General features: G+C 63.8%; 99 protein-coding genes and 4 pseudogenes (1 of these 103 running past the window's edge). 56 read left to right on the top strand and 47 right to left on the bottom strand.

Annotation, left to right across the window (positions count from 1 at the left end; all coding sequences use genetic code 11):
• Positions 1–219 precede the first annotated feature (219 nt).
• The 5 genes and pseudogenes from IVB27_RS02730 to IVB27_RS02750 all read right to left on the bottom strand — a co-directional run.
• A pseudogene (locus IVB27_RS02730) lies at positions 220–576 on the bottom strand (type II toxin-antitoxin system HipA family toxin); the annotation flags it as partial.
• Positions 577–693: 117 nt separating this feature from the next.
• A complete protein-coding gene (locus IVB27_RS02735; protein WP_247441186.1) occupies positions 694–975 on the bottom strand; it encodes an HGGxSTG domain-containing protein in 282 nt (93 codons plus the stop codon).
• Positions 972–1610: a hypothetical protein gene (locus IVB27_RS02740; protein ID WP_247441187.1), complete on the bottom strand. Its 639-nt coding sequence runs from the start codon at positions 1608–1610 to the stop codon at positions 972–974. Before IVB27_RS02740 ends, IVB27_RS02735 begins: the two co-directional genes overlap by 4 nt.
• A 479-nt stretch (positions 1611–2089) precedes the next feature.
• The gene (locus IVB27_RS02745) at positions 2090–2551 is read right to left on the bottom strand and encodes an NUDIX hydrolase (RefSeq protein ID WP_247441189.1); all 462 of its coding nucleotides are present in this window, start codon (positions 2549–2551) and stop codon (positions 2090–2092) included.
• A gap of 63 nt (positions 2552–2614) precedes the next feature.
• A complete protein-coding gene (locus IVB27_RS02750; protein ID WP_247441191.1) occupies positions 2615–3571 on the bottom strand; it encodes a lytic transglycosylase domain-containing protein in 957 nt (318 codons plus the stop codon).
• Between the two features lie 189 nt (positions 3572–3760).
• On the opposite strand from IVB27_RS02750, the gene IVB27_RS02755 reads away from it, so the two are divergent.
• Entirely contained in the window at positions 3761–4795 is a 1035-nt protein-coding gene (locus IVB27_RS02755; protein WP_247441192.1) for a L,D-transpeptidase family protein, read from the top strand.
• Between the two features lie 179 nt (positions 4796–4974).
• On the opposite strand, the gene IVB27_RS02760 is transcribed toward IVB27_RS02755, so the two are convergent.
• Positions 4975–5832 (bottom strand): VOC family protein, encoded by an 858-nt coding sequence (locus tag IVB27_RS02760; RefSeq protein WP_247348195.1) that lies wholly within the window; start codon positions 5830–5832, stop codon positions 4975–4977.
• 147 nt (positions 5833–5979) lie between these two features.
• On the bottom strand, positions 5980–7170 hold the full coding sequence (locus IVB27_RS02765; protein ID WP_247441195.1) for a urate hydroxylase PuuD: 1191 nt from the start codon (positions 7168–7170) through the stop codon (positions 5980–5982).
• 235 nt (positions 7171–7405) lie between these two features.
• Here IVB27_RS02765 and IVB27_RS02770 point away from each other — a divergent pair, with 235 nt between their 5' ends.
• On the top strand, positions 7406–8746 hold the full coding sequence (locus tag IVB27_RS02770) for a PQQ-dependent sugar dehydrogenase (protein WP_247441196.1): 1341 nt from the start codon (positions 7406–7408) through the stop codon (positions 8744–8746).
• A gap of 52 nt (positions 8747–8798) precedes the next feature.
• Here the strand turns inward: IVB27_RS02770 and IVB27_RS02775 are convergent, their stop codons facing one another.
• The 3 genes from IVB27_RS02775 to IVB27_RS02785 are packed head-to-tail and all read right to left on the bottom strand — an operon-like array spanning position 8799 to position 10982.
• Positions 8799–9599, bottom strand: coding sequence for an SDR family NAD(P)-dependent oxidoreductase (locus IVB27_RS02775; RefSeq protein WP_247441198.1), 801 nt, complete (start codon positions 9597–9599; stop codon positions 8799–8801).
• 1 nt (position 9600) lies between these two features.
• Positions 9601–10155 carry a carboxymuconolactone decarboxylase family protein gene (locus tag IVB27_RS02780; protein WP_247441200.1) on the bottom strand — a complete coding sequence of 185 codons (555 nt, stop codon included), beginning with the start codon at positions 10153–10155 and terminating at the stop codon, positions 9601–9603.
• Between the two features lie 14 nt (positions 10156–10169).
• Positions 10170–10982 (bottom strand): SDR family NAD(P)-dependent oxidoreductase, encoded by an 813-nt coding sequence (locus tag IVB27_RS02785; protein ID WP_247441202.1) that lies wholly within the window; start codon positions 10980–10982, stop codon positions 10170–10172.
• A 234-nt stretch (positions 10983–11216) separates the two neighbouring features.
• On the opposite strand from IVB27_RS02785, the gene IVB27_RS02790 reads away from it, so the two are divergent.
• Genes IVB27_RS02790 through cyoD form a run of 4 tightly spaced genes read left to right on the top strand, consistent with a single transcriptional unit; the run spans position 11217 to position 15067 of the window.
• Positions 11217–12050 (top strand): cytochrome ubiquinol oxidase subunit II family protein, encoded by an 834-nt coding sequence (locus IVB27_RS02790; RefSeq protein WP_247441204.1) that lies wholly within the window; start codon positions 11217–11219, stop codon positions 12048–12050.
• Positions 12040–14040: a cytochrome o ubiquinol oxidase subunit I gene (gene cyoB / locus IVB27_RS02795; protein WP_247441205.1), complete on the top strand. Its 2001-nt coding sequence runs from the start codon at positions 12040–12042 to the stop codon at positions 14038–14040. Before IVB27_RS02790 ends, cyoB begins: the two co-directional genes overlap by 11 nt.
• The gene (locus tag IVB27_RS02800; protein ID WP_247348212.1) at positions 14040–14681 is read left to right on the top strand and encodes a cytochrome (ubi)quinol oxidase subunit III; all 642 of its coding nucleotides are present in this window, start codon (positions 14040–14042) and stop codon (positions 14679–14681) included. The genes cyoB and IVB27_RS02800 overlap by 1 nt, the downstream gene beginning before the upstream one ends.
• On the top strand, positions 14678–15067 hold the full coding sequence (gene cyoD, locus IVB27_RS02805) for a cytochrome o ubiquinol oxidase subunit IV (protein ID WP_247348214.1): 390 nt from the start codon (positions 14678–14680) through the stop codon (positions 15065–15067). The genes IVB27_RS02800 and cyoD overlap by 4 nt, the downstream gene beginning before the upstream one ends.
• A 219-nt stretch (positions 15068–15286) precedes the next feature.
• Here cyoD and IVB27_RS02810 read toward each other — a convergent pair whose 3' ends face one another.
• Entirely contained in the window at positions 15287–16075 is a 789-nt protein-coding gene (locus IVB27_RS02810) for a thermonuclease family protein (protein ID WP_247441207.1), read from the bottom strand.
• A 198-nt stretch (positions 16076–16273) separates the two neighbouring features.
• On the opposite strand from IVB27_RS02810, the gene IVB27_RS02815 reads away from it, so the two are divergent.
• Genes IVB27_RS02815 through IVB27_RS02825 form a run of 3 tightly spaced genes read left to right on the top strand, consistent with a single transcriptional unit; the run spans position 16274 to position 19408 of the window.
• A complete protein-coding gene (locus IVB27_RS02815; RefSeq protein WP_247441209.1) occupies positions 16274–17872 on the top strand; it encodes a GMC family oxidoreductase in 1599 nt (532 codons plus the stop codon).
• 7 nt (positions 17873–17879) lie between these two features.
• The gene (locus IVB27_RS02820; protein ID WP_247441212.1) at positions 17880–18329 is read left to right on the top strand and encodes a gluconate 2-dehydrogenase subunit 3 family protein; all 450 of its coding nucleotides are present in this window, start codon (positions 17880–17882) and stop codon (positions 18327–18329) included.
• 59 nt (positions 18330–18388) lie between these two features.
• Complete coding sequence (locus tag IVB27_RS02825; RefSeq protein ID WP_247441213.1) at positions 18389–19408, top strand: S1C family serine protease; 1020 nt, start codon at positions 18389–18391, stop codon at positions 19406–19408.
• Between the two features lie 470 nt (positions 19409–19878).
• Here the strand turns inward: IVB27_RS02825 and IVB27_RS02830 are convergent, their stop codons facing one another.
• Positions 19879–23355, bottom strand: a complete 3477-nt coding sequence (locus IVB27_RS02830) for an indolepyruvate ferredoxin oxidoreductase family protein (RefSeq protein ID WP_247441215.1) — start codon at positions 23353–23355, stop codon at positions 19879–19881.
• Positions 23356–23519: 164 nt separating this feature from the next.
• Here IVB27_RS02830 and IVB27_RS02835 point away from each other — a divergent pair.
• From IVB27_RS02835 to IVB27_RS02845, 3 genes and pseudogenes are all read left to right on the top strand, one after another.
• A pseudogene (locus IVB27_RS02835) lies at positions 23520–23969 on the top strand (hypothetical protein); the annotation flags it as partial.
• A gap of 204 nt (positions 23970–24173) precedes the next feature.
• Positions 24174–24893, top strand: a complete 720-nt coding sequence (locus IVB27_RS02840) for a cysteine hydrolase family protein (RefSeq protein WP_247441217.1) — start codon at positions 24174–24176, stop codon at positions 24891–24893.
• Positions 24854–25288, top strand: a pseudogene (locus IVB27_RS02845) (regulator); the annotation flags it as partial. The gene IVB27_RS02840 and the pseudogene IVB27_RS02845, both read left to right, overlap by 40 nt.
• A gap of 1 nt (position 25289) precedes the next feature.
• Here IVB27_RS02845 and IVB27_RS02850 read toward each other — a convergent pair.
• The 10 genes from IVB27_RS02850 to IVB27_RS02895 all read right to left on the bottom strand — a co-directional run bounded on the left by IVB27_RS02850 (position 25290) and on the right by IVB27_RS02895 (position 34433).
• The gene (locus tag IVB27_RS02850) at positions 25290–26114 is read right to left on the bottom strand and encodes a carbohydrate ABC transporter permease (protein ID WP_247441219.1); all 825 of its coding nucleotides are present in this window, start codon (positions 26112–26114) and stop codon (positions 25290–25292) included.
• Positions 26111–27049 carry a carbohydrate ABC transporter permease gene (locus IVB27_RS02855; RefSeq protein ID WP_247348229.1) on the bottom strand — a complete coding sequence of 313 codons (939 nt, stop codon included), beginning with the start codon at positions 27047–27049 and terminating at the stop codon, positions 26111–26113. Before IVB27_RS02855 ends, IVB27_RS02850 begins: the two co-directional genes overlap by 4 nt.
• Positions 27046–28368 (bottom strand): ABC transporter substrate-binding protein, encoded by a 1323-nt coding sequence (locus IVB27_RS02860; RefSeq protein ID WP_247348232.1) that lies wholly within the window; start codon positions 28366–28368, stop codon positions 27046–27048. The genes IVB27_RS02855 and IVB27_RS02860 overlap by 4 nt, the downstream gene beginning before the upstream one ends.
• 78 nt (positions 28369–28446) lie before the next feature.
• Positions 28447–29229, bottom strand: a complete 783-nt coding sequence (gene soxA, locus IVB27_RS02865; protein WP_247441220.1) for a sulfur oxidation c-type cytochrome SoxA — start codon at positions 29227–29229, stop codon at positions 28447–28449.
• Positions 29226–29543 (bottom strand): thiosulfate oxidation carrier complex protein SoxZ, encoded by a 318-nt coding sequence (soxZ, locus tag IVB27_RS02870; RefSeq protein ID WP_247441222.1) that lies wholly within the window; start codon positions 29541–29543, stop codon positions 29226–29228. Before soxZ ends, soxA begins: the two co-directional genes overlap by 4 nt.
• The gene (locus IVB27_RS02875; RefSeq protein WP_247441223.1) at positions 29543–30010 is read right to left on the bottom strand and encodes a SoxY-related AACIE arm protein; all 468 of its coding nucleotides are present in this window, start codon (positions 30008–30010) and stop codon (positions 29543–29545) included. Before IVB27_RS02875 ends, soxZ begins: the two co-directional genes overlap by 1 nt.
• A 4-nt stretch (positions 30011–30014) precedes the next feature.
• Positions 30015–30467 carry a sulfur oxidation c-type cytochrome SoxX gene (gene soxX / locus IVB27_RS02880; RefSeq protein WP_247441225.1) on the bottom strand — a complete coding sequence of 151 codons (453 nt, stop codon included), beginning with the start codon at positions 30465–30467 and terminating at the stop codon, positions 30015–30017.
• On the bottom strand, positions 30460–31731 hold the full coding sequence (locus tag IVB27_RS02885; RefSeq protein ID WP_247441252.1) for an NAD(P)/FAD-dependent oxidoreductase: 1272 nt from the start codon (positions 31729–31731) through the stop codon (positions 30460–30462). Before IVB27_RS02885 ends, soxX begins: the two co-directional genes overlap by 8 nt.
• Positions 31732–31785: 54 nt before the next feature.
• A complete protein-coding gene (locus IVB27_RS02890; protein ID WP_247441254.1) occupies positions 31786–33972 on the bottom strand; it encodes a xanthine dehydrogenase family protein molybdopterin-binding subunit in 2187 nt (728 codons plus the stop codon).
• A gap of 11 nt (positions 33973–33983) precedes the next feature.
• Positions 33984–34433, bottom strand: coding sequence for a (2Fe-2S)-binding protein (locus IVB27_RS02895; RefSeq protein WP_247441256.1), 450 nt, complete (start codon positions 34431–34433; stop codon positions 33984–33986).
• A 285-nt stretch (positions 34434–34718) separates the two neighbouring features.
• Between IVB27_RS02895 and IVB27_RS02900 the strand changes: the two genes are divergently transcribed.
• Positions 34719–36338 carry a B12-binding domain-containing radical SAM protein gene (locus tag IVB27_RS02900; protein ID WP_247441258.1) on the top strand — a complete coding sequence of 540 codons (1620 nt, stop codon included), beginning with the start codon at positions 34719–34721 and terminating at the stop codon, positions 36336–36338.
• Positions 36339–36342: 4 nt separating this feature from the next.
• Here the strand turns inward: IVB27_RS02900 and IVB27_RS02905 are convergent, their stop codons facing one another.
• Positions 36343–37731, bottom strand: coding sequence for an MFS transporter (locus tag IVB27_RS02905; protein ID WP_247441260.1), 1389 nt, complete (start codon positions 37729–37731; stop codon positions 36343–36345).
• A 163-nt stretch (positions 37732–37894) separates the two neighbouring features.
• On the opposite strand from IVB27_RS02905, the gene IVB27_RS02910 reads away from it, so the two are divergent.
• Positions 37895–38956 (top strand): isocitrate/isopropylmalate dehydrogenase family protein, encoded by a 1062-nt coding sequence (locus IVB27_RS02910; RefSeq protein ID WP_247441261.1) that lies wholly within the window; start codon positions 37895–37897, stop codon positions 38954–38956.
• Between the two features lie 361 nt (positions 38957–39317).
• On the opposite strand, the gene IVB27_RS02915 is transcribed toward IVB27_RS02910, so the two are convergent.
• Complete coding sequence (locus tag IVB27_RS02915; RefSeq protein WP_247441262.1) at positions 39318–40061, bottom strand: SDR family NAD(P)-dependent oxidoreductase; 744 nt, start codon at positions 40059–40061, stop codon at positions 39318–39320.
• A 157-nt stretch (positions 40062–40218) separates the two neighbouring features.
• Here IVB27_RS02915 and IVB27_RS02920 point away from each other — a divergent pair, with 157 nt between their 5' ends.
• The 5 genes and pseudogenes from IVB27_RS02920 (at position 40219) to IVB27_RS02940 (ending at position 46395) form a co-directional block, all read left to right on the top strand.
• Positions 40219–40989, top strand: a complete 771-nt coding sequence (locus tag IVB27_RS02920) for a methyltransferase domain-containing protein (protein ID WP_247348256.1) — start codon at positions 40219–40221, stop codon at positions 40987–40989.
• 210 nt (positions 40990–41199) lie between these two features.
• Complete coding sequence (locus IVB27_RS02925) at positions 41200–42213, top strand: DctP family TRAP transporter solute-binding subunit (RefSeq protein WP_247441263.1); 1014 nt, start codon at positions 41200–41202, stop codon at positions 42211–42213.
• Positions 42214–42560: 347 nt separating this feature from the next.
• A pseudogene (locus IVB27_RS43180) lies at positions 42561–42794 on the top strand (TRAP transporter small permease); the annotation flags it as partial.
• Positions 42795–43097: 303 nt separating this feature from the next.
• Positions 43098–44339 (top strand): TRAP transporter large permease, encoded by a 1242-nt coding sequence (locus IVB27_RS43185; RefSeq protein ID WP_456664519.1) that lies wholly within the window; start codon positions 43098–43100, stop codon positions 44337–44339.
• Between the two features lie 124 nt (positions 44340–44463).
• Positions 44464–46395, top strand: a complete 1932-nt coding sequence (locus IVB27_RS02940; RefSeq protein WP_247441265.1) for an alkyl/aryl-sulfatase — start codon at positions 44464–44466, stop codon at positions 46393–46395.
• A 76-nt stretch (positions 46396–46471) separates the two neighbouring features.
• Here the strand turns inward: IVB27_RS02940 and IVB27_RS02945 are convergent, their stop codons facing one another.
• On the bottom strand, positions 46472–47542 hold the full coding sequence (locus IVB27_RS02945; protein WP_247348261.1) for a glycosyltransferase family 4 protein: 1071 nt from the start codon (positions 47540–47542) through the stop codon (positions 46472–46474).
• Positions 47543–47817: 275 nt separating this feature from the next.
• Between IVB27_RS02945 and IVB27_RS02950 the strand changes: the two genes are divergently transcribed.
• The 5 genes from IVB27_RS02950 to IVB27_RS02970 all read left to right on the top strand — a co-directional run bounded on the left by IVB27_RS02950 (position 47818) and on the right by IVB27_RS02970 (position 54780).
• The gene (locus IVB27_RS02950) at positions 47818–49581 is read left to right on the top strand and encodes an ABC transporter ATP-binding protein (RefSeq protein ID WP_247348263.1); all 1764 of its coding nucleotides are present in this window, start codon (positions 47818–47820) and stop codon (positions 49579–49581) included.
• Positions 49582–49637: 56 nt separating this feature from the next.
• On the top strand, positions 49638–51842 hold the full coding sequence (locus IVB27_RS02955; protein WP_247441268.1) for an amylo-alpha-1,6-glucosidase: 2205 nt from the start codon (positions 49638–49640) through the stop codon (positions 51840–51842).
• Positions 51843–51863: 21 nt separating this feature from the next.
• Positions 51864–52385 (top strand): PRC-barrel domain-containing protein, encoded by a 522-nt coding sequence (locus IVB27_RS02960; RefSeq protein WP_247441271.1) that lies wholly within the window; start codon positions 51864–51866, stop codon positions 52383–52385.
• Positions 52386–52408: 23 nt separating this feature from the next.
• Complete coding sequence (locus IVB27_RS02965; RefSeq protein WP_247441273.1) at positions 52409–53722, top strand: MFS transporter; 1314 nt, start codon at positions 52409–52411, stop codon at positions 53720–53722.
• A gap of 113 nt (positions 53723–53835) precedes the next feature.
• Positions 53836–54780, top strand: coding sequence for an oxygenase MpaB family protein (locus IVB27_RS02970; RefSeq protein ID WP_247441275.1), 945 nt, complete (start codon positions 53836–53838; stop codon positions 54778–54780).
• Positions 54781–54913: 133 nt separating this feature from the next.
• Here the strand turns inward: IVB27_RS02970 and glgA are convergent, their stop codons facing one another.
• Positions 54914–56329 (bottom strand): glycogen synthase GlgA, encoded by a 1416-nt coding sequence (gene glgA, locus IVB27_RS02975; protein ID WP_256468284.1) that lies wholly within the window; start codon positions 56327–56329, stop codon positions 54914–54916.
• A gap of 192 nt (positions 56330–56521) precedes the next feature.
• On the opposite strand from glgA, the gene IVB27_RS02980 reads away from it, so the two are divergent.
• The 3 genes from IVB27_RS02980 to IVB27_RS02990 all read left to right on the top strand — a co-directional run bounded on the left by IVB27_RS02980 (position 56522) and on the right by IVB27_RS02990 (position 60185).
• Positions 56522–57718 (top strand): CaiB/BaiF CoA transferase family protein, encoded by a 1197-nt coding sequence (locus IVB27_RS02980; RefSeq protein WP_247441279.1) that lies wholly within the window; start codon positions 56522–56524, stop codon positions 57716–57718.
• Between the two features lie 184 nt (positions 57719–57902).
• Positions 57903–58970 carry an alcohol dehydrogenase gene (locus tag IVB27_RS02985; RefSeq protein WP_247441280.1) on the top strand — a complete coding sequence of 356 codons (1068 nt, stop codon included), beginning with the start codon at positions 57903–57905 and terminating at the stop codon, positions 58968–58970.
• Between the two features lie 135 nt (positions 58971–59105).
• On the top strand, positions 59106–60185 hold the full coding sequence (locus IVB27_RS02990) for an isocitrate/isopropylmalate dehydrogenase family protein (RefSeq protein WP_247441281.1): 1080 nt from the start codon (positions 59106–59108) through the stop codon (positions 60183–60185).
• Between the two features lie 25 nt (positions 60186–60210).
• On the opposite strand, the gene IVB27_RS02995 is transcribed toward IVB27_RS02990, so the two are convergent.
• Positions 60211–60528 carry an antibiotic biosynthesis monooxygenase family protein gene (locus IVB27_RS02995; protein WP_247441283.1) on the bottom strand — a complete coding sequence of 106 codons (318 nt, stop codon included), beginning with the start codon at positions 60526–60528 and terminating at the stop codon, positions 60211–60213.
• Between the two features lie 57 nt (positions 60529–60585).
• Entirely contained in the window at positions 60586–60918 is a 333-nt protein-coding gene (locus IVB27_RS03000) for a DUF1330 domain-containing protein (RefSeq protein ID WP_249811110.1), read from the bottom strand.
• Positions 60919–61000: 82 nt separating this feature from the next.
• On the opposite strand from IVB27_RS03000, the gene IVB27_RS03005 reads away from it, so the two are divergent.
• Complete coding sequence (locus tag IVB27_RS03005; protein ID WP_247441285.1) at positions 61001–61900, top strand: LysR family transcriptional regulator; 900 nt, start codon at positions 61001–61003, stop codon at positions 61898–61900.
• A 4-nt stretch (positions 61901–61904) separates the two neighbouring features.
• Here the strand turns inward: IVB27_RS03005 and IVB27_RS03010 are convergent, their stop codons facing one another.
• Complete coding sequence (locus tag IVB27_RS03010) at positions 61905–62726, bottom strand: enoyl-CoA hydratase (RefSeq protein WP_247441287.1); 822 nt, start codon at positions 62724–62726, stop codon at positions 61905–61907.
• Positions 62727–62843: 117 nt separating this feature from the next.
• Here IVB27_RS03010 and IVB27_RS03015 point away from each other — a divergent pair, with 117 nt between their 5' ends.
• Entirely contained in the window at positions 62844–63128 is a 285-nt protein-coding gene (locus tag IVB27_RS03015; protein WP_247441288.1) for a hypothetical protein, read from the top strand.
• A gap of 295 nt (positions 63129–63423) precedes the next feature.
• On the opposite strand, the gene IVB27_RS03020 is transcribed toward IVB27_RS03015, so the two are convergent.
• Together IVB27_RS03020 and IVB27_RS03025 are read right to left on the bottom strand one after the other, a co-directional pair.
• Positions 63424–63795, bottom strand: a complete 372-nt coding sequence (locus IVB27_RS03020) for a helix-turn-helix domain-containing protein (RefSeq protein ID WP_247317264.1) — start codon at positions 63793–63795, stop codon at positions 63424–63426.
• A gap of 29 nt (positions 63796–63824) precedes the next feature.
• Entirely contained in the window at positions 63825–64871 is a 1047-nt protein-coding gene (locus IVB27_RS03025) for a LysR family transcriptional regulator (RefSeq protein WP_247342640.1), read from the bottom strand.
• 493 nt (positions 64872–65364) lie between these two features.
• Here IVB27_RS03025 and IVB27_RS03030 point away from each other — a divergent pair, with 493 nt between their 5' ends.
• Positions 65365–65631, top strand: a complete 267-nt coding sequence (locus tag IVB27_RS03030) for a hypothetical protein (RefSeq protein WP_247342642.1) — start codon at positions 65365–65367, stop codon at positions 65629–65631.
• Positions 65632–65837: 206 nt separating this feature from the next.
• Positions 65838–66569, top strand: a complete 732-nt coding sequence (locus IVB27_RS03035; protein WP_247342645.1) for a cytochrome c biogenesis CcdA family protein — start codon at positions 65838–65840, stop codon at positions 66567–66569.
• A gap of 283 nt (positions 66570–66852) precedes the next feature.
• Here the strand turns inward: IVB27_RS03035 and IVB27_RS03040 are convergent, their stop codons facing one another.
• The 5 genes from IVB27_RS03040 to IVB27_RS03060 form a co-directional block, all read right to left on the bottom strand.
• Positions 66853–68565 carry a peptidoglycan-binding domain-containing protein gene (locus tag IVB27_RS03040; protein WP_247441289.1) on the bottom strand — a complete coding sequence of 571 codons (1713 nt, stop codon included), beginning with the start codon at positions 68563–68565 and terminating at the stop codon, positions 66853–66855.
• Positions 68566–68735: 170 nt separating this feature from the next.
• Entirely contained in the window at positions 68736–69146 is a 411-nt protein-coding gene (locus tag IVB27_RS03045) for a hypothetical protein (RefSeq protein WP_247342650.1), read from the bottom strand.
• A 365-nt stretch (positions 69147–69511) separates the two neighbouring features.
• Positions 69512–70645 carry a mandelate racemase/muconate lactonizing enzyme family protein gene (locus IVB27_RS03050; protein WP_247441291.1) on the bottom strand — a complete coding sequence of 378 codons (1134 nt, stop codon included), beginning with the start codon at positions 70643–70645 and terminating at the stop codon, positions 69512–69514.
• Between the two features lie 16 nt (positions 70646–70661).
• Positions 70662–72119 carry a sensor histidine kinase gene (locus IVB27_RS03055; protein WP_247441504.1) on the bottom strand — a complete coding sequence of 486 codons (1458 nt, stop codon included), beginning with the start codon at positions 72117–72119 and terminating at the stop codon, positions 70662–70664.
• Between the two features lie 267 nt (positions 72120–72386).
• Positions 72387–72728: a DUF1236 domain-containing protein gene (locus tag IVB27_RS03060; protein WP_247441293.1), complete on the bottom strand. Its 342-nt coding sequence runs from the start codon at positions 72726–72728 to the stop codon at positions 72387–72389.
• Between the two features lie 140 nt (positions 72729–72868).
• On the opposite strand from IVB27_RS03060, the gene IVB27_RS03065 reads away from it, so the two are divergent.
• The 4 genes from IVB27_RS03065 (at position 72869) to IVB27_RS03080 (ending at position 76400) form a co-directional block, all read left to right on the top strand.
• Positions 72869–73102 (top strand): hypothetical protein, encoded by a 234-nt coding sequence (locus IVB27_RS03065; protein WP_247441295.1) that lies wholly within the window; start codon positions 72869–72871, stop codon positions 73100–73102.
• 384 nt (positions 73103–73486) lie between these two features.
• Positions 73487–74485, top strand: a complete 999-nt coding sequence (locus tag IVB27_RS03070; RefSeq protein ID WP_247441297.1) for a TRAP transporter substrate-binding protein — start codon at positions 73487–73489, stop codon at positions 74483–74485.
• A gap of 83 nt (positions 74486–74568) precedes the next feature.
• Positions 74569–75084: a TRAP transporter small permease gene (locus IVB27_RS03075; RefSeq protein ID WP_247441299.1), complete on the top strand. Its 516-nt coding sequence runs from the start codon at positions 74569–74571 to the stop codon at positions 75082–75084.
• The gene (locus IVB27_RS03080) at positions 75081–76400 is read left to right on the top strand and encodes a TRAP transporter large permease (protein WP_247441301.1); all 1320 of its coding nucleotides are present in this window, start codon (positions 75081–75083) and stop codon (positions 76398–76400) included. Before IVB27_RS03075 ends, IVB27_RS03080 begins: the two co-directional genes overlap by 4 nt.
• Positions 76401–76422: 22 nt before the next feature.
• Here IVB27_RS03080 and IVB27_RS03085 read toward each other — a convergent pair whose 3' ends face one another.
• Positions 76423–77697, bottom strand: a complete 1275-nt coding sequence (locus tag IVB27_RS03085) for a serine hydrolase domain-containing protein (protein WP_247441303.1) — start codon at positions 77695–77697, stop codon at positions 76423–76425.
• A gap of 173 nt (positions 77698–77870) precedes the next feature.
• Between IVB27_RS03085 and IVB27_RS03090 the strand changes: the two genes are divergently transcribed.
• Complete coding sequence (locus IVB27_RS03090) at positions 77871–78788, top strand: intradiol ring-cleavage dioxygenase (protein ID WP_247441305.1); 918 nt, start codon at positions 77871–77873, stop codon at positions 78786–78788.
• Between the two features lie 33 nt (positions 78789–78821).
• Here the strand turns inward: IVB27_RS03090 and IVB27_RS03095 are convergent, their stop codons facing one another.
• Positions 78822–79715, bottom strand: coding sequence for a LysR family transcriptional regulator (locus tag IVB27_RS03095; protein WP_247441307.1), 894 nt, complete (start codon positions 79713–79715; stop codon positions 78822–78824).
• Positions 79716–79816: 101 nt separating this feature from the next.
• Here IVB27_RS03095 and IVB27_RS03100 point away from each other — a divergent pair, with 101 nt between their 5' ends.
• Positions 79817–80686: an SDR family oxidoreductase gene (locus IVB27_RS03100; RefSeq protein WP_247342680.1), complete on the top strand. Its 870-nt coding sequence runs from the start codon at positions 79817–79819 to the stop codon at positions 80684–80686.
• A gap of 48 nt (positions 80687–80734) precedes the next feature.
• On the opposite strand, the gene IVB27_RS03105 is transcribed toward IVB27_RS03100, so the two are convergent.
• Positions 80735–82471: a bifunctional protein-serine/threonine kinase/phosphatase gene (locus IVB27_RS03105; protein WP_247342682.1), complete on the bottom strand. Its 1737-nt coding sequence runs from the start codon at positions 82469–82471 to the stop codon at positions 80735–80737.
• 60 nt (positions 82472–82531) lie between these two features.
• Positions 82532–83371, bottom strand: coding sequence for a formate/nitrite transporter family protein (locus IVB27_RS03110; RefSeq protein WP_247441308.1), 840 nt, complete (start codon positions 83369–83371; stop codon positions 82532–82534).
• Between the two features lie 672 nt (positions 83372–84043).
• Between IVB27_RS03110 and IVB27_RS03115 the strand changes: the two genes are divergently transcribed.
• From IVB27_RS03115 to IVB27_RS03165, 11 genes are all read left to right on the top strand, one after another.
• Positions 84044–85363, top strand: a complete 1320-nt coding sequence (locus IVB27_RS03115) for a CmpA/NrtA family ABC transporter substrate-binding protein (RefSeq protein ID WP_247441310.1) — start codon at positions 84044–84046, stop codon at positions 85361–85363.
• 71 nt (positions 85364–85434) lie between these two features.
• Positions 85435–86331 carry a nitrate ABC transporter permease gene (gene ntrB, locus IVB27_RS03120; RefSeq protein ID WP_247441312.1) on the top strand — a complete coding sequence of 299 codons (897 nt, stop codon included), beginning with the start codon at positions 85435–85437 and terminating at the stop codon, positions 86329–86331.
• 12 nt (positions 86332–86343) lie between these two features.
• Positions 86344–87138, top strand: a complete 795-nt coding sequence (locus IVB27_RS03125) for an ABC transporter ATP-binding protein (RefSeq protein ID WP_247441314.1) — start codon at positions 86344–86346, stop codon at positions 87136–87138.
• 338 nt (positions 87139–87476) lie between these two features.
• Positions 87477–88856: an MFS transporter gene (locus IVB27_RS03130; RefSeq protein WP_247441316.1), complete on the top strand. Its 1380-nt coding sequence runs from the start codon at positions 87477–87479 to the stop codon at positions 88854–88856.
• Between the two features lie 119 nt (positions 88857–88975).
• Positions 88976–89404: a globin family protein gene (locus IVB27_RS03135; protein WP_247441320.1), complete on the top strand. Its 429-nt coding sequence runs from the start codon at positions 88976–88978 to the stop codon at positions 89402–89404.
• 10 nt (positions 89405–89414) lie between these two features.
• Positions 89415–90632, top strand: a complete 1218-nt coding sequence (locus IVB27_RS03140) for an NAD(P)/FAD-dependent oxidoreductase (RefSeq protein ID WP_247441322.1) — start codon at positions 89415–89417, stop codon at positions 90630–90632.
• A gap of 1 nt (position 90633) precedes the next feature.
• The gene (locus tag IVB27_RS03145) at positions 90634–93339 is read left to right on the top strand and encodes a nitrate reductase (RefSeq protein ID WP_247441324.1); all 2706 of its coding nucleotides are present in this window, start codon (positions 90634–90636) and stop codon (positions 93337–93339) included.
• 270 nt (positions 93340–93609) lie between these two features.
• Positions 93610–94512 (top strand): SMP-30/gluconolactonase/LRE family protein, encoded by a 903-nt coding sequence (locus IVB27_RS03150; RefSeq protein WP_247441506.1) that lies wholly within the window; start codon positions 93610–93612, stop codon positions 94510–94512.
• A 45-nt stretch (positions 94513–94557) separates the two neighbouring features.
• A complete protein-coding gene (locus tag IVB27_RS03155; RefSeq protein WP_247441326.1) occupies positions 94558–95397 on the top strand; it encodes an aldo/keto reductase in 840 nt (279 codons plus the stop codon).
• Between the two features lie 186 nt (positions 95398–95583).
• Complete coding sequence (locus tag IVB27_RS03160; protein ID WP_247441508.1) at positions 95584–96525, top strand: DMT family transporter; 942 nt, start codon at positions 95584–95586, stop codon at positions 96523–96525.
• A gap of 59 nt (positions 96526–96584) precedes the next feature.
• Positions 96585–97664: a zinc-binding dehydrogenase gene (locus IVB27_RS03165; protein WP_247441328.1), complete on the top strand. Its 1080-nt coding sequence runs from the start codon at positions 96585–96587 to the stop codon at positions 97662–97664.
• A 4-nt stretch (positions 97665–97668) separates the two neighbouring features.
• Here IVB27_RS03165 and IVB27_RS03170 read toward each other — a convergent pair whose 3' ends face one another.
• The gene (locus IVB27_RS03170; RefSeq protein ID WP_247441329.1) at positions 97669–98130 is read right to left on the bottom strand and encodes an Lrp/AsnC family transcriptional regulator; all 462 of its coding nucleotides are present in this window, start codon (positions 98128–98130) and stop codon (positions 97669–97671) included.
• A 135-nt stretch (positions 98131–98265) separates the two neighbouring features.
• Here IVB27_RS03170 and IVB27_RS03175 point away from each other — a divergent pair, with 135 nt between their 5' ends.
• Positions 98266–100629 (top strand): thiamine pyrophosphate-binding protein, encoded by a 2364-nt coding sequence (locus IVB27_RS03175; protein ID WP_247441331.1) that lies wholly within the window; start codon positions 98266–98268, stop codon positions 100627–100629.
• A gap of 308 nt (positions 100630–100937) precedes the next feature.
• The gene (locus IVB27_RS03180) at positions 100938–102368 is read left to right on the top strand and encodes an aldehyde dehydrogenase family protein (RefSeq protein WP_247441332.1); all 1431 of its coding nucleotides are present in this window, start codon (positions 100938–100940) and stop codon (positions 102366–102368) included.
• A gap of 174 nt (positions 102369–102542) precedes the next feature.
• Here the strand turns inward: IVB27_RS03180 and IVB27_RS03185 are convergent, their stop codons facing one another.
• Positions 102543–103523 carry an SMP-30/gluconolactonase/LRE family protein gene (locus IVB27_RS03185; protein WP_247342726.1) on the bottom strand — a complete coding sequence of 327 codons (981 nt, stop codon included), beginning with the start codon at positions 103521–103523 and terminating at the stop codon, positions 102543–102545.
• A 90-nt stretch (positions 103524–103613) separates the two neighbouring features.
• Between IVB27_RS03185 and IVB27_RS03190 the strand changes: the two genes are divergently transcribed.
• A complete protein-coding gene (locus tag IVB27_RS03190) occupies positions 103614–104438 on the top strand; it encodes an NAD-dependent epimerase/dehydratase family protein (RefSeq protein WP_247342729.1) in 825 nt (274 codons plus the stop codon).
• Positions 104439–104479: 41 nt separating this feature from the next.
• On the opposite strand, the gene IVB27_RS03195 is transcribed toward IVB27_RS03190, so the two are convergent.
• Together IVB27_RS03195 and IVB27_RS03200 are read right to left on the bottom strand one after the other, a co-directional pair.
• The gene (locus IVB27_RS03195; protein ID WP_247441335.1) at positions 104480–105751 is read right to left on the bottom strand and encodes an MFS transporter; all 1272 of its coding nucleotides are present in this window, start codon (positions 105749–105751) and stop codon (positions 104480–104482) included.
• A gap of 204 nt (positions 105752–105955) precedes the next feature.
• Entirely contained in the window at positions 105956–106636 is a 681-nt protein-coding gene (locus IVB27_RS03200) for a GntR family transcriptional regulator (protein WP_247441336.1), read from the bottom strand.
• A 173-nt stretch (positions 106637–106809) separates the two neighbouring features.
• On the opposite strand from IVB27_RS03200, the gene IVB27_RS03205 reads away from it, so the two are divergent.
• The 4 genes from IVB27_RS03205 (at position 106810) to IVB27_RS03220 (ending at position 111704) form a co-directional block, all read left to right on the top strand.
• A complete protein-coding gene (locus IVB27_RS03205; RefSeq protein ID WP_524536458.1) occupies positions 106810–108534 on the top strand; it encodes a dihydroxy-acid dehydratase in 1725 nt (574 codons plus the stop codon).
• A 72-nt stretch (positions 108535–108606) separates the two neighbouring features.
• Positions 108607–109602: a TRAP transporter substrate-binding protein gene (locus tag IVB27_RS03210; protein WP_247441341.1), complete on the top strand. Its 996-nt coding sequence runs from the start codon at positions 108607–108609 to the stop codon at positions 109600–109602.
• Positions 109603–109791: 189 nt separating this feature from the next.
• On the top strand, positions 109792–110367 hold the full coding sequence (locus IVB27_RS03215) for a TRAP transporter small permease (RefSeq protein ID WP_247441342.1): 576 nt from the start codon (positions 109792–109794) through the stop codon (positions 110365–110367).
• Complete coding sequence (locus IVB27_RS03220; protein ID WP_247441343.1) at positions 110364–111704, top strand: TRAP transporter large permease; 1341 nt, start codon at positions 110364–110366, stop codon at positions 111702–111704. Before IVB27_RS03215 ends, IVB27_RS03220 begins: the two co-directional genes overlap by 4 nt.
• 17 nt (positions 111705–111721) lie before the next feature.
• Here IVB27_RS03220 and IVB27_RS03225 read toward each other — a convergent pair whose 3' ends face one another.
• The gene (locus IVB27_RS03225; protein ID WP_247441345.1) at positions 111722–112516 is read right to left on the bottom strand and encodes an enoyl-CoA hydratase/isomerase family protein; all 795 of its coding nucleotides are present in this window, start codon (positions 112514–112516) and stop codon (positions 111722–111724) included.
• A gap of 241 nt (positions 112517–112757) precedes the next feature.
• Here IVB27_RS03225 and IVB27_RS03230 point away from each other — a divergent pair, with 241 nt between their 5' ends.
• Positions 112758–113978 carry an NAD(P)/FAD-dependent oxidoreductase gene (locus IVB27_RS03230; RefSeq protein ID WP_247441346.1) on the top strand — a complete coding sequence of 407 codons (1221 nt, stop codon included), beginning with the start codon at positions 112758–112760 and terminating at the stop codon, positions 113976–113978.
• On the opposite strand, the gene rbsK is transcribed toward IVB27_RS03230, so the two are convergent.
• Together rbsK and IVB27_RS03240 are read right to left on the bottom strand one after the other, a co-directional pair.
• The gene (gene rbsK / locus IVB27_RS03235; protein ID WP_247441349.1) at positions 113979–114896 is read right to left on the bottom strand and encodes a ribokinase; all 918 of its coding nucleotides are present in this window, start codon (positions 114894–114896) and stop codon (positions 113979–113981) included.
• 17 nt (positions 114897–114913) lie between these two features.
• On the bottom strand, positions 114914–115343 hold the final stretch of the coding sequence (locus IVB27_RS03240) for a sugar kinase (protein ID WP_247342754.1). It continues 464 nt past the right edge of the window; the window shows 430 of its 894 coding nt (coding positions 465–894); the start codon falls outside the window, past its right edge — the gene reads right to left on this strand; its stop codon occupies positions 114914–114916.

The following is a 115343-nucleotide window of genomic DNA, read 5'->3' on the forward strand; positions in this document are numbered from 1 at the left end:
TTCGAAACCGCCTTCGCGCAAAACAAGGCACGATAACGCATCATGGCAACCGCGCTGTCACCGCAATTACCGTGTCTCATTCCAGGGGTGCAGTCCAGCGTTGGACGGTCGATTTCGTGCCGCGGTCACCGCAATTCGTGCGCCGGCCAAGGACGTGCTGCGATACGCTTAGTGAGGCCAGTGGCAGGGAGTCACAACGGCGGCGACGCCTGCCGGCCTTCATTCAAGGAGTTCAACCAGCGCCTCCGGAGCATCGGCGAACGCGAACGGGTTGAGGAATTGCCGCCGCCACAGGAAATTGCGGTCGACTTCCGAGAGCGCTGCCGTGTCGCATATTTCTTTCCAGAACCTCTTGATCGCCTTGATCTGTCCCGCGATGAGCTTGGTCGCCTCATCGAGTCCGAGAAGGAAGAGCGGTGCGGCCTGAAGGCACACGGTGATCTGGCTCGTGCGTCGCTCGCCGGTGATGAACATCGCCTGGCTGGCCTCTCCGCCGGTCCTGACCTGCGGGCAGATGTCGTAAGCGGGCGTCAGCGAGAGTTCTTTTCCATTCCAGAACGCCGCGTGGTTCCGGGCGTGATCGTCCGTGCTGTCTTCGCGTCAACGCAATGATCCATAAATGGATCATTTGGGCCTATATGGTCCATTAATGGACCATGGATGCCCGAGTTTTGGCCTCAGCCGGCTGATCCCTCAGTCAGGCACTGACTTCATCTCGACCAGCAGCTTCTCTGTCTCGCCCAGCAACGCCCGAATCGCCCGTCGTTCCGCAATCCCATCCTGCGTGAATGCGCCGTGCGTCCGCGCGTTCTGATTTCCCCTCGGCGCGCCTGACCTCCGTGCGCCGCCGTGCATGCGGCAGCGGGCCTTGCCTTGCACTGCCGGTGCGCGGCAGGTGGTGCCGCTGCGCGTCTCGGCGCCACAGCGCGGGCTCGTCGTCATCGCGCTCGTGTTGCGGATGTGATTGCAGCTCATGCGCTGGCGCATTGTCCGGATTCGGCCTCGCGCGGCGGGACCGGTCCTGCATCTGTCGCAGCGCCCGGCTCCGCGACGATCATGCTCGCGTGTTGGGTAACGTTGCCCACGATCGCTCTGCCGCCGTCCTGCACCGACAAATTCCGGACCGTGATCGCGCGCTCGCCGTTGTTGCGGTGGCGGCTGAGTGCCTCGATCTGGCTTGCGAAGGTGCGGGTCAGCCGGGTCAATGCGCGTGTGATGCTTTCCTGCTGCTGGACGTCGCCGCTGCAGGCGAGGCGGCAGGCTGAGCGCATCGCCGCCGTGTGAACGGACACCATCTGCACTGCGAGCATGGCTTCGATCGAATCCTTCGGTGCGATGCTCTTCACCATCGAGATCATGAAGGCGAGATTGGCTTCATCGGGCTCTCGTCCGATCGCGCTGGCCTTCACCAATTGCCTCAGCAGACCATGTAGCGCGTCGCGGTCGGCGGCGCCGAGCGCCTCGGCGAGCAGGCGTTCGCCGGCTTGCGGGTCGGTATGGTGGATCACAATCCGCCGCTTGTAGAGTTTGATCCGCGGGTTGGCGGCAAGGCCGCTGAGATCGTTTGCCGCAACCGGCAGCGTGCTGTGGCGTTTCGCAGATGTCGTCATGTGCTGTGTCCTTTGCCGGCGCGGGCTCATGGCGCGCGAAATCAATCGCTCGCTTGCTGCGCGCCTGGGCGATTTTGGAGATGTTGATGAAGGGCTTACGCGCAATCGCCGCTAGGCCCCCCGTGGTCGGGCGGTGTGACGCTGGCGATTGTTGCGATGATGCCATCATGCCGGTGTTTTGCCCGACGAGTCAAACGGCTTTGCCTGCTGCGCAATCCCTGTCAGTGCAAGTTCTTGTCCGTGCAAGTCCTTGTTCTGACAAGGACCGGCTACTGTGCATGGGGTTGTTTTCGCGGTTTTTGTTTCGATGCTGCCCTGACGTGCCGCCGCGCCGGCGCCAACGGCATGATCGCCTGCCGTTGGTGAAGGCCGGCAGGCTGCGCGCGCTCGCGGTGTCATCAGCCGAGCGGCTGCCATCGCTGCCTGACGTGCTGACCGTCGGGTGCGCAGTTTGCGCGAAATGCCGGAGTGGCCGATCCCTATCCGATGCCGGCCATCTGAGCTAACCGCTCGAGCAGCGGCCGCTGTCCCGCGTTGATCTTCTTGTGCGCTGCTTCGAGCGTGAACCATTCGGCACGGTCGACCTCGGGGAAGGTCTGTCGTTTGCCGCTACGTGGCGGCCATTCCATCTCGAAGATGTTGCTGCGAATGCTGCGCACGTCGATGTCGAATTCGGCAGCGAACGCGGTGACGACCTTGCCGCCGCGCTGCTTGACCTGCCCAAGCGAGATCAGCGGCATGGACAATGCGAAGCCGAGCTCTTCGGTAAACTCCCGCCGCGCTGCAGCTTCCGGATCTTCCCTGTCCGTATGCTCACCCTTCGGGATTGACCATGCACCGATGTCCTTGTTGCGCCAGAACGGCCCTCCGGGATGAACAAGGAGAACCTCGACTTCCCGCCGCTTTCGATATGCGAGGATCCCGGCACTGGTCGACGGCATGGCTGATTCCCTGCAGGCGAACCAACGGAAGCCGCTCCATCGAGCGGCTTGCGGATTTGTGCATCAGCCGGCAGATCGTTCGCGGGCGGCGAGACGGATGGCTCGGGTTTTCGCGCTCTTTCCGGCCGCGCGCGCTTCAATCATGCTGCGCCTCTTGAGGTGAGTCGAGGCGTTCTTCCGGAGCAGGGTTGCGATCCGCTTGCGTGCACGGCTGGTATTCAACCGGGCGGCCAGTTCCTCGGCCTTGCGAATGATAGTGGCGGCCGAGGGCGTCAGGTTGACCGGAACCCAGGCGACGTCTTTCGTCTTGGACAGGCTGCCGATGCCCTCGCAGGGGGCTTCTCGTGGCAGGTCGATCCGGATCGCAAGGGCCTCCGTGCGTTCGGTCCAGTCCTCGGCCTTGGTGCCCGTGATGATGCGGACATAGTCTCGCGTCTCGCGCGGCAGCTCGCTCTCCTTGGCGAGCCATTTCTGGATCCGGCCGGGACCCGCGTTGTAGGCGGCCGCGGCCAGGCCGAGATTGCCGAAATCGTCGCGCAGCTTGCGCAGGAATTTTGCGGATGCCGGCAGCGCCTTCATCGGATCGAAGGGATCATCTAACCCGACCTCCGCCGCTGTTTCCGGCATGAATTGAGCGACGCCCTGTGCGCCGGCCTGGCTGACCTCGTTGGACCTGAAGCGGCTCTCCTGCCAGATCAGGCGGGCGAAGAATGGCACCGGAATGCCGCTGGCCTCGGCTGCTCCACGAAGCGCGTGGCAGAATCGTTCCGTCCGCGAAACCGGCGCCTGCGTGACAGGCTCGTTCGCAAGCGGCTCGGGTGTCTCCTCATGGGCCGCACGTGCATTGGCGAACTCGAGGGCCTGCACGCTTGCGAGGAACAGTTCAACCACCGGAACAAGTGACGAGGCTTGCGTGTTTTCAAGAACAGCGCGTTCGAAAGCTGATGTCTGGCGGGACGCCGGATCGAGGTCGCACATCAGAATCATAAACGCGGCGCAGGCCGCGACGACAAATCGCATTGCGTGGACAACCTCGAGCTGTGGGTGAACGGCCGGCGGCGCGCCGACGATAAGGAGTTCTTAGACGATAAGGAGTTCTTAACCGTGTGATTGCGGCAAAGCTGCGGTCTCGTCGGTTCCGCCGGTGCTACTACGGTGTTCCCGCCGGGAAACTCTCCGCCGTTTTGCGGACATATTGGGACGGGCGACATGATGCGGTGGATTATTGGCGCGGCGATTTCGCTGTCGGTGATCTGTCCGGCGCTTGCAGGGCATCTCGATGCAGCGGCGGTGAACGATGCTGCGCGTCCTGCGAAACAGCCGGCTACCGACAAGATCAACGCGTCCGTTGTGAAGCTTCAAATCTTGCTGGACCGTGCGCAGTTCTCGCCCGGCGAAATCGACGGCAAGTTCGGCGAGAACGCCCAGAAGGCGTTGAAGGCATTTTCCGAGCAGAGCGGTATCGCATCCGACAAGACGATCGCGCCGGAGCTTTGGGACAGGCTGAGCGCGGCGAGCGAAGGTCCGATGATTGTCGACTACAAGATCACCGACGCCGATGTGAAGGGGCCGTTCCTGAAAGAGCTGCCAGGCAAGCTCGAGGACATGAAGGCGCTGAAGGCGCTGAGCTACACCAGCCCGCTCGAGGGGCTCGCCGAAAAATTCCACATGAGCGGCGACCTGCTTCGGACGCTCAATTCCGGCAAGTCGTTCGACAAGGCCGGCGAGACGATCACTGTCGCAAATGTCCCTGCACGAAGAGAGCTGCCACCCGTTGCGCGGATCGAGATCGACAAGAGCAACAGCACGCTAAGGGCGTTCGACGGGGCCGGCCGCCTGCTCGCATTCTATCCCGCGACAATCGGCAGTCCGGACCGTCCGACGCCGCAGGGTACGCTCAAGGTCACCAGCACCGACGAGAAGCCGACCTATCACTACAATCCTGACTACAAGTTCAGCAGCGTCAAATCGAAACAGCCGTTCGATGTCCAACCGGGCCCGAACAATCCGGTGGGGGCATATTGGATCGGCTTGTCGGCGCAGGGTTACGGCATCCACGGCACAGCGGAGCCCGACAAGGTCAGCAAGTCGGCGTCGCACGGCTGCGTCAGGCTGACCAATTGGGACGTGCGCGCGCTCGGTGACCACGTCAAGCGTGGCACACCGGTGGTCTTCCTGGATGCGCCGACGGAGTCGGCGTCCAAGCAGCGGGGGAAGTCCGGCGGCAGGCGCGCCTCGAACTGATCCTTGAAACTAGTTCTTGGGAAAGTCCTGACGCAGCGCGATCTCGGCGGCATCGCCGGGCGACAGCGCCGTCGGGTCGAACGCTCTTTGCGGTCTCGTCATGATGTCGTAGAGCGAGATGCCCCTTGATGGGCTTGCCCATGAGCTCGCGAACGCAGTCGGCGAGCGTGCCGTTCAAATCAGCCGGCAACGAAGGCGAGCAGGGTGCCGTTGGCCTTGGCCGGCGGTACGCAGATCGCAGGTCCGCTGCGCACAGCTGCCGAACCGAGCGCCTTCTCGGTGGCCGCGAGATCGCCGCTCACAAGCACCAGGGCCGCGCCGCCGCGTCCGGAAAGTCCCGCGAGCGGCACACCGGGATAGCGCTTGCCGAGCTGGTCCAGCGTCAGATAGACGAAATCGGCACGGTCGCCGCCGGATGGCACGGTCACTGCGCCGTCGTCCCCGGTCTTCGGCGCGCGGTCGATCAGCCGCCCCAAATGCGCGGCTTCCTTCGCGGGCTCGGGCGTCGCGATCAGCGTCTGCTTGATCCGCTTCGCCGCATTGGCGTGCTTCATCAATTCGGGAATCCACACCGTGTCCCGGGTCTTGTGCTGGCAAGCGAAGATACGCACGCCGCCGGGCGCCTCCGCGGTCGGCCACATGAAGGTGCGGAATTTCGCCGCCGAGACCGTGCCATCAGGCAGCGTCACGGGCCGTTCGAAATCGGTCGGGCCGATCGGCTCCAGGCCGCGTGCGCGGATCTCCTCCGCGCCGGCGGCGGAATCGACCGCGGTGAAGGCGATGCGCTCGATGCCCTCACCCCGCTTGTCGAGGAAGGCGCGCGCGGGCGCGTTGTGCTCGGTCGCGGCGAGCACGCCGAGCAGCTCCATATAGTCCGGGTCGAACATGATGGTGTAATTGCCGGTTCCCATATGCGCGCTGTGGGTGCCGCGCGGCGAGAGGGTGAAGCCGAGCTGCTTGTAATTCTCGGCGGCCTTGTCGAGGTCCTGAACCATGACCACGGCGTGGTCGATACCGATGACGTTCTTGAGGGCCACTGTTCTTTCCCCGAATGCAAACTGACTTCAGGCCGCGGCGGCGGCCACTGGTGCCTGTCTACGCCGGATAGGCGGTCAAGTCATTTTCAAATCGGCGGCAAAGGCGGAATTTCATTCCGCGAAATGCTCTCTCGACGCGCGATGGCGTCAGCGAGCCTGCTCGATATAGGCGGCGAGGATGGCGCGCTCCTCGCTGGTCATTTCGGTGATGTTACCCGGCGGCATCGCATTGGACCAGGCCGCGACGCGGCCGATCAGGCGGATGTTGCGATGGATATGTTCGGGCGCATCGAGCAATATGCCTTTCGGCGCGGTCACGATGCCGTCCCAGACAGGCTCGGTTGCGTGGCACATGCTGCAGCGGGACATCACGATCTCCTCGACATTGGCGAGGATCGGTTGCACCGGCAGCGCGCTTGTCCTGGCCTCGCGCGGCCCGGCCGCGGAGAGGAAGAGGATCGCGATCACGCCGACCGCTGCGACGCCCCAGACCCACCATGGCGATTTGCGTCCGGCATGACCCTCGTTGAAGAAGTGGCGGATCACCGCGCCGAGCGCCAGGATGATCGCGACGATGATCCAGTTGAAGCGCGTGGCGTAGAGCAGGGGATAGTGGTTGCTGATCATCAGCACGACGACAGGCAGCGTCAGATAATTGTTGTGGACCGAGCGCTCCTTGCTGGTCTTGCCCAGCTTTGGATCGGGTGCTTGTCCCGCGATCAGGCTGGCGACGATCTTCTTCTGGTTCGGGATGATCAGCGCGAAGACGTTGGCGACCATGATGGTGCCGATGATCGCGCCGATCTGGTTGAAGGCGCCGCGGCCGCTCAGCACGTGGGTGAAGGCATAGGTCAACGCGACCAGGAACAGATAGCCGCCGATGGCGAACGGGAGCTCGCGCTGCGCAAGCCCGGTGCGGCAGGCGGCTTCATACAGCAGCCATGCCAGCGCGAGGCTGCAAAAGCTGAACAGCCCGGCCTGGAATGGCGTGAGGTCGAGGATCGACTTGTCGACCAGGAACAGATCGGCTTCGAGATAATACACCACCACCATCAGCGCGAAGCCGGACAGCCAGGTGGTGTAGGCCTCCCATTTGAACCAGGTCAGCTCGCCTGGCATCCGGGCGGGTGCAACCAGATATTTCATGATCCGGTAGAAGCCGCCGCCATGGACCTGCCAGGCCTCGCCCTGCACACCGTCCGGCAGATCGCTGTTGGGCTTGAGGCTGAGGTCGAGGGCGATGAAATAGAAGGAACTGCCGATCCACGCGATCGCCGCGACCACGTGCAGCCCGCGGAGCAGCAGGCTCGCCCATTCCGATATGATGGATCCCCACATGATCACCCCAACAGATACGACACCAATGCCGCAGCTTTGATGACCGCAACCGGCGGCCCCGCCCATACAATGTGTCGCACCGTTCGGCGGCATTTTCCAGTACGATGGGTTGCGGCTGATGCACATCGTGCGGGCATGAGTTGACGTGGAATTCGGCAGGCGTTTGACCTGTCGCAGAACGTTTGCGGGTCGATCGGCGTTGACGCCCCACACGTGAAGGCCGGGAGGAAACGACGTGAAGAACAGGATTTCGTTGGTGGCGGTATCCGCGGGGTGGCTGGTCGCGATCGCGACCTCCGCACAGGCCGAGGCGGTGCTGCAGGGCAGGGACGCCTACGGCGATTGGCAGGCCGACAAGCCCGGCACGGTCAGGTTGATCCGGCCGCAGGACCTTGCAAAGCCCCGGGCCACGCCGTCGGTTGCGAGCTTCTCGCGCGTGGTGCCCCGGCCGCCGGAGGCTGCGCTTCAGGTGCCGGCCGGATTCAAGGTCGAGCTGTTCGCCGGGGGCCTGCGCGCCCCGCGCATCATCAGGGTTGCGCCGAACGGCGACGTCTTCGTCGCGGAGACGCGCGCCGGCAACATCCGCGTGTTGCGCGCCGGTGAGGGCGGCAAGGTCGCGACCAACGAGGTGTTCGCGAGCGGACTGCGGCAGCCGTTCGGCATCGCCTTTTTCCCGGGCGGCGACAATCCGCAATGGGTCTATGTCGCCAACACTGACAGCGTCGTTCGCATTCCCTATCAAGCCGGTGACCTCAAGGCGCGCGGCAAGGCGGAGACGATCGTGGCGAGCCTGCCGCATGACGGCGGCCATTCCACCCGCGACATCGTCTTCACGCCTGACAACAAGCGCATGCTGGTCTCGGTCGGCTCTCTCAGCAACGTCGCCGAAGGCATGGGTACGCCGCCGCGCGGATTGGAAGCGTGGTCGAAAACGCAGCCGCTCGGCGCCGCGTGGGCGAGCGAGACCGACCGCGCCACCGTGCTCGCCTTCAATCCCGATGGTAAGGAGCGGAAGATCTACGCCACCGGCATCCGCAACTGCGTCGGCCTGGCGGTCCAGCCGCAGACCGGGCTGCCCTGGTGCTCGACCAACGAGCGCGACGGGCTCGGCGACGACCTCGTTCCTGACTACGTCACCAGCGTGAAGGAAGGCGCCTTCTATGGCTGGCCGTGGTTCTATGTCGGCGGCAATGGAGACCCACGCCACGCCGGCGCGCGGCCGGACCTCAAGGACAAGGTTACCCTGCCTGATGTGCTGGTGCAGCCGCACTCGGCGTCGCTCGGCATGACCTTCTATCAGGGCACGCAGTTTCCATCCGAGTACCAAGGCGATGCCTTCGCCGCCGAGCACGGCTCCTGGAACCGGTCGAAGCGCACCGGCTACAAGGTGATCCGCATCCGGATGAAGGACGGCAAGCCGACGGGCGAGTACGAGGATTTCGTCACGGGGTTCGTGGTGAATGACACCGACGTGTGGGGGCGGCCCGTCGGTGTCGCCGTGGCGAAGGATGGATCGCTGCTGGTGTCGGAGGACGGCAATGGCACGATCTGGCGGGTGACAAGCACGCCGCGATGAAGGTGTACCCTCCCCCACAAGGGAAGAAGGGACAGCAGCGTGCTTGGGATGTCTACCCCCTGCGCACACTCGCGCCGCCATCCACCGGCAGCGTCACGCCCGTAATGAAGTTCGCCTCGTCTGATGCCAAGAACAGCGCGGCATTGGCGACGTCCCATCCCGTGCCCATCTTCCGGCGGAGCGGCACCTTGCTGTCGCGCTCGGCTTCGACTTCGGCGCGGGTCTTGTGCCATTCGCGGGCGCGGGTGTCGACGGCCATCGGCGTGTTCATCAGGCCGGGCAGGATGACGTTGGCGCGGATGCCGTATTCGGCGTTCTGGTAGGCGAGCTGTTCGGTGAAGGCGATCATTGCCGACTTCGTCGCCTTGTAGGCGACGTACGGATAGGTCGTGATCGCCGCCATCGAGGAGATGTTGATGATCACGCCGCTGTTCTGCGCGCGCATGATCGGGATGACTTCCTTCGCTGCCAGAATGCAGCTCTTCAGATTGATGGCGACAACGCGGTCGAATGCCTCCTCGGTGATTTGCAGCAACTCGGCATCGCCGCCGGACAGGCTGACACCGACATTGTTGTGCAGCACGTCGATGCGGCCCCAGCGCGAATGCGCGTCCGCGACCATCGCCTTGATGTCGGCGGATTTCGTCACGTCAGCCTTGAAGGCTGCAGCGATGCCTTGCTTCGCGGCGATCATGGCGGCGGTTTCCTGCGCCGATTCCAGATGATGATCGACGCAAAGCACTTTCGCACCCTCACGTGCGAAGATGAGCGCGGTGGCGCGGCCGTTGCCCATTCCCTCGCCGGGGCTTTGCCCCGCCCCGACCACGATCGCAATCTTGTCCTTCAAGCGCATGTCAGTTCACTCCGGGAATCGGGTACTGCTGGAGTACCTCTTTGTAATAAGGCTCGTTGTCGATCTTCATGGTGGCGAGCACGCGCACGACGCCGCAATAGAAAGCGATGGTCAGCACGAGGTCGACCATGTGTTCGTCCGAGAGATGCTGCTTGATCTCGGCAAAGGTCGCATCCGACATCGCGAGCTCGCGTACCATCTCGCGGGCGCCCTTCAGGATCGCCTTGGCGAGCGGCTCGAGCTTCGAGGGCTTTCCGTTGGTCTCGGCCATCAGGCCGGTGATGTCCTCGTCGGTGACGCCGAATTCCTTACCGATCTTCACGTGATGGGTGAATTCGTATTCCGACTTCTCCATCCAGCCGACCTGGAGGATCGCAAGCTCCCGCAGGCGCGGGTCGAGCTTGCTCTTGAAGCGGATGTAGCCGCCGATGCCGTTGAAGGCGCGCGCCATCTCCGGCGAGCTGACCAACAGCTTGTGCAGATTGGTGTTGCGCTTGAGCATGTCGCGATATTCAGGCGCGACCTGGTCAGCTTCGAGATAGGGCAGGCGGGCCATCCCTGGTGTTCCTTTCAGTGCTCTTGTGATTCACGTTCGGGGGCTTGGAGCGTCACGCCGCCGTCGACCACCAGCACCTGGCCGGTGATGTAGCGCGCGAAATTGCTGAGCAGGAACTTGACGGCATGGCCGACGTCCCAGCCGGTGCCTTCGGTCTTCAGCAGTGAGGCCATGGCGCGCTGCGCGCGCGCCTGCTCGCTCATGCCGCGGGCATAGACCATCGGCGTGTACATCGGTCCCGGGCAAATGCAGTTGACGCGGATGTTGTCGCGGCCGTGATCGACCGCCATCGCGCGGGTCAGCCCGATGATCGCGGCCTTTGATGTCGTGTAGGTCGTGAGCCCGCGCGGCCGCAGCGCCGAGATCGAGGAGATGTTGACGATCGCGCCGCCTTTGGCGGTCTTGATCATGGCGGGGATCGCATGCTTCGAGAGCAGGAACATGCTCTCGACATTGACCTGCATGATGCGGCGATATTGCTCGGGCGTCTCGTCGACCACGCTGCCCCGGCTGCCGATGCCGACATTGTTGTCGAGAAAATCGAGCCGGCCCCAGCGATCGAGCGCCGCTTCGACCAGTGCCTTGCAATCGCCCTCGCTGGTGACATCGCCGCCATGGGCTGCGGCAGTGCCGCCCTCGGCTGAGATCATCTCCACGGTGCGCTCGGCGAGCTTGAGGTTGCGGTCCGCCACCAGCACCTTGGCGCCCGCGCGTGCCAGCAGGATTGCGGCAGCACGGCCATTGCCGATACCGTCGCCCGCAGCGCCGCCTCCGCTGACCATCGCTACCTTGCCGCCGAAACCGGCATCGTCCTCGGGGCCCCGCATGTCGTTCTTCCCAATTATTTTCGTGCAGATTAGCAATCGTCCCCGCCGGAGAGAAGGGCGCTCCTCCTGCATTCATGTCATTGACATCGCATGGAATTGCATGTCGCGGCCGGCGCATTGCGCAGGGCTGGTCCTTGCGGCTGAGGAACCGTTTTCCCCCGACTGCGTTTGCTGCCGGAGCCTTTCCCGCGCTAGGCTCTGTCCCGGGGCTTCCCAACCGCCAGTGGCTTGCCGATGAATCTGCTCGATCCACAAGGGCCTGTGGCTGCGGCCAACAGCACGATCCTGGTCGATTCCGTCTTCATCATGCTCGCGATCGTGGTGCCGACCATCATCGCGATCCTCGGCTTTGCGTTCTGGTTTCGCGCCTCCAATCCGAGGGCGCACTTTCAGCCGGACTTCGTCTATTCCGGGCGCGTCGAGATGGTGGTGTGGGCGATCCCCGCGCTCACCGTGATCCTGCTCGGCGGCGTCGCCTGGATCGGCTCGCACCAGCTCGATCCCGCAGCACCCGTGCCCGGCACCGGCAGCCCGGTCCGCATTCAGGCCGTCTCGCTCGACTGGAAATGGCTATTCATTTATCCCGACCAGCGCATCGCCACCGTCAACACGCTGACGGTGCCGGCCGGCGCCGAGCTGAACTTTCAGCTGACGTCGTCGAGCGTGATGAACACGTTCTTCATCCCGCAACTCGGCAGCATGATCTACACCATGAACGGCATGGTGACGAAGCTGAACCTGCGCGCCGACAGCGAAGGCAAGCTGCAGGGCCTGTCGGCGCATTTCTCCGGCGACGGTTTTCCGGACATGATGTTCGACGTCAACGTGATCTCGCCGCTCGCCTTTCCGGACTGGGTGGCGGCGACGGCGAAGAGCGATGCCGTGCTCAACGAAGAGAGTTACAAGAAGCTGATGCAGCAGGGCATCGAAAAGGGCAGGCCGACCTACCGGCTCGACGATCCCAGGCTGTTCGACCTGATCGCGAGCCAGCACATTCCGCCAGGACCGGGGCCAGAGCTGATCTCCGATGCCGGCCGTCCGCACAGTGGAGGCCATGATGCTCGGTAAGCTCGACTGGTCGGCGATCCCGTTCGACCAACCCATTCCGCTGATTGCGGGCGCAGTCGTGCTGTTCGGGATTCTCGCGGTGCTGATCTGGGTCGTGGTGAAGGGGCATCTGCCATATCTCTGGCACGAGTGGATCACCAGCGTCGATCACAAGCGCATCGGCGTCATGTACATCCTGCTGGCCTCGGTGATGCTGCTGCGTGGCGGCAGCGACGCCATCATGATGCGGATCCAGCAGGCGGTCGCCTATCAGTCGCAGGGTTATCTGCCGCCGGAGCATTACAACCAGATATTCTCCGCGCACGGCACCATCATGATCTTCTTCGTGGCGATGCCGTTCGTGATCGGGCTGATGAACCTGATCGTGCCGCTGCAGCTTGGCGTGCGCGACGTCGCTTTCCCGACGCTCAATTCGGTCGGCTTCTGGCTGACCGCGACCGGTGCGCTGCTGGTCAATCTCTCGCTCGTGATCGGCGAATTCGCCCGCACCGGCTGGCTCGCGTTTCCGCCGCTGTCGGAATTGTCCTACTCGCCCGGCGTCGGCGTCGATTACTACGCCTGGTCGCTGCAGATCTCCGGCGTCGGTACGCTGGTGGCGGGCATCAACCTCGTCACGACGGTGCTGAAGCTGCGCACCAAGGGCATGAACTATCTGCGCATGCCGATGTTCTGCTGGACCACGCTGGCCTCGAATCTCCTCATCGTCGCGGCCTTCCCGATCCTCACCGCGACGCTGGCGATGCTGCTGCTCGACCGCTATCTCGGCTTCCACTTCTTCACCAACGAAGCCGGCGGCAACGTCATGATGTTCATGAACCTGATCTGGGCCTGGGGTCATCCGGAGGTCTACATCCTGGTGCTCCCGGCGTTCGGCATCTTCTCCGAGGTGGTCTCGACTTTTTCGGGCAAAGCGCTGTTCGGCTATCGCTCGATGGTGCTGGCGACCATGGCGATCTGCGTCATCTCCTTCATGGTCTGGCTGCATCACTTTTTCACGATGGGCGCCGGCCCCGACGTCAACGCCATCTTCGGCATCGCCAGCATGATCATCGCGATACCGACCGGGGTGAAGATCTACAATTGGCTGTTCACGATGTATGGCGGCCGCATCCGCTTCGAGACGCCAATGCTGTGGTCGATAGGCTTCATGGTCACCTTCATCATCGGCGGACTGACCGGCGTGCTGGTCGCGGTGCCGCCGGCCGATTTCATGCTGCACAACAGCATGTTCCTGGTTGCGCACTTCCACAACGTCATCATCGGCGGCGTGCTGTTCGGTGCCTTCGCCGGCTTCGAATACTGGTTTCCAAAGGCGTTCGGCTTCCGCCTTGACGACCGCTGGGGCAAGCTGGCGTTCTGGTTCACGTTCCTCGGCTTCTACGTCACCTTCGTGCCGCTCTATGTCGCCGGCATGCTCGGCATGACGCGGCGGATGCAGCACTATGATGTCGCGGCATGGCGGCCGTGGATGTTCGTGGCGGCCGCGGGCATGGCCGTGCTGACGATCGGGGTGATCTGCCAGATCGTGCAGATCGTGGTCAGCATCCGCAACCGCGATGCCTTGCGCGATCGCACCGGCGATCCCTGGGACGGCCGCTCGCTGGAATGGGCGACCTCGTCGCCGCCACCGGTTTTCAACTTCGCTTTCAATCCCGATGTGCGCGGCGAGGATGCCTACTGGGACATTAAGAGCCGCGCCCAGCAGCAATCGCTCGAGCATGAAGTGCCCGAGTATCATGACATCGAGATGCCCCGGAATTCCCCGACCGGCTTCGTCTGCGCGTTCTTTGCCACCATCATGGGCTTTGCACTGATCTGGCACATCTGGTGGATGGTGATTTTGGGCGGCATCGGGGCGTTCGCGACCTTCGTCGTGTTCGCCTGGCGCGACCATGACGAATACGTCATTCCGGCCGACGAAGTCGCCGCGATAGACCGCGTCAATCTCGAGGAGCGGCGCAGCCTTGTCAGCATGGCGGGGACAGTCTGATGTCAATGACCGCGACGGCCGGCCGTGCGCACGCCGATCCCCATCACATCGGGCTCGTCATCGAGCATCCCGGGCCGGCGCCGAAGCGCATCGTGACCGCCTATGGCTTCTGGGTCTTCCTGCTCTCCGACATCGTGATGTTCTCCTGCTTCTTTGCGGCCTATGCGGTGCTGGTCGGCCAGACCGCCGGCGGCCCGAAAGGTTCGGAGATATTCGACCAGCGGAATGTGGCGATCGAGACTGTCTGCCTGCTGCTGTCGAGTTTTACGTGCGGCATGGCCAGTATCGCGGCCGATGTGCGCAACCGGTTCTGGTTCTACCTCGGCATGGCCGTGACTTGCGGGCTCGGAGTGGTGTTCCTCGCCATTGAGTTCCGCGAATTCGCCGATCTCGTCTCCCGCGGTTATGGGCCGTCGCGAAGCGCCTTCCTCACAGCGTTCTTCTCGTTGGTGGGATGCCACGGTCTGCACGTCTCGGCCGGCGTACTGTGGCTGCTGACCATGATGGCCCAGGTCTTCGCCAAGGGCTTTCGCGCAGACGTCCTGCGCCGGATGATGTGCTTTGCGCTGTTCTGGCATGCGCTCGACATCGTCTGGGTCGGGGTGTTCTCCGTGGTCTACTTGCTTGGGAGTGGCGTATGAGCGATCAGGCGCATGTGCGGACCGAACGCGACCTCGCGCCGGGCGAGGAAGAGCAACACAGTGTCGGCGCACGCATCCTTGGTTACGTGGTCGGCCTTGTGCTTGCGCTGCTGCTGACGGCGACGTCGTTCTTCATCGCCGGCACCGATCTGGTCTGGCAGCCTTCCATTCCCGTTGCGCTGATCGTGCTGGCGATCGCGCAGATGGGCGTGCACCTCGTGTTCTTCCTGCACATCACCACTGGCCCCGACAACACCAACAACGTACTGGCGCTGGCCTTCGGATTGCTGGTGGTCTTCCTGGTGGTCGGTGGCACCGTCTGGATCATGGCGCATCTGAATGCGAACATGCCGCCGATGGATCAGATCATGCCGATGCGCCGTTAGCGCATTGTGCAAAAAAGAAGAGCCGCTTGTTGTGACAAGCGGCCCAAGTCTAGGGAGGAAACGCCCGAGCAAAGCAATCGGGCCGGAACCGGATTGCCGCCAAGGAAACGCTCGCGCAAAGCGCTTGCGTAAACATTTAAATGCAGCAACTCCCGATAGAGTTCAATTCCGGATGAATACTGTCTCCGGCTACCGCTCACGGCTGCGTGACCGGCTTCCTCATTTCGGCCGGCGGCAATTATAGGCCTTGCGGAAGCCCGCGGCCTGGGCGTCGTCTTCCGAGCAGAACCAGCGATCCGGCTTGGTGGTCGCGGGGTAACTCGGGCAACCCCGTAGATGGTAGATGCCGATATTGCCGGTGACGCGCGCGCGCACGGCGAGCTTGCCTTTGATGCTACAGCTCGGCGGCATGTTCAGATCCTCGGGAAACAACGCCGTGCGAATCTCCTTGTCGCGGTCGGCGCGGCAGGCGGCACCCAGGAGCGCGCCGTCCTTCTTGCCGGCGCGGAATTCTTGCGGTGCAACAAAGCAGCCCTTCCAGATGCCGGCCGAGGCCGATTTGGCGTCGGCTGCGGCCGACTTGACGTTCGTCTTGATCGGCTCGCGCGCGATGGCATAGCCGAGCTTGACCAACTGCTCGTTCAAGCTGGTCTTGTCGCCCTCGGCCGTGCAGATCGCGCGGTGCCGCTTGCCAAAGCTCTTTTCGGGGCCGACGTCGTCGCAACGCACGGATCGCTTGCCAATCAGCTTGGCCAGCTGGTCGCGGGCCTCGATGCCGCAGGTCCAGGGATCGGCGTGATCGTCGATGCAGACCTGATCCAGCTCGGGCGCGTCGACGCCGTCGAGGCGGTAGGTGACGTTGCCGAGCTGGATGGCGTTGCCGTCGCGGACCGTCGCGGCGGCGGTCAGTGCAGAGGCGGGGCCGGAGGTGCCCAGAAATCCGGACAAAGCGAGAAAGAAAACCAGCGCGAAAGCGCGAGCGGCGGAAAATGAATTCTCGAAGGACATACGGTCTCGCTATCGATTGGTCTTTCGCCTTGTTCCTAGCATCCGGATGTGGCGATACCAATGGTCTGCGCCCTGCGAAGTGCGACATTCCGGCCCCGCGGCTTTACTCAGCCGTAGCTCTGATCCTATCGTTGCCCGGCCTCGCGGACCGCGGAGGCCGAATCGCCCGTGAAGCGGCGAGGGAGGGAAAAGGTTGCGATGAAAGACCCCGTGGACGTCCTGATCATCGGTGCCGGCGCTTCAGGCGCGGCGGTGGCGTGGTCGCTGGCCGAGACCAAAATGCACATTCTCTGCCTGGAGCAGGGTGGCTGGATGAACCCGGCGGAATATCCCAGTACGGGCCGGGACTGGGAGGCCAAGTTCTACGGCGAGTGGTCGTCGAGCCCCAACATCCGCGGCCGGCCCGAGGACTATCCGATCAACGACGACAATTCGCCGATCAAGGTCGTCAATTACAATGCGGTCGGCGGTTCGACGGTGATGTACACCGCGCATTGGCCGCGGCTGCATCCCTCCGATTTCAAGGTCAAGACGCTCGACGGCGTCGCCGACGACTGGCCGATCGACTACGACGCGCTGACCCCGTTCTTCGAAGAGAATGACCGGATGATGGGGACGTCAGGCCTGTCGGGCGATCCGCTCTCGCCGCTGACGCATCCGCCGATGCCGCAACAGCCGCTCGGCTTGTCCGGCGCGATCATCGGCAAGGCCATGAACGAGCGCGGCTGGCACTGGTGGCCGTCGGACACGACGGTTGCGACCATGGATTATGAGGGCCGCGCGCGCTGCATCAATCTCGGCCATTGCACGCCGGCCTGCGCGCAAGGCGCAAAATCCTCGACCGACATCACCTATTGGCCGCACGCGGTCCGCGCCGGTGTCGAGCTGCGCACCCATTGCCGGGTGCGCGAGATCACCACCGACGAGAACGGCATGGCCACGGGCGTGGTCTACTACGACAAGGATGGCGTCGAGCAGTTCCAGCCGGCGCATGTCGTCATCATCGCCTGTAACGGCGTCGGCACGCCGCGGCTGCTGCTGAACTCGGCATCGAACCGCTTTCCGAACGGGCTTGCCAATTCGTCCGGCTTGGTCGGCAAGAACCTGATGTTCCATCCCTATGCGCAGATCTACGGCTACGTGAAGGAGCCGACCGATAGCAACCGCGCGCCGCCGACCTGCCTGTGGAGCAAGGAGTGGTATGACACGGACCTCTCGCGCGGGTTCGTACGCGGCTACGGCGTCCAGTTCGTGCGCGGCGCGGGGCCGGTGTTCGAGGCTGTCGTCAGCGAGCAGAAGGGCATTCTGCCGTGGGGCGCCGATCATCACCGCATCTTCCGCAAGCTCAACGGCCACCGCCTCGGATTTTCCGCGATTTGCGAGGACCTGCCGGAGGAGCATAACCAGGTCACGCTCGATCCGGTCTTGAAGGACAGCCACGGCATTCCCGCGCCGAAGATCGACTACACGATCAGCGAGAACAGCCGGAAGATGATGGAGCATGCGCTGGCGCGCGGCCGGGAGATTCTCGAAACGGCGGGGGCGAGCGACATCTGCGTCAACTCGCCGATCCCGTGGGGCGGCTGGCACCTGCTGGGCACGGCACGCATGGGCACCGACCCCGAACGCTCCGTCGTCAACGAATGGGGCCGCTCGCACGACGTGAAGAACCTCTTCATCGTCGATGGCAGCGTCTTCGTCACCTCGGGCGGCGTCAACCCGACTTCGACCATCCAGGCCATCGCGCTGTACGTCGCCGACCAGATGAAGCAGCGTCTCGCCAATTTGTTCGACTGAGGCCATCATGTCCGCAGACAACCAACTGACACGCGCCCAGCGCGACGACCTCCGCACCGTCGCTGCGATGATCGTTCCCGCGAGCGACGAATACAAGGTGCCCGGCGCCGACGACCCTGCGATCCAGGCCGACATGCTGGCGACGCTGGGGCGTGACGCCAAATTGGTGACGGCGGCGCTCGACCATCTGGCGCGGCTCGCGGGCCAACCGTTCGCCGAGCTCGATGCTGCCAGGCGCGATGCGGTGGCGCAGGAGTTTCGCAGTTCCGGCGGTGCGGCTGCAGTGACGCTCGTCCGCGTGGTGCTGCAATGCTACTACCGCGACGATCGCGTGCTGCGCTCGCTCGGGCTGGAGCTGCGCGCGCCGTTCCCCAAGGGCTACGTGCTCCCGGATGGCGACTGGTCCCTGCTCGACCCGGTCAAGGCAAGGGCGGGCGCGCTGCGGCGGGAGCCCTAAGCGCCACTTGCGCTGGAGGGAACAGGCCACCATCTGTGTGACCCTCAAGGACTCTTGCCATGTTGGATTTTACCTCAGACATCGTCGATGACGGATCGTCATCGCGAGCGACAGCGGCTGTCCCGGACAATGACCGGGCCCTGCTGGACGCCTATTCCAATGCCGTGATCGACGTGACCGACCGCGTCGGCCCTGCGGTGGTGCGCGTCGAGACCGGGCCAAAAGTGCCGAACGGCCGCGAGCGCGGCGGGCTCGGCTCCGGTATCGTGATCTCGCCGGACGGGCTGGTGCTCACCAATAGCCATGTGGTCGGCTCGTCGAAGGAGATCCGGCTGCGGGACGTCGAGGGTAATGTCGGCGAGGCCCGCGTGCTCGGTGTCGATCCCGATACCGACCTCGCGCTGCTGCGCGCCAACGGCGTGCGTGACTTGCCCTATGCCGCGCTCGGCAACTCCCAGAACCTGAAGCGCGGCCAGCTCGTGATCGCGATCGGCAATCCGCTCGGATTCGAGTCGACCGTCACCGCCGGCGTGGTCTCCGCGCTGGGGCGCTCGATCCGCTCGGTCAGCGGCCGCACCATCGAGGACGTGATCCAGACCGATGCCGCGCTCAATCCCGGCAATTCCGGCGGGCCGCTGGTGTCGTCGAATGCCGAGGTGATCGGCATCAACACCGCCATCATAAATGGCGCGCAAGGCATCTGCTTCGCGGTCGCCAGCAACACCGCGCAATTCGTGCTGTCGGAGATCATCCGCCACGGCTATGTCCGCCGCGCCTATATCGGCGTCGCCGGGCAGACCGCGCCGATCCCGCGGCGGCACGCGGTGCTGGCCGGCGTCGAGAACAAGATGGGCGCGTTGCTGGCGCAGATCGAGCCGGACGGGCCGGCGGCGAAGGCGGGCCTGTTGTCCGGCGATGTCGTGATCAGCCTCGACGGCGTCGGGATCAATGGCGTCGACGACCTGATCCGCGTGCTCGACCGCGACCGGATCGGCCGGCGGCTGGCCATGGACGTGCTGCGGCTCGGCCGGCTGCGGGCGATCGACATCGACCCGGTCGAGCGCAAGCCGGCCCGCTAGCGTGCGGTCTTTCAGGAGGTTGTCCATCTGGCCTGAACCGAGGAAGCTGAGGTTGCGAAGCTTCAGTGTTCCAAGGAGAGACCAGATGAACGTCCACAAGAATGCGCCTTTGACGCCCAAAGGTCGAGAGGCGACGGTCCGAAGCGTGGTCGAGGGCGGGCTGACCCAAGCCGCCGCGGCCGCGACCCCGAGTTCGGCCGCGGCAGCACCAACTACCAGCGGCATCTTGGGGACGCTGCTCGCAAGCCCAACTCCTGCGTCGCGCCGATCCTTCGTGGTCCCTTTGCGCCGCGAAGGCATCTGCCTGATCGCGTCCGCTATCTCCGTCATTGCGAGCCCGCGGGTCCGCGCGAAGCGCGGCCCGATGACGGGCTCCGCGAAGCAATCCAGACTGTCTCCGGGGAAAGACTCTGGATTGCTTCGTCGCAAGGGCTCCTCGCAATGACCAGGAGAGAGTTCGGGCCTAACCGCTACTCCGCAGCCACCGCAAAGCGGCTGTTCTCCAGCTCCGCTTCCAGCCGCGCCTTCTCGGCCGCGGCAAGCTTGATGTTGGCCTCCTTGACGTGGCCGAAGCCGCGGATCGTCTCCGGCAGTCGCGCAAGCTTTGCCAGCAGCGGGATCTGCTCCGCCTTCAGCCCGGCGATCCGCTGATCGATCATGCCGAGATAATCCGCGACCAGCTTCCGCTCGGTCCGGCGCTCCTCGGTGCGGCCGAACGGATCGAACGCGCCGCCGCGCAGGAATTTCAGCTTGGCCAGAACGCGGAAGGCGTGGATCATCCAGCCGCCGAATTCCTTCTTCTGGAGATGTCCGGTGGTCTTGTCGCGCTGTGCGAAGATCGGCGGGGCCAGATAGAACTTCAGCTTGAAGTCGCCGTCGAATTTCTCCGAGACCTTCTTGGAGAAGCTGCCGTCGGTATAGAGGCGTGCGACCTCGTACTCGTCCTTGTAGGACATGAGCTTGAATAGATTCTTGGCGACAGCCTCGGTCAGCTCCACGGACGCGGGCGAGGCAGCTGCTTCCGCCTTGCGCACCTTGGCGACGGCCGCGAGGTAGCGGTCGGCGTAGGCCTTGTCCTGGTAGCCACTCAGAAACTCCGCGCGGGTCGCGATGATGTCGTCGAGCGACTTCGCCGGCGCGGACGCCCGGCTCCTGAACTGGAGCACGCTGCGCACCCGCGACATGTCGTGGGCGGCGAGGCGTCCCCAGGTGAAGGCAAGCTTGTTCATCTCGATGGCGGCGCCGTTGATCTCGATGGCGCGGAGCAGCGCTTCCAGCGACAGCGGGATGGCGCCCTTCTGGAAGGCGAAGCCGAGCATGAAGGGATTTGTCGCAATCGAATCGCCCATCAGCGCCGAGGCAATGCCGGTGGCATCGATGATGTCGAGGTTCTTGTCGCCGACGGCGTCGCGCAGCACGGTCTGCATCGTGCCCATCTCGAAATCGAGATCGGGGTTTTGCACGAAGCTCGCGGTGGGCTGCAGGTCGGCGTTGACATAGGCCTTGGTCACGCCGCGCTCGGCACGGCTGAGCGCGGAGGGACCGGCCGAGACGATCATGTCGCAGCCGAGGATGACGTCCGCGCCGCCCGTGGTGATCCGGACCGCGGAGATGTCTTCCGGCTTCGCGGCGATGCGTACATGGCTCATCACCGCGCCGTTCTTCTGCGACAGGCCGGTGAAATCCAGCGCCGAGCAGCCGCGGCCGTCGACATGGGCGGCCATGCCGAGCAGCGCGCCGATGGTGATGACGCCGGTGCCGCCGATGCCGGTGACGAGGATGTTGTAGGGCGCCTCCAGCTCGCGGGCAGGCGGCAACGGAAGGTCGGCGAACAACTGGCCGGAGTCGACTGCCGAGGTCTTCACGCGCTTCAGGCTGCCGCCATGCACGGTAACAAAACTCGGGCAAAAACCTTCGACGCAGGAAAAGTCCTTGTTGCAGTTCGACTGATCGATCTGGCGCTTGCGGCCGAATTCGGTCTCGAGCGGCTGCACCGAGACGCAGTTGGAAGCCTGCGAGCAGTCGCCACAGCCTTCGCAGACCAGCTCGTTGATGAAGGCGCGCTTGGCGGGATCGGGATAGAGTCCACGCTTGCGGCGGCGGCGCTTTTCCGCCGCGCAGGTCTGGTCATAGATGATGACCGTGAGGCCCTTGATGTCGCGCAGCTCGCGCTGAACGGCATCGAGCTCGCGGCGGTGATGAATGGTCGCGCCCTGCGGGAAGTAGCTGCCTTCAGGGTATTTGGTGGGATCGTCCGAGACGATCGCGAGCCGCTTGACGCCTTCGGCCCAGACCTGGTGCGCGATCTGCGCGACGTTGAAGCCGCCCTCGGCCGGCTGGCCGCCGGTCATCGCGACGGCGTCATTGTAGAGGATCTTGTAGGTGATGCTGATGCCAGCGGCCGATGCCGCGCGAAGGGCGAGAAGCCCGGAATGGGTATAGGTGCCGTCGCCGAGGTTCTGGAAGATGTGCTGCTCGGTGGTGAAGGGCGCTTGTCCAATCCAGTTCACGCCTTCGGCGCCCATGTGCGAGATCAGATCGGTGCGGCGCGTCGGCATGCTCAGAGCCATGCCGTGACAGCCGATGCCGGCCATGGCGCGGCTTCCTTCGGGCACGCGCGTCGAGGTGTTGTGCGGGCAGCCCGAGCAGAAGAACGGCGTGCGCGCGAGCTTGATCTGCGTGCTGGTGGTGACGGGGTTGTCGAAGGCCTCGAGCCGCGCGAGCCGCTGCTCCAGCACCGGGCTGTGATGTCCGAGCTTGCGCAACCGCGCCACCAGCGCGGCCGCGACCATCGTCGGCGTCAGTTCGCCCTCGCTCGGCAGTAGCGGTGCGCCCCGCTCGTCGCGCTTGCCCGTGACGGTCGGGCGCCGGGACGCATCGATATTGTAGAGGATGCGCATCAGCTGGTCTTCGATGAAGCCGCGTTTCTCCTCGATCACCAGGACGTCTTGAAGCCCTTCGGCAAAACGCTTGGCGCCGCTTTCCTCCAGCGGCCAGGTCATCGCGACCTTGTAGATGCGCAGGCCGAGGTCCTGCGCGTCCTTGTCGGTAATGCCCAAATCGGCGAGGGCCTGCCGCAGATCGAGATAGGCCTTGCCGGTCGCGACGATGCCGAGACGTGCTGGCTTGGAGTCGAGCACGATGCGGTCGAGCTGGTTGGCGCGGGCGAAAGCCTGCACCGCCGCCATCTTGGGGCCGAACAGGCGCCTCTCCGCGTCCAGCGGCGGATCGGGCCAGCGGATGTTGAGGCCGCCGGGCGGCATCTCGAAATCGTCGGGGAGCTTGATCTGGATGCGTTCGGGATCGCTATAGATCGAGGCCGAGCTCTCCACGGTCTCGCTGATCGCCTTGAAGCCGACCCAGCAGCCGGAGAAGCGCGACAGCGCAAAACCATAGAGGCCGAGATCGAGATAATCCTGCAGCGTCGCCGGATTGATCACGGGGATCAGCGCCGCCGCGAACACCTGCTCGCTCTGATGTGCCAGCGTCGAGGACTGGCAGCCATGGTCGTCGCCGGCAAGCGCAAGCACGCCGCCATTGAGCGAGGTGCCGGCCGCATTGGCGTGCTTGAGCGCATCGACCGAGCGGTCGACGCCGGGGCCCTTGCCGTACCAGATGCCGAACACGCCATCGACCTTGGCGCCGGGAAACAGGCCGACCTGCTGGCTGCCCCAGACGGCGGTCGCCGCGAGGTCCTCGTTGAGGCCGGGGACGAAGGCGATGTCGTGCTGCTGGAGGTGCGACTTGGCACGCCACAGCGCGTGGTCGTACATGCCGAGCGGGGAACCGCGATAGCCCGAGATGAAGCCGCCGGTGTTGAGGCCCTGGAGCCGGTCGCGTTCGCGCTGCAACATGGGCAACCGGACCAGCGCCTGCGTGCCGGACAGGAATATCCGCTTCGATTCGAGCCGGTATTTGTCGTCCAGCTCGACCTGCATCAGCGTCATTTCAGAAGTCCTTGTCTCTCGTTCGACTTTATTCGACTTGGGGTTTGCGCTGCGGGAGGGATTACGGCTGCGCGACGCGAATTGTGACAGTCAAAGGCATAGGCCAGCGAAGTCAATATCGCTGGCCGCATCCGTGGCGCTCCTGCTAGTCATGGCTTCCAGTGGAGAACACCATGGGCGACCTCTATCCGTTCTCGCTGCAGCAAAAGATCGCCGTCATCACCGAGAACTCGCCGTATTACTCAGGTGCCGACAATGCTTCTTCGAATCCTTGGGGCATGGCGATCATCCCGATGGAGATGGTGAGCGTGCTGTTCCAGTACCGCTCGAAGAACGATCCGTTGCCGGCGAAGGGACCAGCCGTCGGCCTGTTCGCCGATCAGGAGATCAGGCTGGTGAAGGGCCCGCTCTTCGTCGAGGAGTACGAAGTCGAGCGCGAGGTGGTCGCGCTCTCCGGCAGCCGCCGCACCGAGAGTGCGTGGGTCAAGACGCGCGTGTTCGACAAGACGAATTCGGCGGTCGCGACCATGCTGCTGAACATGGCGACGCTGAAGGATTCCTACGCGCCGTATGAGGAAGAATATCGGCGGCGGTACGGAGAGACTGCCCGCTGAAAACGAGCTTCGTTGTCGCTCATCCTCTAGGCAAATGCCCGTCGCAAAGCCGTCGCACAGCGAATAAGCAGCCGCGAGCACTCTCGATAACGCGCTGATAGCGCAACGAATTTGCGCGCTTCGTCTTCCCGATCGTCATTGTACACAATGGCACGGCGCTTGCAGAACTCCTGGCACACAGAGTTCTCGCGAGGGGCGGGCGTCATGTTGAACTCAAGCAAGCCGACACTGGGCGTCATCAGCGCCGAACCCGGGCCGATCGAGCTCGACTGGTCGGCTACCGCGCTCGTGATCATCGACATGCAGCGCGATTTCATGGAGCCCGGCGGCTTCGGCGAGACGCTCGGCAACGACGTCAGCCAGCTCGCGCGCGCGGTGAAGCCGATCGGTGCGGTGCTGAAGGCCGCGCGCGACACCGGCATGCTGGTGATCCACACGCGCGAAGGCCATCTGCCCGATCTCTCCGACGCGCCACCGGCGAAACTCGAGCGCGGCGCGCCATCCTTGCGCATCGGTGACCCCGGCCCGATGGGCCGCATTCTCATTCGCGGTGAGGCCGGCCACGACATCATCCCGGAGCTCTATCCGCTCGACAGCGAGATCGTGATCGACAAGCCCGGCAAGGGCGCATTCTACGCCACCGAGCTCACCGACGTGCTGGAGAAATACGGCATCGAAAATCTGCTGGTGTGCGGCGTCACCACCGAAGTGTGCGTCAACACCACCGTGCGCGAGGCCAATGACCGCGGCTATCGCTGCGTCGTCATCTCGGACGGCTGCGCATCCTACTTCCCCGAGTTTCATGAGATGGGCCTCAAGATGATCAAGGCCCAGGGCGGCATTTTCGGCTGGGTCGCGAACTCAGCCGCGGTACTGGAGGCGATGCCAAGCTCCAGATCGACACCATGCTGGGCTCGACCATGAATGCGGCTGCGATCGTCGGCGGAATGGCCGCCGACAAGGCCGACGCGGTCAAGGCTGCCGCGATCGCAGCACTTCCGCAGCAGGGCGTATTCTATCACGGGTTGGACGTGATGGGTGGCGGCTCCATTCTCGGCGGCCTGATCCTGGGGGCGATCGGCGTCTTCATCATCGAGCGCGATTTCGAGAAGGCCTCGGCCTTCGCCCTGGTTGGTGCGGTCCTGACCTACTTCGGCTTCATGCACGGCGAGGCCGTGGGCATCGGCGGTGGGTTCGGCGTCACGCCGTCCGTCGCTTTCGCCTACGCCGTGATGGCAGCCGGGCTGTACGCTCTCAGCCGGCGCAGCAGCGAGAACTACATGCCGCATGCGGAGATGACGGCCGCGCCTGCGGAGTAAGCTATCCGCCCTTGACGGCGCCCGCCGTGAGCCCGGCAACGATCTGTCGTTGGGCGAACACCGTCAGCAGCAGCACCGGGAACGTCACGATCAGCGCCGCGGCCGCGAGCGGCCCCCAGCTAAGCTGGTCGAACGAGATCATGTTGTAGACGGCAACCGGCAGGGTGCGTGTCTCGCGTCCCGCCAGCACGATGCCGAACACAAAATTGTTCCAGGAGAAGATCACGGCCAGGATGAAGGCGACGGCGATGCCGGGCTTGGCGATCGGCAGCGCGACATGGCGGAAGACCTGCCAGCGTGTGGCGCCGTCGATGAGGGCGGCTTCTTCCAGCTCCATCGGCGTCGTCTCGAAATAGCCGATCATGATCCAGATCACGATCGGCACCGTGACCACGAGGTGGATGATGATCTGCGGCACCAGCGTGCCGAGCAGTCCCAGCCACTGGAACATGAGAAACAGCGGGATCAAATAGGACAGGCCGGGCGTGATCCGGGCGATCAGGATCACGATCGCGGATTTGTGCGCGGCCATGCGTGCGATGCCGTAACCGGCGGGGACACCGACGATCAGCGCGAGCAACGTCGCGCCGCCTGTCACGATCAGGCTGTTGATGAAATAGGTCAGGAAGCGGTTCGAGGCGAGCACGTCCGCGTAGTTCTTCCAGGCGATATGCTCGGGGAAGAACACCGGCGGGTAGGCGGCGTTGTCGATCTCGAATTTGAGCGACAGCGACAGCATCCAGAGAAAGAACAGGATTGCCGGCGATACGATGACGAACACCGAAAGCCACAGGCCGATTTTGCCGATGATCTGACGGGGTGTCATGCGTCGCTCGAGATTTCTGTCCACAGCATGCGCTGTCGGGCATAGAGCATCACGGCCGCAAGCGCGACGATCAGCAGGAAGAACACCACCGCGATCGCCGAGCCGTAGCCGAGGTCGTAATAGGAGAAGGCGACGCTGTAGAGATAGATGTTGATGGTCTCCGACGCCGATCCCGGTCCGCCCTGCGTGATTGCGAAGATGATGTCGAAACTTTTCACGGCGTCGATCATGCGGATCATGCCGGCGATGAACAGGAACGGCATGATCAGCGGCAGGGTGATGAAGCGGAAGACCTGCCAGATATTGGCGCCGTCGATCTGTGCACTTTCATAAGGCTCGGTCGGGATCGCGGCGAGGCCGCCGAGCACGATCAGCATGACCAGCGGCGTCCATTGCCAGGTCTCGACCAGGACCAGCGAAGGAATGACGGTCGCGGGATGGAACACCCAGAGCTGCGCAGGGATCCCGACCAGTGACAGCAAATAGTTCAGCACGCCGAGCTGCGGGTGGAACATCATGGTCCAGACCAGCGCGATCGCCACCGGCGTCGCCATCATCGGCATGATGAAGACGCCGCGCAGGAAGCCGCGGCCGGGGAATTTCTGGTGAAACACCACGGCCGCAAACGTGCCGAGCACGAGCGGCAGCAGCACGGACAGTGCGGTGTAGAACAGCGTATGCCCGATGGCCTCGATGAAGCGGGGATCGCTCGTCAGCCGCAGATAATTGGAGAATCCAGCGAAGGTGGTCGCCGAGCCGACCTTCCACTCGTTCAGGCTCATCCAGATCGTGAAGACCCACGGGAAGATGATGATCGCGAGCACGACGACCAGCGCCGGCACCACGAACGGCCAGTAGGACGGCGGCCGCAACTCTTTCTCCGGCGCGGCATCAGACTTTGCCGCGCCCGGAGTCGATTGTGTCAACGCACTCACGTCTTCTCGCTACGCTCCAGGATCGGCCGGTACTGATCGTTGGCCTTCTTCAGCTCGGCGGCAGGATCGGCGCCGGACAGGGTCGCGGTGACCGCGGCGCCGACGATGTCGCGGAATTCGGCGACCGGGATCACGACGGGCAGGCCCAGCTTGCTGATCTTGCCGGAATCGATCACCGATTGCAGCCACTCCTTGGTCTTCACGCCCTTCTGGACCTCGGGATCGCCGAGGATCGAGTTGCGGAACGGCACGCCGCCACCGGCCTGCAGCAGCCGCGCGCCCTGGGTCTTCGAGACCACCCATTGGCAGAGCAGATAGGCGGCTTCCTTGTTCTTGCTCGCCGCGGCAATGCCGATGCCGTCGCCATAGGTCGAGGAATATTGTCCCTTGGGGCCGGCGGGTACGACGGTGTAGCCGACCTTGCCGACAACGCGCGAAGCGGCCGGATCTTCCAGCGGCGGCGCCCAGCCGACGCCGTCGATCCACATCGCGGACCGGCCTTGCGTGAAGGAGGCCATCGACTCCATCCAGTTGAAGCCGGCGACGCCTGGAGGCGCCGATTTCGTCAGGAGTGTCTGATACAGCTTGGTCGCGGCAATCGCTTCCGGACCGTCGGTCAGGATGTTGCCCTTGGCGTCGAGGAATTCCCCGCCATAATCGAGGAAGAAGTTGCTCCACATCGCCATATTGGCGTTGCGCAAGCCGCGCCCGACAAAACCGTAGATGCCTTCCTTGGCATCGGTGAGCTTCTCGGCGGCCGCGGCCATCTCGTCGAGGGTCTTGGGCACGGCGACGCCCTTCTTCTCGAACAGCTCCTTGTTGTAGTAGAGGATGAAATAATCGACCGACCACGGCAGCGACAGCATCTGGCCCTTGTCGTTCTTGGCGTATTGCAGGCCCGCGGCCGAGAAATCGCTCTCCACGAGATCAGGGGCGGTCAGCGTCGGGTCCTTCATGAAGGGCGTCATGTCGGCGAGCCAGCCGCCCCTCTCGAACTGCCGCTTCTGCACGTGATAGCTGAGATGGACGACGTCGAAGCTCGGCCGTCCCGAGGTCAGCTCGATCACCACCTTCTGGCGCTGCTGCTGCTCGGGAATCTGCTCGGATTCGACCTGAATGCCGGTGAGCTCGGTGAACTCCTTGACGTATTTTTGCAGATTGTCGCCGCGGGGCCCCTTGGCGAGGATCACCTCAAGCTTGGTCCCGGCGTATTTCTTCCAGTTCACCTCGGCGCGCGCCGGCAATCCCGTCAGGCTGAGCGCGCCAGCGGCGGCAGTGCCCGTTAAAAGCGTACGACGCGAGATTTTGTGGTTGACCACTTTAGGTCCCTCCCTGTGACTCAATTTGGGCGGATACTAGCGGCCGTTCTGCGTCTGCCTAGTCCTAATCTGCGGAATTCAGGGCCGCACGGCCGGCGTTTCCACACTCAGGCCGCGCGCCCGTGACATCAGATAGAGTTCGAGCGCAACGAGCTCGGGCGAACCGTAATCATAGGCCTGGGCGCGAACGCCGGTCATGCAGCTGCGCAGCCGCCGCCCCAGCGAGCCCAGCGTCTGCCATTCCAGGCGATAAAGCGGATAGCCGGTCGGCTGTCCTTGCGTGATCGGCGCGCCGGCAAGACGCTTGTTGTAGTTGTCGTCGTGGCAATTGGTGCAGGCAAGGTTGAGCTGGCCCTCACGCTGCATGAAAAGGTCGCGGCCCTGTTCGACAAACGGCTTCAGCTGCGGATCGTCGCCAGCCGTGATCGCCGCGCCGCGCGATTGGTGCGCGACGAAGGCGGACAGGGCCAGCAGGTCGCGGCTCTCGTACGGCAGCGGCGTTGCCTGCTGATGATTGCTGCGGCAAAGATTGATGCGCTGGTCGAGCGTGACGGGGCGCGTCAGCGCCTTGTCGAAGGCCGGATAGCGCGCCGCGACGCCCTTCATGCTGCTGCGCGCATCGCCGTGGCAATCCGCACAGGCTTTGTCGGCGCTGCCGGTCTTCTTCGTCCACAACGCCTCACCGTCGAGCACGAACAGCATGCCGGGATTTGACGTGTCGTCATCCTGCATCGCACGTGTGTCAGGCCCCATGAACGAATAGCCGGAGCGGCGCGCGTCCGGCGGAATCTCGCCGGCGAGCAGGGCAGGGGTGGTGGCGAGGAGCGCCGCCGCCGTCGCTATCGCGCACCAAAAATTCATTCGACGGTGATCGACGCCGATGCGCTCGACGAATAGCCGTTGTCGCCGGTCCACTCGAACTCGAACTTGCCGCTCTCCTTCGCGACCGTGAAGAACGACAGATAAGGGTTGGCCGCGATCGCCGGAAACAGGTCAGCACGAAAAATCTCGGCGCCGTTGTAGCGGCACGTAAAACTCGTGATGATGTCGCGCGGCACCGGCGCGCCGTCCGCGGTGTGCCGGAAGCCGGTTTCCATGATGTGCGAGGTCAAAGTGCGGATCTCGACGACATCGCCGCGCCGGGCTTTTGCCGGAACGTTGATCAGCGCGGCCATCAGTTCATCTCCTCGGTGCAGGCGGCCAGCGTCACGACGATTTCGGTCGTGACCTGCCAGAACGAGTCGTCGGAAAGACGCGCGATCGCCACCACCTTCTGGGTGTCGGCGAGCCGGATCCGCGTCGAGATTTGGGCGCGGCCGGAGGAGGGGCCGAGATAGAAATTGCCGATGTTCGGCTGCGGGTTCTTCTCATTGAAGACGTGGATGCTCTTGACGTAGTCGTCCGCCGTCATCGGGCTGGCGACGCTCACGGTCATCGGCACCGTGTTGCCGTTCTCGACCAGCGGCGGAATGTCGAGCTTCACCCTGCCGGTGCGCACAGGTGCTTCGCCGACGACGTTGCGGATCGCGGTGGTGAGCATCGCGGGCGTCGCTTGCAGCGGCCGCTGGGTGACGATCGGGATCGTCCCGGCGGCCGCGACGCCTCCGGCGATACTCAGGAAATGTCGTCGCGTGGTTTGCATGAACCTAGTCCCGAAGCGCTGCAAGAAAGGCCACGATGTCCTCGATCTCCGTGGCCGACAATATCGGCCTGCCGGCGAAATTGCGCCCGACGCGCATGAGATGGTCGTTGCGATAGTAGGACGGCATGATGGTCTCCGGGTTGAAACGCGCCGCATCGACCAGTCGAAGCCGCAACTGGCTCGTGGTCCAGCGGTTCCCCGCACCTGTGAGATCAGGCGCGAGGTCGCCCTGGAACCGCGTTTCGGGGAAGGGGCCGGAATGGCAGAGGATGCAGGTGGTGGTGCGCGCGAGCACAAGCGCGCGGCCGCGCGCGGCATCACCGGGCGCGCCGGTGAGCGATTCCGCAATGCCGTCGCCGGCGATGTTGTAGGGCAGGAGTTCCTCTGCCCCTGCATGGCAGGCGAAGGCGAAACTGGCGGCGATCAGCGCTGCGATATGGATCGATGATCTAGCCAAAGGTGTCTGCCGTGATGGTTTGAAACCAGCGCTCGGCGTCAGTCGCTTCCCGGGCGCGCAGCTCGCGCGGGGCATCGACCGGGCTGGTCGCGCCGCCCTCGACCTCGGCGAAGATGTCGCCCTTGGGCTGGTAATTGCCGGCGAGTGAAAAGCCGTAACCGGGCGCGACAATGTTGTAGCAGATGCCTGTCAATCGCGGCGTTTCCGGCGCCCGACCGGCGAGGAGATTCACGATGGCGGCAGCACAGGCCTTGCCCTGTGCGCCTGCAGCGGACGCCGATTTGGGAATGCCGCCGCCGAGGCAGGCATCACCAATGACGTGGATGTTCCGGACGAGTTTTGACTCAAAGGTAACAGGATTGATCGGGCACCAGCCGGTTGCATCCGCAGCGCCCGCGATCTCGGCAATACGCCCGGCGCGCTGCGGCGGAATGACATTGGCGACATCAGGCGTGTAGTTGCCGAACTCGGTGACGATGGTCCTGGTCGCGGGATCGACCGAGGTCACGCGGCCGCCTTGCGACAGTCCGATGCGTTCGATCATGTCGCCGTACAGCTCCTTCCACGCCTTCTCGAACAGCCGCTGCTGCGAGAAATTGTCCTTGGCATCGAGGATCAGAATCTTCGAGCGCGGCTTCTTCGTCTTCAAATAATGCGCGATCAGGCTGGCGCGCTCGTAAGGCGCCGGGGGACAGCGCGAGGGATTGGCGGGGATCGCAATGGCGACAGTGCCGCCGTCCGGCATTGCCTCCAACTGCCGGTGCAGCAGCAGCGTCTGCGCGCCTGCCTTCCAGGCGTGCGGCATTTTTTCTGATGCCGCGTCGTCGTAGCCGGGCAACGCTTCGAAATGGAAGTCGATGCCGGGGGAGAGTACGAGACGATCATAGGGCAGCGCAACGCCATCGGCCGTGATGACGCTGCGCAGCTGCGGCTCGATCGTGGTCACGGCCTGGCCGATCACGGTGACGCCCTCGGCGCGGAGCCTGTCATAACCAAACTGCTGCGCGTCGATCTCGCGCAGGCCGGCAATCACCGCGTTACTGAAGGGGCAGGAGGTGAAGATCGCATTGGGTTCGATCAGGATGACTTGCAAGTTTGCCTGCGCGCGCTTCAGCGCGCGGGCGCACGCGGCGCCGCCAAAGCCGCCGCCGACCACGACGACGCGGCCCGTCGATTGCGCGCGCAGGATGGAAGGTACGGCGAGCGATGTTGCCGCGACGGTGATGCCGAGGACGGCATTCCGCCGTGTCATCGACGCTTTCATGGGCCTCATCCGAAAAATGCTGCGGCGGCCATGGTGGCCGCCGCAGCTGTCGTCTCAGGCGAAGGTGATGTTCTGGTCGCGCAGCGGCACCGAGCGGATGCGTTTGCCCGTCGCCGCGAAGTACGCATTGAGCACCGCCGGCGCCGCGACGCCGATGGTCGGCTCGCCGACACCGCCCCAGAACCCGCCGCTCGGCACCATCACCGATTCGACCTTCGGCATCTCGTTGATGCGCATCGAATTGTAGGTGTCGAAGTTGGTTTGCTCGATCTTGCCGTCCTTGACGGTGCAGCCGCCGTAGAACAACGCGCTAAGGCCATAGACGAAGGAGCCCGCGATCTGCCGCTCCACCTGTGCCGGATTGACGACGTAGCCGGGATCGGTGGAGGCGACGATACGAAGCACCTTGATCTTGTTGCCGTCGGTCACCGAGATTTCGGCAGCGCCGGCGACATAGCTGCCATAGCCCATCACCTGCGCGATACCGCGATAGACGCCCTGCGGCGCCGGCGTGCTCCAGCCGATCTTCTCGGCCACGGCATTGAGCACCGCGAGATGCTTGGGGTGATTGCCCATCAGCTTGCGGCGGAATTCGAGCGGGTCCTGGCCTGCGGCCTGGGCCAGCTCGTCCATGAAGCATTCCATGTAGATCGCGTTGTGATTGACGTTGACGCCACGCCAGAAGCCGGGCGGAACGTGCGGGTTGCGCATCGCGTGCTCGACCAGCAGGTTCGGCACGGAGTAGCCGAACGCGGCTTCGCCGGTCTGGGCGACGCCCTGGAATGCGGCCGGATCCATGCCGTTCTGCAGCGCTTCGGGACGCAGCGAGAACAGGATCGACTGCCCGGACAGACGGTAGTGCAGCGCGACCAGATTGTTGTCGGCATCGAACGCGCCGGTCATCTTACACTGGGTGATCGGGTGATACTTGCCGTGCGCCATGTCCTCTTCGCGAGACCACAACAGCTTGATCGGCGTGCCCGGCATCTCCTTGGCGATGATGACGGCCTGGCGAACATAGTCGGTCTGGCCGCGCCGGCCGAAACCGCCGCCGGGCATCACCTTGTACACGTCGCACTTCTCCGCCGGCAGGCCGGAGGCTTCCAGCACCGCCGCGAAGACAGCTTCTCCGTTCTGTGTGCCACACCAGACCTCGCATTTGTCCGCCGTGTAGAGCGCCGTGGCGTTCATCGGCTCCATGGTGGCGTGGTTCTGGTAGGGATAGCTGTAGACGGCCTCGACCTTCTTGGCGGCAGTTGCAATCGCCGCCTTCGCGTCGCCGTTCTTGTTGCCGACATAGGCCGGCTGCGCGTTGTCGAGGCCCTCGGCCAGCCACTTTGCAATCGATTCGCTTGAGACCTTGGCGTTGTCGCCCTCGTCCCAGACGATCGGCAGCGCCTCCAGCGCGGTCTTGGCGTGCCACCAGGTGTCGGCAACGACCGCGACCGCGGTATCGCCGACCTTGACGACCTTTTTGACGCCCTTCATCCCGGCAATCTTGGCTTCGTCAAAGCTCTTCACCTTGCCGCCGAACACCGGGCAGTCCTTGATCGCGGCGTTCAGCATGCCCGGCAGCTTGACGTCGATGCCATAGACCATGGTGCCGGTGGTCTTCTCGGTGGTGTCGAGCCGCTTCACGCCCTTGCCGATCAGCTTCCAATCCTTGGGGTCCTTCAGCTTGACGTCGGCCGGTGGCGTGAGCTTGGCCGCGGCCTCGGCGACCTTGCCGAAGGTCGTGGTCTTGCCCGAGGACGTATGGGTGATGACGCTGTTGGCGGCCGTGCATTCGGATGCCGGCACTTTCCACGTCTCGGCGGCGGCCTGGATCAGCATCACGCGCGCGGTGGCGCCGCCCTTGCGGACGTAGTCTTGCGAAGAGCGGATGCCGCGGCTGCCGCCGGTCGAGAAATCGCCCCAGACGCGCTTGCGGGCGACGCTTTGGCCGGGCGTCGGATATTCGGTCGAGACTTTCGACCAGTCGCATTCGAGCTCCTCGGCGACGAGCTGGGCGAGGCCGGTGAGCGAGCCCTGGCCCATCTCGGAGCGGGCGATGCGGATCACGACGGTGTCGTCGGGCCGGACCACGACCCAGGCGCCGATCTCGGGGGAGCCGTCGGCGGCGCGGACCACGGCGGGGCCGCCGAAGGGGATATCGAGGCCGATTGCGAGACCTGCGCCGACCGCGGCGGTGCCGATGACGAAGGCGCGGCGGTTGAGCCGCGGTGAAACATGCTTATTCATGTGGCGGCTCCTTACGCGCTTGCGATCGTGTGGATCGCTTCGCGCACCTGCTGGAAGGTGCCGCAGCGGCAGATATTGGTGATGGCCTCGTCGATATCGGCGTCGGTCGGCTTCGGCTTCTCGCTCAGGAGCGCCGCCACCGCCATGATCATGCCGCTCTGGCAATAGCCGCATTGCGGCACGTCCTGGGCGATCCAGGCTTCCTGCACCTTGTGCAGCGACTTGCCGGAGGCGAGCCCTTCGATGGTCGTGATCTTCTTGCCCACGGCCTCGCTGACCGAAACCCCGCAGGAGCGGGTGGCGACGCCGTCGATGTGAACGGTGCAGGCGCCGCATTGTGCAATGCCGCAGCCATATTTTGTGCCGGTCAGGCCGGCATTCTCGCGGATTGCCCACAGCAGCGGCGTATCCGGCTCGACGTCGAGCGTGAAGGCTTTTTCGTTGATTGTAAGGTTTGCCATCGCAGTCCCCTGATTGGTCCAATCCACCGATAGGACTCAGGGGCGCAATGTGTCCGGCAAATTGGAAACCTTCAAATCAACAGTCTGAGGGGTGGCTGGACCCTGGCTGGACCCTGGCTGGACCCTGGCTGGACCCTGCTTGGACGCCCGCGGCACGGCTTGGGGCGACGTATGCCGGCTTCCGCGGGCAGACACCCTTGGAACCGAGAGCGACAGTTTGTCCGTTTTGCCGGGGTGCAAGTCGACAACGCTCTGCTACAGTGGGATCAAGCCAAAAGGGGTTCCATGAACGCACCGCAGCCTTGCAACGTCCTGATGCTCTATCCGCTGTTCTCGGCAGAATCCTTCTGGAGCTTTGGCGAATCCTGCAAAGTGTTGGGCGTGAAGCGCCCCGCCGCCCCCTTGGGCCTGATCACCGTTGCCGCGATGTTGCCCGAGAGCTGGACGGTCCGGCTGATCGATTGCAACACGCAATCCTTCGGCGACGAGGATCTGTCCTGGGCCGACGTCGTCTTCACCGGCGGAATGATGCCGCAGCAGGCCGACACGCTGCGCCTGATCGAAACGTGCCGTGCTGCGGGCAAGCCGGTGGTGGTCGGCGGTCCCGATCCCACATCGAGCCCCCACATCTATGAGAGGGCCGACTTCCAGGTGCTCGGCGAGGCCGAGAGCGTCATCGACGAATTCATCGCGGCCTGGGACAGTGGCGCACGGTCCGGCGTCTTCATCGCACCGAAATTCCAGGCCGACGTCACCAAGACGCCGGTGCCGCGCTTCGACCTGCTGAAGTTCGAGGACTACCTTTATCTCGGTGTGCAGTATTCGCGCGGCTGTCCGTTTACCTGCGAGTTCTGCGACATCATCGAGCTCTATGGACGCGTGCCGCGGACCAAGACAAACGCGCAGATCCTGATCGAGCTCGATACGCTCTACGCAATGGGTTACCGCGGCCATCTCGACTTCGTCGACGACAATTTCATCGGCAACAAGAAGTCGCTCCGGCTGTTCCTGCCCCAGCTCGCCGAATGGCAACGCGCTCACGGCTATCCCTTCGAATTGTCGACTGAAGCCTCGGTCAATCTGGCCGACGATCCCGAGCTATTGGACCTGATGGGTGCGGCGAACTTCTTCGCCATCTTCGTCGGCATCGAAAGTCCTGATCCGGCGACGCTGGTCGCGATGCGGAAGAAGCAGAACACGCGACGCAACATCGCCGAGAGCATCCACAAAATCTACGCCGCTGGCATGCTCGTCACCGCGGGTTTTATCGTCGGCTTCGACAATGAGAAGCTCTCGATGGCGGATGCCATGATCGACTTCATCGAAGAGGCGGCGATCCCCGTCAGCATGGTCGGCCTGCTCTATGCCTTGCCGAACACGCAGCTCACGCGCCGCCTGGAGCGCGAAGGCCGGCTGCACCCGGGCCACGACCTGGCGCCGACCATCGGCGCCGATCAGTGTACCGCCGGGATCAACTTCGATCCGGTGCGCCCGTTGCGCGACATCCTGATGGACTATAAGCGCGTGCTGGAGCACATCTACAGCCCGACGGCCTATGCGAGGCGCATCGACCGTCTGATGACGCTGCTCGACCGCTCTCGCCAGCGCCAGGAGCTCGCGGAAGGCGATATCCGCGCCCGGATCGGCGCGATGGAAACGGTGCACAAGGTGGTCACAGCCCTTCCCGAGGCGCGTGGGCCGCTCTGGCAGACCTTCATGAACTGCGCCAAGCGCGACACGTCATCGGCGCGGATCGCCGTGCAGATGATCGCCGCCTATGCGCATCTCGGACCGTTCTCGCGCAAGGTCATCGATGCCATCGACGCACGCCTCGCTGCGCTCGACGAGGAGACGGTCATTCCGGTGGCGACGATCGACGCGACGGCGGCTCGACATCTGGCTTGAGGGGCTACTTCACCGCCAGCCGCAAGAAGCTCATCACGCTGCCGAGTGCGGCGAAACCGGCGCCAAGTGCCAATGCGACGATGGCGCCATCGCGACCGGCCAGCGCGAAGCAGAGGGCGGCAAGTGCCGCTCCGGTGGTTTGCCCGGTCAGGCGCGCGGTTGCGACGATGCCCGAGGCGCTGCCGCTGCGGTGAGGCGGCGCGCTCGACATCACCGCCTTCATGTTCGGCGCCTGGAAGAACCCGAACCCCATGCCGCAGATCACCATCCGCCAGATGATGTCGGGGATAGCAGGATTGGCCGGAAGCATCGCGAGCAGCGCCATGCCGATGCCGAGCAGCACGAGGCCGATGCCGCCCAACAATCCGACCGCATGCCGGTCGGAGAGACGCCCCGCGATCGGCGCCATGATGCCGACCACCAGCGGCCACGGCGTCATGAAAAATCCGGTCTCGACCTGCGAGCGGCCCAGCACGTCCTCGAAATAGAACGGCAGCGAGACGAAGGCGAGGCCCTGCACCGCAAAGGAGCACACGGCCGTCGCCGCCGACAATGCGAACATCGGCCGGCTGAACAGGTCGATCGGCAGCATCGGCGCCGGATGGTCGGCATGGCGGCGCGTCAGGACGAAGCCGAGCACGAGCGCCGTGACCAGCTCGATGCCCACGACCAGAGGCGAGAGATTATGCGCGGCGCTGCCGATGCCCGTGATGAACAGGCCGAGGCAGGCCGACGCCAGGATCGCGCCGAGAAAGTCAAAGCCGTGATCGGCGCGCGGCGTCTTCGGCAGCATCGCAAAGCCGATGCCGATCGCGACGAGGCCGAACGGGATGTTGACGGCGAACAGCCACGGCCATGGGCCGACCGCGAGAATGGCGGAGGCAATCGACGGCCCGAAGGTGAAGGCGGTCGCGACCACCAGCGCGTTGTGACCGAAGCCGCGGCCGAGCATCCTGCTGGGATAGACGAAGCGCACCAGCGCCGTGTTGACGCTCATGATGCCGCTGGCGCCGAGCCCTTGCAGCGTGCGCGCAACCAAGAGACTGTCCAGCGACCACGCCTCCGCGCAGAACAGCGAGGCGATGGTGAACAGGATCAGGCCGCCGAGATAGATGCGCTGGTGCCCGACGATCTCGCCGAGCGCCCCGAGCGGCAGCAGCGTCGCCACCAGCGCGATCTGATAGACGTTGACCACCCAGACCGACTCCTCCGGTGTGACATGCAGATCGGCAGCAATGGCGGGCAGCGCGATGTTGGCGATCGCGGTGTCGAGCGAGGCCATCGCTAGCGCGGTGAAGATCGCGGCGATCGCCCAGCGCCGCTGCGCGGCCGGCAGGCCGTCGGAAATGGTATGGTCGGGCTCGCGCGCGGCGGCAGGTAACGTGATTGTCATTGCCTTGCGCGTTGCTCCGGCGGCGTGGCTGATAAGGACTCGGCATGTACTACGGCCGGGCCGCCTGCCACAGGCATATGCTTGCATGCTGTGTATGCGCGAAGGCTGGGCGATGAGCCTGCGCGCAGGCGTATGATCGCTGCTGCAATTTCAGGGGATCGCCATGCACATCGTCGTTCTGCCCGGTGACGGCATCGGACCGGAGATCACGACCGCGACATCAGGCGTGCTGCGCGCGGCCTCCGAGCGCTTCCAGCTCAATTTGCGGCTGGAGGAGCACGCAGTCGGGCATGCGACCCTCAAGCAGTTCGGCACGACCGTGCGTCCCGAGCTGCTCGACATCGTCCGCGCCGCCGACGGCCTGATCCTGGGGCCGACCGCGACGTTCGATTTCAAGGACGAGGCGCATGGCGAGATCAATCCGTCGCGGCACTTTCGCAAGAACCTCGACCTCTATGCCAATGTCAGGCCCGCGCGCACTTATGCAGGGAGGCCCGGCCGGGTCGGCGATTTCGACCTCGTCGTGGTGCGCGAAAACACCGAGGGGTTTTACGCCGACCGCAACATGGAGCAGGGCAATGGCGAGATGCTGGTTACGCCAGACGTCGTGATCTCGCTGCGCCGGATCACGCGCCTGTGCTGCGAGCGCATCGCGCACGCCGCCTGCCGTCTCGCGATGAAGCGGCGCAGGCATCTGACCATCGTGCACAAGGCCAACGTGCTCAAGATCGGCGACGGCATGTTTCTGGATATCTGCCGCGAGGCGGCGAAAGGCTATCCCGGCCTCGCGGTCGACGACATCCTGGTCGACGCCATGATGGCGCACGTGGTGCGCAACCCCGATCGTTTCGACGTCATCGTCGCCACCAACATGTTCGGCGATATCCTGTCCGATCTCACGGCTGAGCTCTCCGGAAGCCTCGGCCTCGGCGGCTCGCTCAATGTCGGTGACCGCTACGCCATGGCGCAGGCGGCGCACGGCTCGGCGCCTGACATTGCAGGCCAGGACGTCGCCAATCCGGTGTCGCTGATCCTGTCGACGGCGCTGCTGCTCGGATGGCACGGCGAGAACAGCGGCGCGGTTCGTTACGAGGAAGCCGCGCGAGCGATCGAGGCGGCGGTGGCGACGGCGATCGGCGAGGGCAGGGCGACGCGCGATGTCGGTGGCAGGCTCGGCACGATCGCGGCGGGGGCTGCGATCGCGGAGATCCTGCAGGCGGGGTGAGGTGCTTCTGCGGATCCTTGCGCTTTTTTCTTAGGGGCCAAAACAAAAAACGCGAAAACAACCCCATGCACAGTAGAAGGCCCCTTGATCGATAAGGGATTTTCGAACCGCGTCACGACGACATTCGCGGCCGCGATCACGTTGACGCGTCGGGCAAAACACTGGCAGGATGCTAGAGTGGCAGCGGTCGGCGAAAAGACCGGGGCCTGCGCTCATGAATGCGCGACGTCCGCTTCGAGAGCGTAGGATGGGTTGAGCACTTGCGAAACCATCGCGTGTCACGTTGGATGCTGTCGGCTTCGCTGCGCTCTACCATCCCACAAGCTGAACTCTCCGGCAGCCTCGGCCTCGTCGGCGCCCTCTAAAACTGATACCTCCTCAGTCCCCCATCTACCGGGATCACCGTCCCCGTGACGTACCGAGCCACGGGCGAGGCCAGAAACACCGCCAACGCCGCCAGATCTTCCGGCTCGCCCCAATAGCCGACCGGGATCTCTTCCTCCGCAAAGCGCTCGCGATAGTCCGGTGCGTAGTTGCGGCGGATCTGTTCGCTCATGATGCGGCCGGGCGGGATGCAGTTGATGGTGATGCCGTGCTCACCGATCTCGCGCGACAGGCCCTTGGCCCAGGCGTGGACGGCGGCTTTCGCCGCGAACGCGGCGTTGAGGCCTTCCGGCTCGGACTTGCCGGTGATGTTGACGATGCGGCCCCATTTGCGTTCGATCATCTGCGGCAGCAGGGCATGCGCGATGCGGCGGTAGCTGGTGAAGTTCAGCGCGATCGCCTCGTCCCATTTGCTGTCGGGCGCATCGACGGGGAGGGGGCGGCTGCCGCCGGCATTGTTGATGAGGATGTCGACGTGGCCGAGCTGTTTTAGCGCGAAGGCCGAAATCTTCTCCGCCGCGTCCTTTTCCATCACGTCCTGCTCAAACGGCGTGATCAGGCCGGAGCCGACTTCCTTCACCAACTCGGCGAGCAGATCGGTGCGGCGTGCCACGCCGACGACGCGCACGCCTTCGGCGGCGAGACCCTTGGCGATGGCGCGGCCAATGCCGACGCTCGCGCCCGTGACGACAGCGGTTTTTGATTTGAGGCCGAGGTCCATGATCACACGCTCTCTTGTTTGCTTTTTTGCTTGTTGCTGTTGGTTTTGTTGTTCGTTTCCTGCCCTGTCCCCGTCAGGGTGATTTGCCCGACCGGGACGAGCAGTGGTAACCAAGAGCCGCGTTGAAGGAAACACGAAAAAGAAAAGGCGCCGAGCGATGGTCTGGGATCCGCAGCAATATCTGAAATTCTCCGGCCACCGGCTCCGGCCCGCCGTCGACTTGTTGATGCGAATTCCGGATTCTGGTCCGCGTGCGATTGCCGATCTCGGCGCCGGCGCCGGCAATGTCACCAAGCTCATCAAGGAGCGCTGGCCCGACGCAAAGGTGACGGGTGTCGAGGGCTCGGCCGAGATGGTTGCCGCCGGCCGCAAGGCAGCACCGGACGTGGAATGGTCCCATGAAGATCTCGGCCACTGGCGCCCGGCGAAGCAGTATGACGTCGTCTATTCCAATGCCGCACTGCACTGGCTGCCCAATCATGCGGCATTGTTTCCTTCGGTCATGGAGAAGGTGACGCCCGGCGGCATGCTTGCGGTGCAGATGCCGCGCAACTTTCTGGCCCCCTCGCATGTGCTGATCGGCGAGACCGCGCTCGACGGTCCCTGGCGGTCCAAGGTCGAGCATCTCGTCACGCCGCCGCCGGTCGAAGGGCCGGCCTACTATCACGGTCTGCTTGCTCCGATGTCGGCCAATATCGACATCTGGGAGACCGAATATCTGCAGGTGCTCGAAGGCGAGAATCCCGTGAAGGAGTGGACCAAGGGGACCTGGCTGACGCGCTATCTCGACGTCTTGCAGGGCGACGAGAAGGCCGCGTTCGAAGCGGCCTATGGTGAGCGGGTCGCGAAGGCCTATCCGAAGAATGCCGCCGGGCAGACGCTGTTCCCGTTCCGGCGTCTGTTCATGGTCGCCCAGCGCCAGGGCTGATTGCACCGCCGCAATGCGACATAAGCGCTCGCTTCCGGCAGTGGGAGCGGGGGGCGGGTTGCGCATTCAGCCGCCGCCAAGATAGCTTGGCTGCGGCAAATTGGGCTTAGGTCTAGTTGTTCGGGTGGCGGATTGCTGCCACTACTGGACCGCAAACTGGGCTGCAAAGCAAAAAAGACCCGCTTTTAGAGGTTGTTGGGAGGTTACTTCATGCGCAAGCTGCTTCTTGCGGTCGCCGCCGCGTCTGTTCTCTTGGCTCCTGCCTTGTCTCCCGTCTCGGCCCAGGCCCAGAGCCCGATCGTCATCAAGTTCAGCCACGTCGTCGCCAATGACACCCCGAAGGGCAAGGGCGCGCTGAAGTTCAAGGAGCTTGCCGAGAAGTACACCGACGGCAAGGTCAAGATCGAAATTTATCCGAACTCCACCCTCTATAAGGACAAGGAGGAGATCGAAGCGCTTCAGCTCGGCTCGGTGCAGATGCTCGCGCCCTCGACCGCGAAGTTCGCACCGCTCGGTATCAAGGAGTTCGAGGCGCTCGACCTGCCCTGGCTGTTCAAGGACGACGCGACCTATTCCAACGCGATGAAGGGCACCATCGGCAAATGGCTGTTCCAGAAGCTCGAGACCAAGGGCATCACCGGGCTCGCCTATTGGGACAACGGCTTCCACATGCTCTCCGCTAACCGTGCCCTGATGAAGCCGACCGATTTCCAGGGTCTCAAATTCCGCATCTCCGGATCGAAGGTCGCCGACCAATATCTCCGGATCATGGGCTCGATCCCTCAGATCATGGCGTTTTCCGAAGTCTACCAGGCTTTGCAGACGGGCGTGGTCGACGGCTGCGAGAACACCGCGTCGAACTACCTGACGCAGAAGTTCTACGAGGTGCAGAAGGACATCACCGTGTCCTATCACGCGCATCTGCAATACGCAGTCATCGTCAACTCGAAATTCTGGTCGGGCCTGCCGCCTGATATCCGCGCCCAGCTCGAAAAGGCGATGAACGAGGCGACCGACTACACCAACTCGATCGCGCGCCAGGAGAACGAAGATGCGCTGGCCGAGATCAAGAAGACGGGCAAGACCACGTTGCATTATCTGACTGACGCCGATCGCAAGGCATGGCAGGAGGCGATGCAGCCGACCTACAAATGGGCGAAGGGGCGGGTCGGGCAGGAGGTGCTCGATCTCCTCGCCAAGGAACTCGACGTCAAGATGAACTGACGCCGGCGCCGTTATAAGAACAACCATAACGGTCGGGGGTGATCGCACTCCCGGCCGTTGCTCTTGATGATGAGCCAAGCTGGGGGACTAAGTTGCTGCGTGTACTGAATCGTGTGCTCAATCATCTCGAGGAATGGCTGATCGCGACGTTGATCGCGGCTGCGACATTGCTCATCTTCGTTGCCGTGCTGCACCGTTATGGCGCCGGGCTGTCGATCGACATCGCCAAATGGGCGGAGGCGCGCAACCTGGCCTTGCTGGCCGTTCCCGCGCGAGCCGCGTTCGTCTGGCTTGCCGCTCTCGACCTGTCCTGGGCGCAGGAACTCTGCATCTACATGTTCATCTGGATGGCGAAATTCGGTGCGGCCTACGGGGTACGCACCGGCATCCATGTCGGCGTCGACGTCCTGGTCAACATCCTTCCCGGCGGATCGCGCCGCCGCGTCATCACTTTCGGCCTGATGTGCGGCGCCCTTTTCACCGCCATCGTGTGCTATTTCGGGGCCGCGTTTGTCGGCCAGATGTGGCAGACCGGCCAACAATCCAACGATCTCGAAGCGCCGATGTGGCTGGTGTATCTCACCATCCCGCTCGGCTCCGGGCTGATGTGCTTCCGTTTCCTGCAAGTCGCCTGGTCGTTCTATCGCACCGGCGAGCTGCCGCATCACGACATGGCCGGCGTCGAGGGCGTCGAGGCAGACCCGGTTCATCCGGCCCCGGTCACGCGCAGTCAGGTCGCCGGCGACGAACGCAGCCCGCTCGGCTGGGTCCTGATGCTGTTGCCGGTTCTGATCGTCGCCGTGTGCTTCGCGCATTCGGCGCACGTGATCACGCTGCCGCAGGGCCTGCGTGTCGCCGTTGTCTTCGGCCTTCTGCTGTCGTTGATGCTCACGGGCATGCCGATTTCGATCGCGCTCGGTCTGACCGTGCTCAGCTTCATGTTCACGCTGACCGACGTGCGAACGGAATCGGTGGCGCTGAAGCTGTTTACAGGCATCGAGAGCTTCGAGATCATGGCGATCCCGTTCTTCATCCTTGCCGGCAACTTCCTGACCCATGGCGGCGTGGCACGCCGGATGATCGCTTTTGCGACCGCGCTGGTCGGCCATTGGTACGGCGGCCTTGCGCTCTCGGGCGTGGTCGCCTGCGCGCTGTTCGCCGCGATCTCCGGCTCATCGCCGGCCACGGTGGTGGCGATCGGATCGGTGATCCTGCCTGCGATGGTCGCGCAGGGGTTTCCGAAGCGGTTCGGGGCGGGCGTGATCACGACCTCCGGCTCGCTCGGGATTCTCATTCCACCCTCGATCCCGATGGTCCTTTTTGCCGTCTCCACCAACACCTCCGTCGGCAAGCTGTTCATCGCCGGGATCGTGCCGGGGCTCGTGCTCGCCATGCTGCTCGGCGCCACGACGTTCTATCGGGCCTGGCGTAACGACTATCCGAGGATGCCGAAAGCAACCCTCGTCGAGCGCTTCGATGCGTTCCGCAAGTCGATCTGGGGTATCCTGCTGATCGTGATCGTGATCGGCGGCATCTACAGCGGCCTGTTCACACCGACCGAAGCTGCCGCCGTCAGCGCGGTGTATGCCTTTATCGTCGCAGTGTTCATCTACAAGGATCTGAAGCTGCGAGACGTGCCGCGCGTGCTGCTGTCGTCGGCAAATCTGTCGGCGATGCTGCTCTACATCATCACCAACGCCGTCTTGTTCTCGTTCCTGATGACCTACGAGAACGTGCCGCAAGCGCTCGCGCAATGGATGATCGACCAGGGCCTCGGCTGGATCGGCTTCCTCCTCGTCGTCAATCTCCTGCTGCTGGTGGCGGGCAACGTGATGGAGCCGTCCTCGATCATCCTGATCATGGCGCCGATCCTGTTTCCGGTTGCGATCAAGCTCGGCATCGATCCGATCCATTTCGGCATCCTGATGACGGTCAACATGGAGGTCGGACTGTGCCATCCGCCGGTCGGCCTCAATCTCTACGTCGCCTCGGGCATCGCCAAGATGGGTATCACCGAGCTCACGGTCGCGGTGTGGCCATGGCTCCTGACCATGCTGGCGTTCCTTGTGGTCGTGACCTATTGGCCGGGCCTGTCGTTGTGGCTGCCCAGGCTGTTGGGCATGTAGCTGCGAACACGCTGCATCCTCTCCGCCTTTGGGCGCGGGGCTACGCATCACGCCGTCCTCCCGCCATGGCAATCGACCGCGAGATGCGGTTAGATGCCGCGCGAGAGGCCGGGAGGAGATCAAGATGACAGACACGTCCAGCAGCGAGCCGAAGGACGCAACGGCGTCCGTCATCGCGCAGCAGACGGCGATGCTGAACGCGCTGCCGTTTTCCGACACGCGGGATTTCGACGATGCCGCGCGCGGCTTTCTCGGCACGATCGACAACGCGAAGATTACAAACCCGCAAGGACGGACAGTCTGGAGCCTCGAACCCTACGGCTTCCTGTCGACCGAGCAGGCGCCGCCGACCGTCAATCCCAGCCTGTGGCGGCAGTCGCGACTCAACATGCAGCACGGGCTGTTCGAGGTCGTGCCCGGAATCTACCAGGTGCGTGGGCTGGACATCGCCAACATGACGCTGATCGAGGGCGACAGCGGTGTCATCGTCGTGGACACGCTGACCTCGATTGAGGGCGCGCGCGCCGCGCTCGATCTTTACTACAAGCATCGCGGCCAGCGGCCGGTCGCGGCCGTGATCTTCACCCACACCCACACCGACCATTGGGGCGGCGCGCGCGGCGTGCTGGAGGAGGATGCGCTCGCCACCGGGCGCGTGCCGATCATCGCGCCCAATTTGTTCATGGAGCATGCCGTCTCCGAGAACATCATCGCGGGACCGGCGATGCTGCGCCGGGCGCAGTACCAGTTCGGGCCGCTTCTCGCCAAGGGCGTGCGCGGGCAGGTCGATTGCGGCCTCGGCAAGTCGATGGCGGCAGGTTCAGTGGCGCTGCTGAGGCCGACCGATTTGATCATGGCGACCGGCGACAGGCGCGTGATCGACGGCGTCGAATTCGAATTCCAGATGGCGCCGAACAGCGAAGCGCCGGCGGAGATGCATTTCTTCATCCCGCGCTACAAGCTGTTGAACCTCGCCGAGAACTGCACCCACAATTTCCACAATCTGCTGCCGTTCCGCGGCACCGACGTGCGCGACGCGCTGGCCTGGTCGAAATATTTGGGCGAGGCCTTGCAGCTCTGGGACGGCAAGGCGGAGGCGATGTGCGGCCAGCACCACTGGCCGGTGTGGGGACGCGACCGCATCGGCACCATGATCCGGCAGCAGCGCGACCTCTACAAATTCGCGCATGACCAGACCATCCGCCTGATGAACCACGGCCTCACCGCCGCCGAGATCGCCGAAACCATCCAACTGCCGAAGAGTCTCGAGGGCGCCTGGCATGGCCGCGGATATTACGGCCATATCCGGCACAATGTGAAGGCGATCTACCAGAAATATCTCGGCTGGTATGACGCCAATCCGGTCAATCTCGATCCGTTGCCGCCGGTGGAATCCGGCAAGAAGTACGTCGAATATATGGGTGGTGCCGACGCCATTCTGGCGCGGGCGCGTGCCGATTTTGACAAGGGCGAATTCCGCTTCGTGGCGCAGGCGCTCGGCCATCTCGTCTTTGCCGAGCCGGATAATGCGGCGGCGCGCGCGTTGCTGGCGGACACGCTGGAGCAGCTCGGCTATGCCGCGGAAAGCGCGACCTGGCGCAACGCCTATCTGTTTGGCGCGCAGGAATTGCGCCAGGGCATGCCGAAGGTGCCGGCGCGCCCGCCGATGCCGCGCGAGACGCTGGCGGCGCTGCGCACCTCACAGCTCTGGGACGTGCTCGGCATCCGCCTCAACGGACCGAAGGCGGAAGGCAAGCACATCGTGCTGAACTGGAGCTTTTCCGACACCGGCGAGACGTTCGTGCTCAATCTGGAGAATTCCGCGCTCACCTATACCGAGGGCGTACAGGCGGAAGGCGCGGATGCCAGCTTCACGCTCGCGCGCTCAACTTTTGACGAGGTGATCGCGAAGCTGACGAGCTTCCCGGAAGCCGTCGCCGCCGGCAAGGTCAAGCTATCCGGCAACCCGATGCGGCTCGCCGAGCTGATGGGCCTGATGGACGACTTCCCGCGCATGTTCGAGATCGTGGAGCCGAAGCGGGCGGAGGTGAGATAAGCTTCTCGTGCTCCGGCTCTGCGCCGCAACGCAAAAGGCGTTGCAGCGCGTCCGGGACACGAGAGTGGTCAGCAAACTACTCCGCGCTGCTCACCAGCTTGATCCGCGGCGCCTTCTCCTCGTCCAGGCTGCGATAGGCCGCGAGATAGTCCAGCGCCATGCGCCGCGCCGTGAAGCGCGTCTCGAACTGCTTGCGGATGGCGGAGCGGTCGAGTTGCTGCAGGCGGCCGACGACGCCGGCCGCGCTGAGGACGTCCTCGACGACGAAGCCGGTGAGGCCCTCGTCGATGATCTCCGGCACCGAGCCGCGGTTGAAGGCGACGACCGGCGTTCCGCAGGCCATGGCTTCGATCATGACGAGACCAAACGGCTCCGGCCAGTCGATCGGCAGCAACAGGCCGAGTGCGCCGCTCAAAAAGTCCGACTTCTCGTGATCGCTGATCTCGCCGATGAATTCCACCAGCGGATTGTTTTCGATCATCGGCCGGATCAGCTCGTCATAGTAATCCTGGTCGGTACGGTCGACCTTGGCCGCGATCTTCAGCGGAATCCCGCAATGGGTCGCGATCTTGATGGCGCGGTCGACGCCCTTTTCCGGCGCGATGCGGCCGAGCACGGCGAGATATTCCTGCTTCGCCGGCTTCGGCGTCAACAGGTTCTCCGGCAGACCGTGGTGGATCGTCCTTACCCAGTTCGCCTGCGGCACCGGCCGCCGCTGCGCGTTCGAGATAGAGATGACGGGGACCTTCGAAAAGGTGTTGAAGACCGGCTGATGCTCCGGGAGGTCGAGCCGGCCGTGCAGCGTGGTTAGGAACGGCGTCGGCTGCCGGTAGAACAGCGACCACGGATAATAATCGAGATGGAAGTGGAGGAAGTCGAACTCCTCGTCGTCACATTTCTGCCGCACCCGCTCCAGCATCACCATGTGCAGCGCATTGGGATCGCGCACGGAACCGTCGAGGCGGAGCGCCCGCGGCCATAACGCATCCAGCTTCGCCGAGGTCTGCGAATCGCCGCTGGCGAACAGCGTCACGTCGTGTCCAAGGGCCACCAGCTCTTCCGTCAACCAATGCACCACCCGCTCGGTGCCGCCATACAGCTTGGGTGGAACAGCCTCCGTCAACGGAGCTACCTGCGCGATGCGCATCTCGCCATCTCCTCTGCGATCATGAACGTGAAACCCCCAGTCTTTGCGGCACCGGCAATGCCAGTCAGGGGAACGTTCCCGCACTTGCGAAGTTCCTTCCCTCAGAGGTTACTTATTGGACACGTCGGGTGCTCGTCGCGGTGCTGCCATCACATCTCCGCAGATCGTCCGCATCCGCATGTCGTGATGGGTTTGCCCGGGAACCGAGGCGAAGTGGTCGATGTTCAGTCGACTAACAGAAAAATTGAAAACATCACGACGGGGTCGATAGTCACATGGATCATCTTTCTGGATACGCGCGCCGGCCATTCGCCTTTGTTTTGCGCTATCTCCGGCGTCGTCTGGCGTCGCATCTCGTGATCCTGACCGCTGTCGTTGCGGCCGTTGCCTGCTCCGTAGGCACGCAGTACGGCGTTAAATCCCTCGTCGACAGCCTGACGGCCGGAACTTCACACGGTGGCAGCGTATGGCTGGCATTCGTTTTACTCATGTCGCTGATCGCCGCCGACAATTTCCTTTGGCGGATCGCCAGCTGGACGGCGAGCTTCACCTTCGTGCGTGTCACGGGTGATTTACGCCGTGACATATTTCGTCATCTGACAGGCCACGCGCCGAGTTACTTCTCCGACCGCATGCCGGGCATGCTGACGAGCCGCATCACAGCGACCTCGAACGCGGTGTTTACCGTCGAGAACATGTTCGTCTGGAACGTATTGCCGCCCTGCATCGCCACAGTTGCGGCAATCGCTCTGATTGGAACCGTCAGTCCCTATATGGCACTCGGCTTGATTGTGATCGCTGGCGGCATGGTGCTGGCGATGTTCCGTCTGGCGGCTGCGGGCAAGCCGCTGCACGACGACTTCGCCGATAAGGCCGCCGTCGTCGACGGCGAGATGATCGACGTCATCAGCAACATGCCGCTGGTGCGCGCCTTTTGCGGCATCGGGCACGAGCATGAGCGTTTCGATGCGACGGTGAACCGGGAGCTCACGGCGCGCGGTCGCAGCCTGCGCTATCTGGAGAAGCTGCGGCTTATCCATGCCGGCATTACCGTCGTGCTCACAATCACCCTCATGGCCTGGGCCATCATGCTCTGGCAGGATGGCGCGGCGACCACCGGCGACGTCGTGCTGGTCTGCACCCTCGGTCTCTCCATTCTCAATGCGACCCGCGATCTCGCGGTGGCGCTGGTCGACGTCACCCAGCACGTTGCGCGGTTGACCGAGGCGATCGCCACGCTGCTGGTGCCGCATGAATTGCGCGACCACCCCGACGCCGAGCCGCTGGTAAAGAGGGGCGCCGCGATCGCGTACAACAACGTCACCTTCGGCTATTCCGGGGGTGAGAAGATCTTTGAGCGGTTCAGCCTGCGCCTGCAGCCCGGCCAGCGCGTCGGCTTGGTCGGCCAGTCCGGCGGCGGCAAGTCGACGCTGTTCGCGCTGCTCCAGCGCTTCTACGATGCCGACGAAGGCAGCATCACCATCGACGGCCAGGACATTTCCAAGGTGACGCAGCAGAGTCTGCGCGCGGCGATCTCCGTCGTGCCGCAGGACATCTCCCTGTTCCACCGCTCGATCCGCGAGAACATCCGCTATGGCCGCCCGAACGCCACCGACGACGAGGTGCTGCGTGCGGCGATTGCGGCGCGCTGCGATTTCGTCGAGAGTCTGCCTGGTGGTCTCGACACCATGGTTGGCGACCGCGGCGTCAAGATGTCCGGCGGCCAGCGTCAACGCATCGCGATAGCGCGTGCCTTCCTGAAGGACGCGCCGATCCTGCTGCTGGACGAAGCGACCGCCGCGCTCGACAGCGAATCCGAGGAAGCGATCCGCGAGGCGCTGTCGCGGCTGATGCGCGGCCGCACCGTCATCGCGATCGCGCATCGCCTCGCGACGCTGCGCAATTTCGACCGCGTGATCGTGTTGAAGGGTGGTAAGATCATCGAGGACGGGTCACCCGAACGTCTGATGCAAGGCCACGGGCCCTATCGTGAGCTGGTCACGCAGGAAATGAGCCGGCTCGCGCAGGCCGCCGCGTAAACCAACAGTCGCGTTCGAGTCGGTTGCGTGTCGAAACAAGCGCAGGGGAGCTGCTGATGTCGGCTGAAGCCGTTACTCAATTCATCTCCGTGACGCGGACCATGGACCAGGTCGCGGAGCAGCCTTTCTATATTCCGATGACGGGACCGTCGGCGCGGCCGCGGCGTTCGCTCAAGCACGACGATACCTTCATCGTGCTTGACAGCCATGGCGACATCGGCGCCTCGGCCGGCGGGCCTGACGGCCTGTTCCATCACGACACGCGCTACCTCGCGAGGCTTGAGCTCGTGCTCGACGATCTCCAGCCGTTGCTGCTGGGATCCAACCTGCGCGACGACAACTCGGCGCTGACGGTCGATCTCACCAATCCGGATATCTACCGGGAGGGCAGCCTCGTACTGCAAAAGGACCTGCTTCACATCGTGCGCACGATCTTCCTGTGGCGCGGCACTGCCTATCAGCGCATCGGCGTGCAGAACCACGGCGATCGCCCGGCCAATTTCGGGCTGACCCTGCTGTTCGACAATGATTTCGCCGATCTGTTCGAGGTTCGCGGCGAGCGGCGTCCGCGTCGCGGCATTGGCTCGAGCCGGCTGTTGGGCCCGACCGACGTGCTGTTCGACTACCGCGGTCTTGATGACGCCGAGCGCACCACATGCCTGCATTTCGACCCGCGCCCGACGAAGTTGTCGGTGAATGCCGCAACCTGGCAACTCGAACTCGATCCGCATGAGTCGAAATCGCTGTTCGTGGCCGTGTCCTGCAATCGGCCGATCACGGAGAAGCCGGCGCGCTTTTTCAGGGGGCTGCTCGCCCACCGCCGCGAGATGCGGCAATCGACGATGGGGACCGCCAGCATCGAGACATCCAACAACATCTTCAACGAGGTGCTGTGCCAGTCCATGGCCGACCTCAACATGCTGATGACGGAGACGCCGCAGGGCCGCTATCCCTATGCTGGGATTCCCTGGTACTCGACGACGTTCGGCCGCGACGGCCTGATTACGGCTCTGCAAATGCTGTGGGTCGACCCGCGCATCGCCAAGGGCGTGTTGCGGCGGCTCGCGCATTTCCAGGCCAAGGCGGTCGATCCGCTGAACGATGCGGCGCCCGGAAAGATTCTGCATGAGATGCGCGGCGGCGAGATGGCGGCGCTGCGCGAGGTGCCGTTCGCTCAGTATTACGGCAGCGTGGATTCGACCGCTTTGTTCGTGCTGCTCGCCGGAAGCTATTTCGAGCGCACCGGCGACGAGAAGACGTTGACCGAGTTGTGGCCGGCCATCGAGGCGGGGTTGGCCTGGATCGACGGCCCCGGGGACCCCGACAAGGACGGCTTCGTCGAATACCAGCGAGCCACGGAAAAGGGCCTCGCCAATCAGGGCTGGAAGGATTCCTACGACGCGATCTTCCATGCCGATGGCCAGCTTGCGGAAGGCAATCTCGCGCTGGCCGAGGTGCAAGGTTACGTCTTTGCCGCCAAGCGGCTCGCCGCGCGCTGTGCGCTCCGGCTGGGCAAGCCCGATCTCGCCAAAAAGCTCGAGGCCGAGGCCAAGGCGCTGGCCGAGCGCTTCGAGGCCGCGTTCTGGTGCGAAGAGCTCGGCACCTATGCGCTCGCGCTCGACGGCAAGAAGCGGCCCTGCAAGGTACGGACCTCAAACGCCGGGCAGGTGCTGTTCAGCGGCATGATCCGTGAAGATCGCGCCCGTCTCGTCGCCGCCGATCTGATGGGGCCGCACTTCTACTCGGGCTGGGGCATCCGCACCGTCGCTGTCGGCGAGGTGCGTTACAACCCGATGTCCTATCATGACGGGTCGATCTGGCCGCACGACAACGCACTGATCGCGCTCGGGCTCGCGCGCTACGGGCTGAAGCATTCGGTCGCGCACGTCTTCAAGGGACTGTTCGACGCTGCAACCTACATGGACCTGCGCCGGTTGCCCGAATTGTTCTGCGGTTTCCGGCGCGAGAAGCGGCGCGGCCCGACGCTCTATCCGGTCGCCTGCGCGCCGCAGGCCTGGGCCAGCGCAACCGCGTTCACGTTGCTGGAGGCGACGCTGGGCATCGAGTTCGATGTGGCGCGCGGAGAGATCCGGCTGCGCAATCCGCGTCTGCCGGCGTTCCTGCACGAGGTGATTTTGCGCGATCTGCGCCTGGGCGAGTCCAGCGTGGATCTGCGCGTCAGCCGCCATGGCGAGGACGTCGCGCTGGAGGTGTTGCGCACGCGTGGACAGATCCAGGTCTCGATCGTGTTGGCGCGCTAGCGGCGCGCGGGAGGAGGGTGCATGCGTACCGCCGGATGGTTGATCCTGAGCGTGGCGATCGTCGCGGGATTGACGGTCGCCGTATCACGAGCTGCGGAGGAATTGCCCGCGCCTTCAACTGAAGCGAATGCGCCGCCGACGATGCAGCCGCCGGCGTCATCGGTCCCCGTCACGCCAAAGGACGCCGCGCCACCGCCGTCGGTCACGATCATCGGCGCCAACGATGCGCATGGTGTGCTTGGGCGTGACGTGCTCAGCGCGGCGAACGAGGGCATGGGTCGCATTGTCGACGTCATCGTCGATCGCAGTGGCCATGTCCGCGCGGCCGTGATCGATTTCGGCGGCTTCCTCGGCGTCGGCAGCCGCAGGATCGTGGTTGACTGGAACGCTTTGCGGTTCGGCAAGATCGCCAGCAAGAAGGACAGCATCACGCTGGAATTGACCAAGGCGCAGGTCGCGGCCGCGCCGGAATACAAGGAGGACGCGCCGATGGTCGTGCTCGGCGCGTCCGGCAGCCTGCAACCGCTGCAAGCGGTTCAGTGAGGCGCGGGGAGGGATGGCCGCCTGTGCTGTTGTCGAGAAAGCCGAACCATGCAGATCGCGAGGGCCGCGTTAAGCACGACAACGATGCCGCGCCATTGCCTCCCGGCATTCCGGCACCGTCGCGCCAGAGCCTGCGCGGTCTCGACTGGTTCATCTTCTTCCTCGCCGATGTACAAACCGGATTTGGTCCCTTCATCGCGGTTTACCTCACAACGCAAAAATGGACCCAGGTCGAGATCGGCCTGGTGCTGTCGATCGGCGGCATCGTTGCTCTGATCGGACAGATGCCGGGCGGCGCCATCATCGATGCCGCAAAATCCGAACGGCTGGTCGCGGGCCTCGCCATCGCCACCATCGGCTGCTGCGCGCTCGCCTATGCGGCGATGCCGATCTTCCCCGTGGTGGTGGCTGCGGCCACCTTGCACGCGGCAGCGAGCTGCGTGCTCGGGCCGGCGATCGCGGCGATCAGCCTCGGCCTAGTCGGACCGTTCGCGATCGGCGAGCGGCTCGGCCGTAACGCCCGCTTTGCCTCGCTTGGCAACGGTGTTGCGGCTGCCGTAATGGGCACGGCCGGCTATCTCCTGTCGAGCCGCTCGGTGTTCCTGGTCTCCTTCCTGCTCGCGATCCCCACTCTGATCGCGCTGTCGCGCATCCGCGAGCATGAAGTGGACATCGCGCGCTGCCACGGCGAAATGCCGCGCGAGGCGAAGGATCGCGGCGACACCAATATCTGGCACTTGATCCGACAGCGTCCGCTCATCGTCTTTGCGCTGAGCGTCTTGCTGTTGCAACTGGCGAACGCGTCGATGATGCCGCTGATGGCGAGCGCGGTGACGGCGCGATCGGCCCAGTGGGCGACGGTGCTGGTCGCCTTTTGCATCGTCGTGCCGCAGGCGATCGTGGCGTTGCTGTCGCCGACGGTCGGACGCAAGGCGCAAGCGTGGGGTCGCCGGCCGCTGCTGCTGATCGGGTTCGGCGCGCTGGCGATCCGCGGCCTGCTGTTCGCCACCGTGCGCGATCCCTATTTGCTGGTGCTGGTGCAGGTGTTCGACGGCTTCACCGCCGCGGTATTCGCAGTCATGATCCCGCTGATCGTGGCTGACGTCGCCTTCGGCAGCGGCCATTTCAATCTTGCGCAGGGCATCGTCGGCACGGCAACGGGCATCGGTGCATCGCTGAGCACCGCGCTCGGCGGCTACGTCAGCGACAAATTTGGCAATGCCACCGCCTTCCTCGGGCTGGCAAGCATTGCTGCGACGGGATTTCTGCTGATCCTGATGGTGATGCCGGAGACCCGGCGCAAGGGCATGATTGCGCCAAAAGAAATAGCCGGCTGAACCAATCAGCCGGGGCGTCGTAGGATCGGGCCGGGTGAGAACATCGCCGTTCATCGAATTGCCACAGGCCTCGCGGATTGTCGGTCCTCGCTCGCAATCGAAAGGCCCTGCAAGTGGTGTCCGCGAACGATCTGGAATTTGCCCTCGATCAAGTCCGCGCCAACGCCCCGGAGCAGGTCCCCGGCGTGTTCGGCCCGTCCTCGGTGACCTGGCGGATCGACCGCGAGGCCGTCATCTTTCTCGGCGCCGGTCGTGCGTTGATGCTGCAGTTGGCCCACCCTTGGGTCGCCGCCGCCATCGCCGAGCATTCCAAAACCTTCGCCGATCCGATCGGGCGATTTCACCGCACCTTCGACATCGTCTTTGCCATGGTGTTCGGCTCGCTCGACCGCGCGCTGTTGTCGTCGCGGCAATTGCACCGGCGCCACAGCATGATCGTCGGCGAGATGCCCGAGACCGTCGGTCCGTTCGTGGCCGGCTCGCGCTACTGTGCCAACGACATCCCGTCGCTGTGCTGGGTTCATGCCACGCTGGTCGAGACGGCGCTGATGGCGCACGATCTGGTTTTGCCGCCGCTCTCGGCGGAGGAGCGCGAATGCTACTGGACCGAGAGCCGGACGTTCGGCGCCTTGTTCGGATTGACGGGGGACGACCTGCCCGCGGACTGGTCAGGCTTTGCGGCCTACACCAATGCGATGGCGCAGTCGGACACGCTGACCGTCAGTCCGGCCGCGCGTGAGATTGTGAGGCAGATCTTTTGCGGCGCGCGTCCGTGGTTGCGGCCGCCGCGATGGTATCGCGCGCTCACGGCGAGCTTGCTGCCGGAGCCATTGCGCGCGGGCTTTGGGTTTGAGCTCGACGAGCGCAACACCAGGTCGGCCGACAACGCACTGAAATGGATCCGGCGGGTCTACCCGAAATTGCCGGACCGGTTGCGCTATGTCGGTCCTTACCAGGAAGCGCAAGCGCGGCTAAACGGCGAGCCGCAGCCCGACTGGTTGACCCGGTGCCTCAACAGAGCCTGGATCGGCCGCTCGCAGATGGATCAGCGCCGCTAAGAAGCGCCTCCCGCATGTCCCGGACAAGCTGCGACGCAGGGGCCGCGAACTGCTGCGCGACATGGGCCCCGGCTCTGCAGCGCACCGTCGAAGAGACGCTGCGCCGCGTCCGAGGCACGAGAGAGCGCAGGCCTCACACCGCCGCCAGCTTCCGGTACAGCGCGTTGTAGCTGCCGGCCGAGATGCTCCAGGAGAACGACCGTCCCATCGCGCTGCGGCGCATGGTGTCGAGCTGGTCGTGCGCCATGAAAGCCTGGAAGGCCCGGCGGACGCCGCCGAGAAAGGATTGGTGCGAGGGTTTTGAGAACAGGAAGCCGGTTTCGCCGTCGGTGATGGTCTCGGCGAGGCCGCCGGTCTGGTGGCCGATCGGCAGCGAGCCGAAGCGCTGGGCGTACATCTGGCTGAGCCCGCACGGCTCGAAGCGCGACGGCATCAACGTGAAATCGCTGCCGGCGAAGATGCGGCGCGCCTGGGCGTCGTTGAAGCCGATCACGACCCCGATCGCGTCGGGCCGCCGGCGATGGGCGTCGATCAATGCCTGCTCGAGCGCCGGCTCGCCGGAGCCGGTGACCACGATCTGCCCGCCGGCATCGACGATCTCGTCGGCCGCCGCCAGCACAAGGTCGATGCCCTTCTGGTGCACGAGCCTCGCGACGATGCCGAACATAGGCCCGCGCGACACCGCGAGCCCGAACTGCTTGCGCACGTAATCCGCATTGGCTTTCTTGCCGACCCAGTCGCCGGCGCCGAACTGCTGGGCGAGCTGCGCGCAGGAGCGCGGGTCCCAGCTCTCGTCGATGCCGTTGAGGATGCCCGTGAGCTCGGACGCGTCGGAGCGCAGCCGCAGCAGGCCTTCCAGGCCGCAGCCGAATTCGTCCGTGGTAATTTCCCGGGCGTAGGTGCCGCTGACGGTGGTGAGGTGCGAAGCATAGACCAGTCCCGCCTTGAGGAAGGAGAGCTGGTCGTAGAACTCGACGCCGTCGATATGGAAGGAGCTTTCGGGGACGCCGATTCGCCGCAGCGAGTCTTTGGGGAAAAGCCCCTGATAGGCGAGGTTGTGGATGGTCAGGATCGACGGCAGCTTGGCGCCGCGCCAGGCCAGGTAGGCTGGCACGAGCGAGGCCTGCCAGTCATTGGCATGGATCAGGTCTGCTGCCCAATTCTTGTCCAGCTTGCCCATGGCAAGCTCAGCGGCGGCCGAGGCCAAGCGCGCGAAGCGGATGTCGTTGTCCGGCCAGTCGCGCCCGGACTCGTCACCGTAGGGATTGCCGGGCCGGTCGTAGAGTTGTGAGCACAACAGCACATAGACAGGAAGGCCGTCCTTGGTCGCGGCCCGGCCGAGCGAGCAGGCCGGCATCTCCGCGAATGCCGGACAGCGGCCAACGATCTGAATATGCGTGAGTTGTTCGATGATGTCGCGATAGCCGGGCAACATGACCCGGATATCGGCGAAGGGACGCAGCGCTCTTGGAAGAGCCGCGGAAACGGCTCCAAGTCCGCCGACGCGGACGAAGTCGTCCATCTCTGTCGTAACGAACAAGACCCTCAAGAACAGCTGCCCTCATCCGATCCCGTTGCTGCTATGCAAGAACGGGTCCAGTTGCCCTGGAATTCCCAGGCCCGCCCGCGCGGCGCATCGGTTCGGTAAAGACTTTCCTACTCAGCCGTCGCCCTCTAGGGTCGGCGCACCAACAACAGAGAACTTCGATAGTTCCTAAGTGACCCGAGGACGCGAGCAGGCATGCGGCTATCAGAGAAGCATGAGGGGACGACGACAAAGGCCTTCGCCGGCCTCAGGGTCCTGGATTTTTCGACCACCATCGCCGGTCCCCATTGTGCACGGATGCTCGCCGACATGGGCGCCGAGGTCATCAAGATCGAGACTGACGGCGGCGAGACGATGCGGACCCGCCCGCCGCTGCGCAAGGGCTGCAGCACCGTGTTCGGTCAGCTCAATGTCGGCAAGAAGAGCGTTGTGCTGGACCTCAAGTCCGAGGACGGCAAGGAGGCGGTGCGCCGGCTGGCCGCGACGGCCGACATCCTGGTCGAGAACTTTCGTCCCGGCGTGATGCACCGGCTGCGGCTCGACTATGACAGAATACGCGCCGTCAATCCGAAGCTGATCTACTGCTCGATCTCCGGCTACGGCCAGAGCGGCCCGTCGGCCGAGCTGCCGGCCTACGCACCGGTGATCCATGCGGCCTCCGGCTACGACATGGCCCATCTCGCCTACCAGCCCGGCCGCAGCCGCCCGGATTATTGCGGCATCTACCACGCCGACGTCGTCACCGGCACCTACGGTTTTGGCGCGATTGCGTCGGCGCTCTACCAGCGCACGGTAACTGGGCTCGGCCAGCACATCGACGTCTCCATGCTGGAATCGATGCTGACGCTGACAGTGATCGAGTTGCAGAACTCGCAGTTCGCCGTGAAGCCGCCGCCGCGCCCGATGTTCGGGCCGACCGAGACGGCGAGCGCGTATGTCATGATCACGGTTGCCAGCGAGAAGACGTTTCAGGGGCTGATGGGGGTGATCGGCCGCCCCGAATGGATTTCCGATCCGCGCTTCGCCACCTACGCCGCGCGTCGCGACAATTGGGCCGACTTGATGGACGGTGTCGAGGCCTGGTCGCGGCAGCTCTCGACCGATGTCTGTCTTGTCGCGCTAGGTGCGGCCGGCGTGCCGGCCTCGGCCTACCGCACCGTGTCCGAAGCACTGGCCGATCCGCAGATCGCGCATCGTGAGGCGCTCTCGTCGGTGGAGGACGAAGGTGGCTCGTTCCAGGTCCTCAATCTGCCGTTCCGGATGACCGGTGCCGACACGACACCGGGCAAGACAATGGCCGTGCTTGGCGAGCACACGGACCGGCTGCGGGCGGAGATCGGGCTCACCGACAGTGGACCAATTCCGTCAGGCAAAACAGCCGCGCAAGTCTGACGGCAAGTCTGACGGCAAAGCCGACGGCAAGTCTGACGGATAGCATCGTGCGGCAAGCAATGCGGCGTTGCGCGTGGTCGGCTTGCCATCATCCGCCAGCCTAAACTAGACAGGTCCGAGTTTGTCTCGTCCTGCCGCCCATGCCATGGTGGCGACGACAAGAAAAGTATCCGGGAGGACGCCGATGAAGAGTTTCAAGGTTGCCGATTTCAAGGCGCCGCTGCAGGAGTTCGACGAGGCGACGCCGCAGCCGTCCGGCACGCAGGTTCTGATCAAGGTGAAGGCCGCCGGCGTCTGCCATAGCGACCTCCACATCTGGGAAGGCGGCTACGATCTCGGCCACGGCCGCAAGCCGCTGTCGCTGAAGGATCGCGGCATCAATTTGCCGCTGACCATGGGGCACGAGACGGTCGGTGAAATCCTCGCCTTCGGTCCGGACGTGAAGCCAACCGACCAGGGCGATCTCAAGCTTGGCGACGTCGGCCTGGTCTATCCCTGGATCGGCTGCGGCAAATGCGCCACGTGCCTCGGCGGTGACGAGAACATGTGCCTGACGCCGCGCTCGCTCGGCGTTTATTGCGACGGTGGTTATTCCGATCACATGCTGGTGCCGCATCCACGCTATTTGCTCAATCTCAGAGGGCTCGATCCCGCGTCGGCTGCACCCTATGCCTGCTCGGGTGTCACGACCTACAGCGCGCTGAAGAAGATCGAGCAGCACTTCGACACGCCGATCGTGATGTTCGGTGCAGGCGGGCTTGGCCTGATGGCGCTGTCGCTCTTGAAGGCCATGGGCGGCAAGGGCGCGATCATGGTGGACATCGATGCGAAGAAACGCGAAGCCGCGGAGAAGGCCGGCGCGCTCGCGACCGTCGATCCCAAGGCGCCGGACGCGCTGGAGCAGCTTGCCAAGAAGGCGGGTGGCCCGATCCGCGCCGTGCTCGATCTTGTCGGCAACGCCGCCACCACACAGCTGGGCTTCGACTGCCTGACCAAGGGTGGCAAGCTCGTCATCGTCGGCCTGTTCGGCGGCGGCGCGACCTGGGCGCTGCCGCTGATTCCGATCAAGGCGGTGACGATCCAGGGCAGTTATGTCGGAAACCTGCGCGAGACGCAGGAGCTGCTCGACCTGGTGCGAACGAAGAACGTAGCGCCGATCCCGGTGACGCGGCAGCCGCTCAACAAAGCCAACGACGCGCTGGTGCAGTTGCAGCAGGGCGCGGTCGTCGGGCGCACGGTGCTGACGCCGTAATCGCGACTCTCTCCGTCGTCATTGCGAGCGAAGCGAAGCAATCCAGACTGCGTCCTCGGATGCATTTCTGGATTGCTTCGTCGCAAAAGCTCCTCGCAATGACGAGCCTCTCTCTCTCCTTCATTCGGAAATCCGATGTCCGCAAACAACGCCTTCCACATTGCCGTGCTCGCCGGTGACGGCATCGGTCCCGAAGTGATGGCGCCGGCCATCGAAGTCCTGCGCAAGATCGAGACGAAATCCGGCTTGAGCTTCCGCTTCACCGAAGCGCCGGCGGGCGCCAATCATTACCTCGCCACCGGCAAGTCGATGCCCGACACCACGATCAAGCTGTGCGAGGAGGCGGACGCGATCCTGCTTGGGGCCTGCGGCCTGCCGTCGGTGCGCTATCCCGACAACACCGAGATCGCGCCGCAGATCGAGCTGCGCTTCATCTTCGATCTCTATGCCGGCGTGCGTCCGGCGCGGCTCATTCCGGGCGTGCCGAGCCCGATCGTTGGTGCCGACCAGCGCGGCATCGATCTCGTCGTGATCAGGGAGTCCACCGAAGGCCTGTTCGCCTCGATGGGCAAGGGCGTCGTCACCCATGAAGACGCGCGCGAGACCATGGTGATCACGCGCAGGACGTCCGAGCGCCTGTTCGAGTTCTCGTTTCGCCTCGCAGAGCGGCGCAAGGCGCGCGGCAAGCCCGGGGTGCTGACCTGCGTCGACAAGGCGAACGTGTTCAAGGCCTTTGCCTTCTTCCGCGGCATTTTCGACGAGATCGAGAAGCGTCATCCGGAGGTGAAGACCGATAGGCTCTATGTCGATGCCTGCTCGGCGATGCTGGTGAAGCGCCCCTGGGATTTCGACGTGATGGTGATGGAGAACATGTTCGGCGACATCGTCTCCGACATCACCGCGAGCCTGATCGGTGGCCTCGGCATGGCGCCGTCGGCCGACATCGGCGACAAATATGCCGTGTTCCAGCCCTGCCACGGCACTGCGCCTGATATCATGGGGCAGGGCAAGGCCAATCCCACCGGCATGATCCTGTCGGCCGCGATGATGCTGGACTGGCTCGCCGACAAGCACGGCGTCGAGGGCGCGGCGGAAGCCGGTGAGAAAATCGAGCGTGCGGTGGACAAGGTCTATGCCGACGGCATCAAGCCGATGGAATTTGGTGGCCGCAACGGCACCGCCGACATCACGAAGGCGGTGCTCGCGGCGCTGTAGGCTCGCGCCGATTTCGATAGCCAGTTCAAGCGCCGCGAATTGCCCTTGCAGTCCACGTCCGCTCCCGCATGACGCTGCAAATCTGGAACTTGAATTCGCTGAAGAAGGCTTCGACCCCACGCCGCTTTGCCTTGCCGTGCTCGGGATCAATCCGCCATTGATGAAGCGCTTCCTCGGTCTCGAACTCGACGATCGTCACTCGCTCTCCATCGTCCGCAACGAAGCCCTTGTGTGAGATGTAACCCGGTATTGTTCGCGCGAGTTCGCTCATGCGTTTTGCCATCGGCCCATACTCATCCTGCGCGCCGGGATTCATTCGAGTGCGAAATACAGTGACGATCATCAGATAGGCTCCTGTGTGGGACGAGCTCGGTTCACGGCCTTTGCGGCGGCAGTCGCCCTAGTCGGCAGTGCCGTCAATGATAATGAAATCGGCGTCCGCATACTTTTGGCGAATGATCCGCGCGCTCTGATATTCCGGACTTGCGTAGCAGGCAGCAGCCGTGGAGCGATCCTTGAATTCGACCACGACGTTCCGCTGGCGGGCCTCTCCCTCCATTTTTTCGAACGCTCCGCCACGCACGATGAATTTTGTGCCGAATTTCTTGAACGCCAGATTAGCCGCAGCAAGGTACTCGGGGTAGTTTTTCTCATCGCGAACCGAGACGCGTACAATCCAATAAGCCTTCGGCACGTCATTCTCCGTTGTTGTTTCCCTGATGGCAGAAGCCATCGTCCGTGCCGTGATCTTTACCTGAGGCGCGTAATCACATATAATGAATAATTATGATCTAATTGATCACACTGAGAGATGTATGGATCTGTCGGATCTGCGGATATTCATCGCTGTCGTGCGCGAAGGCAGCGTGACCCGCGCGGCCGAGCGGTTGCATCGCGTTCAGTCCAATGTGACGACCCGTATCCGGCAGTTGGAAGAGGATCTCGGCGTCGCCCTCTTTATTCGAGAGGGTAAACGCCTTCATCTGGCGCCCCCGGGGCAGGTGCTGCTTGGCTACGCCAATCGCTTGCTCGCGCTTGCGGATGAAACACGCTATGCCCTGCAAGACGCAAAACCCCGCGGTACGTTCCGCCTCGGCGCGATGGAAAGCACGGCCGCTGTCAGGCTGCCGGGACTGCTCAGCGAATACCACCGGCGGCATCCGGGGGTCGTTCTGGAGCTTCGCACCGGCAATCCGGAGGTTCTCGCGAGCGCCATTCTCGCCGGCGATCTCGATGCAGCGCTTGTTGCCGAACCTATCGCCGATGAGCCCTTTGAGAAGGTGCTCGCCTTCGAGGAGGAGTTGGTGATTATTGCGGCTGCCAATCATCCGCCGATCGTCAAGAAAGGCAGCAACCTGCCACGTACCATCATCGTCTTCGAACACGGATGCCCGCATCGCAAGCGGCTTGAAGACTGGTACGCAAGGCGAAACGAAATGCCGGTGCGCATGATCGAGCTGGCGTCGTATCACGCAATGCTGGGCTGTGTCGTTGCGGGCATGGGCGTCGCGCTGATCCCCAAAAGCGTTCTGACCACTTTTCCGGACAGAAGGCTGTTGAGCGTCCACCCGTTGGGACGAACGGAGAATCGGGCGTGGACTGTGCTCATCTGGCGCAGGGAAGCGGGCTCCGCGAACATTCAGGCCTTGAAGGAGATGTTGCAGAGCTCCCGGTTGGCGGGTCACCGGCAAGTGCGGACCGCTCGGGCTGTGTGAGGCGCTACTTCCCCGAAAACTGCGGCTTGCGCTTCTCCATGAAGGCCTGCCGGCCCTCGCGGAAATCGGCACTGTCCATGCAGGCATTGCCGATCGCCTTGATCGCGTCCATGTCGCGGCCGCTTTCATCCTTCAGCACTTGCGAGATGGTAAGCTTGGCCGCCTTGATCGCGAGCGGGGCGTTCTCGGAGATCGTCTGCGCGATTGTCATCGTCTCACCCCAGAGCTCATCGATGGGGAACACGCGCTCGACCAACCCGATGCGCAGCGCCTCAGTGGAATCGATGCGCATGCCCGTGTACATCAGGAGCCGCGCCCAGGACGGTCCGACCAGCGACACCAGGTGTTTCAATCCATCATAGCCGTAGGCGATGCCGAGTTTCGCCGCGGGAATGCCGAACTGGCTGCCATGGGAGGCGATGCGGATGTCGGCGAGCATCGCGACCTGCATGCCGCCGCCGAGGCAAAAGCCCTCGATGCAGGCAATCGTCGGCTTGGGATAGTCGGCGAGCAGCGCGCGCTGGGCGGCGCTGCGTTTTGCATATTCCTCGGACGCGGCGGCGTTATGGCGTGTCTTCTCGAACTGGCTGATATCGGCGCCCGATACGAACGCCTTGCCGCCGGCGCCGCGCAGGATCACGATGCGTACGGCAGCGTCGTCGCGCAGGCTCGCCAGCGCCTCGCCAAATCCCTCCCACATCTCCAGCGACATCGCGTTGCGCTTGTCGGGATTGTTGAAGGTAATCACGCCGACGCCACTGGCTGTGTGCTTGAGGATCTTGCCGCTGGCGTAAGGTGTTTCGGTCGTGCTGGAAATATCAGGCATCGCGTGCTCGCTTGTCGTAGGCCGGGCGCAATGTGCGGCCGGGGCAGGGCCCGGGTCAACCGCGGCAGGGGATGCGGCTTTGCATCCGCCTGTCCCGCGATTGCATGGCGTTATTTATTGAGCATGATCTTTTCGGAGAACCGCTGCGCGCTTTTCGGGGGCATGCCCCTAGCGCACCATGTGCGCGGTGAGCGGATGGCTGCCGGCATTGCTGAAGAACGCCGCCTCTTCGGCGATCGCCTCCAGGAGCTGCTCGTCCTGGTTATAGACGTCGTTGCGGAAGTGCCGTTCTGCTGGCGCACGGTGAAATTCGGCGTGTGCGTGCCCGACCGGTCGACCGGATGCGGATTGATCGGATTGTCGTGGGCGTCGAGCACCTCCATGTGCATGCGCGACGAATAGGTCGTGCTGATTCGAGAAATCGGCGGCAGGCTAGCGCCTCCCGGTTGCGGCCCCTTAAGCACGGCGCATCGCGAGCCCCGCGTGTCGGACGCGCGGTCTCTGGATTGGGTCGCGACAGGTCGGAATGGATTCGCGATAACCGCGGGCGGGGGCGACACAAACGTCAACAAAAAGGGGCGGTCATGCCGCCCCGAAAAAGACCGCGCACGAGCGCGCCGGGTCTCGTCCAATCCGGCCGCGCCCCCGTGACGCGGCGGATTGAACATCGGCCGGAAAGGCGCGAACGCCGATCGGCTCAGGCTTCGTTCGCTGCGATCGATTCCATCAGCGAGACAAGCTGACGCTGCACCGTCTGGTCCTTGATCTTGCTGTAGGCGCGCAGCAGGCGGAGGCTGAAGGCCGAGTCCAGGAACAGCAGGCTCTCGACTTCGCGCGCCTTGTTGTCGCCGTCGTAGAAGAAGGTCACGGGCACGTCGAGGGAGGTGGCGATCTGCTGAAGCCGAGCCGCGCCGACGCGATTGACGCCCTTCTCGTATTTTTGGACCTGCTGGAAGCTCACGCCGAGCTTGTCGCCGAGCTCAGCCTGCGAGATCTTCATCTCGACGCGCCGCAGACGGATCCGTTTGCCCAGCTCAATGTCCGGCTTGCCGGCACTGCGCTGCTTCATTCTCTTCGCCGCTGTCTTCATCTTTTTTCTCATCGGTCTTCGGTTGAAAACCCCCCGAAGAGCTGGGTCAGGGGTTCGCCCATATACTCGTCCTTGAATTCATGCGGGTGCACGAACTCTTCCTTAAACCACGGGAAACGCGCCGGATTGAAGGCTTCGATCAGCCAGTCAATCATGTGCCGCACTCTCGGTATCCGACCGCTACCGGGATGGTAGGACAACCAGATATCCAGCGGTCTGTTCAGCTCGACCTCCAGTGGAATCAACTTCCCGCCAAGCGCAATGGCGTAGCTCGGAAACACGCCGATTCCGGCGCCATTCGCGACCGCCCAGTAGTTGGCGCTTGAGACGTTGGTCTTCATGACCAGAAGGTCACGTTCCGGAACGCCGGGGAAGAAGCTCTCGAAAGTTTCCTTGGCGGCAAGCTGGTCGGCGAATTGCAGCACCAGGCGGTGCTTGATCAACTCCATCGCCGAGCGCGGCGCGCCATGTTTTGCAATGTATTTCTCGGAGGCCCAGAACATCAGATGCATGCGCCCGAGCCGCACCATCTTGACGTCGAGCGCCGAAGGTCGCGACAGGTGGATGGCGACGTCGGCCTCGTGGCGGGAGACGTCGGCCGAGCGCATCGCGCAATGCAGATCGACCAGGATCTTCGGATAGGCCTGCTGGAATTCGACCAGCCGCGGCGCGAGCCAGAACGTGCCGAGTCCCTCGGTCACGGCGACGCGGACCTCGCCGGACAGGGCATTCGCCGTCGAATCGCTGGTGCGCAGCACGTCGAACGCAGCCGCCTCCATCCGCTCGACGGCAGAGACCACCAGCGCGCCTTCGTCGGTCAGATGAGTGCCGTGGACGTCGCGGGTGAACAGGGTGGTGCCGGTCTGGCGTTCGAAATCATCGATCCGGCGGCGGACGGCGTTGATCGACAGCGACAGGCGCTCGGCCGCCGAGCGGAAACTTCCGCATCGTACGACTTCCAGGAAAATGCGCGCCGCATCCCAGTCCGAGAGGCCGCTGATGTTTATCTTTGGGCGTTCCTCCAGTGGAACGCCCCTTTCCGCCAAGGAGTGCATACAAGTCCCTTCAGGTCGCTAAACTGGCAGAATATGAGGCAAACCACAACCACGGCGGGTTGGGGAACGACGAGTTTTGAACGTCATCCTTACTGTGTCGCGGGTGGTATTTGAGTGCTGCCAAGGGGCAGCGAACAAGGGCCGGGAATCGGGCGGACTATCGCCCGTATGAGGGGTGTGACGTGAGTTCCGTTGCGAGCCGCGACATGGCTGCGGGATTGTCGGCGTTGTCCGCAATGGATGTCCTTGCGCGAGAGCCGATGCCGCCTTCTGCGATGGATCAATCGCAGCACGCCAGGCGTTTTAAGCCTGAGCATTTTGACGACAGCCGACACACCGGCGCGATGTTCGCCGGAACCGCGGTTTCAACGCCAAAACACACTGAAATCCTATTCGGAGGCGCAATGGCCTCGTGTTATCGTCGGTACTCCATGGGGGCCGCGGGAATCGTCGTCATTACGTCTCACGGGCCGAATTAACGGAAAGAACGCCGGTGTCGCATTCAGACGAACAGTTGCAGTCGGTGCTGGAAACACTCGAAGCGTGCCGCAGGGTGCTCAACGAGAGCAACAACCGTGAGTCAGCCGAGCTGCTGTCCATTGTCATTCTGGACGTGCGGATGAAACTCAAAGGAATTGACAGCGCCGATCTCAAGGCGCTGTGCGACGAAATGCTGCGGAGCGCTGCAGGCGAACCGCTGCCCCCCTCCAAGCAGACGCAGGACCAGCCCCGGCGTCCGCTGCTCCGCGTGGTGAAGTAGCCGCGCCGCCGAATCTCGCTTTTTGGCGAGATTTGTGCGCGTCCCGATGCCGCATCTGTGATTGCAGACGGCATCGGGAGGAGCCCTGGTTTTGTGCGCCTCTGTTGCGCATTCGCTGGCATCGGCTACACCAGAGCCGGTTCGGCTCCGGGCCGCGCGCATTCCCCGCGCGCCGCGCTGGCGCCTGAGATGGCTCCGACTGCACCATGCAAAATGTTTCGATCCCGGCGGCGCTGATTGCCGGCCTCGTCAGCTTCCTGTCCCCTTGCGTCCTGCCGCTGGTTCCGCCCTATCTGATCTATCTGACGGGCGCCACGATCGAGCACGTCGAGAGCGACGAGCCGGCATCGGCCTCCAAGCGCGCGATCATGATGGCGGCGCTGCTTTTTGTGCTCGGCTTCTCGACGGTGTTCGTGGCGCTCGGCGCCAGTGCCTCGCTGATCGGCGGCCTGATCCGCGCCTGGTCGGCCGAGCTCTCGATCCTGGCCGGCATCGTCATCATCGTGATGGGCCTCCACTTCCTGGGCCTGACGCGCATCGGCCTGTTGATGCGCGAGGGACGCTTGACTGCGCCCAAGCCCGTCGGCCTCTGGGGCGCCTATGTGATGGGGCTCGCCTTCGCATTCGGCTGGACGCCCTGCATCGGCCCGATCCTCGCTGCGATCCTCTCTGTCGCCGCGGCGGAAGCGACGGTGACCAAGGGCGCGGGCCTGCTCGCGGTCTATTCGGCCGGCCTCGGCATTCCCTTCCTGATCGCCGCGTTGATGATCGAGCAGTTCTCAAAACTGTTCGCGCGCATGAAGGGCCAGCTCGCCAATGTCGAGCGCGCCATGGGCGTCTTGATGGTGATCACCGGCATCGGCTTTCTCACCGGCACAGTCTCGAATGTCAGCATCTGGCTGCTGGAGACATTTCCGGCTCTGCAGACGATCGGGTAGATCGAGCGTGTTCATCGCGGTGGCTTCCGGAATAAAGCAAAAGCCGCGTGGTTTGTTCGCATCCTGATGCATCGAAAAGGCTTGTGGCGATGTCGCTCCGATCGAGCGAGTGAGATCACATCGGCGTAACGGGCGAGATGTCCATAGGTTGACACCGACGATGGCCGTGCACTGAACTTGACCTTGTCGAACCGTCCCGCACGGCCGGCCCATCTTTGGCTCCGCATAGGATGCAAAAAGAGCCCCGCCAGAGGCAGGGCTCTTGGGCGTCTTGCCGGCCGGTTTATTTCTGAGACGGCTGGCCCGACGTCGAAGGCGACGGCGCATTGTTCTGGTTGGTTTGCCCAGACTGCGTATTCTGGTTGGTGCTGGGCTGATTGGTGGACTGATCGTTGCCCTGGGCCGGAGCCTGGCCGGTCGTCTCGCCCGAAGGCTGTCGTGTGCCTGCCTGGCCCGATGTCGTTGGTTGGTTCTGCTGAGCCTGGCCGGTTGTGGATGGCTGGTTCTGCGGAGCCTGTCCCGTGGTCTGGTTTTGCTGCGCCGGCGCGTTGGTCTGGCTGTTGCTTTGCCCGGTCGTGTTCTGAGGCGTCGACTGGCCAGTCTGCCCCTGACCCACCGACGTCGATTGGCCCTGCGTGGCGCTGATCTTGTTCGACACGCCAAGCGCAGCGACCGTGCGGGAATCGATCGAGCCAGTGGTCTGGAAACCTTCCTGTCTCTGGAAAGTCATCAGTGCGCTACGCGTATCGGATCCCAGGATGCCGTCCGCTTTGCCAGACAACAGGCCACGTTCGATCAGAACCTGCTGAACAACGCGGATCTCGTCGGGGCTGAGATCCAGCGCAGCAACGCTGCCACCGCCACCGGTCGACCTGCCATGCTGCGCATAGTGCGTCCGCGGGCCGGCGGGAATAACGTCGACAATCCTGCGGCCACGGTCGGTGACGACGATCTCGTCGTCCACGACGAAGAAGCTGTCGTCGCGATAGTCCGGATAGACGTCGATCAGCGCGGGGTAATCCGAGATCGAAACCACGGAGATGTTGCGTGGTACGACCACGCCGGCATTGACCCGAAAATTGATCGAATTTTCGTTGACCCGCACGCGTTCCACATTGCGTGAGCTCAGCACCGACTGCTGCAGCCTTGTTTGCTGCTGTGCGTTCAGCTGCACGCGGCCGGACATGCTCTGGGTGTTCCCGGCGTCGGGCTGCGCCTGAGCGGTGGCCTGTCCTTGCGTGTTGGCGCCGGTCGTCGTGCCCTGACCCTGCTGTGCACTCCGGCCTTGGGCGTTGCTGTTCGCGTTGACGCCTGTGGTCGTGGTGCCCTGATCCTGTTCGTTCTTGCCTTGGGCGCTGCTCTTGGTGTTTGCGCCGGTGGTTGTGGTGTTCTGACCCTGCGCATTCTTGCCTTGGGCATTGTCCTTGGTATTGGCGCCTGTGGTCGTGCTCTTGTTGCGTTCCGCGCCTTGTGACTGGCGCGTGCTATCGCGCTCGCTACGGCTCTGTCCGACGGTCTGGTCCTTCAGTCCGCTCTTGTCGTTAGCGGACTTCGACTGACGCGCATTGTCACCATCGCTACGGCTCTGACCGACCGTCTGGTCCCTGCCATGCTTCTCGTATTTGGATTGGGACGCTCGTGCTTTGTCGCGGTCGCCGCCTTGACCGACCGTCTGCCGCTCGCTGTTGCCGGCCTTTTCCGCCGCTCGGCTGCTATCGCGCGCCGCGGAAGGACCCTCGGTCCGACCGCCTGCGCGGTTCTGCGTCATTCCTTCGCCATGGGATGCGCCACCTGCGCCCTGCGACATCGAACCGGCGGACCGGCCGTGTTCCGCAGCACCTTCGCTGGCTGCGCCACCGGCGCTCGTTCCGCTTCCGCCTCCGCCAGCGCTCATTCCGCCGCCGGCACCTTCGCGTATGCCTTGCGCCGACGCCAGGCTGACGCCGGCGAACAGCACTGCTGTTGTCAGCAGGAGCTTGTTCTTCCTCGTGTTCATCTGAACCTCCTTGGTTTGCTTCGTCGCATTTCCCGACGCATGTACATTCGAACGCCAGCTGGACGATCCGTCGCGATCGCGCGCGTTGGACCCTTCAGATCGAGCGGAAGGCGTCGACCTCCGGTCTCGATGGCCCGGCGCTCCACGCTGGCCTTGCTGCGGCCCTCACGTCACCAGTGATGATACCAGCGATGGTGATAGAAGTGCCGCCGTGGGAACGGTCCGCCATAGTACGCATAGGCTGGGCGCACGACTCGGCGATACCGGTAGCCGTAATAGGCCGGAGCGTACCCGCTTCCGTAGTAGGTCGTGGTGTAGCCGCCCCAGCGATATGGTTCGTAGCCGCCGTAATACGCCGGTGCGTAGCCACCATAATAACCAGGGTATCCGTAGTAGCCATAGCCAGGGCCATAGGCGTAGGCGGACGAGGCGAGGCCACCGAACACGGCACCTGCGATCAATCCGCCCGCCAGCGCCGGACCGAAACCGCCGCCCCAGCGGGCTTCCGCCGGCGTCGGCGCTGCTACGGCGCTCGCGCCGAGGGCGCCGACGGTTGCCAGAACAAGCGCAGTCTTTGTCATCTGCGTGCCTCCTTCGTTAGTGTTTCGATGTCGGCCCAACATCAACGAAAGGCAAAAGTTGCAAGCGCGAGCCCGCGAGCGACAGGAATCATGAAGATAAACGAGCGTTCATCTCGATGAACCTGCGCGCCCCGATGACGGCCGCCTCATGACTGGTCGCGCTGATCGAAGATCGATACCCCGCTCTGTTCCGCGGCCGCGCGTGGAACGCATCACCCAGCGCGAATGCTCTCCCCGGGATGCGACGGTTTGGCGCACTCGCGGCCCTCAATGGAACGGCGATGCAGTCGCGTGTCTACTTTGGCGAAGGGGAACGCGTAGTCATGTCCCATTTCCGCATCGAGCGCGGCGATTTCAATACGCGCTTAATTCGCTGCGAAATGCGCAAGCGCCTTGCGATCGATCTCGATCCCAAGGCCCGGACCGTCCGGGACACGCACGATGCCTTTCTCGTGCTCGATCGGCTCTTTCAAAATCGCCTGCCGGATCGGATGTTCGGTCCGGTCGAATTCGAGCATCGGCTCGAGCGGTGACAGCGAACTCGGCGTGTGCGAGGGCAACACGGCGAGGAGCTGAAGCGAGGCGGCGATCGCGATGCCGGTGCCCCAGACATGCGGATTGTAGCGGATGCCGAAGGCCTCGCTCATGTCGGCGATCTTCTTGCATTCGGTGAGGCCGCCGGCCGCGCAGGTGTCGGGTTGGGCGATGTCGAGCGCATGGGCGGCGAACAGGTCGCGAAAACCGAAGCGCGTGAATTCGCACTCGCCGCCGGCGATCGGAATGGTAAGTGCGGATTTCACCGCGCGATAGCCCGCGACGTCCTCGGGCGGCACCGGCTCCTCGAACCATCCGATATCATAGCGCTCGATCATGCGGCCGAGCCGGATCGCAGCGACCGCGTCATAGGCGTGGTTCGCATCGACCATCAGCGCAACATCAGGACCGATCGCCTCGCGCACCGCGCAGGTGACCGCGGTATCCTCCGCGATCCCGAAGCCGACCTTCAGCTTCACGGCGCGGAATCCCTCGGCGGCATAGCCGGCCGCTTCTTCCGGCAAATATTTGCGCGGATCGCCCGATTTGCATCGGTACAGGCCGGTCGCATAGGCCGGCACCTCCTTGCGCGCGGCGCCGCCGAGAAGCTGGTGCGCGGGCACGCCAAAATGCTTGCCCTTGATGTCCCATAACGCAATGTCGATGCCGCTCAACCCCTGGATCACGACGCCCTTCTGGCCGTGATCGCGCAAGCGAGCGTACACAGTCTGCCACAGCACGTCGGTCCGCAGCGGATCCTCGCCGATCAGCCACGGCGCGACATTCTGCACCACCGCCGCCGTGATCCGTGCGGGGCCGTAGCATTCACCCCAGCCGACAAGTCCGTCATCGGTCTCGATCTCGACCAGCATCGCGGTACGCGTGTCGTACCAGGCGCGCGAGTAAGCGAAGGGCTGCGAGAGCTTTGCCTCGAGAATGTGTGTGCGCACATTGGTGATTTTCATCGGCGCTGCCTCCCGTTCACCGCGTTTCGTCCAGCGTGCAAATCACCGTGCAGACGACACCGCGCGGCAGGAAGTCGATGGTCGCCTCGCCGCCGAGCTGGTCGCGCGCACTGCGCTCGATCAGGCGCGAGCCGAAGCCGCGCTGCACCGGCGCCGTCACCGGCGATCCGCCGATCTCGGTCCAGATCAGGCGCAGCCGCGGCTTCGGCGCATCGGCGATGACTTCCCATTCCAGCGTCACCCGGCCGGTCTCGTTGGATAGCGCGCCGTACTTTGCGGCATTGGTGGCGATCTCGTGCACGATCATCGACAGCACCACGGCGAGCCGTGGCGACAGCGGCACCGCGGGTCCGGCCATGCGGATGCGTTCGGGATTGTTCAGCAGGAACGGCTGTAGCGCGCGGGCGATCACGTGCCGCAGCTCGGACCCCGCCCATTTCTCCTGGCTCAGCAAATTATGCGCTTCGGCCAGCGCGCCAAGCCGGCCCTCGAACTTCGTCCGCTCGTCCCGGCTTGAACTTCGGAATGTCTGCACCGCGATCGCCTGCATCAAGGCCAGCGTGTTCTTGACGCGGTGGTTAAGCTCATCGATCAGAAGATCGTGCAGCATCTCGCCGCGCGCGATCGTGGTCGCCATCCGGACCGCGAAGGTCAGGCCGGTCAGCAGCAGGATGCCGCCGATCAGGCTGGTGATCGCGATGTTGCGCCAGAGCGGAGCGATCAGCGAGCTCTCGGCGACGCCGGCGGCGACCGTCCATCCGGTCAGCTGCGACCGCGTGTAGGCTCCGGCCAGGGCGACGCCGTCGAGCGACACTGCCGGAAGCGATGCCTCGCTGCTGCGGAACATCTCGGCGTAGAGCGAGGGCGAAGCGCGCTTGCCGACGGTTTCGCTGGGGTTCGGCGCGCGCGCGAATACGATCCCCTTGTTGTCGAGCAGCGACACCGTCCAAAGCTTGTCGGGCTGCTGCTTCTCCACCAGATCCTGGAAGATGCTGATCGGCGGGCTGAAACAGAGGTCGTAGATCACCTCGCCGTTGCGAAACACTGGGACCTCGACGGTGAGCACCTGTCGCCCATTGATCGCGCCGGTGAACAGGTCGGAATATTGCCGCGACCTGGTCGCAAATACCTTCTCGATGATCTCGATATGACCGCGTGGCGGCAGGCTTGCAGTGTCCTCCGTTGCCGAGGAGAACAGCAGCCGGCCGTTGCGATCGGAGATCAGCACGAGGCCGCCCTTGCCGTATTGGTCGACGAAGCCGAGCGCGATGCGGCGGAAGTTCTGGAAGTCGTCGTTGCGCAGCGAATTCGTCAGCGCAAGGACCTGCAAGCCGCCGGTCATCCGCTGCACCTCGGAGTCCAGCACGAGGCGCATGCTGCGTACGTTCTCCAGCACGCGGCGGGTCGCGTCGTTCCGGTCCTGCTTGTAATTGTAGACGGCAATACCGACCGCAAAGACGATCAGCGGCAACATCGTTCCCGTGACCAGAAGAGCGAGCCGGACCGGCAGGGTGAGCTTTGACAAAACGCGGGCGTCCCGGTTCCGGTGCAGCGGCGCCGGATTATGATTTTGGGGGGACCATACGGGTGGGACTTGCGCTGCGCCACGATTTTCGCGTTCGGCGGGCCGTTGAAAGATGAGTTATTGCAGCGCAGCCGGGGACGCCTGCGCATCAGCTCATGTTGATCGCGGTCAGCAGCAGACACATGGCGTAGGCGGCCGCCTTGCGTCACGCCTTGATCAGTCGATTTCCTGAACGACCGTGCGCGAAGCGGGATCCACCAGCATCACGCGATCGCCGGTATAGACATAGCGATACTTGGTGAGGGAGGGACCCCAATCCGTCGGAACCGGCTCGAGCTCGACCTCGCTCGGCACCGTCGCGCCGACGATGATTTTTTCCTTCGTCGTGACCGGGCGAACGCGGTGTTCGGTGACGTAGGATTGGATCCTGGTTCGGTATTGCGGCTCGATCTGAACCGCTGTCGCGTGCCCGGTTCCGGTGGTCACCACGGTGGATTGCGCGAAAGCGCCGGTCGTCATCAGGATGGCCGCGGCGGATAGCAAAAACAGCTTCTTCATATTGTCCTCCACGTAAGACCAAGCGCCGCACCAACATTCCACCGCAGGCACCGTTCCCCGAAGTCAGGAACAAAGTGCCATTTTTTCCCGTTGTTCGGATCGACCGGACCGACATGCCCGGCAACTGGAGGAGGAAGATCATGAACACGAAGCTTGCGACTGCGGCATTGATGATTGCCGCATTCTCCCTGCCGGCGTTCGCGGCCAACGAGTTCTACGTCGTGCAGGACGTCAAGACCAAGAAGTGCACCATCGTCGACAAGAAGCCGACGGACACGTCGATGACCGTCGTCAGCCCGTCGGGCACCATCTACAAGTCGCGCACCGAGGCTGAAAGCGGCATGAAGACCGTCAAGGTCTGCACGTCCAACTGAGGAGGATGACACAATGCCCGTTCTGATTCTGTGGGCCGTGCCGGCCGTGCTGGTGATCGGCGGCGGCATCTATCTGATTGGCCATTTGCACTAAAGTGCTGTGGAAGGCGAGCGGGTCTGTGCGTGCAGCGCACAGGTCCGCAAGCCCTCTGTCTGATACGAGAAGGAGAAGGGCTCCCCTCAGCCCGCCACACGTCGGCAGGAGCGCAAGTTGCAGTGCAACAGCTCGCGCAAGGGGTGGCCCTGCGACGAAGAGGACCTCCCGCGCACGCGAAATGACTTCCGTCCCGCCGACGTTTTCCATACGCTTCCCTCTCGCAAGCCGTATACCGGCTGCGCTCACGGCCCGGCGACAGGGCCGGAGTATCAAAGGGAGGGGAGACGATGAAGCGAAGATCATTTCTCGCTGGGCTCGGCGCGACCACTGCGGCGGCTGCGATGGGCATGCCGTCGATCATCAGGGCACAGACGCCGATCACGCTGAACGGCGCGGTCCAGTTCAACGACGACCACGCCTTCAACCGGGCACTGCTCCGGTTCGAAGAGCTGGTCAAGAAGTACTACGGCAAGCCCGTCAACTTCACGCTGCACAGGAATTCCTCGCTCGGTCTCGAAAAACAGTATTTCGAGTACATGTCGCAGGGCAAAGCCGTCGATTACGGCATCGTCTCGCCGGCTCACATGTCGACCTTCGCCAAGGCGGCCCCGTTCATCGACGCGCCCTTCGTGTTCAAGGGCATCGAGCACATGAACAAGGTCGTCGAAGCCAATATCCTGGCGCCGATCGCCGACGAAGTCGCGGCCAAGGCCGAGGTCGTTCTGATCGGTTATTCCGGCGGTGGCATCCGCAACATTTTCGCCAACAAGCCGCTCAAGACTCTCGCCGACCTCAAGAGCCTGAAGGTGCGCGTACAAGGCGCGCCGATCTGGTCGAAGACCTTTGCGGCCGTGGGCATGAGCCCGACGGTGATCGCCTATAACGAAATCTACAACGCGATCCAGAACGGCGTGATATCGGCCGGCGAGAACGAAGCGGCCGGCGTCGAGGCGATGAAGTTCTACGAAGTGGCCCCGCATCTCAACCTGACCCAGCACGCCGTGTCGATCCGGCCGATCTGCTTCTCGGTAAAGACGCTGAAGACCTTGCCCAAGGACTTGCAGGACGCGATCATGAAGGCCGGCAAGGAGGCCGGCGATTACGGCCGTCAGGTGGAGTCGAGCGAAGAGGTCGTCAAGCTCGACGCGCTGGAGAAGGCAGGCAAGCTCAAGCGCGTTCCCTTCGAAGAGCGGGACGCCATGAAGAAGCTCGCCGACCCCGTGATGGCCACCTACGCCAAGGAAATCGGCGCGGAAGGCATTTTCGAGAAGATCAACGTCGTCTGAGAACTGTCGCCGCCCACGCGACAGGACGTCGGGGCAAGCCAGACGACTTGCCCCGTTGCGTGATTGTGATCCCCGGAGTCTTGATGACTGAAATATCGATGCCACCGAACCCGTCGCTATGGCGCCGAGCGACGGCGGCCTATGCAAAATTGCTGGAAATCCTGCTCGCCGCCTCGGTCGGCATTCTGGTCATTCCGGTCACGTTGCAGATCATCTCGCGCTACACGCCTTTGATTCCGTCCTACATCTGGACTGAGGAGATGGCGCGGTTCATGTTCATCTGGACGATCATGATCGGCGCCATGGTCGGCATAAGAGAGTCGCAGCATTTTGAAGTCGATGTCTGGCCTGATCTGTCACGCCGAAGCGAAGCCATGGTGCGGATTCTCGCGCGGCTCGGCGTGCTGGCGCTGGCGCTGGTGTTCGTATCCGCCGGCATCGAGTTCACCCGCTTTGCCTGGAACAGAACTTCGGAGCTGGCCGATCTGCCGCTTTGGCTGATCCACGTCGCCTGGCCGATTGCCGGCGTGACCTGGATCGTGTTCGCCGGTGAACAGATTGTCGACGAGATGCGGATTCTGGTTGGGGCAAATCGATGAGCGGCAATGTTCTTTCTGCCGGACAGGCCGCAATGATCCTGTTCGGTGCTTTCGTTGGCCTGCTCATCATACGCGTGCCGGTCGCCTTCGCGCTTGGGCTTGCCTGCGTGCCGATCCTGCTGATCGAGCCGCATCTGTCGCTGATGACGCTCGCGCAGGAAACCTTCAACGCCTACAATTCGTTCATCCTGCTGGCGGTGCCGTTCTTCCTGCTCACCGCCAATCTGATGAGCATCGGCGGCATCACCGACCGGCTGGTCGCGCTGTCGCGCTCGATGGTCGGACACTGGCCGGGGTCGCTGGCGCAGATCAACGTCGTGCTGTCGGTGTTCTTTGCCGGCATCTCCGGCTCCTCCACCGCGGACGCGGCGAGCCAGTCCAAGATCTTCATCGATGCCCAGACCAAGGAGGGTTACGACCTCTCGTTCTCCATCGCCATCACCGCGGTCTCGGCCGTGCTCGCCGTCATCATCCCGCCCTCGATCCTGATGATCGTGTGGGGCGGGCTGATCTCAACCTCGATCGCCGCGATGTACCTGGCGGGGATCGTGCCGGGATTGCTGATCGCCGGCGCGCAGATGGCGACAGTGCATGTCTATGCCGTGCGCCGCGGCTATCCGACTTATCCGAAGGACACCTGGAGGGAGATGTGCTGCGCCATCTGGCGCTCGATACCGGCGCTGATGACGCCGTTCATCATTGTCGGCGGCATCCTGCTGGGGTGGTTCACCGCGACCGAATCCGCCTCCGTCGCGGTGCTTTATTCCGTAGCGCTGTCGACATTCTTTTACCGTGAAACCGGCGCGCGCGAACTCTACAGGGCGTTGCTCGACACCGGGCGCCTGGCCGGCGTCGCGCTCTTCTGCGTGGGCACCGCGAGCGCGTTCGGCTGGCTGTTGGCTTATTACAGGATCCCGCAGGAACTGCTGGCCAACGTCTCGACCTGGGGCATGGGTGCGATCGGGGCCGGCTTCTTCATCGCGTTCTGCTTTCTGGTGGTGGGCTGTTTTCTCGACGCCATTCCGGCGATCATCATCGTCGGTACTGTGCTGGAGCCGCTCGCCAGGTCCGTAGACCTCCATCCGGTCCAGTTCGCGATTATTTCCATTATATCGCTCGCCTTCGGGCTGGTGACGCCACCCTATGGTTTATGTCTGATGATCGCCTGTTCGATCGCCGGCGTGCGGCTGCGTTATGCGCTGAAGGACACGGTGATCATGCTGATTCCGATGCTGCTCGTCCTGGCGGCAGTCATCGTCTGGCCAAGCGTGTCGCTGTTCCTGCCGCGTCTGATCGTGCCGGAGATGTTGAAATGAGCGGGGCGTGATCCCTGTTGGCCTAGAGATTGCTCTCGGTGATCGCGGCGTAGACCATGCTGCGCAGCTCGCGCCGGATCGGATAGGCACTCGACGGCAGCACTTGCGTCATGAAGATCGCAATCAGCTCCTCGGCCGGGTCGATCCAGAACGAGGTGGTGGCCGCGCCGCCCCAATTGTACTCGCCGGGGCTGCCGGCGATCAGCGTCTCGGCCGGCCGCATGGTCACGGCGAAGCCAAGGCCGAAGCCGATGCCGTTATACGCAGCTTCGGAGAACAGGGAGCGCGACACTTCGGGCAGCGAACGGCCGCCCGGAATGTGATTGCTCGTCATCAACGCCAGCGTCTTCGGCCCGATCAGCCTGACGCCACCGAGCTCGCCGCCATTGAGCAACGCGCGGCAGAAGGTGAGATAGTCGGCGACTGTCGAGCAGAGGCCGCCGCCGCCGGAAATGAAGGAGGGCGGGACGAGGAACGAGCTCGTCGCCGGATCGTCCTGGAGCGTCAGGCCCTCGCGCCGCTGACCGGCATGAAAGGTCATGCCGCCACCCGGGTCGGCCGAGTAACAGGCGGCGAACCGGTGGGACTTGGAAGCCGGCACGTGGAAATCAGTATCGGTCATGCCGAGTGGATCGAAGATGCGTTGTTTCAGGAACTGCTCGAAGGGAATCCCGGAGATCTTGCCGACGAGGTAGCCGAGCACGTCGGTCGCGACCGAGTAGTTCCAGGCATCGCCCGGCGAGAACTCCAGCGGGATTTTAGCGAGGCTCTCGATCATGGTCTGGAGCGTGCCTGATTTCTCGACCTCGCCGATCTTTTCAGTGCGGTAGGCGGCGTCGACGTTGGAGCGCTGCTGGAAGCCGTAGGTGAGGCCGGCGGTGTGGCGCAGGAGGTCGACGATCAGCATCGGCCGCGACGGCGGCCGGGTCAGGAAGGCCGGCGCGTTGCCGGCGACGAACACGCCGAGATCCTTCCACTCCGGAATGTACTTGGCGACGGGCTCGTCGATCGCAACGAGGCCCTGCTCAACCAGCATCATAAAGGCGACGCTGGTGAGCGGCTTGGTCATGGAATAGATGCGGTAGATGGTGTCGTCCTTGACCGGCAGCTTGTGCTCGACGTCGGCAAAACCCTGAACCGAACTATGCGCAATCTTGCCGCGCCGATAGACCAGGAGATGCGTGCCCGGGAAGCGGCCGGCATCGATGTAGCGGCTCTTCAGATGCGCATCGACGCGGTCAAGCGCTACCTTGGACATACCGACGGATTCGGGCGAGGCGGGGGTAGGGGCGAGCATCAGTTCCTCCGGGCAGTTTTTCTGGGAAGGTTGATAGCCGAAATGGCAGCCCCATTCCAAGCGCGTTGCACTTAACGCCGCCCGGCCGACTGGTGTAGTCTCCACCTTGGAACGCCTCCAGGGAGCCGCAAAGATCCCCATGGGCCCACGAGAAAATCGCAGGCAAACGCACCATGACCCAGTTCAACGAGACCGAACTCACCGAAGCCGTCTTCCGGAGCTTTGACCAGACACCCGACCCGCGCGCGAAATTCCTGCTCCAGGAACTGGTGAAGTCGCTGCACGATTACGTGAGCAAGACCGGCCTCACCTTCGAGGAATGGGAATACGCCATCGATTTCCTGACCCGCACCGGCCAGAAATGCACGGATACCCGCCAGGAATTCATCCTCCTGTCCGACGTGCTCGGCGTCTCCATGCTGGTCGACGCAGTCAACCACCGCGAGCGCGAGGGCGCCACCCAGACCACCGTGCTCGGGCCGTTCTATGTCGGCGAGCACAAGGTGACGGCGCACGGCACCGACATCTCTCCGAACAATCAAACCGGCGAACGGATGTTCGTGCAGAGCCGCGTCACCGATCTCAACGGCAAGCCGCTCGCGAATGTCCCCGTCGATGTCTGGCATGCCGATGATGACGGCTTCTACGATTCACAGAAGCCGAACTATGACGAGGTCGGCGCCTCCGCGCGGGCGCGCTTCATCACAGATGGCGACGGCCGCTTCTTCTTCCGCACCATCTTGCCGTGCAGCTACCCGATCCCGACTGATGGTCCGGTCGGCGAGATGATCATGCAGACCAACCGCCACCCGATGCGGCCCGCGCACGTGCATTTCCTGGTGAATGCCAAGGGCTACGAGCCGCTGATCACCCATGTCTTCATGGACGGCGACAAATATCTGGATTCCGACGTGGTGTTCGGGGTCAAGGACGATCTCGTCGCCAAGGTCGAGCCGCGCAACGATCCGGCGATGCCCGACGGCACCAAGGCGAACGGGCAGTGGCACTTAATGAGCTACGAATTCCACCTCAAGCCGGGCGGCGGCATGGCGCCGAAGCCGCTGGGGACGAAGGCGGAGGAGCCGGCCTGACGGTCAGGCGCGAGCCGCGCGCGCCCGCCCCCCTCATCTCCCGATAAAGGCCGCCAGCTCGTCAGGCGTCCCCATGGGGAAGGCTTCCTTCATAAAGTCGAGGAAGGCGGATACGCGCGCGCTTAGGAGCCGACGCGATGGATAGAGCGTCCACAACGCGATCTCTGGTCCGTCGATGTCGCCCCAATGCACCAGCGTGCCTGCAGCCAGATCGTGACTGACCAGTGACACCGGAAGGCGTGCGGCGCCGACGCCCGCCCGGACTGCATCGCGGACCATGACGAGCGATGACAGCCGAAGGACTGGATCAACCGCGATGCGCGATCTTCCGCTTGGCACCGTCACTTCCCAGGTTGTCAGCTGGTCGCCCGGTCCGCGCATGACAGCCGGCACAGCGATACCGTCCCTCGGTCGTTTCAGGTCCGGGCTCGCCACGACGACCAGCCGATCGCGCAGGAAGATTCGTCCGACAAGGCTGTCATCTGGATCGGGATTGACCCGGATCACCAGATCATACCCCTCCTCCACCATGTCGACGGAGCGATCTTCCGTCGAGACCTCAAGACGGACCTGAGGATATCTGAGCGCGAACCCGGCCGCGAGTTTCCCCATCGCAGTCTGAGAGAACAGCAAAGGCGCGCTGATCCGCATCCTGCCTCGCGGGCTGTCCCCGCCCGAAGCGATCGCTGCCGCCGTCTCGTCGAGCTCGGTGAGCAATGCCCCCGTCCGCTTGTAAAGGGCGCGTCCTTCCTGGGTGAGTTTCACGGCGCGCGCGCCGCGCTCGAACAGGCGCAGGTCGAGCGCGGCTTCCAGCTCCGCGACCCGGCGGGAGAGGGTGGCTTTCGGACGTCCGGCGGCCCGTGCGGCGCGTCCGAACCCGCCGTGCCGGGCGACGAGATTGAAATCGGCGAGTGCGAGCAGGTCCATCGTTCCACCAGTGAGACAGTCTGTTCAAATATAGCGACTGTCGGTCCGAATGTGGATCACTAATTTCCCGGGTGTCTTCTGACCCAACCGGAGTGATCCCCATGACCATCCTCGTTACCGGCGCAACCGGCACCATCGGCCGCAATGTCGTCGAACAGCTCGTCAAGCGCGGCGCTGATATCCGCGCTCTCGCTCGCGATCCTGCAAAGGCAAACCTGCCGGCAGGCGTCACGGTCGTGCAGGGCGACCTGCTCGACGTCGACTCGCTGCGCAGCGCGTTCAAGGGCGTCTCGACCCTGTTCTTGCTCAACGCAGTGCTCGCCGATGAATTCACGCAGGCGCTGATCGCGCTCAACGTGGCCCGCGAGGCCGGCGTCGAGCGCGTGGTCTACCTCTCGGTGATCCACAGCGATCGCTACGTGAATGTCCCGCACTTTGCCGGCAAGTTCGGCGTCGAGCGGATGATCGAGCAGATGGGCTTCAACGCCACCATCCTGCGCCCCGCCTACTTCATGAATAATGATCTCACGATCAAGGACGTGGTGACCGGATACGGCATCTATCCGATGCCCATCGGGAGCAGGGGGCTCGCCATGATCGATGCGCGCGACATCGGCGAGATCGCGGCCGTCGAGCTCATCCGTCGTGAGCGAGCCGCAGCGCCGCTTGCGCTCGACCGCATCAATCTGGTCGGTCCCGAAACGCTGACCGGCGCGAAAGCCGCCGCCGTCTGGTCGGAGGTGCTGGGTCGCACGATCGCCTATCCCGGTGACGATACCGCCGGCTTCGAGAAGAATCTCCGGCAGTTCATGCCGAGCTGGATGGCCTACGACATGCGGCTGATGAGCGAGCGTTTCCTCACCGAGGGAATGGTCCCAGAGGCCGGCGACGTCGAGCGGCTGACCGCGCTGTTGGGGCGTCCCCTGCGCTCCTATCGCGACCTTGTCTCCGAGATCGCGGCCTTTGCCTGACGGCACGGGCACGTCCCATCGCGACAACGTGCCTGGCTACACCCTTGATCAGCGCGCGTGCAACATCGCAAGCAGGACCACGACGACGCAGGCGAGCGCCGCCGTGGTCAATTTCCAGAACATCAGCGGGCTGCGCTCCAGCAAAGGCGTGATCCGCGTGTCGAGATAGGCCGGATTGGGCGAGCGAAGCTCGAAGACGAATTCGGACAGATCCTCGTGCCGCTTGTAGGGATCCGGATGGAGCGCACGTCTGAGCGCGCCGTCGACCCACGCAGGCACGTTGCTGTCGTCGTTGGCCGGGCGATATTTGAGCCTCCGCACGTCCGCCTTGCGCCGGATACTGGCGATTTGGGTGCCATAGGGAAGCTTTCCCGTCAGCATCTGGTAGCAGATCACGGCCAGCGAAAACATGTCGGAGCGCGACGAGCCGCCTTGCCCAAGAAAATATTCCGGCGCCGTGTACTGGACCGTTCCCAGAATTTCGTCGGCCTCGTCCTGCGGCGCGGCCTCCGCGACGCCTGCCACCCTGACTGATCCAAAGTCGATGATCTTCGCGGTCCCGGTCTTGTCGATCAGGATGTTGTCGGGCCTGAGGTCCTGATGCAGCATTTCCATGCGGTGGAAGGCGCGCAGGCCCGCGGCGATTTGCTCGACCAGTCCGCGGACGGTTTCGAGATCGGGGCGTGGATTGTCCGTCATCCATTGCCGCAAGGTCTGACCTTCGACGAATTCGGTGGCAACGTAGAGATAGCTGCGCCGTTTCGACTGCGACAACGGCTTCAGCACGTGCGGGCTGTCGATCCGGCGCGCGATCCACTCCTCCATCAGGAAGCGCTTCAAATAGGCGGCATTGTCGCGCAAATCGATCGACGGAAGCTTCAGCGCGACTGGCTCTTCGGTTACTGCGTCGACGGCAAGGTAGATGTGACTGCGGCTGCTGCCGTGGATTTCGCGGACGATCCTGTAGCCGTCGAAGATTGCCCGCGGCTCCGGCAGCGGGGGAAGCGGCAGTTGGGAGGTCTGGTTGAAGATGCCGGCTGGCTCGCGCTGCGGCACCGCATCGATGCGGAGGATCTGGACCGTGATGTTGTCGTCGCTGCCGCGCCGGTAGGCTTCCTCGACGATCGCTTTCGCCGCCTCGTCGAGCCCGGCTGCATGCTCGCTGAGCGCGCTCGTGATGAAACGCGCGTCGACGAATTCATAGGCGCCGTCGGTCGCCAGCAGGAAAGTGTCGCCAGTCTCGATTTCGAAACTCTGGTAGTCGATCTCGAGCTGCGGATTGATGCCGAGCGCGCGGCCGAGATAGGTTTGCTCCGACGACACGATGATCCGGTGATCGTCGGTCAGCTGCTCGAGCGCCTTGCCGGCGACGCGATAGACGCGACAGTCGCCGACATGGAAGATGTGAGCGGTGGTCGCCTTGATGACCATGGCGCTCAGGGTGCAGACATAGCCCTTGTCGCGGTCATAGGCATATTGGCTCTTGCGCGTCTGCGCGTGCAGCCAGGAATTGGTGGCATCCAGCACGCGGCGGGCTGAGGTCTTCACCGTCCAGGATTCCGACGTGCAGTAATAGTCCATCAGGAAGCTCTTGACCGCCGACTCGCTGGCGATCTGGCTCACCGTGCTGCTGGAGATGCCGTCGGCGAGGACGGCCGCAATGCCCTTCAGGCTGAGCATCGGCTCGTCCGGAACGAGGACGCCGTGAAAATCCTGGTTGATGGGCTTGCGACCCTTGTCGGAATGCTGGCCGACCGAGATCTGAAGTCCGCGGGTCATTGTCATCACCGGCAAAGGGGAGCCTCACCCTGGTCGGACGAGGCTCCCCTGTCGAGACGTTTTCGATCAGGCCGCAACGCGGGTCGGCGCGGCCTTGCCGGCCTGCCGCTTCGGTTTGGTCATGACGTGCGTGGTGTAGAGGGTCATGCCGGTGAAGGCGAGGCCGCCGACGAGATTGCCGAGCACGGTCGGGATCTCGTTCCAGATCAGATAGTCCATGATCGAGAACTTCGCGTGCAGCATCAGGCCCGAAGGAAACAGGAACATGTTCACGACGGAATGCTCGAACACCATGTAGAAGAACAGCATGATGGGCATCCACATCGCGATGACCTTGCCGGGGACCGAGGTCGAGATCATGGAGCCGACGACGCCGGTCGAGACCATCCAGTTGCAGAGCATGCCGCGCATGAACAGGGTTGCCATGCCGGCGGCGCCATGCGCGGCGTAGCCGAGCGTTCGGCCTTCGCCGATATTTCCGATGGCCGCGCCGACCTTGTCGGGCTCTTGCGTGAAACCGAACGTCGTGACGAAGGCCATCATGAAGGCGACGGTGAGGGCGCCGCCGAAGTTGCCGACGAAGACGAGGCCCCAGTTGCGCAGCACGCCGCCAAGCGTGACGCCGGGACGCTTGTCGATCAGGGCGAGCGGTGAGAGCACGAACACGCCGGTGAGCAGATCGAAGCCGAGCAGGTACAGCATGATGAAGCCGACCGGAAACAGCATCGCGCCGACCAGTGGCTGGCCGGTGTTGACGTTGATCGTGATGGCGAACCATGCGCCGAGCGTGAGGATGGCGCCGGCCATATAAGCGCGGATGATGGTATCCCGGGTGGACATGAATATCTTGGACTCGCCCGCATCCACCATCTTGGTGACGAATTCCGAAGGCGCGAGATACGACATCGATGGTTCCTTTTGCTTCGTAAGAGAGATCGCGCCCTCCTGCGAGAGCGATTGAACGTCATTGGCCGTGCGGGCTGCCTGCCGCGCACGAGGGCTTGGAATGGTTTCGGAAGCCTTGGGAATCGCGTCACGACGACCGAGCCGGGAAGGGCCGCGAAGCAGTTGAGCTTCCTCGTTGCGGCCGCCAGAGGCTGCAACCATGCGGCAAAGCCGCAGTCTTCGTTGACGTGATGGAAGAAGCAATTTGCATGCCGGGGCCTGAGACTTGAAAAGAATTAGCGATATCAATTAGATATCATCGCCGTGGTTTAGATTTCGACGCACTCTATGGCCTTATGCTTGAGCCGCTGCATAGTATTTGTGCGCCGCACAAGGATTGAGCAGGTCGCAAATTTCACGTGCGGACTGAGCCTGCGACAGACTGGCGCGCTGCACATAACATTATGAACTGGCGTCGCTTTTCGCTGCTTTGGGCTTGGCACGAAGCTTGAATAGTTCCCAGCCGACGCCATTGAAGCCGTCCCGCGAGACTTCTCATCCGATTTCTGACGCCACCAGGCGGGGTTTCCCTGTCGCGCGTTCGCATGGGCCTTTTTTGGGGTCACGGATGGACGGGCTGCTCGCGTGCACTGACGCAATCATTCTGCAACGACGCAAAGGACGACACCGCCAATGACCAAGCGCACCCGCCGGCCCTCGGAAACGATCGGCCTGAACCGCCGTCAATTGTTGAAGGCTTCCGGCTCGACCGCCGCACTCCTCGCCGCTGCCAAGCTGAATTTCCCCGCCGGCGCTTTCGCGCAGGACGCCGGCCCCGAGGTCAAGGGCGCCAAGCTCGGCTTCATCGCCCTCACCGACGCGACCCCGCTGTTCGTCGCGAAGGAGAAGGGCATCTTCGCCAAATACGGCATGCCCGATGTCGAGGTCCAGAAGCAGGCCTCCTGGGGCACCACGCGTGACAATCTCGTGCTCGGCTCCGAAGGCAATGGCATCGACGGCGCGCACATCTTGACCCCGATGCCGTATCTGATCTCGGCCGGCAAGGTGACGCAGAACAACCAGCCCACGCCGATGTACATTCTGGCGCGCCTGAACCTGAACGGTCAGTGCATCTCGGTCGCCAAGGAATATGCGGACCTCAAGGTCGGCATCGACACCGCGCCCTTCAAGACCGCGCTGGAGAAGAAGAAGACCTCAGGAAAGTCCGTGAAGGCCGCGATGACCTTTCCCGGCGGCACCCATGATCTCTGGATCCGCTACTGGCTCGCTGCCGGCGGGATCGATCCCGACAAGGACATCGAGACCATCGTGGTGCCGCCGCCTCAGATGGTGGCCAATATGAAGGTCGGCACCATGGACTGCTTCTGCGTCTGTGAGCCCTGGAACCTCCAGCTGATCCACCAGGAGATCGGCTACACCGCGATCACCACCGGCGAGCTATGGGACAAGCATCCCGAAAAGTCGTTCGGCATGCGCGCGGCCTGGGTCGACAAATACCCGAAGGCGGCGAAGGCGCTGCTGATGGCGGTGATGGAAGCCCAGCAATGGTCGGAGAAGGCTGAGAACCGAGAGGAAGCCGCAGTGATCTGCGCCAAGCGCCAGTGGATCAACTGCCCGGTTGAGGACATCACCGATCGCATGAAAGGCAAGTTCGACTACGGCACCGGTCGCATCGTCGACAATTCGCCGCAGCAGATGCGCTTCTGGAAGGACCAGGCCTCCTATCCGTTCCAGAGCCATGATCTCTGGTTCCTCACCGAAGACATCCGCTGGGGCAAGTACGAGGCGAATTTCGACACCAAGGCGCTCATTGCCAAGGTCAACCGCGAGGACATGTGGCGCGATGCGGCCAAGACGCTGGGCGTCGCTACTGCCGATGTCCCGGCCTCCACCTCGCGCGGCAAGGAAACCTTCTTCGACGGCAAGGTGTTCGACCCCGAAAATCCGGCCGCCTATCTGAAGTCGCTCGCGATCAAGCGCGTCGAAGTCTGATGGAGCCTGCGGCTGCCGTGAGGCGGCCGCATCGTCTTGGAAAGCCGAGATCCGGAGCCGGAGAGATAGCGATGAACATGCCTGCCACGAAGATGGACATTGAGACCGCGACCCCGACGGGTACCGCCGCGCCGGTCGTCGCGATGACACCGAAGCGGCCGCCGCGCGGCGAGACCTACGCGCGGATGGCGCGGGAGACCGCCGTGCGCGTGATCCCGCCGCTCGTCGTGGTCGCACTGCTGATGCTGGTATGGGAGCTGGTCTGCCGCCGCGCCGGCTCGGCGCTGCCGCCGCCGTCGAAAGTCTTCAAGGACACCAAGGAACTGATCCTCGATCCGTTCTTCGATCACGGCGGCATCGACAAGGGTCTGTTCTGGCATCTCTCAGCCAGTCTCCAGCGCGTCGCGCTCGGCTATTCGCTGTCCGCCATCGCGGGCATTGCGCTCGGCGTCCTGGTCGGCCAGTCGGTCTGGGCCATGCGCGGGCTCGATCCGTTGTTTCAGGTCTTGCGCACGATTCCGCCGCTGGCCTGGTTGCCGCTGTCGCTCGCGGCGTTCCGCGACGGCCAGCCCTCCGCGATCTTCGTCATCTTCATCACCTCGATCTGGCCGATCATCATCAACACCGCGGTCGGCGTCCGCAACATCCCGCAGGACTACCGCAACGTCGCCGCGGTGGTGCAGCTCAATCCGCTCGAGTTCTTCGCCAAGATCATGATCCCGGCCGCCGCGCCCTACATCTTCACGGGGCTTCGCATCGGCATCGGCTTGTCCTGGCTCGCGATCGTGGCCGCGGAAATGCTGATCGGCGGTGTCGGCATCGGCTTCTTCATCTGGGACGCGTGGAATTCCTCGCATATCAGCGAGATCATCCTGGCGCTGTTCTATGTCGGCATCATCGGCTTCGTGCTCGACCGCCTGATTGCGGGCGTCGGCAAGATCGTCACCCGCGGCACCGCGCCAAACTGAAGGGGAAAGCACATGACCGCCTATCTGAAGCTCGACCACATCGACAAGGTCTTCACCCGCGGCGCGGCCACGACCGAGGTGTTGAAGGAAATCAACCTGACGATCGAGAAGGGCGAATACGTCTCGATCATCGGCCATTCCGGTTGCGGCAAGTCGACCCTGCTCAATATCATCGCAGGATTGACCACCGCCACCACCGGCGGCGTACTGCTGGAGAACCGCGAGGTGAACTCGCCGGGTCCGGATCGCGCAGTGGTGTTCCAGAACCACAGCCTGCTGCCGTGGCTGACGGTGTACGAGAACGTCAGGCTCGGCGTCGACAAGGTCTTCGCCAAGACCAAGAAGCGCGCCGAACGCGACGCATGGGTCATGCACAATCTCAACCTCGTGCAGATGGCCCATGCCAAGGACAAGCGGCCCTCGGAAATCTCCGGCGGCATGAAGCAGCGCGTCGGCATTGCCCGCGCGCTTGCGATGGAGCCCAAGGTGCTGCTGCTCGACGAGCCGTTCGGCGCGCTCGACGCGCTGACCCGCGCGCATCTGCAGGACTCGGTGATGGCGCTGCATCAGAAGCTCGGCAACACCATCTTGATGATCACACACGACGTCGACGAGGCCGTGCTGTTGTCCGACCGCATCGTCATGATGACGAACGGGCCGAGCGCGCGCATCGGCGAGGTGCTGGAGGTGCCGCTGGCGCGTCCACGCAAGCGTCTCGAACTCGCGACCAACGCCGCTTATCTGAAGTGCCGGCAGCGCGTGCTCGAATTCCTCTATGAGCGTCATCGCTTCGTCGAAGCCGCGTAAACGCGTCACCAACAGGTGCTAACGCAACGCCTAATTTTGAATCATCAAGCTCAATACTTGTGCGCCGCACAGGGATTGAGCGAATCGCAAAATTTGCGTGCGAAATAGTCCTGCAAAAATTTGGAGCAATACGAACAAGCTCCTGAATTTCCTGCGTTTCCGGAATGCGCGCAGTTGGCACGGAAATTGAAACACCAACCGCGACGCCAACGACGCCGTCCCTCAACATCATCAATCAGCATCGCAACTCGCCACCGGGGTGAAGCCTCGGAGCGCGCCTCCGTGGCCGGAGGCAGAGCCTGCAACGACGCAGCGGAGAGCCTGGAAGGGACAATGTAATGACGAAGGATCCGAAGTGGATTTCCGAATGGCGCCCCGAAGATGAGGCGTTCTGGAATGCGACTGGCAAGACTATCGCGCGACGCAACCTGGTCTGGTCGATCGTGGCCGAGCATATCGGCTTCTCGGTCTGGCTGATCTGGAGCATCGTCACCACCAAATTGCCGCAGGCGGGCTTCCACTACACCACCGACCAGCTGTTCCAGCTCGTCGCAGTGCCCGGGCTGATCGGCGCGTTGATGCGCTTTCCCTACACCTTCGCGGTGACGACCTTCGGCGGTCGCAACTGGACCATCTTCAGTGCTGCGATCCTGTTCATTCCGACGCTCTCGCTCGCCTATTTCGTGGGCCAGCCCGATACGCCGTTCTGGCTGATGCTGCTGATTGCCTCGACCGCCGGCCTCGGCGGCGGCAATTTCGCGTCCAGCATGACCAACATCTCCTTCTTCTTTCCCGACCGGATGAAGGGATGGGCGCTGGGCCTGAATGCGGCCGGCGGCAATATCGGCGTCTCCAGCGTGCAGCTGTTGACCCCGATCCTGATGACGCTCGCCGTCATCAACCTGTTCCAGGCAACCCCCGTCGACGGTGTCTTCCTGCAAAACGCCGGCCTGATGTGGGTGCTGCCGATCGCGATCGCGGTGTTCGGCGCGGTGTTCTTCATGAACAATCTGACCACGGCCAAGTCGTCGATCAGGAACCAGCTCGCGGTGGTCAAGCGCAAGCACACCTGGATCATGGCGTATCTCTATATCGGCACGTTCGGCTCGTTCATCGGCTACTCGGCTGCGTTTCCGCTGCTGATCAAGACGCAATTTCCGCAAGTCACGATTGCGATCGCATTCCTGGGGCCGCTGGTCGGCTCGTTGTCGCGGCCGCTCGGCGGCTGGCTTGCCGACAAGATCGGTGGGTCGGTCATCACGTTCTGGAATTTCATCGTGATGGCAGGCGCCACGGTCGGCGTGCTCTACTTCGTCGGGCAGAAGGACTTTATCGGCTTCCTGTCGATGTTCCTGGTCCTGTTCGTGACGACGGGCATCGGCAACGGTTCGACCTACCGCATGATTCCCTCGATCTTCCGCGAGCAGAATCTGTTCAGGGTGCGCGGCAAGGGCGATGCGGAGCGCGCGGTCGCCTTGAAGACGGCGAGCATCGAGAGCGGTGCGGCGGTCGGCTTCATCGGCGCGGTCGGCGCCGTCGGCGGCTATCTGATCCCGACCGGCTTCGGCAAGTCGATCGCGCTGACGGGAGGACCGCAGCTCGCGCTCGCGATCTATCTCGGTTTCTACGCCTCCTGCCTCGCGCTGACCTGGTGGTTCTATCTGCGTCGCAGCCCGCAGGGTGAAGGCGTGTCAAGCCTTGCCGGGGCGCGCGTGTAACACTTGGTACGAATTTCGCTTCTCTCCGTACGCGGGGAGAAGCATTGCCCGACAGTTTGATCATGAACCTGGTTCGCAACGGCGCGCACCAAGGCAAACCCAACAGGCAGGAGAACATCATGACGCCAGAACAGATCGCCCTCGTCCAGCAGAGCTTTGCCAAGGTCGCGCCGATTTCCGCGCAGGCCGCGGTGCTGTTCTACGATCGCCTGTTCGAGGTCGCACCATCCGTGCGCGCGATGTTTCCCGAGGATATGACCGAGCAGCGCAAGAAGCTGATGGGCATGCTCGCTGCCGTCGTCGGAGGCCTGTCAAACCTGGATTCCATTCTTCCCGCGGCCTCAGCGCTGGCGAAGCGTCACGTCGCCTATGGTGCCAAGGCCGAGCACTATCCCGTAGTCGGCGCGACCTTGCTGTGGACCCTGGAGAAGGGGCTCGGCGAGGCCTGGACGCCCGAACTCGCTACCGCCTGGACTGACGCCTATGGCGTGCTGTCCGGCTACATGATTTCCGAGGCCTATGGCGCCCAGGCGCAGGCCGCCGAATAGGAGACGCCTTGTGAGTGAGCCACTCGTCATCGTCGGTAACGGTATGGCGGCCGCGCGTCTGGTCGACGAGCTCGCCAAGACCGCACTCGGCCGCTACGCGGTTGCCGTTATCGGCGATGAACCACGGCTCGCCTACAACCGCGTTCTGCTTTCCTCCGTGCTGGCGGGCGAGACCGGCTCACACGAGATCGAGCTTCGTCCCGCCGATTGGTGGCGCAATCGCGGCGTCACGGTGCGTTACGGCTATCGCGTCATCGAGATCGACACCGGCCGACGCGAGCTCAAGATCGAAGGCGAAGAGAGCATGGAATATTCCAAGCTCGTGCTTGCCATCGGCTCGACGCCGCTGCGGCTCAACGTGCCGGGCGCCGATCTCGCGGGCGTGCACACCTTCCGCGACACCCGCGACGTCGATCTGCTGCTGACGCTGGCAGCGGCGAAGAAGCGCGTCGTCGTGGTCGGCGGCGGTCTGCTCGGACTCGAAGCGGCCTACGGCCTCGCCAAGGCCGGAGCGCCTGTGACGCTGCTGCATCTGATGGACCGGCTGATGGAGCGCCAGCTCGATGCGCCCGCTGCGGACCTGCTCAAGACGCTGGTCGAGCGCAAGGGCATTCGCATCCTGCTCAATGCCTCCACGGTCCGTATCCATGGCGAGGGCCAGGTCGAAGGGGTCGAGCTTGCCGATGGCAGCCGCATCGAGGCAGATGCCGTGATCTTCGCCGCCGGCATCAGGCCCAACATTGCGCTCGCCAAGGACGCCGGCATCGCGGTCAACCGCGGCATCGTCGTCAACGACGAGATGCAGACGGCGTCGCCCGATATCTACGCGCTCGGCGAATGCGCCGAGCATCGCGGCACCTGCTACGGCCTCGTCGAGCCTGCCTATGATCAGGCGCGCGTGCTGGCGCGACATCTCGCCGGCCGGCCTGCGGCCTATCAGGGTAGCGTGGTCTCGACCAATCTGAAGGTCTCAGGCGTCAGCGTGTTCTCCGCCGGCGACTTCATGGGCGGGGAGGGCAGCGAGAGCCTCGTGCTCACCGATCGCAGGCGCGGCACCTACAAGAAGCTCGTCATCGCCGACGGCCGGCTCACCGGCGCCGTGCTGATCGGCGATACCGTCGATGCGCTCTGGTATCTCGAACTGATCCGCAACAGCGAAAAGGTGGCGGCGATCCGCACCGACATGGTGTTCGGCCGCGCGCTCGCGCGACCCTCGAAAGCAGCCTGATATGACGGCGATTGATCCCACGCTCCGCGCCACCAAGACGACCTGCCCTTATTGCGGCGTCGGCTGCGGCGTGCTGGCGACGCCAGACGGCGGGGGCGGCGCGGCGATCGCGGGCGATCCCGATCATCCCGCCAATTTCGGCCAGCTGTGCTCGAAGGGCTCGGCGCTCGGCGAGACCGTCGGGCTGGAAAGCCGGCTGCTCTATCCGATGATCCGCTGCAAGGGCCTGCTGGAACGCGTCGCCTGGAGCGATGCGCTCGACCACGTCGCCCACCGCATGCAGCACATCGTCGCCCGCGACGGCGCCGACGCGGTCGCGTTCTATCTCTCGGGCCAACTGCTGACTGAGGACTATTACGTCGCCAACAAGCTGATGAAGGGCTTTGTCGGCACCGCCAATGTCGATACCAATTCGCGGCTCTGCATGTCGTCCTCGGTCGCCGGTCACCGCCGTGCCTTCGGCGCCGACACCGTGCCCGGCTGCTATGAGGATCTCGACCAGGCCGATCTGCTCGTCTTCGTCGGCTCGAATGCCGCCTGGTGCCATCCCGTGCTGTTCCAGCGCATGGTGAAAAACCGGCAGGAGCGCGGCGCCCGCATGATCGTGATCGATCCGCGCCGCACCGATACCGCGACCGACGTCGACCTGTTCCTCGGCCTCAAGCCAGGCACCGACACGGCACTGTTCTCCGGACTGTTCGTTCATCTCGCCGATAATGGTGCGCTCGATCAGGACTACATCGCGCAAAACACGTCGGGCTTTGACGACGCACTGGCGCGCGCGCGCAGCATCGCCGGCAGCGTCACGGCGACCGCGCTTGCCACCGGTCTCACCGAGCAAGACGTGGCTGCCTTCTTCAAGATGTTCCGCGACACCGAGCGGGTCGTCACGCTCTATTCGCAGGGTGTCAACCAGTCGGCGCAGGGCACCGACAAGGTCAACGCGATCCTGAATTGCCATCTCGCCACGGGACGCATCGGCAAGCCCGGCACTTCGCCGTTCTCGCTCACCGGCCAGCCCAACGCGATGGGCGGCCGCGAGGTCGGCGGCCTCGCCAACCAGCTCGCCGCGCATATGAACTTCACGCCGCCGGATATCGACCGCGTGCGGCGGTTCTGGAAGGCGCCGCGCATCGCCACCCATGAGGGGTTGAAGGCGGTACAGCTGTTCGACGCCATCAACCGCGGCGAGGTCAAGGCGTTGTGGGTGATGGGCACCAATCCGGCGGTGTCGCTGCCCGACGCGGACTTCGTGCGCGAGGCGCTGAAGAAGCTCGAATTGTTCGTGGTTTCCGAGAACGTGCTCTCCAACGACACGGTCGATGCCGGCCCGCACGTGCTGCTGCCGGCGCTCGCCTGGGGCGAGAAGTCGGGCACCGTGACCAATTCCGAGCGCCGCATCTCGCGCCAGCGCTCGTTCCTGCCGGCCCCGGGTGAGGCGCGACCGGACTGGTGGATCCTGAGCGAGACCGCAAGGCGACTCGGCTTCGGCGACAGCTTCAACTACAAATCGGCGGCCGATATCTTCCGCGAGCACGCCGCGCTCTCGACGTTCGAGAACGACGGCAGCCGCGATTTCGACATCGGCGCGCTGACGTCGCTGTCGGACGAGGCCTTTGACGCCTTGAAGCCGGTGCAGTGGCCCGCGCGCGAAGGCGAGGCGCCCGGGGAACGCTTCTTCGCCAAGGGTGGCTTCTTCACCAATGACGGCAAGGGCCGCTTCGTCGCGCCGGAGGTGCCGGCGCTGCGTGGCGAGACCGGGCCGTCGCGGCCGCTGCGCCTCAACACCGGGCGCATTCGCGATCAGTGGCACACCATGACGCGTACGGGTCTCAGCCAGCGGCTCGGCGCGCATCTGCCGGAGCCGTTCGTCGAGATTCATCCCGATGACGCCGGCAGATACGGCATCGTCCAAGACGGCTATGCCCGCGTCACCACCGACTACGGTCAGTGCACCCTCAAGGTCGTCGTCAGCGAGCGGCAGCAGCGCGGCACGCTGTTCGCGCCGATCCACTGGAGTGCGATGAACGCCTCCCACGGTCGTGTCGGTGCGCTGGTCGCACCGTTCACCGATCCGTTCTCGGGGCAGCCGGAATCGAAGGCGACGCCGGCGGCGATCGCGCCCTATGAATACGTGTTCCGCGGCTTTGCGTTGTCGCGCAAACAGCTCGATCTACCGTCGAACCTGATGTGGACCCGCGTCAAGGTCGGCGGCGGCTTTGGCTATCTCTTCGCCGACAATGCGGATCTGTCGCGCTGGCCGGCCTGGCTCGGTGGCGTTGCCGGCGAGGATGTCGCCGACTATCGTGACTTCGGCGGCGGCGTCTATCGCGCGGCGTCGTTTGCGGGCGACCGCATCGAAACCTGCCTGTTCGTCGGCCCCGCGCATGACGCCGGGGATTGGGAGGTGGTGAAGAGCCTGTTCGTGGCCGACCACGTCACCGACGAGCAGCGCCGCATGCTGCTCTCCGGCAAGTCCAACGAAGGTGCCGCCTCGACCGGCCCTGTCGTCTGCGCCTGCTTCGGCATCGGACGCGGCACCATCTGCGACAGCATCGCTGCCGGCGCGCGCACGGCCGCCGAGATCGGCGCAAAGCTCAAGGCCGGCACCAATTGCGGCTCCTGCATCCCCGAGCTGAAGCGGCTGATTGCGACGACGGAGGTTGCGCCTGCGAAGCAGGCCAAGGTCGCGAGCGCGGCGGGGTAGGGGTCTCTCCAGACCAAGAGACGGTCTCGTGCCCCGGACGCTGCGCAGCACGAAGTGATGCGCTGCAGAGCCGGGGCCCATCGCGCGGAGGTTTGTGTGGGCCTTTCTGGGTCCCGGCTCTGCGCAGCAACGCAGGGGGCTTTGCAGCGCGTCCGGGACACGAGAGCGGTATGGCTAGGTACGCCGCCATGCCCTCCGCCCAATCGACGCGCCCTCGATTGTGCCTTATGTTGCCGCGATCTCCCATCAACAACGACAAAAATAACAATGATGTACCTGGAAACGCCGCCGCGCCTGATCGAAACCAAGCTGTTCTCCGCAATGCCCGACAGGTTCCGCCGCAAAGGCGAGCGGACGGATTGGGCCGATGCCAACCGGCCGGGTGTGCCGACGGACTCCTTCATCGAAGGACCGTCGTTCGACAAGGATGGCAATCTCTACATCGTCGACATTCCCTTCGGCCGCATCTTCCGCATCGCGCCCGATGGCGAATGGTCGGTCGCGATCGAATATGAGGGCTGGCCGAACGGATTGAAGATCGCGGCCGACGGCCGCATCATGGTTGCCGACTATAGGCACGGCATCATGGAGTTCGACGCCAAGGCCGGCCGCATCAAGCCTGTCCTGACTGCACGCAATTCGGAATCGTTTCGCGGCTGCAACGATCTGCATCTCGCCTCCAACGGCGACATCTATTTCACCGACCAGGGCCAGACCGGCCTGCATGACCCCAGCGGCCGCGTCTATCGCCTGACACAAAGCGGCCGGCTCGATTGCCTGATCGACACCGGCATCAGCCCGAATGGCCTGGTGCTCGATCCGACCGAAACGGTGCTGTTCGTCGCGATGACGCGCGACAACGCGGTGTGGCGGTTGCCGTTCATGAAGGACGGCAGCGTGTCCAAGGTCGGCCGCTTCTGCTCGCTGTTCGGCACCAGCGGCCCCGACGGCATGACCATGGATGCCAAGGGCCGCCTATTCGTCGGGCACGCTTCGCTTGGCCATGTCTTCGTGTTCGCGCCGAATGGCGAATTGATCGCGCGGATCAAATCGTGCGCGGGGCCGAATTGCACCAACGTCGCAATCGGTGGCGCAAAGAAAGATCGGCTCTATATCACGGAGTCCGGGACCGGCAGCGTGCTGGTCGCTGATATCAGCGGATTGAACTCTTGAGCATGACGGCGGTTGCCTGAGCGAAAGAGCGGTATCGGAGCAGACATGAACACAAAACCTTTCGGCAAAACCGGCGCCGCCGTCTCCGTGATCGGGCAGGGCACCTGGTATCTCGATCATGGCGATCGCAAGCGCGCGATCACGGCGCTCCAGCGCGGGCTCGATCTCGGCATGACCCACATCGACACCGCCGAGATGTATGGCGATGCCGAGCTCGTCATTGCCGATGCGATCACGGGCCGGCGCGACGAGGTGTTCCTGGTCTCAAAGGTGCTGCCAAGCAACGCCTCGCGCGGCGGAACCATCACCGCCTGTGAGCGCTCGCTGAAGCGGCTGAAGACTGATTGGCTCGATTGCTATCTCCTGCACTGGCGTGGCTCGTATCCGCTGGAGGACACCGTCGCCGCGTTCGAGGAACTGGTGAAGACCGGCAAGATCAAATCCTGGGGCGTCTCCAATTTCGACGCCGACGATCTCGACGAGATCCTCGAAATTGCCGGCGAAGGCAAGATCGCCTGCAATCAGGTGCTCTATCATCTGAAGGAACGCGCGATCGAGCACGCGGTGATCCCGTGGTGCGAACAGCATGGCGTCGCTGTGGTCGCCTATTCGCCGTTCGGCCACGACGATTTCCCAGCGAGCAACAGCAAGGGCGGCGCCGTGTTGGCGGGCATAGCGGAGGCGCGTCGCGCGACGCCGCGCCAGGTCGCGCTGAGCTTCCTCACCCGTGCAACTACGGTGTTCGCGATCCCGAAGGCGTCCTCTGCGGAACATGCCGGCGAAAATGCAGCGGCCGGTGATCTCGTGCTGACGAAAGACGAGATTGCGGCGCTCGATGCGGCGTTTCCGCGCGGTGCAAAGCCGCGCAGCCTGCCCATGCTGTAGTGCACAAAGGCCTATTATTAGTGGAGTATTGACGCGCGCGGGCGTGAGCGCATATCGGCATCCTGTTTTCGGAAGTTGTGAAAGCAGCGCAATTATCGTTTTTAAGGATCATTCCCGATTCGCAGTTCCTAGGTTCCTGCCGTGACACCGCCGCCCGCCGTAGCCGCAAGGCTCGACAGTATTCCCATGCCCATGCCGGAAAAGAAGCAGCAGGCGCGCCGCGCGCCTGCGCGCGTCGATCATCCCTTCAAGGGTATCGCGCTGGTGCTGCTGTCGACGATCTTTCTCGGTTGCTCCGATGTCACCGCGAAATATCTGTCGTCGAGCCTGCCGTCGATCGAGATCACCTGGATCCGCTTCGTGACGTTCGCGCTGATGTTCACGCCGGTGATGCTGCCGGGCTCGCCGTTCCATGCGATGCGCACCGAGCGCCTCGGCCTGCAACTGATGCGCGGCGCGGCACTGCTCGGCTCTTCGCTGTTCTTCATCACCGGCCTGAGCTTCCTGCCGATCGCGGAAGCCTCCGCCACCGGCTTCGTCTCGCCGCTGTTCGTCACCGCGCTCTCGATCATCTTCCTGAGCGAGAAGGTGGGCATGCGCCGCTGGATCGCCACCGCGATCGGCCTGACCGGCGTGATGATCATCCTGCGTCCGGGCTCCAGCGCGTTTCACGCCGCCGCGTTCTTCCCGATCGTCTCGGCGTTCTGTTGGGCCGCCGCGCTGATCCTGACGCGCATGATAAGCGGCCGCGAAGCCGTCCTCACCACGATGGCTTATTCGGCGCTGACGGGCGTTGCGATCCTCTCGCTGATGGTGCCGTTCGTCTGGGTCACGCCGAGCTGGACCGCGATCGGACTTGGCATCGTGATCGGTGTTGCGTCCACCGTCGGCCAGTGGATCATCGTGCTGGCCTATCGCTACGGCGATGCCTCGGTGCTGGCGCCGTTCTCGTATACGCAATTGCTGTGGGTCAGCATTTTGGGCTTCTTTCTGTTCGGAGAAGTGCCTGATATCTGGACCGTCACCGGCGCGGCCTTCATCGTCGCCAGCGGCCTCTACATCGCCCACCGCGAGCGCATCCGCCGCGCCCAGCTCCTGATAATGGAAGAGCGTTCCCCGAACCCCTGACGCAAGTTCGCGCGTCCGCTTTGTGCTATCAACGGCTCCAACAACAAGGGAGGAGCCGGATGCGCGCTGCGATTTTCAGGAACGGTGAAATCGTCGTCGACCGGATGGCTGAGCCGAAGCCGGGCAACGGCCAAGTGCTGGTCAAGACGCTCGCCTGCGGCATCTGCGGCTCAGACCTTCACGCACGCCAACACGCCCACCGCATGGTGGAGATGGCGCGGAAGACCGGACGCAAGCCAATGGACCTTACCCGCGACGTCGTGTTCGGCCATGAGTTCTGCTGCGAAATCGTCGATTACGGGCCCGGCACCACGCGCAAGCTCAAGTCGGGTACGCGCGTGTGCTCACTGCCGGCCCTGGTGACGCTGCAGGGCATCGAGGGCATCGGTTATTCCAACGAGAATGTTGGCGGCTATGCCGAGGCGATGCTGCTGAGCGAAGCGCTGCTGCTCGAAGTGCCCAACGGTCTGGCGCCGGAGCATGCTGCACTCACCGAACCGCTCGCGGTCGGCGTTCACGCCGTGGCCAAGGCCAATATCCAAGGCGGCGAGGTGCCGCTCGTGATCGGCTGCGGGCCGGTCGGGCTTGCGGTGATCGCCGCGCTCAGGATCAGGGGCCTGCATCCGATCGTCGCCGCCGACTATTCGCCGGCGCAACGCGCGCTCGCGGCCAAGCTCGGCGCCGACATCGTCGTCGATCCCCTGAAGTCGCAGCCCTATGCGACCTGGGCCGAGCACGCGCAGATGTCGGAAGCGGAGAAGGCGGCGCGGCCGCCGTTGCAGGCCATGCTGCCCGCGCTGAAGCCCGCGATCATCTTCGAATGCGTCGGCGTGCCCGGTCTGTTGCAGCAGGTGTTCGAGGGCGCGCCGCGCGATGCGAGGATTGTCGTGGTCGGCGTCTGCATGGAGACCGACAGGAGCGAGCCGATGCTCGGCATCATGAAGGAGCTCAACGTTCAATACGTGCTCGGCTACACGCCGGACGAATTCGCAGCGTCGTTGCGCCTGATCGCGGAAGGGCAGGTGGATGCGGCTGCGATGGTGACGGCCGAGATCGGCATCGACGGTGTTGCGAAAGCCTTCGCCGACCTCGCCAATCCTGAAGTCCACACCAAGATCATCGTGCAGCCGTCGCGGTGATGCCTTACACCGGCAGCGCGATCGAATATTTCACCTGGCTGAGCGCAAAGCTGGACTCGATCGAGGCGATGCCGTCGAGCCGGGTGAGCTTGGTTTTCAGGAAAGTCTCATAGGATGCGAGGTCGGCCGCGACCACGCGCAGCAGATAGTCGCGGTTGCCGGTCATCAGATAGCACTCCAGCACCTCGTCCCATTTCGAGATTGCGCGTGCGAAGCGGTTGAGATCCTCCTCCTTCTGCCGCGCCAGCTTGATCGAGATGAAGACGCTGACATGCAGCCCCAGCGCCTTCTGGTCGACGGTCGCGATGTAGCGCGAGATGACGCCGCGCTCCTCCAGCAGCTTGACCCGGCGATGGCAGGGCGAGACCGAGAGTCCGACCTTTTCGGCGAGTTCCTGCATGGTCAGCCGGCTGTCATTCTGGAGCAGGGCGAGGATTTTTCGATCGATGGCGTCTAGCGCGGGCATTGGGATAGAACCTGTGGTTTCCAGATAGTTTTTGGTATGGCGTTCCAATATTAGCAGGTATCGCGCGAAAAATTGAGAAATTTGGCCCAGCCCGCAGGCGTATCATCGTGGCACCTGTTTTCCGGGAGCGTTGCCATGCCCGTTGATACCGCCCGTCTCGACACATTGACCGCGCTGGCCCGCAAGGCGCTGTGGCTGTCGTCCTGGACCATCCATCACGCCAACCACGTCCGCACCAGCTCGGATGGCCTGAAGGTCGGGGGACATCAGGCCTCGTCGGCCTCGCTCGCGACCATCATGTCGGCGCTGTATTTCCATGTGTTGCGCCCTGAGGATCGCGTCGCGGTGAAACCGCATGCGAGCCCAGTGTTCCACGCCATCCAGTATCTGTTCGGCCGGCAGAGCCGCGAGAAGCTGGAAAACTTCCGCGGCTTCAAGGGCGCGCAGTCCTATCCCTCGCGCACCAAGGATGTCGACGACGTCGATTTCTCGACCGGCTCGGTCGGCCTCGGCGTCGCGCAGACGCTGTTCGCCTCGCTGGTGCAGGACTATGTCAAGGCGCACGGTTGGATGAAGGATCGCCGCGAAGGGCGGATGATCGCGCTGGTCGGCGATGCCGAGATGGACGAAGGCAACATTTTCGAGGCGCTCGCGGAAGGCTGGAAGCACGGCCTGCGCAACACCTGGTGGGTGGTCGACTACAACAGGCAGTCGCTGGACGCCGTCGTCCGCGAAGGCCTTTGGGAAAAGTTCGAGACCATGTTCCGCAATTTCGGCTGGGACGTGGTGATCGTGAAATACGGCCGCCTGATGCGCGAGGCCTTTGCCGAGCCCGGCGGCGAGGCGTTGAAGCGCTGGATCGACAATTGCCCGAACGCGCTCTACGCGGCGTTGTGCTTCCAGGGCGGCGCCGCCTTCCGCAAGCACCTGCATGACGAGATCGGCGATCAGGGACCTATCACAAAACTGATCGACAAGCGCAGCGACGACGAGCTGCTGGCGCTGATGTCGAACCTCGGTGGCCACGATATGGCGAGCATGCTGGAGGCGTTCGAATCCATCGATCACGACCGCCCGGTCTGCTTCATCGCCTACACCATCAAAGGCGTCGGCCTGCCGTTCCAGGGCCACAAGGACAACCACGCCGGCCTGATGACGGTCGCGCAGATGGAGAAATATCGCGACAGCCAGAACATCCGACCCGGACACGAATGGGACAGATACGAGGGTCTCGCGCAAGACGCCGCCGAGTTCGATGCCTTCCTCGCGCGCGTGCCGTTCAACCAGGACGGCCGCCGGCTTACCGCGCCTGCTATCGAGGTGCCCGCGCAGCTCGCCTTCAAGCCGTCGCCGCAGATGTCGACCCAGCAGGGTTTTGGGCTGGTGCTGAACGAGATCGCGCGCGGCGACAGCGAGCTTGCCAAGCGCATCGTCACGACATCGCCTGATGTCACCGTCTCGACGAATCTCGGTCCGTGGGTGAACAGGCGCGGCCTGTTTGCGCGCGGCGAGAAGGCGGACTTATTCCGCAGCGAGAAAATTCCTTCCACGTTCAATTGGGACTTTTCGCCGAAAGGCCAGCATCTCGAACTCGGCATTGCCGAGATGAACCTGTTCATCATGCTCTCGGCGCTCGGCCTGTCGCACCAGATCAACGGCGAGCGGCTCTTGCCGGTCGGCACGCTCTACGATCCCTTCATCGAACGCGGTCTCGATGCGCTGAACTATGCCTGTTACCAGGATGCGCGCTTCATGGTGGCGGCGACCCCATCAGGCATCACGCTCGCGCCCGAAGGCGGCGCGCACCAGTCGATCGCAACGCCGTTGATCGGCATGGCGCAGGATGGCCTTGCCTCGTTCGAGCCGGCCTTCGTCGACGAACTCGCCGTGATCATGGGGTGGGGATTCAACCACATGCAGCGCGATCCGGGCGAGGGCGGCTCGATCTATCTGCGGCTCTCGACGCGCAGTATCGAGCAGGCGCAACGGATCATGACGCCCGAACTGGAGCAGGGCATCACCGACGGGGCTTATTGGCTGCGCAAGCCTGGCCCGAATGCCGAACTCGTGATCGCCTATGCCGGCGCGGTCGCGCCCGAAGCGATCGAGGCGACCGGCTTCATCGGCGAGAGCCGGCGCGACATCGGCCTGCTCGCGATCACTTCCGCAGATCGTCTGCATGCGGGTTGGACCGCCGCACGGAAATTGCGCCGTGATCGGAGAGGCGTGCAGCATCTCAGCCACATCGAAAAACTGCTCGCGCCGCTGCCGCGCGACTGCGGCATCGTCACCGTGATCGACGGCCATCCGGCGACGCTCGGCTGGCTCGGTAGCGTCCGCGGCCATCGCGTCGAGGCGCTCGGCGTCGAGCAGTTCGGCCAGACCGGCACGATTGCCGACCTCTACCGCCACCATGGCATCGACGCCAATGCCATCATCGATGCGGCCGAAAGCCTCACCACCGGTGCGCCGGTGCTGCATCGGAAGATGGCGGTGTAGTGGGAATGACCGGCGCATGGGCCCCGGCTCAGCAGCGCACCGCTGAAGGGCGCTGCGCTGCGGGGCACGAGAGCCGCTTCGACGAGCTGCAGTTTCGCGTCCCGGACGCGGCGCGGCATGAAATGACGCGACGCTGAGCCGGGACCCAAGTTCTTACGTCCCAGCCACCTTGCCACCCCTCCGCCATCGGCTCATATAGCCTCCGTCCGCCGCAACGCTGGCCCCGCATATGGCGGGTTCAATTGCCGGCGCTTTCGTGCAAGGATGCCTGCCGAAACGCCCCCTCCATACCCAAGAAGAGGTTCACGATGGTCAATCGCATGCAATTCTACATCGACGGCGCCTGGGTCGATCCCGCCGTCAAGAAGTCCACCCCGGTCGTCAATCCGGCGACGGAAGAGGCGATGTACGAGATTGCGCTGGGCTCCAAGGCCGACGTCGACAAGGCCGTCGCCGCCGCCAAGCGCGCGTTCGTGACATTCTCCCAGACCAGCCGTGACGAGCGCGTCGCGCTGCTCACCAAGGTCATCGAGATCTACAAGGGGCGCCTCAAGGAGATCGGCGCTGCCGTCTCCGACGAGATGGGCGCGCCGCTGCCGATGGCCGAAAAGCTCCAGGCCGGCGCCGGCCTCGGCCATCTCATGACCACGCTCGACGTGCTCAAGAACTATCATTTCGAGGAACCGGTCGGCACCGCCATGGTGCTGCGCGAGCCGGTCGGCGTGGTCGGCATGATCACGCCCTGGAACTGGCCGCTCAACCAGATCGCCTGCAAGGTCGCGCCCGCGCTCGCCGCCGGCTGCACCATGATCCTGAAGCCGTCGGAGTTCACCCCGACCTCGGCGCTGATCTTCGCGGAAATCCTCCATGAAGCCGGCGTGCCGAAGGGCGTGTTCAACCTCGTCAACGGTCTCGGCCCCGAGGTCGGCGCCGCCATGAGCGAGCACCCCGATATCGACATGATCTCGTTCACCGGCTCGACCCGCGCCGGCATCGATGTGGCCAAGCGTGCGGCGCCGACCGTGAAGCGCGTCAGCCAGGAGCTCGGCGGCAAGTCGCCGAACGTCATCCTCGAAGGCGCCGACCTCACGAAGGCGGTGACCGGCGGCGTGATGCACATGTTCAACAACTCCGGCCAGTCCTGCAACGCGCCCTCGCGCATGATCGTGCCGCTGTCGAAGATGAAGGAAGTGGCCGCGATCGCGAAGGCTGTCGCCGACAAGACCAAGGCGGGCGATCCGCGCGCCGAGGGCACCACCATCGGTCCGGTCGTCAACCGCGGCCAGTGGGACAAGATCCAGGGGCTGATCAAGAAGGGCATCGACGAGGGCGCAACGCTCGTGTCCGGCGGCCCGGGCCTGCCTGAGGGGGTCAACAAGGGCTTCTATGTCCGCCCGACCATCTTCGCCGACGTCACCCCCGACATGACGATCGCGCGCGAAGAAATCTTCGGACCGGTGCTGACCATCATCGGCGCCAAGGACGAAGCCGAGGCCGTGCATATCGCCAACGACACGCCCTATGGCCTGGCCGGCTACGTCACGGGCGCTTCCGTCGAGGACGCCAAGCGGGTCGGCCGCCAGATCCGCGCCGGCAACGTCAACCTCCAGGGCGTGCCCAACGACCGCACCGCGCCGTTCGGCGGCTACAAGCAGTCCGGCAACGGCCGCGAATGGGGCAAGTACGGCCTCGAGGACTTCCTCGAAGTGAAGGCGGTCGCCGGCTTTAACGCGGCGTAAGTTTTATCGTTTGAAACCAACATGACGCCGGAGTGGAAAGCCGCTCCGGCGTTTTTGTTCTATCTTTCGTCATTGCGAGGAGCGAAGCGACGAAGCAATCCAGGCTGCCTCCGCGGAAAGATTCTGGATTGCTTCGCTTCGCTCGCAATGACGAAAGGCGTGACGGAGGAAAAACTATCCCCCCACCGCGCCCTGCGTATTCACGTACAACGCGTAGATCGATTGGCTCGCGGCCATGAACAGGCGGTTGCGCTTGACGCCGCCGAAGCAGAGATTGGCGCAGCGTTCGGGCAGTGCGATGCGGCCGATCATGACGCCGTCGGGCGCGAACACCACGACGCCGTCGAGCTCGGGATCGCCCATGCCCCAGCCGCACCAAAGATTGCCGTCGATGTCACAGCGCATGCCGTCCGGCGTGCCCGGACCCGCATCTATGTGGACGCGCTTGTTGGAGATCGTCGTGCCGTCTGGCGAGACGTCATAGGCGAGAATCTTGCGGTTCGGCACGCCGCGTGATTCCACGACATAAAGAATCTTCTCGTCCGGCGAGAAACACAGGCCATTCGGCCCCAGCACGCCTTCGGCAACGATGGTCGCCTTGCCGGTTGAGGGATCGAACCTGTAGACGTTCGGCTCTATCTCGGGCTCGGCCTTGTATCCTTCGTAATTGCCGAGCAGGCCGAAAGTGGGATCGGTGAACCAGACCGCGCCGTCGGACTTCACGACGACGTCGTTCGGCGAGTTGAGCTTCTTGCCGCCGAACGAGTCCATCAGCACGGTGATGCTGCCGTCATATTCGGTGCGGGTGACGCGTCGGCCGCCATGCTCGCAGGTGACGAGCCGGCCCTGGCGGTCCCTGGTGTTGCCGTTGGCGAAATTCGAAGGTTTCCGGAACACCGAGACCGCACCGGTCTCCTCTTCCCATTTGACGATGCGCTGGTTCGGAATGTCGCTGCACAGGAGATAGCGCCCGTCGCCGACCCAGACCGGTCCCTCGGCCCAGCGCAGGCCGGTCGTCAGCCGCTCCACCGCCGAGAGTTTCAGCCAGTATTTTTCGAAGCGGGGATCGAGTGCACTGATCGCCGGATCGGGGTAATACGTCGCCGGCCGCCAGCCTTGAGGCCGTTCCTGGTTCTGGGACGATGCATCGTTCATGTGCAATTCTCGTTGTTGCGTTCCCTCTGTCCAAGTCTGCTAGCATCAGATATCTACGGCCGCAAATCGGCTGCACATACGAGGAAAGACATGCCGCGCATTTTGATGACGGGAGCTTCGGGCGGGATTGGAACGCGTTTGCGAAAACTGCTGCCGCCGATCTATCCGGACCTGCTGCTCAGCGACATCCGCCCGCCGGCCGATCTCGGCCCGAACGAGCAATTCAAGGCGGCGGATCTGTCCGACCTTGCGCAGTGCGAAGCGATCTGCGAGGGCGTCGACGGAATCATCCACTTCGGCGGCTATTCGGTTGAAGGTCCCTGGAATGACATCCTCCAGGCCAACATCATCGGCGGCTACAATCTTTTCGAGGCGGCGTATCGCAAGGGCGTCAAGCGCGTGGTGTTCGCCTCCTCGAACCATGCCGTCGGATTCTATCCGCGCCACCACAAGATCGGCACCGACGTTACCCCGCGCCCCGACGGCCGCTATGGCGTCAGCAAGGTGTTCGGCGAAGCGGTCGGCGCCCTCTACGCCGACAAGCATGGCCTGAAGGTGACCTGCCTTCGCATTGGCAATTTCGGCGACGTGCCGCTGGACCTTCGCCGGATCTCGATCTGGCTTAAGCCGGAAGATCTGGTGCAGCTCTGCCAGATCGGGCTCGAGCATCCCGACATTCATTTCGAGGTTTTCTACGGCGTGTCCCTGAACGAGCGCGCCTGGTGGGACAACCACCGCGCCTACGAGTTCGGCTACCGCCCCACGGGGCGCTCCGAGGACCACGTGGCGCATGCGATGGCCGAGCAGGCCAAGATGAAGCCCGATCCGATCGGCGATCACTATCAGGGCGGCGCGTTCTGCAGCAACGAGTTCGACGGCGACACAAGCCGGATCATCGATTGGAATAAGCGATAGGGGCGGATGATTCGCAAATCTAGGGCCCCGGAATCGACGCCCTAGACCACGCGTTTGCCGGCCTGGGCCGCGATGGGCCTCTGCACAAAATACATCAGGATCAGGGAAATCACCGCCGTCGTCACGACGACGTATCCCAGCCGGTCGAAATGCCGGAGCGTACCGTCGGCGTCCTGCGCGATCAGCGCGGCGGCTAGCACGGAGCCGAGCCCGCCGGAGAGTTGTTGCAGGGACGCGCCGACCGCGCTGAAGGAGCCGCGTTGCGCCGGCTCGGGGATCGCGGAAATCAGCGCCTGCGACGGAATCATGCGCGAGAAGATGCCGACGAACATCAGGACGTTGACCAGGATCGCGACCGTCAGGCTCACCTCGCCGAGATGCGTGTAGATCAACACCATGACGATCGACATAGCGCTGCCGAAGGCAAAGGTCGGGTATTTTCCGAAAGCATCGCTCGCGCGTCCGACCAATGGGCCGATGACGATGCTGAACAGGCCGGAGACGAGATAGATCGTCGGCAGATGCACGATATCGATGCCAAGGTTGTGCACGGTGTAGGCGCTGCCGAACGGCATCAGCATGTAGCCGCCGGTCGCCAGCAGGGTCGTCACTGAAAACGCCATCCAATATCGTGGCTGCGAGACCGTTGCGACCAGATGCCGGAACGGGTTTCTATCCTGCTTCAGCGCGAGATGACCGTTCACCGGCTTCATCAGGAACAGCACGGCGGCCATCCCTATCACCGAAAGGCCGACCAGTGCGCCGAACGCGACGTGCCAGTTCCATTGGTTGGCGAGGAAAAGACCGACTGGGATGCCCAGCACCTGGCTTGCAGCGAAGGCGGTTTGCACGAAACCCATGACGCGGCCGCGCAATTGCAGCGCAAACAGATCGGTCACGATGGCGAGCACGACCGAGCCGATCACGCCGCCGAACAGGCCGGTCACGATCCGCCCCAGCAGCAACAGATGATAGTTGGGCGCGATCGCGCAAAGCGCCGTGCCAAGGGTAAAGCCGGCATAGAAAAACAGCAGCAGCCGCTTGCGATCGAACCGATCGGCAAAGCCAGCCGCCATGATGCCGGAAATTCCCGCGCTGAATGCATAGGCCGAGACCGCCACCCCGAACTGTGCGGCCGAAATATCGAGCGCCGGCATCATGATGGCGCCCAGCGGCGACATGATCATGAAATCGATGATGATCGTGAACTGCACCAGCGCCAGCAGCGCAACCAGGATTGCCTGGTAGCGCGAAAAGCCGCGGGATGGCGCTTGCCGCTCGGCGATCGGCTCGGTCAGGGTTTGTTCGGTCATGCCATTTCATTCGGGAGGAGACAGGTGAGGAGACGCGATGTGCCGCCGGACGGCGGTTCCTATCTATTCTGGATCTGCGTTATTTCGATGGGTTGACAATAGTTTTAATGGCTGTCTGAGGTCGCGTTTCGCGGTGAGCTATCAAACCCGCATGGTGAGGAGCCACCAAAGCCGCAAGCGGGGAGAAGCGAAGGAATGGCCGCACTAACTCGCCTCGCCGGCAATCCGCGCCAGATAGTCTTTCTTGCTGAACTGCATGTGGTCGACGCAGAGCTGGGCCAGCGCCCAGCTGTCGCGGCCCTTCAACAGCTCGATCATCATCTCGTGCTGGCGCCGCGACTGCGCCAGCCCGTCGCGGTCGGCGAGATTCTTGGCGCGCATCGGCAGGGTCAGGTTCATGTAATCCTGCAGCGAGCGCACCAGATACGGGTTTCCGCAGGCCGCGAAAAGCGCGACGTGGAAGGCGTCGTTGGCCTCGTGAATGCCGCGCAGATCCCGCACCTCCGCCTTGGCGCAATACTGCCGTTGCAAGGCGGAGAGCTCGTCGATCAGGTCTTGCGGCGCGGGCAGGGGGATCATCAGCGCGGCCTGCCGCGTCAGCATCTCCCGGACCTCGTAGATCTGTCGGACCTCTTCGGCCGAATAGAACCGCACAGTGGCGCCGACATTCTTCTCGCGGCGGACGATGCCGCGGCGCTCCGCGTCCACCAGGGCCTGACGCACAAAGTGGCGCGAGGTGCCGTAAGCCGACATCAGCGCGTCCTCGGTGAGGCGTGCGCCCGGCGCGAGGCGGCCGAAGATGATGTCCTCCTCGAGCCGCGCGACGACATCGTCCGGATCGTCGCGCCGGATCGTCGTGGCGTCTGCGGTGCGGATGTCGGACATGCCCTCAGCCTCCCGGCGCTTGGCCGGTTCTCTCTGTGGAGCAGGGTAGATCAGGATTGTCAATAATTTGGCCGTCCACCAGCATGTTGATCCAGAAAATGGCGGGTTTGATCTCTGCCTTATTGACAATCAAGGGGCAGGCTGTACGACAATGACCCGGTGATCGGAGTGGCATGATGACGAGTGGGTTGCGCAAAGGGCTGACGAGTTATGGCGATGCCGGCTTCTCGCTGTTCCTGCGCAAGGCGTTCATCAAGGCCATGGGTTATTCCGACGACGCGCTCGAGCGCCCGATTGTCGGCATCACCAACACCTATAGCGACTACAATCCCTGTCACGGAAACGTCCCCCAGATCATCGAGGCGGCCAAGCGGGGGGTGATGCTGTCGGGCGCGATGCCGTTCGTGTTCCCCACGATCTCGATCGCCGAGAGCTTTGCGCATCCGACCTCGATGTATCTGCGCAACCTGATGGCGATGGATACCGAGGAGATGATCCGGGCCCAGCCGATGGATTCGGTGATCGTGATCGGCGGCTGCGACAAGACCTTGCCTGCGCAGGTGATGGCGGCGATCAGCGCCGACCTGCCGACCGTGGTCATCCCCGTCGGCCCGATGGTGGTGGGCCACCACAAGGGTGAGGTGTTAGGGGCCTGCACCGATTGCCGTCGGCTGTGGGGCAAGTATCGCGCCGGCGAGATCGACGATGTCGAGATCGAGGCGGTGAATGGCCGTCTCGCGCCGTCGGTCGGCACCTGCATGGTGATGGGCACGGCTTCGACCATGGCCTGCATGATCGAGGCCATGGGCCTGTCGCTGCCGATGAGCGCGACGATCCCGGCGCCGCATGCCGAGCGGTTTCGCCTGGCCGAGGCGAGCGGCAGGGTTGCCGCGGAAATGGCCAAGACCAAGGGGCCGAAGCCGAGCGAGTTTCTGACGCCGGCGTCGTTCAAGAACGCGCAGGTCGTGCTCCAGGCGATCGGCGGCTCGACCAACGGCCTGATCCATCTCACCGCGATGGCACATCGCTCGCCGCACCGGTTCGATCTCGGGGTGTTCGACCAGATCGGCCGCGAGGTACCGGTGCTGGTCGATCTCAAGCCGTCCGGCGAGCACTATATGGAGCATTTCCACCACGCCGGTGGTGTGCCGAAACTGCTGGCGCAGCTCGGAGATCTCGTCGATCTCGACGCGAAGACGATCACGGGCGAGAGCCTGCGCGATGTCGTCGCGAATGCGGAAGACGTGCCCGGCCAGGACGCGATCCGTCCGCGCGACAATCCGATCAAGAGGGAAGGCGGCCTTGCCGTCCTGCATGGCAATCTCGCGCCGCGCGGTGCGGTCATCAAGCAGTCGGCTGCAAGCCCGAAACTGTTGCAGCACACCGGGCGCGCGGTGGTGTTCGAATCCGTCGAGGACATGACCTTGCGGGTTGACGATCCCGATCTCGACGTGAACTCCGACGACGTGCTGGTGCTGCGCAATGCCGGGCCGAAAGGCGCGCCCGGCATGCCCGAGGCGGGCTATCTGCCGATCCCGAAGAAGCTCGCGCGCGGCGGCACCAAGGACATGGTGCGCATTTCCGACGCGCGCATGAGCGGCACCGCGTTCGGCACCATCGTTCTCCACATCACACCGGAATCCGCCGTCGGCGGACCGCTGGCGCTGGTGAGGAACGGCGACATGATCCAGTTGGACGTTGCCAAGCGCAGCATCGAGCTGCTGGTCGATGCGGCCGAGCTGGAACGGCGCCATGCCGCCTTGAAGCCGGCAGCCGCTCCCGACGAGGCGCGGCGCGGCTACGCCTGGCTGTTCAACGAAACCATCATGCAGGCCGACGAGGGCTGCGACTTCGATTTTATGCAGAGGACTGGGAAGAAGACTGAGCAGAAAGACTAAGAGAGGGTGACCAATCACCCGCACGAACGCTCAGACCGCTAAAGCGGCGGGCGATAAAAACAGGGGGAAACGATGATTGCACGATCCATGCTTGGACTGGTGGCAACGGCCGCTGTTCTCTTCGTCACGAGCGCGTCGGCACAGGAGGTGAAGCATTATCGCTTCGCCTACGACCAGCCGCGCAATACCGGCTATTCGATCGCCGGGGATATCTTTGCCGAGAAGCTCAAGGAATTGAGCAAGGGCACCATGATCATCGATCAATATCCGGGCGCGCAGCTCGGGCAGGAGCCGCAGGTGCTCCAGCTCGTGAAAGCGGGCGACGTCGAATTCTCCATCATTTCATCCGCCAATACGGCGACGATCTCGCCGCAGGCCGGCGTGATGTCGCTGCATTATCTGTTCCGCGACGAAAATCACGTGGTCAAGGGGTTGGCCGATCCAAAAGTGTTCGAAGCCCTCAAGGCCCTGATCGACGAGACCACGCAGGGCCTGCACGTCATCGCGACCGGATCGCAGGGCGTGCGCCACATGTACTCCAAGAAGGAGATCCACAACGTCGGCGACATCAAGGGCCTGAAGATCCGCGTGCAGGCGACTGCGACCGAGGACACCATGTTCCCGGCCTACGGCGCCCAGACCGTGCACATGCCGTTCGGCAGCGTTTACACTTCGCTGCAAACCGGCGTCGTCGACGTCGCCGAGAACAGCATCAATGTCTACCTCGTCAACAAGCACTACGAGGTCGCGCCGGTGCTCAACATCACCGAGCACGAGGCCAACAACGCGCTGGTGTTCATCTCCGATAAGCTCTGGCAGAGCCTCTCGGCCGAGCAGAAGGGCTGGGTACAAGCGGCGGGCAACGAGATCAGCACGAAGGAGCCGGCAAAGGCCTTCGATCTCGAGCGCAGCGCGGCCGAGAAGCTGAAGAAAATGGGCGTTAAGATCGTCGACAACGTCGACAAGAAGAGCTTTGCGGCGATCGCCGACCCCTATCTTGACAAGCTGGCCAAGGAGCTCGGCCCGCATGCCGTGAAGATCAAGGATTTGATCCGGTCGGTCAATTAAGCCGCCCCTATGGCCTTCGACGGCCCGCCTACGGCGGCCCGACAGGATGAGGTCACGCTTTCAGGCGAGATTTTAGACCGTCATGGTGAGGAGCCTGCCGCAGCGGGCATCTCGAACCATGCAGGCCGAACACGTTCGGCAGCTTCCGAGCTGTCGCCTGCGATAGCTCCGGGACGACGGGAAAGTTGAATGGCCATCGCCGACAAACTGCTGGTGCAACGGCAACGTCATCTGAAATGGCGCGGGCTCGACTGGCTCGAACTTGCGCTGATGATCCTCTGCGGCGTGCTCTGCTTCGGCTTCTCGCTGTCGGTGACCGCCGACATCGTCACCCGCACCATCGGCCATCCCTGGCTGTGGCTTCAGGAAGTCACCTCGACGTTGTTCATCTATGCGATCTTCGTCGGCACCGCGGCTGCGACCCGGCGCAACGACCACCTTTATCTCACCGCCATCTCCGAGGCGATGCACGGCACGTCGCGGCTGATCGTCGAGGTGATCATCCGCCTTGTCGTGCTCGGCGTCGCCTTCGGCCTGATCTGGTACGGCTACCAGAATTATCTCCGCGGCTTTGGCAGTTTCCGCCTGCCGTCCGGGACGCCGATCGCTTCGCTCTACGCGATCATTCCGCTGTCGGGCGTGCTGATCGGCCTGTTCACCATCGAGCAGCTCATCAACGGTTTGCGCAACGGTTTTGACCACCCCGAACCGCCCGAGGACGGAGCGCACGTCATCACCGACGCACAGATGAGGGCGCAGCCGTGAGCGCACCCGTTGTCCTGGCATTGATGACGGTCTGCTTCCTGTCATTCGGCTATCTCGGCGTGCCCGTGCCGTTCTCGCTGATGGCCGGCGTCTTCATCGGCGCGCTCCTGTCGGACGTCTCGCTCGCCGCGATCATCCAGAAGATCTTCGACGGCGTCGATTCCGAGGCGCTGCTGGCGATCCCGTTCTTCCTGCTGGTCGGCGAGCTCATGAGCTCGGCCAATGTGGTGGTACGAATAGCCAATCTCTCGGTGTCGCTGGTCGGACATATCAGGGGCGGGCTGTCGCAGGTCGTGGTCGTCTTCAGCATGTTCTTCTCGGAGATGTCAGGCTCGACCACGGCCGACGTCGCGGTGATGAGCCGCGCGCTGGGCGGCCCGATGAAGCGCGAGGGCTACGAGCCCGCCTTCATCGCCGCGATCATCGCCTCCGCCTCGACCATCGCAGCGCTGGTGCCGCCGAGCATCACCGCTGTGGTCTATGGTGCCGTCGGCAACGTCTCGATCGCCGGTCTGTTCATGGCGGGCGTCGTGCCGGGGCTGATGATCGGCTTCGGGCTGATGATCTACTGCTATTTCTTCGGGCCCTCCGGCCTGCGCAAGCCGCGCGCGCCGCTGCGGCAGGTGGTGTTCGCGGCGGGCGATGCGGCGCTGCCGTTGATGATCCCTGTCATCCTGCTCGGTGGCATTCTCACCGGCTGGTTCACGCCGACGGAAGCGGGCGTCGTGGCCGTCGTCTGGATTGTCGTCGTCGTGATCCCCGCGCTCAACCGCGGGCACATCAGGAAGATCCCGTACGATTTCTGTCTTGCGGGCCTGATCTTCTCGCTGCCGCTGATCACCATCGGCGCCGCCAATGCGTTCGGCTGGATGCTCGCTTATCTGCGCGGCGCAAGCTACATCGCCGATGTCATCACCTCGATGGCCGGCAACGACCCGCACCTGATCATGCTGTTGATGGTGCTGCTCTTCACCGTGGTCGGCGACTTCATCGAGCCTGTGCCGACCATCATCATCTTCATGCCACTGGTCAACACACTGACGGAAGCCGGCGACATCAACGCCGTGCATATGGGCGTGGTGCTGATCGCAACGCTGGCCTTCGGTCTGATCACACCGCCCTACGGCCTGGTGCTGCTGATGGCGTCGAAATTCGTGGGCGTCAGTTTTGCAAAAGCGCTACGCGCCGCGTTGCCGATCTACCTCGTGTTCCTTGGGACGATTGCGTTCGCGATCTACTTCCCGAGCGTGGTGCTGTGGCTGCCGCAGAAAGTGCTGCCGGAATCGGTCGGATGCTTCAAGTCGCCGGCGGGCACGGGCTATATCTGTCCCAAGTAAGCCTGCTTGAGTGAACGCTACTTGCTCTTGCTGGTGAATTTCTTGACCGCGGCGCGGAACTCCTCCGTGTTCATCGCCATGATGATCTTGTGCTCCTCGGCGTCGAGCTGCTGCTTCACCGGCGTTGTGGCGGCCTGGTAGACCAGCGATTTGGTGCCGGCAATTGCCGCCGCCGGGTTCTGCGCCAAACGCTCGGCGAGTTGTCGCGTCGCCGCCTTCAACTCCGTCGCGGGAACGACCTTCGCGACCAGGCCCCATTCATGGGCCTGCTGCGCGGTAAAATTGTCCTCGGACAGGAAAATCTGGAGCGCGCGACGCGGGCCGACCGTGTTCACGATCCCGACCGTAGATCCGCCATCCGGTGAGACCCCGATCTTGGCGTAGGCCGGCGTGAATTTGGCGTCGTCTGCGGCGATGCAGAGATCGGTGACAAAGGCGAGGCCCATGCCGGCGCCGGCGGCTGAGCCGTGCACGCTGGACAGCGAGATCTTCGGCATGCGCCTGATGATCTCGATGAAGGCATGATAGTGCTTCAATAGCTCGCCGACGACAGGCGTCACCGTGTTGGTCTCGGCCGCCGCACCAATCGTCTGCAGATCGCCGCCTGCTGAAAAGGCGCGGCCCTCGCCTTCGATCACCACAATTTTGATGTCGTCAGCGCTCTCGATATAGGCCGCGAGCTGCTCGAGCTTTTGCGCAATCGCCAGATTGATCGAGTTGAACGCGGCGGGGCGGTTGAGCGTGATGGTCGCAATCGGGCCGTCGATCCGCAGCAAAGCGGGGTCGTCGGGTTGGGAGATTGGAGCTGGCATCGGAAAATTCCCGGCATGAGGTCGCTGCTGCAACTAGATCGCAGAAGGCGAGGGGTGACAATCCCCGGCCGCCAGTGCCCCGCCCGGTGCTCTTGCGCAAGCCGGAACGATAGGCTCAAATGTACCTGCCTTTGCCGAGGGACGGACACGAGCGCCGGCTCCTCCTGGGCCAGAAAATCAAAACCAGCGAGAGAGGAGACGACATGGGTTACGCTCGTGTCTCCGGAAATGGGCTGTTCCGATGACGGATGGTCCAGTGATCATTGTCGGTGCCGGTCATGGCGGCTACCAGGTCGCGGCATCCCTGCGCCAGGCGGGATTTTCCGCTCCCATCTGCCTGGTCAATGACGAGGCCCATCTGCCCTATCAACGGCCGCCGCTGTCGAAGGCCTATATCAAGGGCTCGGCCGGGCCGGAGAGCCTGATGTTCCGGCCGGAGAAGTTCTACCAGGACCAGACCATCGAACTGATCGCGGGCCGCGTGGTGTCGATCGACCGCGCGGGGCGCAAGGTACTGCTCGCGTCGGGAAAGACGCTGCCTTACGGCCATCTCGTGCTGGCGACCGGCGCGCGCAACCGTTTGCTCGATCTGCCCAACGCCAATCTCCCTGACGTAAAGTATCTGCGCATCCTCGACGAGAGCGAGGCGCTGCGAAAGATCATCCCGTCGAAGACGCGCGTGGTGGTCATCGGTGCCGGCTTCATAGGACTGGAATTCGCGGCCACTGCGCGCATCAAGGGGCTAGAGGTCGATGTGCTTGAACTCGCCCCGCGTGTAATGGCGCGCGCAGTGACGGCGGAGGTCTCGGAGTATTTTCAGGCGCGGCATCGCGAGGCCGGCATCCGCATTCACCTCGGCGTACAGGCAACCGCGATCGAGGCTGAGGGCGGCAAGGTCACCGGCGTCTCCTTGAGCGACGGAAGGCATCTGCCCGCCGATCTCGTCGTGGTCGGCGTCGGGGTGCTGCCGAACATCGAGCTTGCGGCGGAGGCGGGGCTGCCGGTTGCTGCCGGCATCATCGTCGACGAATATCTCTCGACCGCTGATCCTGATATCTCGGCGATCGGCGATTGCGCGTTGTTCGAAAGCCCGCGCTTCGGCGGTTCGCTGCGCGTGGAATCGGTGCAGAACGCCACCGATCACGCCCGCTGCCTCGCGGCGCGGCTGACCGGCGACCGGAAGGCCTATGACAGCCGTCCCTGGTTCTGGAGCGACCAAGGCGAGGACAAGCTGCAGATCGCGGGCCTCACCACCGGCTACGACAGTGTCGTGCTCCGCGGCGATCCCACCCGGAAGGCGTTCTCGGCGTTCTGCTACAAGGGCGAGAAGCTGCTCGGCATCGAATCGATCAACCGCGCCGGCGATCACATGTTCGGCCGCCGCCTGTTCGGCCTGGATCGCTCGATCACGCCAGAGCAGGCCGCCGATGAAAGTTTTGACCTGAAGGGCGCGCTGGCGTGATCAGCCGGCGTTGAGGACGGCGGCGACTTCCGCCGCCGTCGGCATCGACGGCCCCGCGCCCATGCGCTGCACGGAGATCGAGGCGGCGGCATTGGCGAACGCGAGTGCCGCGCGCAGTGCTGCGCCGTCGGCGAGTTGTGTCGCGAGCGCTCCCACAAAACAATCGCCCGCGCCTGTGGTGTCGATCGCCTTCACCGCGCGACCGGCCACCGACAACTCCTCGCGTCCGGCGAGAGCGAGCACGCCGCGCTTGCCGAGCGTCACGCAGATGGTCTGGTCCTCGCGCGCCTGAAGTTTTCGCGCGACATCGATGATCCGCGCAGCCTCGTCACTATCAGACAACTCCACGCCGGCGAGGAAGCCGAGCTCGGTCTCGTTCAGCACGAGGATGTCGACGAGCGCGAGCAATTCGCCGGACATGTTTTGCGCCGGGGCCGGATTGAGCAGCGTCGTGGCCCCGGCCGCACGGGCGCGCCGGAAGAACGCGGCAATCGTCGGCAGCGGGATTTCGAATTGGCTGACGGCAACGTCGCCTTTCAACATCGGTACAACGCTGACATCATCAGCGCCGACCAGCGCATTGGCGCCGGGAATGACGATGATGGTGTTGTCGGCGTCCGCCACGGTGATAATCGCGGTGCCGGTGTGGGCCTCAGTCGTCTCCTGGAGGTAGCCGAGATCGATGCCCTGATCGCCAAGGAAAGCCTTCAGCTCACCTCCAAACGAATCCTTGCCGAGCCGCCCGATCAGCGTGGTCCGCGCGCCGAGCCGTGACGCCGCGACGGCCTGGTTGGCGCCCTTGCCGCCCGGGAAATACAGCACCTGCTTGCCGGCGACGGTCTCGCCGACCCGGGGATGGCGATCGGCTGTCGCCACTACATCCATGTTGATGCTGCCGGCGACGAAGACGCGCCCCATCATGACTCCTGCGAACGCTAGACCCTGGCCTCGAACTCGTGCCTGACCTTGGCGATGTCGACAAGCGTCGGCAGGCCGGCTTCGTTGCCTAGACGCTGGATCTTGAAGGTCGAGGCGGCGCGGGCAAAATCAAAGTGCTCGCGCCAGCTTTTGCCGGGATGGGCGAGATAGGAATAGACATAGGCGCCGTGGAAGACATCGCCGGCGCCGTTGGTATCGATCACGCGCTCGCGCGGGATCGGCATCGCCGGCATGATCTCGACCGCGCCTGTTTCGTTGTACCAGAGCAGGCCCTTCTCGCCCATGGTGATGCCGCCGATCTTGCAGCCGCGGCTCTTGAGATAGTCCAGCATCTTCTCCGGCGTCAGGTCCATCTGTTCGCACAGGCGCTCGGCAACGATTGCGACGTCGATGAATTCCAATAGCTCATGCGTGTTGGTGCGCAGG

This window comes from Bradyrhizobium sp. 197 (assembly GCF_023073375.1).
In the GTDB taxonomy this organism is placed as follows: domain Bacteria; phylum Pseudomonadota; class Alphaproteobacteria; order Rhizobiales; family Xanthobacteraceae; genus Bradyrhizobium.

Excerpts from the sequence above, each read along its gene's own strand:
- IVB27_RS02735 (WP_247441186.1), bottom strand. The coding sequence starts at position 975 with ATGAGCTGCAATCACATCCGCAACACGAGCGCGATGACGACGAGCCCG.
- IVB27_RS02740 (WP_247441187.1), bottom strand. The coding sequence starts at position 1,610 with ATGACGACATCTGCGAAACGCCACAGCACGCTGCCGGTTGCGGCAAAC.
- IVB27_RS02745 (WP_247441189.1), bottom strand. The coding sequence starts at position 2,551 with ATGCCGTCGACCAGTGCCGGGATCCTCGCATATCGAAAGCGGCGGGAA.
- IVB27_RS02750 (WP_247441191.1), bottom strand. The coding sequence starts at position 3,571 with ATGCGATTTGTCGTCGCGGCCTGCGCCGCGTTTATGATTCTGATGTGC.
- IVB27_RS02755 (WP_247441192.1), top strand. The coding sequence starts at position 3,761 with ATGATGCGGTGGATTATTGGCGCGGCGATTTCGCTGTCGGTGATCTGT.
- IVB27_RS02765 (WP_247441195.1), bottom strand. The coding sequence starts at position 7,170 with ATGTGGGGATCCATCATATCGGAATGGGCGAGCCTGCTGCTCCGCGGG.
- IVB27_RS02775 (WP_247441198.1), bottom strand. The coding sequence starts at position 9,599 with ATGCGCTTGAAGGACAAGATTGCGATCGTGGTCGGGGCGGGGCAAAGC.
- IVB27_RS02780 (WP_247441200.1), bottom strand. The coding sequence starts at position 10,155 with ATGGCCCGCCTGCCCTATCTCGAAGCTGACCAGGTCGCGCCTGAATAT.
- IVB27_RS02785 (WP_247441202.1), bottom strand. The coding sequence starts at position 10,982 with ATGCGGGGCCCCGAGGACGATGCCGGTTTCGGCGGCAAGGTAGCGATG.
- IVB27_RS02790 (WP_247441204.1), top strand. The coding sequence starts at position 11,217 with ATGAATCTGCTCGATCCACAAGGGCCTGTGGCTGCGGCCAACAGCACG.
- cyoB (WP_247441205.1), top strand. The coding sequence starts at position 12,040 with ATGCTCGGTAAGCTCGACTGGTCGGCGATCCCGTTCGACCAACCCATT.
- IVB27_RS02800 (WP_247348212.1), top strand. The coding sequence starts at position 14,040 with ATGTCAATGACCGCGACGGCCGGCCGTGCGCACGCCGATCCCCATCAC.
- cyoD (WP_247348214.1), top strand. The coding sequence starts at position 14,678 with ATGAGCGATCAGGCGCATGTGCGGACCGAACGCGACCTCGCGCCGGGC.
- IVB27_RS02810 (WP_247441207.1), bottom strand. The coding sequence starts at position 16,075 with ATGTCCTTCGAGAATTCATTTTCCGCCGCTCGCGCTTTCGCGCTGGTT.
- IVB27_RS02815 (WP_247441209.1), top strand. The coding sequence starts at position 16,274 with ATGAAAGACCCCGTGGACGTCCTGATCATCGGTGCCGGCGCTTCAGGC.
- IVB27_RS02820 (WP_247441212.1), top strand. The coding sequence starts at position 17,880 with ATGTCCGCAGACAACCAACTGACACGCGCCCAGCGCGACGACCTCCGC.
- IVB27_RS02825 (WP_247441213.1), top strand. The coding sequence starts at position 18,389 with ATGTTGGATTTTACCTCAGACATCGTCGATGACGGATCGTCATCGCGA.
- IVB27_RS02830 (WP_247441215.1), bottom strand. The coding sequence starts at position 23,355 with ATGACGCTGATGCAGGTCGAGCTGGACGACAAATACCGGCTCGAATCG.
- IVB27_RS02840 (WP_247441217.1), top strand. The coding sequence starts at position 24,174 with ATGTTGAACTCAAGCAAGCCGACACTGGGCGTCATCAGCGCCGAACCC.
- IVB27_RS02850 (WP_247441219.1), bottom strand. The coding sequence starts at position 26,114 with ATGACACCCCGTCAGATCATCGGCAAAATCGGCCTGTGGCTTTCGGTG.
- soxA (WP_247441220.1), bottom strand. The coding sequence starts at position 29,229 with ATGAATTTTTGGTGCGCGATAGCGACGGCGGCGGCGCTCCTCGCCACC.
- soxZ (WP_247441222.1), bottom strand. The coding sequence starts at position 29,543 with ATGGCCGCGCTGATCAACGTTCCGGCAAAAGCCCGGCGCGGCGATGTC.
- IVB27_RS02875 (WP_247441223.1), bottom strand. The coding sequence starts at position 30,010 with ATGCAAACCACGCGACGACATTTCCTGAGTATCGCCGGAGGCGTCGCG.
- IVB27_RS02885 (WP_247441252.1), bottom strand. The coding sequence starts at position 31,731 with ATGAAAGCGTCGATGACACGGCGGAATGCCGTCCTCGGCATCACCGTC.
- IVB27_RS02890 (WP_247441254.1), bottom strand. The coding sequence starts at position 33,972 with ATGAATAAGCATGTTTCACCGCGGCTCAACCGCCGCGCCTTCGTCATC.
- IVB27_RS02895 (WP_247441256.1), bottom strand. The coding sequence starts at position 34,433 with ATGGCAAACCTTACAATCAACGAAAAAGCCTTCACGCTCGACGTCGAG.
- IVB27_RS02900 (WP_247441258.1), top strand. The coding sequence starts at position 34,719 with ATGAACGCACCGCAGCCTTGCAACGTCCTGATGCTCTATCCGCTGTTC.
- IVB27_RS02905 (WP_247441260.1), bottom strand. The coding sequence starts at position 37,731 with ATGACAATCACGTTACCTGCCGCCGCGCGCGAGCCCGACCATACCATT.
- IVB27_RS02910 (WP_247441261.1), top strand. The coding sequence starts at position 37,895 with ATGCACATCGTCGTTCTGCCCGGTGACGGCATCGGACCGGAGATCACG.
- IVB27_RS02915 (WP_247441262.1), bottom strand. The coding sequence starts at position 40,061 with ATGGACCTCGGCCTCAAATCAAAAACCGCTGTCGTCACGGGCGCGAGC.
- IVB27_RS02920 (WP_247348256.1), top strand. The coding sequence starts at position 40,219 with ATGGTCTGGGATCCGCAGCAATATCTGAAATTCTCCGGCCACCGGCTC.
- IVB27_RS02925 (WP_247441263.1), top strand. The coding sequence starts at position 41,200 with ATGCGCAAGCTGCTTCTTGCGGTCGCCGCCGCGTCTGTTCTCTTGGCT.
- IVB27_RS43185 (WP_456664519.1), top strand. The coding sequence starts at position 43,098 with ATGCTCACGGGCATGCCGATTTCGATCGCGCTCGGTCTGACCGTGCTC.
- IVB27_RS02940 (WP_247441265.1), top strand. The coding sequence starts at position 44,464 with ATGACAGACACGTCCAGCAGCGAGCCGAAGGACGCAACGGCGTCCGTC.
- IVB27_RS02945 (WP_247348261.1), bottom strand. The coding sequence starts at position 47,542 with ATGCGCATCGCGCAGGTAGCTCCGTTGACGGAGGCTGTTCCACCCAAG.
- IVB27_RS02950 (WP_247348263.1), top strand. The coding sequence starts at position 47,818 with ATGGATCATCTTTCTGGATACGCGCGCCGGCCATTCGCCTTTGTTTTG.
- IVB27_RS02955 (WP_247441268.1), top strand. The coding sequence starts at position 49,638 with ATGTCGGCTGAAGCCGTTACTCAATTCATCTCCGTGACGCGGACCATG.
- IVB27_RS02960 (WP_247441271.1), top strand. The coding sequence starts at position 51,864 with ATGCGTACCGCCGGATGGTTGATCCTGAGCGTGGCGATCGTCGCGGGA.
- IVB27_RS02980 (WP_247441279.1), top strand. The coding sequence starts at position 56,522 with ATGCGGCTATCAGAGAAGCATGAGGGGACGACGACAAAGGCCTTCGCC.
- IVB27_RS02985 (WP_247441280.1), top strand. The coding sequence starts at position 57,903 with ATGAAGAGTTTCAAGGTTGCCGATTTCAAGGCGCCGCTGCAGGAGTTC.
- IVB27_RS02990 (WP_247441281.1), top strand. The coding sequence starts at position 59,106 with ATGTCCGCAAACAACGCCTTCCACATTGCCGTGCTCGCCGGTGACGGC.
- IVB27_RS02995 (WP_247441283.1), bottom strand. The coding sequence starts at position 60,528 with ATGATCGTCACTGTATTTCGCACTCGAATGAATCCCGGCGCGCAGGAT.
- IVB27_RS03000 (WP_249811110.1), bottom strand. The coding sequence starts at position 60,918 with ATGGCTTCTGCCATCAGGGAAACAACAACGGAGAATGACGTGCCGAAG.
- IVB27_RS03005 (WP_247441285.1), top strand. The coding sequence starts at position 61,001 with ATGGATCTGTCGGATCTGCGGATATTCATCGCTGTCGTGCGCGAAGGC.
- IVB27_RS03010 (WP_247441287.1), bottom strand. The coding sequence starts at position 62,726 with ATGCCTGATATTTCCAGCACGACCGAAACACCTTACGCCAGCGGCAAG.
- IVB27_RS03020 (WP_247317264.1), bottom strand. The coding sequence starts at position 63,795 with ATGAAGCAGCGCAGTGCCGGCAAGCCGGACATTGAGCTGGGCAAACGG.
- IVB27_RS03025 (WP_247342640.1), bottom strand. The coding sequence starts at position 64,871 with ATGCACTCCTTGGCGGAAAGGGGCGTTCCACTGGAGGAACGCCCAAAG.
- IVB27_RS03035 (WP_247342645.1), top strand. The coding sequence starts at position 65,838 with ATGCAAAATGTTTCGATCCCGGCGGCGCTGATTGCCGGCCTCGTCAGC.
- IVB27_RS03040 (WP_247441289.1), bottom strand. The coding sequence starts at position 68,565 with ATGAACACGAGGAAGAACAAGCTCCTGCTGACAACAGCAGTGCTGTTC.
- IVB27_RS03045 (WP_247342650.1), bottom strand. The coding sequence starts at position 69,146 with ATGACAAAGACTGCGCTTGTTCTGGCAACCGTCGGCGCCCTCGGCGCG.
- IVB27_RS03050 (WP_247441291.1), bottom strand. The coding sequence starts at position 70,645 with ATGAAAATCACCAATGTGCGCACACACATTCTCGAGGCAAAGCTCTCG.
- IVB27_RS03055 (WP_247441504.1), bottom strand. The coding sequence starts at position 72,119 with ATGTTGCCGCTGATCGTCTTTGCGGTCGGTATTGCCGTCTACAATTAC.
- IVB27_RS03060 (WP_247441293.1), bottom strand. The coding sequence starts at position 72,728 with ATGAAGAAGCTGTTTTTGCTATCCGCCGCGGCCATCCTGATGACGACC.
- IVB27_RS03065 (WP_247441295.1), top strand. The coding sequence starts at position 72,869 with ATGAACACGAAGCTTGCGACTGCGGCATTGATGATTGCCGCATTCTCC.
- IVB27_RS03070 (WP_247441297.1), top strand. The coding sequence starts at position 73,487 with ATGAAGCGAAGATCATTTCTCGCTGGGCTCGGCGCGACCACTGCGGCG.
- IVB27_RS03075 (WP_247441299.1), top strand. The coding sequence starts at position 74,569 with ATGACTGAAATATCGATGCCACCGAACCCGTCGCTATGGCGCCGAGCG.
- IVB27_RS03080 (WP_247441301.1), top strand. The coding sequence starts at position 75,081 with ATGAGCGGCAATGTTCTTTCTGCCGGACAGGCCGCAATGATCCTGTTC.
- IVB27_RS03085 (WP_247441303.1), bottom strand. The coding sequence starts at position 77,697 with ATGCTCGCCCCTACCCCCGCCTCGCCCGAATCCGTCGGTATGTCCAAG.
- IVB27_RS03090 (WP_247441305.1), top strand. The coding sequence starts at position 77,871 with ATGACCCAGTTCAACGAGACCGAACTCACCGAAGCCGTCTTCCGGAGC.
- IVB27_RS03095 (WP_247441307.1), bottom strand. The coding sequence starts at position 79,715 with ATGGACCTGCTCGCACTCGCCGATTTCAATCTCGTCGCCCGGCACGGC.
- IVB27_RS03100 (WP_247342680.1), top strand. The coding sequence starts at position 79,817 with ATGACCATCCTCGTTACCGGCGCAACCGGCACCATCGGCCGCAATGTC.
- IVB27_RS03105 (WP_247342682.1), bottom strand. The coding sequence starts at position 82,471 with ATGACAATGACCCGCGGACTTCAGATCTCGGTCGGCCAGCATTCCGAC.
- IVB27_RS03110 (WP_247441308.1), bottom strand. The coding sequence starts at position 83,371 with ATGTCGTATCTCGCGCCTTCGGAATTCGTCACCAAGATGGTGGATGCG.
- IVB27_RS03115 (WP_247441310.1), top strand. The coding sequence starts at position 84,044 with ATGACCAAGCGCACCCGCCGGCCCTCGGAAACGATCGGCCTGAACCGC.
- ntrB (WP_247441312.1), top strand. The coding sequence starts at position 85,435 with ATGAACATGCCTGCCACGAAGATGGACATTGAGACCGCGACCCCGACG.
- IVB27_RS03125 (WP_247441314.1), top strand. The coding sequence starts at position 86,344 with ATGACCGCCTATCTGAAGCTCGACCACATCGACAAGGTCTTCACCCGC.
- IVB27_RS03130 (WP_247441316.1), top strand. The coding sequence starts at position 87,477 with ATGACGAAGGATCCGAAGTGGATTTCCGAATGGCGCCCCGAAGATGAG.
- IVB27_RS03135 (WP_247441320.1), top strand. The coding sequence starts at position 88,976 with ATGACGCCAGAACAGATCGCCCTCGTCCAGCAGAGCTTTGCCAAGGTC.
- IVB27_RS03145 (WP_247441324.1), top strand. The coding sequence starts at position 90,634 with ATGACGGCGATTGATCCCACGCTCCGCGCCACCAAGACGACCTGCCCT.
- IVB27_RS03150 (WP_247441506.1), top strand. The coding sequence starts at position 93,610 with ATGTACCTGGAAACGCCGCCGCGCCTGATCGAAACCAAGCTGTTCTCC.
- IVB27_RS03155 (WP_247441326.1), top strand. The coding sequence starts at position 94,558 with ATGAACACAAAACCTTTCGGCAAAACCGGCGCCGCCGTCTCCGTGATC.
- IVB27_RS03160 (WP_247441508.1), top strand. The coding sequence starts at position 95,584 with ATGCCCATGCCGGAAAAGAAGCAGCAGGCGCGCCGCGCGCCTGCGCGC.
- IVB27_RS03165 (WP_247441328.1), top strand. The coding sequence starts at position 96,585 with ATGCGCGCTGCGATTTTCAGGAACGGTGAAATCGTCGTCGACCGGATG.
- IVB27_RS03170 (WP_247441329.1), bottom strand. The coding sequence starts at position 98,130 with ATGCCCGCGCTAGACGCCATCGATCGAAAAATCCTCGCCCTGCTCCAG.
- IVB27_RS03175 (WP_247441331.1), top strand. The coding sequence starts at position 98,266 with ATGCCCGTTGATACCGCCCGTCTCGACACATTGACCGCGCTGGCCCGC.
- IVB27_RS03180 (WP_247441332.1), top strand. The coding sequence starts at position 100,938 with ATGGTCAATCGCATGCAATTCTACATCGACGGCGCCTGGGTCGATCCC.
- IVB27_RS03185 (WP_247342726.1), bottom strand. The coding sequence starts at position 103,523 with ATGAACGATGCATCGTCCCAGAACCAGGAACGGCCTCAAGGCTGGCGG.
- IVB27_RS03190 (WP_247342729.1), top strand. The coding sequence starts at position 103,614 with ATGCCGCGCATTTTGATGACGGGAGCTTCGGGCGGGATTGGAACGCGT.
- IVB27_RS03195 (WP_247441335.1), bottom strand. The coding sequence starts at position 105,751 with ATGACCGAACAAACCCTGACCGAGCCGATCGCCGAGCGGCAAGCGCCA.
- IVB27_RS03200 (WP_247441336.1), bottom strand. The coding sequence starts at position 106,636 with ATGTCCGACATCCGCACCGCAGACGCCACGACGATCCGGCGCGACGAT.
- IVB27_RS03205 (WP_524536458.1), top strand. The coding sequence starts at position 106,810 with ATGATGACGAGTGGGTTGCGCAAAGGGCTGACGAGTTATGGCGATGCC.
- IVB27_RS03210 (WP_247441341.1), top strand. The coding sequence starts at position 108,607 with ATGATTGCACGATCCATGCTTGGACTGGTGGCAACGGCCGCTGTTCTC.
- IVB27_RS03215 (WP_247441342.1), top strand. The coding sequence starts at position 109,792 with ATGGCCATCGCCGACAAACTGCTGGTGCAACGGCAACGTCATCTGAAA.
- IVB27_RS03225 (WP_247441345.1), bottom strand. The coding sequence starts at position 112,516 with ATGCCAGCTCCAATCTCCCAACCCGACGACCCCGCTTTGCTGCGGATC.
- IVB27_RS03230 (WP_247441346.1), top strand. The coding sequence starts at position 112,758 with ATGACGGATGGTCCAGTGATCATTGTCGGTGCCGGTCATGGCGGCTAC.
- rbsK (WP_247441349.1), bottom strand. The coding sequence starts at position 114,896 with ATGGGGCGCGTCTTCGTCGCCGGCAGCATCAACATGGATGTAGTGGCG.